The sequence below is a fragment of the Methanolobus mangrovi genome, assembly GCF_031312535.1.
Taxonomy (GTDB): Archaea; Halobacteriota; Methanosarcinia; order Methanosarcinales; family Methanosarcinaceae; genus Methanolobus; species Methanolobus mangrovi.
Map to the genome: position 1 here is coordinate 2,421,297 of NZ_CP133594.1, position 113,707 is coordinate 2,535,003.

Below are 113,707 nucleotides of genomic sequence, written 5' to 3' on the forward strand. Positions count from 1 at the left end.
ATGAAATTGTTAAGGTCCTGAATAAAATCTCTTTGTAAAGGTAATTCTGTTGAGTCCTGAAATGTATATTTCATCCAAATCCCCTTTTTACTTTTTTAATGTTATATTCTTGCGGACCTCATATATAAATTGCTATATAAAGATATAATATCTTTTAGATTACACTTCTGACAACTTCAAGTATCATGTTCATATACTTTGCAGCACCGTTCTTCAGGTCCATGGGGTGAAGTTGTCCTGATGCAAATGCCTGTTCAAGTTCTTCGTATCCTTTACAGACAAGGTTACCGCCGAACTTCTCAGGTCTCTCAAAAACGATCTCTTCATATCTGGGGCAGATATGGTATCTGAACAGTTCCATTATGGGGTTGTCATTTACTTCCTCTGCCGGGCAGAATGCTTTCTTCATCTTTTTCTTAATGTCTTCTTCGGAATCATCAACAGATATGAAATTGTTATTTGATGATGACATCTTTTCGCCGTCAAGTCCAAGAAGAATTGGTGTATGGATGCACAGGGGTGCCTTAAATCCAAGTGCTGGGAGTCCTTCCCTTGCAAGCATGTGTATCTTTCTCTGGTCAATACCGCCAACTGCGATATCAACGCCAAGCATTGCGATATCTATTGCCTGCATAATGGGGTAGACCATCTGGGATACCGACGGGTCATCCATTTTACGTCCTACTTCATCCATACTCCGTGTTGCCCTGTTCAGGGTCGTGATACGTGTCAGTTTGAGGACGTTGAGTATGTACTCCTGATCAAGCTGGTAATCTGAGCCATATACGAAATTCGTGTTCTCTTCGTCAAGTCCCAGGGCAATGAAACATCTTTTATTATAATCAGCAACCTCACGAACCTCTTCAAGTGTTCCTTTCTTGTTGAGGTAGGCGTGCACATCCGCAAGGAGTACCGTAATCTTAAAACCCGCATTCTGAAGATCAAGGAGCTTATTGACTGTAAGTACGTGTCCCATATGGATCTTACCACTTGGCTCATATCCTACATAGGCAGTGGGGTGTTCTTTTGTTTCCAGAAGGTTTTTCAGTTCGTCCTCTGTTACTATTTCCTGCACATTTCTTTTAATAAGCTCAAGTTTATCCATAGGTTCACCTTATAAATCGTGGTTTGTATAAACACATCCCTCTTTAAATGCTTTTTCTTGCGTTATTCACTCACGTGTGGGGTAAGGATCTTTTGAATAAATGCTTCCCCTTCTTCGGAGCTGAACAACGGAATATTCCGGTCAATGAACACTTTTGTCCGGGTACTTGTTGTTTTCACAGTTAGGTGAGGGTTAAAACCTTCTATTTCTATCTCTTTTCTAAGTACCATTATCCCACGCCTTTGCCATGCGGGGACTTTTGATATATTGATCCCTCTCTCAAAAAGGAGTTCATGCATGTCTGGGGACTTTTTCTTTTTCAGGTGCATGGCGGCTTCTTTTTCCTCCATTCCTTCGGATAGGAGGGTATAGTATGCGTATGAGTTGATGCAATTGCGCCATGCTTCATCCTGCCTCCAGACGAGGTATTCTTGAATATCCTCTTCGTGAAGGGGAATTACTCTCGCATCAAAAGATATTGGCTCCTCTGGCTTGAGGAACATTGTAAAAGCACTGCTGATGAAAGAAGGCACTATGGAATCAATTTTCTCTATCCTGCTTTCAAAAGCATTATCCCTGAACAGAAAACTGATCTCATCCGAGAATGTATAAGCAAAAACAGGGCTCAATCCGCTCTTTTTAAAAAAGCATTCTATCGAATCAACAATAGCAGATGTGAACCTTTTATCATAGGGTTTTTCAAATCCCATGCGTGATAGCGCATTCTTGAAATTCCTTCCATCAATGCGCACGATTACAGGCGGTACACAACGCAGATCTGAATAGATCTCTCGCCTTTTCATGGATCAGTCTTCTACTTTCTCTTTTTTAGGCTTCTTGAATTTGTTAACAACATTTCTGATAAGTACTATATCTCCTGAAGTAATGACCCATCTGTAAGGAATAATAATTCCTTTAGAAGTAACATCAAAAACATCTCTATTGATGTCGGAGATTGCCAGTCCTCGGACTTTCCTTTCGTCAACATCTAACACAAGGTCAGCTACTTTCCCTATGTACGTACCTGTGTCAGTATAAACGTTTAATCCGAAAAGTGAAGTTATGTCTGCACGCATGATATCCCTACCCTCTTTTATTTTACTTATATATGAATATTTGTATGTAAGTCGGCAATTTCGTATGTAAATGACATCTTTAAAGCTTCACTCAGGGACTAATCTTTTCAATCCCTTCTCTGACTGCATTGGCGGAAATTTGCAGGGCTTCCATTTCCTGGCTGCTAAGTTCCAGTTCGATTATCTCTTCGACACCGTCTCTTCCAAGCTTTACAGGCACACCGAGGCATATGTCATGCTGTCCGTACTCTCCATTCAAAAATGCGGAAGCAGGTACTATCCTCTTTGTATCCTTGAGTATGGCTTCGACCATAGCTGCAATTGCTGCGGAAGGTGCATAAAAAGCACTACCGTTCTTCATATATCCGACAATCTCTGCGCCTGCATTTATGGTCCTGTCTACTATTTTACTGATAGTATTCTCGTCCATAAGCTTGTTCAGGGGTATTCCCGCCACAGTGGTATATTTAGGAAGCGGGACCATTGAATCACCATGTCCGCCCAACACCATTGCATTTACATCCCTCACAGAACAGTTCATCTCCTTTGCGATGAATGATGCAAAGCGACTTGAATCGAGAAGTCCACTCATGCCGAATACCCTGTTTCTGTCAAACTGTGTGCATCTAAGTGCAGCATAGGTGATTATGTCAAGAGGATTTGTTACTGTCATGATAATAGCATCAGGTGCATATTTTTCTATATTTGCGCATACCTGTTGCGTTATCTTTATGTTCGTTGCAAGCAGGTCGTCCCTTTCCATTCCGGGTTTACGTGCAATTCCTGCGGTAACCACCACAACGTCCGAGTCAAAGATATCTGCATAGTCATTGGTTCCGATTACATCTACATCATAACCCACAAGTGGTGCAGCCTGAAGTATGTCCAGTGCTTTGCCTTGTGGCAGTCCTTCAACGATATCAACCATTACGATATCTGCAATATTAAGTTCCGCAAGTCTCTGAACTGTGGTAGCGCCTACATTGCCTGATCCGATCACTGCAACTTTGCTCATATCTATCTCCTGACATAATTCATTTAAAAATGACTATATTATGGGTGTAGGGATTGAATCCAACATATATATATGAACCCTTCTTTTATTTAGCACTTACAGGTAGAACATCATAGTTATCAATATCATCTGTCATAATTGAAAAAGGGAATATATCATGCTCACAAGTACATACATTCATATGCCACGGATCGGCGCAACTGTGGAAAAAAGGATATGGTCCGGCGGTGTCAGGACATGGGATGATTTTCTGGACAGAAAAGATGAGCTTCTCATATCTCCTTCTAAAAAAGAAATGATCTTAACAGGCATCAGGGATTCAGTTGAAAAACTGGAGGCTCGCGATTTTGAATTCTTTGCAAGGTCCCTTCCCAAAGCCGAGCACTGGCGTGCTTTCAGGAATTTTTCAGATAAGGTTGCTTATGTTGATATAGAGACAACAGGTCTTTCCCCTGCCAGTTCATCCATCACAGTTGTAGGTATCTATGACGGAAAAGAAGCAAGAACCTTTGTAAGAGGCATAGACCTTGATGATATAGTCGATGTTTTTCCCAAATATGAGTTCCTTGTGACCTTTAACGGGGCAAGGTTCGATATTCCTTTTATCAAACGTGAATTCCCACAAATAGAATTCAACCAGTTGCATGCAGACCTGATGTATCCTCTGCGTCGCATCTCTCTGTCGGGGGGCCTGAAAAAGATAGAATGTGAACTTGGTATTTCAAGGGCCGAGGAAACCGTTGGTATCAGCGGTTTTGACGCAGTGCGCCTATGGCACCAATACGAGCGTGGGGATGAAGATGCACTTGACCTGCTACTGAAATACAACCGTGAAGATATTGTGAACCTAAAAACGATAATCGATATGACACTTCTACGTTTCATAGATAATAAATTCTCAGAATGAATCTGATATGAATTTCGATCTAAAAACACTCCCTGCATTGCCTGGCGTCTATCTGATGAAAGATGACTCCGGTGATGTCATATATGTGGGCAAGGCGAAGTCTCTGGACAAAAGGGTACGCCAGTATTTCCAGTCAAAGAAGAACCTTTCTCCAAAAACAGTTACTCTGGTCAGGCATATCGATGATATTGAGTATATCGTCACGGATTCTGAGATAGATGCTCTTGTGCTTGAGGCAAATCTCATCAAAAAGTACAAACCCCGTTACAATGTTCGCTTGAAGGATGACAAACGCTATCCGTATGTCAAGGTAACCATTAATTCGGCATTTCCGCGTATATTCCTTACCCGTAGAAGGTTAATGGATGGAGCACTCTATTTCGGACCATATACAAATGCAAAAGCTATTCGCACCACTCTTGACATAATATCCCGCGTTTTCATGCTCCGCCAGTGCAAGAAGAAAATAGAACCGGGCAAATCCCGTCCATGTCTAAATTACCATATAAAGCGCTGCATGGCTCCATGTAAGGGTGGAATGGAAAAGGAAGAGTACCACAGAAGGGTTATGGAAGCAGTTCGCTTTTTGAAAGGTGATACCTCGGGTCTTTTGAGGAAGCTGGAAGAAAGGATGCAAAGCCTTGCCCAAGCTCAGGATTATGAATCTGCTGCGGATGTCCGGGACCAGATAGAATCTGTAAAATGCATCTCTGAGCAGCAGATAGCAACATCTGGCACAGATGACCGCGATGTGCTGGCTGCCGTATCAGATGAGAAGGCAATCTATATTCAGGTTTTCTATGTTCGCCATGGCAGTATGGTCGGGAAGGCGGATTTCACACTTCTTGGTGCTGATGTTTCGGAAAGTATTGAAGAATCCATGGCACAGTTTGTAAAACAGTATTACCAGGACTCTCCAATTCCTCCTGAGATACTTGTCCAGTATGAACTTCCTGAAAAGGAACTCATTGTTAAATGGCTGTGCCAGCGTTCCGGCAGGGATGTAAAGGTGCATGTGCCACAACGGGGAGAAAAGAAAAAACTTCTTGAGATGGCTGAAAGGAATGCCCGGATGTCCATGAGGATGGCACAGCTAAAGCCCGCACCGTCCGAATCAGCAATAGCAGCACTTGAAGAACTGCAAAAGGTTCTATCTCTGAAGTCATTACCTCTTCATATAGAAGGCTTTGATATTTCTAATATCTCTGGTACCAATGCAGTGGGTTCCATGGTATATTTTGAGAATGGCAGGCCTGCAAATAACAAGTACAGGCAGCATAATATTAAAACTGTAAAAGGTATCGATGACTTTGCCATGATGGCCGAGGTCGTGCACAGACGTTACTCGCATTTGATCAAAAGCAATGAGTCACTGCCTGATCTGATTCTCATAGACGGAGGTCCGGGGCAGGTGAGTGCGGCTATGTCGTCTATTGATGCTCTTGGTCTTGATATACCGTTAATTGGCCTTGCAAAGAGGTTTGAGCATATAATTACAACTAAAAAAGGTCCTGATGAGGTTATAATTCTCCCTCATACATCACCAGCTTTAAAAATGCTGATGCATATTCGTGATGAAGCTCATAGGTTTGCAGTTAGTTCTCATCGGCGAAGAAGGTCTGCAAGCCTTACTCATTCGGAACTGGATTCCATACCGGGTGTCGGCCCTTCCAGAAAACGTGTTTTGCTTGAGAATTTTGATTCCATCGGGAAGATCAGGTCTTCTTCGGTTGAAGAGTTGGCTGCTCTTGAAGGTATAAGTGAAAATCTTGCAAAAAAAATACTCGGATACCTGTGTAAATAAGGTAATCTATTTAATAGAGTTGCGGCAAAATTAAATACTGTGGGTGCAAATATATCCTTCTATACGTGGTTTCTTAAAAATGGTGATGGATTAAATGGGTAACGAATTAAATTTTGGTGGTAATCTCTATCGTCCTGATATCAGGATGCTTCATGATATGGACGAGGTGGTATATAACCAGGAATGGCTGCGCTCACAGGAGAATATTGAGCTTTATTACATGTACAGGGATCTTTCAAGGAATGAGTCCGATCACAAAAAAATAGTGGAACATGGTCTCAGGTATGATATCACTATAATTCCTCCGGCAATGCTGGGTGATGAATATGTCAAGACTGCAGGTCACTATCATCCGCCTGTTCCGGGACAGGATTTATCATATGCTGAACTCTATCAGGTACTGGAAGGTGAGGCCACGTACCTTCTTCAGAAGGCTGAAGGGGACAGGGTCGTTGATGTGATTGTTTGTGAGGCAAAGGCAGGTGATCTTGCTCTGGTTCCGCCGGGTTATGGTCACATAACTATCAATACTTCAGGTAAGAGGCTCAAAATGGCAAATTGGGTATGTCGTGATTTTGCATCTCTTTATGACCCTATCAAAAAACTCTTCGGTGGTGCATACTATCTTTTGACCGGTGGGTTTGAAAAGAATCCTGATTACGGTGAAGTGCCGGATATAAGGTTTATCAAACCAATGGATTATCCTGAAGCTGGTCTTTTCTGTGGGAATGACATGTATGAGATTGTAAATGATTTAAACAAACTCGATTTCCTTGTGCACCCGCAGGATCATATGGATATATTCGGGAAGATCACCTCTCCCTGAATAATATCTTTTTATTACGAGAAACTATAAATGGTTGGCAGTTACTAAACGGTTAGAGGTATGTCTTTGCAAAGGAATAACCGTATTCAGTTCACGTCATCGAAAATAGAGGATTTGATGTTCAGGACGACATTCAATCCTAAAACAATGGAGGGAGATGTAATCGTTAATCTTTCTCTTATAAATAAGCAGGATTTTGATGATGTTCTTAAGATATTCAGTATGGCTATCAACAGTGGGCTTTCAGTCAGTCCTCTGCTAAAGATCCTTCATGAAGGGGATTCAATTGGTGACCATAAGATCCGTGAAAATGAGGTTGGCTTTGCAACTGTATGCAGTATCACTATCGATGGCCTCCTTCTTAAGGCAGGCGTAATGGTAAAACCACGTTTTGGCGGTTTGGTCGAAATTCGCGATGGGGATCCAATGCGTTTCACTAATGTCCTGACCTACCAGAGTACTACGATAGACCCTCTTGAGGTTCTGATGTCTCAGGAACTCACATCCGTAATGAGCATGCTTAAAACAGGTTCCGGCAAGATACTTGCTAACCTGCGTGAAGCGCCAATGGTTGCCCGGGATACTATTGACAGTACACTTTCTGATATGGTCGATGCCGGAATAAACGGGATTCTTGAAGTGGGTGAGCCAAATACAAGAATACTGGATGTGCCTGTAGAGCGTGACCACCTTGGAATTGTTGTCATTGGCGGCACTAACCCTATGGCTATTGTGCAGGAACACGGCATTCCAATAAGGACCAATGCAATGTCAACACTTATTGATATCAATAAACTGTCGCACATCAACGATATCGTTTGATGTGTTCATATTTTCATTAACTGGGTAGCGATAGTTGAATTAAGTTTCTGGATGAATTCTTCTTTTTTACCGAATGGAACTGTTGCTCCTGCTGCAATATCGTGGCCACCGCCTGCTCCTCCGAGTTCCTGGCAAACGATGCTCAGGGCCTCTGCAAGGTTAAGTCCTCTGTTGACAAGTTCCTGTGTTCCTCTTGCAGATATTTTGTAACCATCGTCCTTGTCTGCAAATGCTATGATGGGTAGTTTACGGTTGCCTGCGGAGTAGTGACTCATTCCTGCAACAATGCCTACTATGGTTTCGGGGATTACACTTCCTGCATCGAAATACTGGAGGTTTGAAAGTTCGGTGATGCCATTGTCCCTGACAAAGTTCAGTCCATCAACAAGATTCTTGCGATGGTTTTGCAGAAGGTCCTGTGCTTCTCTATAAGCATCGTCACGATCTCCCATGCACACCTGCATTCCAACTTCAGCTTTCATGTATCTGCCCGTGGCATTGAGAAGTGTGGAATACTCTGATGCATCCCTCATCTCAGTACCTTCCTGTTCTGTACGGAGTATATAATTCTCTGATACCAGTCTTCCTATGTTGTATGATGACATGCCGTTTTGCATGGAATACTGCAGGAGGGATGATGTAACTTTCATTTTTTCTTCTTCAGAGAGGTCTATCCATCTTCTCCACTTCTCGTCATTTGAGAACTGAAGGCCGACCCTTGCAAGAAAATCAACGCATGCATCCTCATTGCCGGTGAGTCCTGGAATGAAAGGGTCAGATGAATACTGTATCATCTTGTATACTGGACGTGTCTGTTTTCCAAAAAGCGAGATGTCTTTTTTAGCATTTATTACGTCAGGATTTGCTTCGAGTATCATCCTGTTAAGGCTTACAAGCTTCCCATGCTTACGATTTTGCATGTCGCCAACACATCCTACGATTGCAAGGTCTGCAAGGTCACGGTTGTTCCCTAGCTGGGATGCAAGTATAAATGTTGTTCCTGAACCGCTTATTTCGTAAGAGCCGTTTGCTCCGAAAAGATGAGGGTTCAGGTGTAATTTGGACTCTCCCTGCGGTCGGTGATGGTCTGAAACAATGGAATGTACTCCGTAATTGTTGATATGTTCCAGTTGCCCGCTTCCAAGGTCGGTGAATATCGTGAGTTCCGGATTCATATCTGCAATCTTCTCCACGATAGCTTCGTCAAGTTGCTTTACAAACATCATCTCAGAGCCGATACCTGCTCTTTCCAGGGCTTTTGAAATAATGGCAGCTGATGTGATTCCATCTGCATCGATATGTGATACTAATTGTATCTCATCGTATTTTTTAATCTCTTCAGCGCATTCCCGGGCATGCTTTGCCATCATGGCCATGGTTTCAGACATGTTATGATCCTCTTATTCTATTAACCTGGATTTTTTCCATCCTTTCGGATCGATCAGGTATTTATTGCTCGCTCTTTCTATTTTGGGGAAGGTCTGTATTTCTTCCACGGTTATCTTTGGAGTCCCTTCTTCATTGTATTTGCTGCAAAGTTCTGTCCAGGGGATTATGTATGCTTCCCGTGCGCGCCCAACTCCCATTTTCAATTCAACTGCAAGAAATCCGGTTCTTCCTGCTCTCATCAGAAAGTCCGATATTCTTTCTATCTGGTGGGCACCATTCTTATCAGTTGTGAAATGTTGCGTAAAATAAAGTGCTTTTGCACCCTTGTCTACAGAAATGCTCTTGCATTCTATTCCCATGTAATAATCAGGGTCAAGCGAATCAACAAGTACATCAAGGAACTGTGATGTGAATCTGTGTTGTTTGAGGCGATAAGCGATTCCCTTCATTTTATTCTCTTCGAAGAAGGCGTTGAATGACTGGACAAGTACTCTTTCAAATTCTGTCATTGGATAATCCCGTTTTTTGAATAATATTATTTTCAAGGTTATATTAAATATTGCTTTGGATATGCTATGTAAATCGTTAGATTGATGTACCTGTTAACTCAATTAGCAGTAATGAATAAGAAGAATATGGAAATTGTAGCTTCAGTAGGTTCCGTAGTATTGTTGATCCTGCTTTTTGCCGTGGCACATCAGATGAGAAATTCATTTCCACAGGAATATGGATTTATTGGTTCGCTTGTGGTATTCATAATTGCCATATCCGTGGTCGGTCTGAAGTTGAATGAAATGCAGTGAGGTTTATTTTTCCGATGTCAGTGTTCGGTACTGAGTTCAGTCTGGAAACGTCTGGATATACAGATGTGTCGGATATAACTCTTCAGGTCTCAGGGCTGCGCATCATCTGGTCTTGGTGATGATATCGTGCTTGTATATGTATCTGGTTCAACTGCCGCAAAACAACCATTGAATTTGAACCTGGTCTTGTACGTGACCTGAAAGTAGCATTAGAACGGCTGACGCCGAAAGATACTATTTATTTTGATAATGAACGGTGATATGGGGTAATGGGCATTATCCTATTCGGGAATCTTTTTTAGGGCAAAGTGAATAGTTCCCACTTATCGCTGATGGTATTCTGCTTTGTACTCAGCAGCAGATGCAGGTGGATTATGGCAATTGTCCACATTCTAGAAAAGTTACTATTCAGGTTTAAGGTGAATAAAATTCTGGAAGAGAAAGGGTTTCCGGCTTAAAGCCGGACATTATTTGTTTTTACTGTTTGACAAGGAACTTGACAAAATCAGGACTAAGTCTTGTCTCTCTGATCATCTTGTCTTCAACTTCTTCTTCAGAAAGTCCTTCCTGCTTGTACTGTGCAATGCGGTCGTAAACACTCTGTGATACTTCTGAGTATTCGTTGATGTCTTTCCTGTGTCCCCATACGTCTCCTTCGAGGAGTTCAATTCCCTGCATTTCAAGGTACATTTTTGCAGAGTTAGAGATGGTTCTCTTGTAAGAGCTTGGTATATGGAGTGCTTTTACATTAGGGCACTTCATGATCAGGGAGAAAATATCTGTGTTTGAAGGTCTGAATGCAAGGTGTATGATTTCTTCATTTGGGCCAAGGGTATTGATCTCTTCTTTTGAACTTACTACTCTTATTTTCATGTTTAATCATCCTTTATATTTAGGTGGTTTTTGAATTTTATGAACGTGAATTGAGATTTTTTCTTTCTCTCTAAAAATTAGTGTATATACAAACTTTTATTTAAAGGTTGTCAATATAACATTATATCCATAATATAAATTAGTTCAATCGTATAATGTCTAATCTTTTTTATTATGTCTGTGTTTTAGAAAAACACCTCTCTGCAAGCTCAAAAGCATTTATTAAGACTGTTGGTTCTTTATTTATTAACCATAATACTCTATTTTGTTACTAATAAATAAAAAGTAGCTATTTTATATTTTAGGTTTAATTATATTAATGTTGAGTTGCCCGATAAAAATGTTTGGTTTAATATCGACACGTTATTCCATGTGTATCTGCGAATTATCATAGTTTCTCATAGAAGGTTGAAAGATGATGTATATACAGTAATTAATTTCATCAATCAACATTCTTTTAAAAAAGAATAAGTGGGTGCTTATTTAAAGATTATTCATTGATTTTAATGTAAAAGTTTATATAAACTCATCTCCAATTTAAGGAACGTGTTTCCGAAACTGTTGCCAAAAATGAGAGTAAAAAATGATGTAAAAGTAATTTATATTCTCTTTGGTATCGTTTTGACCTATTTTTCAATCTACATGCCTGATTTTATGAATGTAGCAGGTATGGAGGGTACAAAGATAAGTTCTATTGTCTCTTTTGGAGCACTGAATGGTATGCTCTTTGGTCCATTCTGGGGTTCCATTGTATCAGCAGCAGGCTTTCTTTTGTATGAGGTCACAAGTGGCAAATATCTTTCAATGAGTATGTTTTCAGTACTATCAATTTTATTCATAGCCCTGAGTTCAATAGTTTCAGGTCTTGTTGTTAACAGGGAACATAAGGCTGCAAAAAGCATATTTTTTGCACTCATAGTTGTATGGTACATGCTTGATGTGGGAAGAACAGCTTATTCCTACCCGTGGTATCATTTGCTGGTACTTGGCATTTTTATATATTTTGAGAAATCTATTTTGGTGAAGACCGTTACTTCTAAAGCATATATATTCATATCTCTGTTTTTGGCTTCTCTGATGGGTGTTCTGTCCGATCATATGGCAGGAAGTATTACATATTATCTATTATACGACCTCCATGCGGATATGTATCAGTCAGTTGTTCTTCTTTATCCTGTGGAGAGGACAATACTTGCGTTTTTCCCTGCGTTTCTGGTCTATGTATTGATCGTTGTATTCAAAGACATAATACTTTCATCAGGAAATATTGAAAAAGATATTGAGGACAAAAAGTCCAGGGACCTGGATGAATATCTTCAAAATGATGTATTGAATATCATAAAAGAGCAATAAAAAAGATCAATAGCATCAGTTATTACTGCATTGCTTCAATTTTGTCCCTAATTGCCATAATACTTTTAGAGAACAAGTGCTCAGGTTCTGAGTGAACAAGTATCTCATTATTGCTTCGGGTTGCAATTTCACACATACATGGTATGGTCGCAAGGACTGGTGCTCCATATCTGCTTTTTTCTATAATGTCAAGACAATTACCATGATACATGTTGTCTATGATGGCACACTTCTTGTCGAGAAGGGTGTAAACGCCTTTTATTAGCTGCTCAGTGCAATTAAAACATGCTGCGGTATCGTTATGCACAATGACGACCATGTCTGAGGCTGCAACAGCATTTATGGACTCATATTCCACGCCGGGACTTGTATCAAATATGATTACATCCAGACTATTTGCTGCAAGTTCCTTTTTCCCATTCATCAGCGCCTTAAGTGCTCCTGCCTGCCAGTTTCGGTCTTTGCTCACAAGATCCCTTATCACTCCGATGTCCGGATTTGCAAAGCTCACGTATAGGTGGCCACTGGTTTCCATTTCAGGCTTTATGTCATTCAATGTATCTTTCAGACTACATTTCCCTGACAGAAAATCATTAATCCAGAAATGAGTTCCCGGTTTGAACATAGAACTAAGGGACGGTCCTCTAAGGTCCAGGTCTATCAGGCATGTGTTCTTTCCTTCTGAAGCATAAGCCACTGCCAGGTTTACTGCAATGCTGGTTTTTCCCGTTCCACCTTTGGAAGAGTGTACTGCTAATGTAAGGGTCATGTTTCCTTCATTGATTATTAGTTATTTATGGTTTTGATTCAATTATTTCCAAATATCCAGAAGAAGCAATCATTTATTACTTTTTCTTTAAGCTGTCATTTATGCGGAAATAAACCTTTCTTCCGTCTCTATATTTTTTGACGTGATTCATCCTGACAAGCTGGTTTAGGTAATTACTTTCTACTGCTCTTTCCTTATTTGTAACATTTGCTATTTCATCTGCTGTGGCAGGTCCTATCTCAAATAACGTTGTTGCAGTTGTTCTCAAATGATCCGGCAGAGAAAGCAGTGTTATTACATCAAGAGAGTCTGCTATTATTCTATCTTTTTCACAGACCTGCTCATCCCTGCATTCGATCTGTACAATTATTCGATCAAGTTTGGAATTTATTTCTTTTAAATTATTGACGACTTGTTCAAGCAGTTCTGAGTCCAATGTTTTGTCCCCTACGTTTTGTCATTAGAATATTATTACTATTATACATTATGGTTTTACAGAAATCAGTCATCTTTACTAATAACACTTTCTGATTCAGTTATTTTGCAGGTTCTTCGTCATATAAACTTTTTCCAGTTCATAACCTGACTTTCGATAATATTGGCGCACACCAATCCCACTTATTATTGCAACCTTCCCATATCCTGAACCTGATGCAAGTTCCTCGGCATGTGTGATCAGTTCTCTGCCGTAACCTCTGTGCTGCCAGTCATTCTCTCCGGCATCCTTCCCCACGGCCACAGATGATCCGAATATATGGAGTTCTCTGATGAGTGCAGCATTTTGTAATTCTTCACGATGAGGTCTGTCAGGCAACCTCAATCTGAGGAATCCTATCAATATGTCCTTTTTAATATCTTCAAAGGCAATAAAATGTTCCTTTCCCCCGCAACAGTCATAGGATTCAACAGTTAGCTGTATGTTCTCTATATCGGGTTCATTTCCTTTTAACATGTTGTGTCCCACTTCACGACACCTTATGCAGCGACATTTTCCTCCATGTTGCTCCAGGTGTTCATGTGCAAGTTGGCGGATGTTACTTTTCCTTACTCCTGCAAGTATCTGGGGTGCGGGTATGTCTCTCTGGATGCGCTGTAATCTTACCCATTTAGGGATAAAGGACTTTATCCTGGACAGGAGTAATGTTGCTTCCTCATCTCCCATGGCCTTGTAATTCCCCTGTTTCCACATCTCACTTAACTCGGTACCTTCGGTTACAAGGGTGGGATAAATTTTCAGATAATCGGGTTTGAATCCCGGATTTTCAAAAAGTCTTTTGAAATTCCTGACATCCATTTCAACATCAGTTCCAGGAAGTCCGGGCATCATATGGAATCCCACTTTTAGGGCGCTATCCCTCAGTACTCTGTTCGCCTCAATACTGTCTGCAACACTATGGCCTCGTTTCATTCTTTCAAGAATAAAATCGTAAGTGCTTTGAACGCCTATCTCAACCTTCGTAGCTCCCAGCTCAAGCATCTTGTCAATGTGAGTAGGCTTTGCCCAATCAGGGCGTGTTTCAAAGGTAATACCTGTATTCCTGACTTCTGATGTCTCATTTGCCTTCTGGACATCTTCTATCGTAAAATAGGGTAGCGTCTTTCCAATGGGGTTTGCCTGCTGCCTCCAGGAATCGCCATAAAAATCATTCATGGCTTCAAGACAGCGTTTTGTGTACCATTCCTGATAGTCGATAGACCTTGCAGAAAAAGTACCTCCCATGATGATAAGTTCGGCTTTTTTAACCTCATGACCTATCTGTTTCAGCTGGGTCAGTCGGTTTGTCACTATCCTGTAAGGGTCGTACTCAAACTGTATTGCCCTCATGGTGGAAGGTTCCCTTCCCATATAGCTCTGAGGGGACTGGAATTCCGAATTAGGTCCTCCGGGACATGGGACACATATTCCATGGGGGCATGGTGCAGGTGATGTCATTGCAGCTATGACCGCTACTCCTGATATTGTACGTACTGGTTTACGCTGTAGAATGGCACGACTCTGTTCCTGTTCTTCATCATTACCTGAAACAATAATGTCTGCATTTTTCGGTATGGTTGAAAGATGGAATGATTTTGCAACTTTTTTCTTTGCTTCATTCAGTTGCTTTTCGTTAGTTATCCGTCCATCGAGTACCATATCCAGTATGTTGCGACAGGCCGTTTCAAAGTTATTGTCAGTCATCTTAACCATCAATATTTAGTAAAATAGTAGTATTCGCATTTATTGACAGAATCCGGCAACAAGTGCTTCCAGTTGTATCCTGTCATTTGCAGCTTCGGTCAGGTAGAAATCAGTATCTGCTATTTTAGTGACCCACCTGGAAATGATGTCATCCGTTTCGTTATAATTTACTGTAACCTTGTGTAACTGGAGCAATATTTCCTGTCCGGAAAGCCCCTCTTCAAGTATAAGGGCATCAATGTATTTCCTGGCTTCAAGAATGTTCTTTGCGATAATAGATTCAAAGAGATTTGTTATATTCTCTGATTGCTCACCCAATGTTGCATCGTATATTTGCTGCGGTCCGATATTATCGTTTCCGGGTTGAATGGATGCGACCTGAAGTGTATTCAATGCCTTGGCAATGTTACCTCTTGCATGATACACCAGCGCATCTATTCCGTCATTATTTACTGTAAGTCCTTCAGCATCAACTATTCTGGAAATGAACTTTGTAATTTTATCGTCGGATACATGTGTGAAGAATAATTGCAAACCCCTTGATCTAAGGGGGCTTATGAGTTTGGAAGGCTGGGTCGTTGAAAGTATAAAGCGTGAAGATGCTGTGTACTTTTCCATAATCCTTCTAAGTGCATGTTGTGAATCGGAATTAAGCGATTCGGCATTATCAATGAATATTATTTTAAAATCAGCATCTACGGGTGGCATGGCTGCATATTCATTGATGATGTCCTTGAAGATATTTATGACACTCTTATTGATCTTTTTAGGATCATCAGTTCCTATGATGCGCCTGAATCGTTTATCCCGTACAAGGTAGTTCTTTCCCTGTTCAAAAAAATCAGATGCATTGAAGTATGCCAGATTTCGTTCGTAGTCCTCACCGTACAATTCATTGGCAATTGCAAAGGCTGTGCTTGACTTGCCTGAGTTCTCAGGTCCGTGGAATACAAAATGTGGAAGGTTATTGGACATGGCCAGTTTCCTGACCATGTCTACAGATTGTTCATTGCCGACGATCTCATCAAGGCTTTTCGGCCGGTATTTTACAGTCCATAGATCCTTCAAATCCTCACCTTTTTCTTTTATTCTGCGCTTGTTGGGCTTGTCTGCAGTACTTCATGTATCACTTTGCCATATACTGGTCTTGCGATCAGTATTCCTATAAGGACACCAACAATCGTTGTTATTGCAAATCCTTTCAGGGAACCGAATCCCATGATTACAAGTGGTGACATTGCAATAATAGTTGTTGCAGCTGCTGCGAATATTATTCCGAATGCTTTTGTTATCCTTGAAAGGTAAACCTTCCTTGGGGGCAGCTTTCCTTCGTACAGTACTTCATCGGTGATGATGACAAGGTGGTCGATACCTGTTCCTATGGCTGCAATAATACCTGCGATACTTGCAAGGTCAAGTTGCCATCCGATTGCGGCTGCAAAACCGAGTATCATTATCACTTCACTTATGGAAGTGGCCACCATTGGTACAAGTATGGCTGGTTTGTTATATTTCCTGTAAACCACAAAGGCAACAGCTAACAGTGCCAGAAGACCTGCAACAGTGGCCTGTCCTTTGAACTGCTGGCCAAGGGTTGCATCTACATGTCCTGAACCCATAAGTTCCACGTTTACAGGCAATGCACCTGCACGCAGGTGTATCTGCAATTGCTCAGCCTGTGCCTTGCTTTCATCATCAGGTCCGGTAGATGCCTGCCATGCGTATATTGGTACTTCTTCTAGCCGGGCTGCGGCTGAATCACTCAAAGGTGCACTGTAAACTTCGTTATCATCAAGATACATCACCAGATTGTGTGACATCGGATCAGTAGTTGCACCAGTCTCAATGGCAATCTCCTGAAGTGCAAGGGCACCTGTCTCTGTCAATGTGAATGGTACGTACCACTGGCCGCCCTCTTCATGGAATCCCACAATACTGACAGTTGCTATTTCATCTCCATAGAGGACATGCTTTGACTCGTTGCCCTGGGTCACAATCCTGATTTCGAATTTGCCTGGCTTTTCAGCGATGTTCTTGGCAGTTGCAAGGTCAATTCCTGCAAAGTCAATGAGTATATAATCATCACCCACCGTTTTTACCGGTATGTCCTTAAGTCCAAGGGAATTGAGCTTATCACTCAGTATTTCCTTAGTCATGTCCCTTGTTTCTGTTGTGACCCCTTCTTTGTAATTTACATCTCCGTTGATGTCAGTTACAATTGAGCCGCCGACAACTGCCATGAGTTCTTCAAGTTCTTCCTGTGAAATGGCAGTCCTTATCTCATACTCAACACCATCTGAAACAAGTGTGGGCAGGACTTCTGCTTTGAGTGAATCTTCCAGGTATGTTTTTATCAGGGTCACTTTTGAAGAATGAAGTATGACCTCAGTCACATTGGCGTTTCGTGAGATGGTAGTCTGGCCTACGCCAAGCTGTTCCATCTGATTATTTGTAAGTACTGAATCTGAAGTGAAAGTTATTGTAGTTTCATCAGTGCCTTCATCAACCGATTGTATATCTATGCTTTCTCCAAGGTTGATGTTGACTATTTCCTTTACTAAAAGACCGCTGTCAGCATCAAGCTCTGCAACAGCGCCCTGAAGTTTTAACTGGAGCCAGGAGCCGCCTTCCAGGTCAAGTCCGTAGTTGAGGTTAGTTGTGAAACCTTCTCCGGAAGTATATCCTGGGTGTATGAAGTATACGGAGGCAAGTATTGCCAGAATGAAAACAATGACTCTAAGGTCTTTATATATGCTTTGTGGCTGTTCATCATCTCTCATGCTTTACGCCTCCTTGTGCCTGCACTTGTCACATGCCACCTGAGAATTGATGTGTTAAGCATCCAGGTGTTCATCATATCTGCGGCCAGTCCAAATATCAGGACAATGGATATGTCTGAAAGGAGGGTGATCTGTGAAAGTGATGAACTTAGTAAGTATGAGTAAGTTGATACGAGGTACATTACCACAAGTGCCGCAAGGGTTGTAGTGGTCATGGTCACACCGGTATGCATTGCATTGGTAATGTTTTCCTGTGGTGTCCCGCGTCTTTTGAGGACTCTTGTAGTGAGTAGTATGTCACTGTCAACAGAATAACCGATGAGCATAAGCAGTGCTGCCACAGTTCCCAGGGATAACTCGATCCCGACAATGTTCATGAATGCTGCTGCGATAATAATGTCAGATAACGCTGACAATACCACTGCGATTGATGGCACGAATGTCCTGAATATCAAAAAGACCACGATTGCCATTCCGATAAATGATATGATAACTGCTTTAACGGCCTGTTGCTGAAGTGCTTCTCCATATACCGGTCCGATCTGGTTTATTTCAACATTATCATAGGAATCTATTATATCACTGACAAGTTCCTGTTGTAGTTCGCTACTCATTGGTCCAAATTGCATTATCACACGGCTTCCGGCCTGTCTGACATCAGTAATCGGGTAATCTGAGTATTTTTGCCCAATGGATTGTATACTTTCCTCTGTCGCAACAGAGACCATTGTTCCGCCTTTGAATTCCATACCCAGCTTAACAGGTGAGCCGCTACTTGCAAATGTGAGTGCAAGTATCAATAATGATATTACAAATATTGTAAGCGGTATTGCTGCAAGCTGACGATCGTTGTGTTTTCTTACAAAAGAATCTAAACGTTCAGTCAAACCGACTTCCATGTTTCTATGCTCCAGAATAATAGGTTCTCAATTCCTATTTTAAATTTTTGAAATTGATGAATACACTCTTACACTATAACTTATATATACCACTTACTGCTTCTCTAAAGCAATGACTGAAAGGCCAAGTATAGATGAGTATTTGCTTGAGATCGCTACTGTTGTATCTAAACGTTCCACCTGTCTTAGGAATAAAGTAGGTGCCGTGATCGCAAGGGATAAGCGTATACTGTCCACAGGCTACAATGGTGCTCCAAGGAACATGCAGCATTGTCTTGATATAGGTTGTATCAGGCAGCAGAACAACATTGCTTCCGGTACGCGCCACGAAAAATGCCGGGCAGTTCATGCTGAGCAGAATGCTATCATTCAGGCTGCTCTGCATGGGGTGAGCACTGATGGTGCAACGCTTTACTGCACACACCAGCCATGCATATTGTGTGCCAAGATGATCATCAATTCCAATATCAAAAGGGTTGTCTACATTCAACCTTATCCTGATACCGATGCTCTTGATTTCTTTTCGGAATCAGGTGTTGAAGTAGTTAATCTTTCAATCTCCGACTTTGCCTAAACAGCGAAGTCCTTTTTTGATTATATCTTCACGGTCGCTTCGGTACATCTCTTTTATTGAACCGTCTTGCGATCTGAGTTCCAGTCCTCTCACGATCACTACAGGACATCCGCCGTCTCCTTCTCCCATCAGCAGATTCGCAGCACCTGCAATTTCATCGGCTATGGCTTCTTCCGTAACTGCCAGTATGTTGCCAAAGAGATCCCTTTGTCCTTTCCAGTTCTTTATTGGGTGAATCCTGTACACTCCAATGGCAATACCGGTTTGGCCTATCTTAAATGCCCTGCCATTGGTATCGGTCACTATAACACTGACTTTTTTTCCGGTCCAGTTTTCAATGCCTTCGCCAATGTTTTTTGCACTTTTGTCCGAATCCACCGGGAGATCGATCATGTAGCCCTTATCGACATTTGATTCATCTATTCCTGCTTTGATACAGACGTGTCCGTTATCTGTTTCTACAAGGAATATGGGGTGATCCACCAGTATCTCACGGCTGCGGTTAAGAACTGCCTGCACAAACCTTGCATCAAGCCCATGCTTATCTGCGATCTGCTTTGCCTCATCTCCTGCAATGATATCTTCTAATCTGAACATCCTTCCTTCAGCTTTTGCAACGATGGTAGACGCTATGACTATGACATCATTGTCTTCAATACTTGTTCTCTCACAGATGATCGACGCAATGTCATCCCCTTTTTTGATCATGGGGATGTTTTCCACAGTAAATACATGCATTTTCAATTGGGATTCTCCGGAAGAATGGGGTTTCAAAAATGTTGTTATGCTAATTTATGCTGCCATATTAAATTAATACAAGTTTATGTTAAATACGGTGAAATTCAACATTATATTTAAGGGAGTGGGTTTATTGGGGCAAACACAGGTTTCAGCTATTTAAACCAACCAACCAACACATAGTATTGAAGCTTGCATTGACTATTTTCAATGTGTTTGCCTCGCCTCCGATTTTCCTCCGTATGTGGTATAAGGTTCAGAGTGCTTCCAGTAAAGTGGATCTGTCTGCAAAGCGCTGGAAGAACTCTTTTCCCCAATCAATGGCACTTTGCTTGTATGCCATTATATATCTAGGGTCATAGACTCCGCTTGTGGTTAGCAGGCGGAGGAGCATGAAATCCGGTGTTATCATAAGAGCTGAAAAATGAAGTTCATCCGGGTATATGTAAAAGTTTACATTTGGGTATTCCATAAGTTTCTGTAACTGTTCTTTATTGTCCGATATGAATCTGGAAAGGACTTCTTTTGTAAAGATGCATCTGAAATCAGTTCTATTTTCTGCATATTTCATGAACAATGAAGGGTATTCAGAATGATACAATGAAGTTATTGCATCGATCTTTTTTGATTCCAGACACATGGAAATTGCTTTTCTACTAAGTTCAACCGCTTCACATAATTCGGGCTCTATAAGTTCGCAACTTTCCAGCTCCCTCAATCTGTTGAAAAGTTCCTGGGGGATACAATCTGTGTTGTGTTTTGTCCAGTAATCCAGTTTGCCTTCAAGGATGTTAAGGGTATCCAACAGTGGCTTTAGGTCATTGACTATCAATCTCCCAAACTTGGAGAGCATATAAGCATCTTTTTCTTTAATTACCAGCTGCCCTTCTTCAAGTATTTTCATCTGTGGGAGTAAAGCAGGTCTGCTTTCATTAAGGGTCTTCAGGATAACTGGCATATCCACAGGTCCGTCCTGTAAAAGCATTAAGACATCTTTACGTTTTTCCGATCTGCTGATAGTCTCAATTAATGCCCGTCTCATGCCTTCTTCTCCAATAATGTAAATTAAGATATTTTTTCTGCCATTGACCAAAGCCAAAGTAATCTGTGGCTCACTTTTCATCTGGCAAAATCAAGCATCTTCTGGCCTGTATTTCTTATTAAGTATAAATACTAAATAACCAACCACTTAAAAAGTAAAACACTCTCTTATAAAAAGAATGTGCTTTTCATCTGTTCGTTATTCAAAAGTTCAATAGTATGTCTTGACATCTTCTGTTATCAACTTTAATGGTTATTCAGGGACCTGTCAACAAGAATAATATACTATATTTGCGTAGTATTTTCTGCGGCGATGATGATAGTTACCCCGACTGAGCAAAGGATGATGATATTTCTAACTGATGCCGCAAAAAATCAGGGTAATTAAAAAAGAAAATCCCATATTCTTATGGGGTTTTATTCTAAGGCTCTTATTCGATCATTATCCTGTGCTTTTCCTCTATCTCGGATTTTGGTAGTGTTATGGTGAGCACTCCATCCTCAAGTTTTGCATTTGCTTCCCCTTCTTTGACTGCAGATGGAAGGCTGAATGCACGTGCAAATTTGCTGTAAGTACGCTCACGCATAAGGTATCCTTCCTTTTCCTCTTTGGATTCCTTGTGTGTATTGGCGCTAATCCAAACCTTGTTGTCCCTAATATCGATGTTGATGTCTTTCTTCTCAACACCTGGAAGATCTGTTGTGACGATGATATTGTTATCTTTCTCTTTTATGTCCACAAGGGGAGTAAGCGTATCAATATCCATCATTTCAGATCTTGTTCCTTCTTCCCCAAATAAACGGTTGAGGCGTTCCTGCATACGTCTCATTTCCTCAAATGGTTCCCAACTTGAAACTGAAGCAGGTCTCCATGGTGTTAACCCAAATTTCATTAAACCACTCCTCCTTTATATATAGATGGAACTATCCGTTTAATTGATAATCCCACAAATAATATTATCTGAGTGGTCCTATTTATAATTGGTGAGTCTGTAATTACTCAAAAAAAGGTAATAAGAGGCTGACTAACGCATGTCAATCAGCATCCTCACAAGGTCAGCTGCATATACTGTTCCAAGTGAGCCTTTCTTCACAGATTCTTCATCAAAAGCATCTGCATTGTCAGGATTTTTTTCTGAAGTGCGGTATATACCTACCGGGATTGGCACGGATGTGTGGGTCCTTAGTGCGATTGGCGTTGGATGGTCCGGCATTACCATGATGGTTACATCTTCATCCATGTCGATGGCAGCCTTAAGGATAGTTCCTACGACCTTCTCATCGAAATCCTCAATAGCCTGTATCTTAGCTTCCATATTTCCCATGTGGCCTGCTTCATCAGGTGCTTCCACATGCACGAAGACAAAATCATGGTTCTTGAGGGCTTCAATGGCATACTCAGCCTTGCCGATATAATTAGTATCAAGGTATCCTGTGGCTCCCGGAACTTCAATGACATCAAGCCCTGCGTAGATACCTATTCCCTTTACAAGGTCAACTGCTGAGATGATGGCACCGTTGAGTCCGTAAAGTTCATTGAATGGGGTGAAAGCCGGGGCAAATCCCTGTCCCCATAGCCATATTGAGTTTCCGGGATTCTTGCCTTCTGCAATTCTATTTTTATTGACCGGCTGGGTTTCCAGTATATTTATGGACCTTTCTATAAGGTCGGATATGATCTCGCTGTCCTCTCCCTTTGGCATGTGTTCATGCCTGCTCTCATCGATGACATCATGAGGTGGGACACATTCGGTATTAGCCCCAAGTCCTCTCTTTGCTACCATAAGATGCCTGTAACTGATGCCCGGATAGAAGCTGACCTTATCATCGCCAAGGGCAGAGTCTATGCTCTCTATGAGTTCCTTTGCTTCCTCATTGGTTATATGTCCTGAACTGTAATCGACGATGAGATCATCTTTAATGGTTATGAGGTTGCAGCGGAACGCTACATCATCCTTTTCGAGTTCCACTCCCATGCTTGCAGCTTCAAGGGGTGCCCTTCCTGAATAGTACTTCTTCGGATCATAACCTACAATGGACATGTTTGCCACGTCACTTCCCGGAGGCAATCCTTCAGGGACAGTCTGTGCAAGCCCTGCCCTGCCATTCATAACGATGTAATCCATGTTGGTTGTGTTGGCTTTCTGAAGAACTGTCATTCCTCCGAGTTCTTCAAGAGGCTCATCTGCCATGCCATCTCCGATAAGTACTACATATTTCATATTTTCACCTATATTAATAGAAATCAATAAAAACTATAACATAATATATGCTAGCTACTAGCATTACATTTCGTCATTTTTATCCGGTTTAATGATGTGAGGTTTCGATGAAATATATACATTTTGTAATTATCTTCATTTGTCTGCTTGTCCTGTGTATTTCTCCTGTATCGGGAATTAGGACAGAGGCAATGATACATTATTCGGAACCTGCTGTGAGCTTACAGGATGAGATTTTCCTGGAACAGGGCTATTCCTTTAAAGTTGTGGATATGAACAGCAAAAGCGGTGATATCCTTATTGAGTTATATCTCAATGGGGAAGAGATCGAGCTGGATGATAACTTTGCAAAGGAAGATAATCCGGTAGAGTATGTACGTTCGGTGGTTGAGGATGAAGATGATGAAGAAGTAGAAGTTGAGTACTTCATCCTGAGAATAACTCCGAAGGGTTCTGTAAAAGAATCAGATGATGTGCTTTATTCTACCATTTACATAGAACAATATATTGACCCTGTGGAAGACGTTGATGATTATCTGATACTGGATAAGAGCTACACTCTTAAAGAGGATTCAGAGCTTGAATTATCCGCTCTTTACACTCTTGAGGCAACCGGAGTAGATGATGGTGAGGTGTCTCTGGAACTAAGCCTTAATGGGAAAGTGCTGAAAGAGGATGAGGTTGAAGAAGGGGAATATTTCTATTACACGGTTTATTCTGATGAACAACCCCGGACGATTTTCCTTGCGAATGTGAAGGCTTTTTTCGAAACAGATGATTCAATTACTGTTTTCCTCAAGCATGTCTCATTGAAGCAGAACTCAATATCCGATGATGGTAAAGATCTTCCGGATGGAATTGACATAAATGTCGAATCTCCGGTCGATGGCGGATTAAAAGCCGGGCGTATTGCTATTATCAGTTACTATCTCGATGAATCTTTTCCAGAGGTCCGAATTATGGTTGACGGAGAACTTGTGGATTCCAGAAAAGATGTGAGTTCAGGAATGTATAAGGCGGTAACTGATGAACTGAGTGCAGGAATTCATAAGGCTACACTCATGGTAATTGATGATGCCGACGATATCGCATATTACTCCGAGGAATTCTCAGTGTCTGTTAATATAAAGGACAACATTACAGAATCAATTATTGATATCGCAAGTTCAGCAACTGAAAGTCTTGGAAAGAATAACAGTTCTTCCAGTTCTGGTAATTCTACTGATCTGTCACTGCCATCGTTGCCCTCCTCCTCCAATGTTTCAAGTGTATTGTCCCTCATCGTAACAACAGGAGTATTTGTCGTATTCTTTATGTTCTTTAAGAAGTTCAGGTAACATCCTATTTTTTATGCGTCAGAAGCATTTTTGCTTTACTCATAATCTTTATATTAGTCTGCACTGTTTATAGACAAAATTAGCTGACAAACTAAACGTGGTTGTATCATGAGAATCGTAATGAAGTTCGGCGGGACTTCCGTGGAAAACGGCGAAAAGATCCGTCATGTGGCAGAGCTTGTAAGGCAATACCATATTGATGGCAATGAACTTGTAGCAGTGACTTCTGCACTTGGCGGTGTTACAGACGGATTGCTGAGCACTGCAAAAGAAGTATCTAAAAATGGCAAAGTAACCCAGGTTAAGGAATTTATTACTGATTTATCCAAAAAACACTATGATGCAATTCATGTTGCTATTGATAATGATAATATAAGGTCAGAATGCATAGAAGTGATAGACAGCAGGGTCGATGAGCTGGAAAAGGCTTTGATCGGTATATGCTATCTTGGAGAACTGACCAACCGTTCAATAGATTATATTTCTTCATATGGTGAACGTCTTGCCGCACCTATTGTAAGTGGCTCGATACGTTCACTTGGCACTCTCTCAAAAGCATTCACAGGTGGAGAGGCAGGTATTGTAACAGACTCCAATTACGGTGATGCTAAGCCACTGGAGGACAGTTATTCTCAGGTACATGAGAGACTCTGTCCTTTGCTCAAGGATCACATTCCGGTAGTTACAGGATTCATTGCCCAGAACAAGCAGGATATCATCACCACTCTTGGACGTGGGGGTTCTGATTTCTCCGCATCTATCATAGGGGCTTCTATTGGAGCTGATGAAATATGGCTTTGGAAAGAGGTTCATGGTATACTGACCACTGACCCGAAAATAGTTCCGGAGGCAAGTCCGATTCCTCAGATATCATATATCGAAGCCATGGAGCTTTCCTATTTCGGTGCCAAGGTTCTTCACCCAAGGACAATTGAGCCTGCTATAAGGCACAAGATACCTGTACGTGTAAAGAATACATTTGAGCCGGATTTCCCTGGCACACTGATAGTTGCAGAACAGAGGCAGATACAGGATGTTGTCAAGGCTGTAACTCTCATTAACAAGGTTGCCCTCATAAATATATGCGGGGCCGGAATGGTGGGGACTATCGGTACAGCTGCAAGGGTATTTTCCGCACTCGCCAATGCAGGTGTTAATATTATTATGATCAGTCAGGGTTCGTCCGAAGCCAATATGTCCCTGGTGGTCAATGAAGACCATCTTGAGGCCGCAGTGGCAGCAGTAAGGTCAGAATTCACAACCAACGTTGTAGGTGACGTTGCCTATGATCGTGATGTCTGTGTAGTTGCTGTGGTTGGTGCAGGAATGGATGGTATTCCCGGAGTTGCAGGAAAAGTATTCAATTCCCTCGGGAAAGCCGGTATAAATATTATTATGATCAGTCAGGGTTCTTCACAGCACAATATCTCCTTTGTAGTAAGCTCAAAGGAAGCACTCGATGCTGTGCGGACCTTACATAAAGAATTCGAACTTGAGAAATAATGCAGGGATTTCAGATGAACGATAAACACCTTACGTATGCAGATTCCGGGGTTGACATCGAAAAGGAAGAAGAGACCATCAAGGCACTCACAAAAGGTATGACTTACAAGCGTGAGGGTCTGGGTGCACCTTTGACTGGTATCGGTCACTATGCAGGCCTCATAGACTTTGGAGAATATGCCCTCGCTCTTGCTACAGATGGTGTAGGATCCAAGGTCCTGATAGCAAATGAGATGAAACGCTGGAACACTGTGGGTATTGATTGCATTGCAATGAATGTCAATGACCTTCTTGCAATAGGCGCAGAACCCATATCATTTGTTGACTATCTAGCCCTTGAAAAGCATGATGAGGACTTTGCATCCCAGATTGGTGAAGGTCTTAGAAAGGGTGCTGAGATCTCACGCATGTCAATAGTTGGCGGTGAAACGGCAACACTTCCTGATATTGTGAAGGGCTTTGATCTTGCAGGTACATGCCTGGGAATGGTCAAGAAAGATCAGATCATCACAGGCGAAAAGGTTCAACTTGGGGATGCAATTGTAGGTATTCCAAGTGACGGTGTTCACAGTAACGGGTACACCCTTGCCAGAAAGATTGTCGATGAATCTTCCTATTCATATCATGATGAGTTTCCTTATGACTCCTCAACCACAATAGGCGATGAACTTCTGATTCCTACTCGTATCTATATGGAAGTTCTCGATGTCATTAAGGAGTGCGATGTACATGGTCTTGCACACATAACCGGCAGTGGCTTATTGAAATTGAAGAGGGTCACAAAACTTGGTTTTGATTTCAATGATCCGATAGAGCCGAATGACATCTTCAAGTTCCTCCAGGAAGAAGGTAATGTGGATGACCTTGAAATGTACAGGACATTCAATATGGGAATGGGATTTGTGATCATACTTCCTGCTGAGTATGCGGAAAAAGCTGCACAGATGACTGGCGGTAAGATTGTAGGTCGTATCGTGGAAAAAGGTATAAAAGCCGGTGACCTTGTTATTGTTGAATAAAGGATATTACAATGGCATGTATTAACGACATACCCTTTGAGATTCTCATAAAGGGTGCTACACCTGCTCAGTGTGAGAAACTAATTCAGGAAAGGTCTGATAAGGTGTATCATGTTACCGGTGGTTACAGGATACGTGGTGTAGCTCTTATGGGGGATAATGTCCCTGTAGGGGTGAAAGGGGATGAGGTATTCTTCCAGTTCATCAAACCATGTTTTGGACTTTTTGTACTCAGGGTGCCTGATGCCACAGATATTGCAGAGCAGCTTGAGAAGGATTTTAAAAAATAGTGTTACAATTTGCTCTTTTTTGCAGTTTCGTTAATCCATTTTAGGAACTTTCCTGATGGAAACTCATGAATGGTAGTCGCAATTATTCTGCCATTCCCTAATTCCTTTACTACCATTAGCGGATTTCCAGCATCATCGCTGAACACTACTTCTCCATCTGTTTTTGAGAAATATCCGTCGAATTCAACTTCAGCGCATGCGTCTTCAATCAGGCACTGTGCTTCATGATCATTTGTTTTGCAGATGGTGGTTACTTTTTGTTGCTGTATGTATTCTAATTCCATTGGCAACCATCCATAGTTATATTTGGGGACCATGGGGCTGAATACTACAAGATTACCACCATCACGTACGAATTTCTCGAAGCTTTTAGTGTTCCTCTCTATTCCTGGCAGGATTTTCGTATAATCTTTATTTGCAAAACCGGTTGGAATGACTACACATTTGCATGCCGGGATAAAAGGTGTGCCTATGGAGTCAGATACAATTCTCTGGCACTTAATACCATGCTCATTAAACAGTTTTTCGAACAACAAAGGATTATCCCAAACCAGCATTACCTCAGTCATGTTAGCTGATAGTATTTGTTGCTTTAATTATTTTACTCCTGCAGTGTACTTTGGTAATAGTGGCTATATTGTTAAAACTCTGTAGCATTGCGGAGGTTCTATATGCCTACAAAGTGTATATGTAATATACACATTATCCATTAGTGTCCGAGATTATGCAGGTTGGGGAGTGGGATTCTCAAATATGCCTGCGGCTCTTTTTTCAGAACGATTTTAAAAAGAAAAAAGAAAGCTGGTTGTTTAAACCAGCTTGTTGATTGGGTGGTTCTCGTCCATGATCTCAAGGCCGAGTTCCTTTGCAGTCTCTGCAAGCATAATGTCAACCATTGCTGTTGCAGGGAATATTTTATCTGTGTTCTCGATAGGTCCGAAGAGCTGGAAGTTTGATCCAAGTACCTGTGGCACAAGGTTTGTTCCGATGTCAGCTGGCATGTAAATTGCCTGCTTCTCTTCTCTTGTCTCGTACTGCTTTTTGTAGGTCTTCATCCAGTCCCATGCGGATGCCATGTTGTGGTATCCACCGCCAACAGGCAGTCCAAGGTGGCCCTTGATTGCAATTACTGCTCTCATGGATGCACCGGAACCTGCGCCCAGTGGTGTTGCTGCTACATCGATCAAAGGTTTTGTGATTCCACATTCCTTTGCGATCTCAAGCATACCTTTTTCCTGACCTGTACCGCCGCTCTCAAGGATTTCAAGTTTTCCTTTTACGCTTGGGTCGGTTGCATTGAATGCAAGCACAATGGAAGCGTTGATGTCGCTGTCCCTGATTGCCTCAATCTCATCAGCATGGACACTGGCATTGATTGAGTTGTAGATTGCTCTGTCAGCTACACCGATCTCTGTCACATACTCTGCTGCAGCTGCACGTACATCGCCGGCAGATGAGTCGATAAGGAATGGTGTCTTGTCATCAATATCAACAAACCAGTCGATATATTTCTTGATTGCTTCTGGTGTTTCTCCGACAATCTGGTTTACGATTGGGTTACCAGTTACCTGTCCCATGTCAACCATTCCCTGCCAGAGTTTGTTTGCAGCCTCTACATCAAAGACACCTTTGTCTTCATCAGTCACGATCTTGTGCCTGTTGTAGAACATGGTTCCTATAAGCACTGTTGGGTATTGTCCTGGCTGGCCACCGAACTTGACCCCACCGACATCAAATACTTCTTGTTTCTTGTCAAATTTGAACATATGAACAACCTCTTTATTTTAAATACCGAGCATAGGTGCAAGGAACAGAACGTAGAGCAGGAATATGATAATTCCAACAACAGCTCCGTATAATATTCCTATGTCTCTTCCTACTTTCTTTCCGATACGTTGTGCTACTTCACTGTTAACAAACTCGATCTTCTCATCTATCTTGTTGAGTTTCTCAAGTACTGCATTGAAGTCTTCCGGGTCTGTAACTACGCTTGGTACCCTGTCGTTACTGTCAGCCATTTTATATCACCTTCCAGACGAACATAGGTATTATTACTACCATTACCAGCGCAAACACGAATCCTGCTATAAAACCAGATACGCCTGTTGCAGATACACCTGAATCAAGCTTCTGGTTCCTTGCAATAAGCTGGGCTCTGTAGCGGATGTCTTCGATTACAGCTTCAATGGCTCCCATCTGTGGGCTTATGACCATTGGTACGCCTTTTCCATATTCTTCTTCTGCCATCTCAGTTACCTCCGAACAGTAGCATTCCAAGCAGTGACAATGTTATTGCAAGACCGATCATTACACCTTCTACCTTTCCTGCATGTACACCAGAGTGGAACTTGTTGAGGTTACCGATAGCCATCATTTCCTTGTTGATGCTCAGTATCCTGCTTCTGACGGTTGCAATTTCAGCTGCCATTGGCTTAAGTCCGCCAGCTTCCGCTGCATCCTCGCCTTCTCCACCACCGACTTCAAGTACCATTGGGTCTGCGTCGAAAGCTCCAGGGTCCTTTGATGCATATTCCTTTATCTTTGCAGTAATGGCATTCATGTCTTCAGTACCGATGAAATCGATACATTCGACCTGCTGCTGGAATCTCTCGATTGCTGCATCTGATAGGTTCTCCACATAAGGGATAGCACCGGATGCACCGACGATTCTGTTGTCTTTTACACCGTTCTGGTGAATCTTGACGATTGCTTCACCAGTAATGTGACCCTTTACTTCAGAACCTGTTACAAGAAGGAATCTGATATTTGGGTTTGATATAATGTGGGCAACCACTTTTTCAAGACCAAGGTTCTCGGTCTTACATGGACCTGTCAGGCATGCGCCTGCATCCAACTGTGGGCCTGCTGCAAGGTGTGAACCACATGTTACAACAGCAACACAGTTCTTTACATCGCCAACATCGTATTCTCCTTTAAGGATTGGCCACCCTACTGCTGGTTCTCTTTTATCTACCATTTCACATCACTCCTAATGCGCCCATAACCAGAAGCATAAGTCCTGCAACTCCCAGACCAACTACTACGCCGTAGAATGTGTTACCATAGAAACCTGCGTGGTATGAAGTGTTTTCACGTCCTGGGAATGAGTTCATCAATTCTTTGTTTGGTGACAGGGAGTTGATAAGGTCATCAGCTATTTTGTCTAGTTCATCAAGCTGTGCCATTATTGGGTCCATTGAATACTGGATTACGTCTTCTCTTTCTGCTGCAAGAAGAGAAGTAAGTGGGTCCAGTACAAGATGTGCCTCAGGGGCTACATGTACCATGCTCATTCCAATTCCTCCTTTGTAGGCAGCATGCCAGTTCCGACGACTACGTATGCGTCTCTCTTTACACGGGCGTAGTATCCGCTGAATCCTATGTACCAGAGTGCAAGTCCTATGAGGATTGTGAGTGCACCGGATGCACCAGCGTTAACGGTTGCAACAATTCCTGCAACAACCATTGCGATTGCACCCTTTTCCAATGCGCACATAAGTGTCCTGTCCTGTTTCTCGTCAGGTCCGAGGTTTGCGTTGAATGGGTGAAGAATTGCCAGACCACCTGCAATGAAGATCACTGCAATGTATCCGGTAGTTATGACTTGTGGGAGTACCACATCAAAGTCAAATGTACCTGTCATTGCGATAGCAAGACCAAGAATGGTGATCGTTCCGGCTGTTGCGATCTCTGTCATGGATATTTCCATAATAGGGATACCCATGTTAAGTATCTTGTTTGCAATGACACCGATCATAAGACCGATGATGGCTGCTGTGATCAGTGCAATTACAGGTCCTACGATGCCTCCGACTGCAAGTCCGAATGTTGCTGCAACTACACCCATACCAAGCGCAAGCATACCGATTGAAGGTACACCGGTACCAAGACCGTAACTTGCTACTCTTCTGACTGCTGCTGCACCCCATATCATACCGCATATTGCACCAAGGGCACCGATGAAGGACATATATTGTCCGACCATGTCCACAAGGAAATATGCTGCGTATATTCCGATAAGTCCGCCTGCTACGCCGAAAGCTATTATTTTATTCTGTGGGATTGCCTCTGCGGCTGCTCCACTTCCACCTGCTGACATTTACAGACCTCCTATTGCCAGTACACCAACAAGTGCACAGAAGAAAGTTGCTATAAAAGATGCGATAACTGCCTTTGGCCATCTCTTGAACTTAGGGTCGTGGAAACCTTCGATGGTTCCTCCTATGTTATAGGATGGGATTACCGCATTCACGAAGAAGATACCTACTGCGAAAACACTGGCTATACCTACAAGCTCTGGAAGGGCAAGTCCGTTGTCAATGCTCATGAGTGCGTAGTATACAAGGGAACCGCCGATACCACCAAGGGCACCACCGATTACACCACTTACAAAAGATACGGTTGGAAGTCCGTGTCCCTCAGTACCCTGTGAGACGTAGAGGTCCTGTCTGTCCTTTGTAATTGGGTCATACTTGACCTTTGCTGATGCTGGTGGACAACCGACACCATATGCATATACCCATGTTCCTACGATCATTGTCACAGACATCATGATCATTGCACCGGCTGCACCGGATGCAAGGACGAGAGCCATGCTATCTGATATCTGCATCATGGCACCTGCTGTTACAAGACCTGTAAGACCTGCACCAGCTGCGAGCTGTACGGTACCTGTACCGATACCTGTTGCCTGTGCCATAGCTGCTGGAGCACCACCTACTGGTACGAAGTGAACACTCCATGAAATAAGTACTCCACCTAATGTGATAAGGATCACGTAGAGTATGTTTTCCATTAAGATTCCTGCTATATCGATCATGCGGCCACCTCTGCTTCTGCTTCATCTTCCTTGTATGTTCCATATGCAGCACGGGCAGCAACTTCAATGTTCCTGTTCCACAATATAAGAATAAGTACAATAATTACACCAGCGATGACTGAAACCCAGCCGATCGCATCTCCTTTTGTAGCATCGAACACTGCTGTGATCCAGCCACTAAGGAAAACGGTCATTCCAAAAGCAAGACCTGTTACAGGTCCACCGAATTTTGCGCAGAACCAGGAATTGTCGATACCATTTCTAAGTCCTGACTCTGCTTTTCTCACGATGTTACCGGAGTTTGCAGCGTTAAGACCTGATCCATATTCGACGTTCTGGAATTCACGTTCTGCACCGTAGTGTACGTCACCGGTTGATGAACCGATTGCACCAACAGTGATTCCCCAAATGAATGCCAGAAGTGGCAGTGGGAATGGGTGTGCCAATGCAGCCACCATAAGATATGATACCACAAGTATACAGAATGTTGTGATAAAGGAATATCCCATAATGACGGGTGTGTGACTTGAAATTAAATCAAGATAAACTGGTTGTTTGAAACGTTTCTGACTTGCTGATCTGCCGAAATATGCTGTCACTGAATATGTGCCATGTATTGCTGCAGCGACAATTGCTCCAATGGCCAATGCCAATACTGCAGATGCACCAGCGGTGATCAGTACGGATGCGGTTGTTCCTCCAATTGCACACATAAGTGCGTTCGATGGTGGTTCACCAGAAACAGCTTTACTATATATCCTGTGAGGATACATCATCTGAGGCGCTAACTGCACTTGAGAGTTCGGGTTACTTTGTGACCCAACATCTGATTCAAGGTCTTCAGAGGCACCTGCAATAGTTGCAGCTGCACCCATAAGTGCGAGTACGCCCATACCTGTGAGCGGTTCCATTCACATTTCCTCCTTTTTATGTTGTATTAATCAATTAAGCGTAATCGTGCCAAAACCACAATAATATTTATCGAGTCTCTATTGTAATTGCTATGGCGTAGACTAACGTCAAGTGGTTTGCATTATATTAAATACTTCTTAAATCTTTCGAATGGATATAATCAAAAGGATTGTTATTCTCGTTGGCATTGTTAAAAAATATGCCATAGCGCCAAACGGTAAAAATATATATTTCAAAAAATGTTAAAAGGTTGGGTTTTATTCCCTGCGTATAAAGTTAAGTATATATATGTCGGGTCGCGGCTTCTTACCACTGCCCCGGGCAAAATCCATGTAACACCTGTTACAAAGCACTCTGCTATTCAATGAGGCAATTTCTGCCGTACCTGGCACAAGCCTTGCAAAAAGAAAAGACGGTTCAATTTCAAGATTCTCTGATGTATCTTTCAGGTACTTCACGATATGATCCTCAAATATCTCAAGGTCATCATATTGTAATCCTCTCGTGTTTATAGTAGCTCCTTTGCATCCGCAAGGCAGGGCAAAGGCATCCATTTCTATGAGAAAAACCGGTTTTGCCAAAAGGTTTCTCAGTTTGACCTCAAGCTCACCACGGTTCTTTGATAATGTTTCTGTAATTGTCATTATTTGCCTCCATTTTCCTTAAGGGGCTTGAGTACGTTTTCGCAACCTTCTGTGGAATAAACCTTTATAATCTTTTCTGCCAGTCTGTTGCAGTATCCGCATTTATTGCAGACTTTAGTACACTGCTTCCACTGGGATATGGCACCATCAAGTTCTTTGTTAGGTATATAGAACAGGTCCTTCAGGTCCTTTGGGCAATCCAGCAGGTCCATGAGGTTACCATCGTATGATTCATTCGCATAGGCCTGGACATTATTAAGTATCCAGTTAGGGAAGTGTGTTCTTCCTCCTATCTTGAAAATGTCCGTTATATGTTTGTATTCCTTAAGGTCTTCCGGTCTTATCCACGGCGACTTGATGAGCTGTTGCGGATCACTTATCCTGAGTGAGAGGCACTTGTAATAATAATAATCATCAAGTACACTCAGTTTAGGTCCCGGTCCGTTTGCATGAGAAAAGAAATTGAAGTGCGCATATCTGAAAGGACACTGATAAAGGCATCCTTCATTTACCAGAAGTTTCAGACCAGTGGAAACCGTATCTCTTATCGCTTCAAGTTTATCGAAATCCCGGTTAACAGCCGGGTCTATAACTATAGTATCTGCTCCAAGTTCTTCATAGAACTCTGCCTTTTGTGGAGAATCAACAAACGAAAGGACCGATACCACTACTTCCATATCATATTCCTTTGCAAGCATTTCCACAAAGTACGGTTCTGCAACGGTTATGGAATCTATTCCGATGTTATTGAGTTGCTTAAAATACCAGCTGATCCTGTTGTATCCTTCAGGGGTGAGGTGTATTCCTCCCATACATGAACTGTTAAGGACGATCTCCATTTTGACGCCCTTTTCATGTGCATACTCCGTTTGTTCAGCTATATCTTCAAGTCCGGGTGCACTGAGATTTGTCCTTCCGGTGCCCACATAGTCCGGAGTGCCAGCCATGTAGATCCCATATATGTCTTTGGAACCGTTAAGCAGTTCCTCAAGTCCTTCAAGGTGGCCAACATGTGGCGCATAAAGTTTCATTGTTTGGTGGTACTCTTTAATTTAGATAAGTATTTTGGTTCCATAAAATAAAGCAAAAATCTTATCAAGGGCTACTCTAACCAGTTAGTCATGATATTAGGTGCTTCATCCTTTGCAGGCAACTTTTCCGAAATAGCTTCTGAATTGCAATCCGTAGAGCTTTACATGCCAAAACTTGGTGTGTATGAGAATTCCATATTGCAACAGGATATTCTTGAGTCGATACTTGATGAACTATCAACATTAGATCTGCAAACCTCGCTTCACGCTCCTTATTTTGCAGATGTTCCCACCTATCCTAAAGATGTAGTTGTTGATACTGCTGATATGGGCGAAAGGGAATTCCGTCTCATCAGGGAATCAATTGAACTTGCATCTAAGCTTGGTTCACGGGCTATTGTCCTGCACCCCGGAAGATTTAACCACGATTATGAAGCCTGTTTCAACAGGATGGTGGCTAATCTGAAAGTCCTTGCTGATTATGCAGGGGACTGCGGGGTGATGCTGGGGCTTGAGAATAAGGAAGGCACTTCAACCGGCAATATGTGCTGTAATGCCGAAGAACTTGTGAAAGCTGTTACAGCGGTCAATTCTGATAATCTGGGTGCGACCTTTGATATTGGTCATGCGAACCTGACCTGCGGAGGTGATCGTGCAAAGCTGCATGAATTTGCAAAGAAGCTTGCGCCTTATGTTATTCATGTACATGTTCACGATAATGGCGGGTTCTGGACCAACGATTATGATGGGGATGAACACCTGGCTCCCGGCTCAGGTATAATAGATTACAGTGCCCTGAAAGAATTGAAAGGTTACAGGGGAATCTACAATATGGAAGTTTTCTCTATTGAAGATGTACGTTCAGGAAAAGAAACAATAAAAAAAGCTCTTGGTATTGTATGATGCAGTATTGCTGGAATGCCACTTTTTTACATTTTTGGCATTTTAAATTTAAACCCTGTAATTAGGAGGCACTACCAATACCAGTGCATCAGACATTTGCAATACTTTCTCTGTAACGGACCCTACCAGTTTTTTCAGGCCATTTTTACCCTGTGTGCCAATAACTATGCGATCAACACCCCTGTCTTTAGCAATCTCTACTATTTTTTCGGGGGCACTCCCATCTTCTATAAGGGTTTCGATTTTATCACTGTCGCATCCTGCCTCCGCAAGAATATCGGTTATCGAGGAGATTACGCTGTCCGCTCCTTCTTTTTGCCATGTCTTCCTTGAGAATCCCTTATCAGGGACAACATGGAGGACAATTAGCTCATAGTCATGTTTTAAAGCTATTCTGGCTGCAACCCTGGCCGCATTTGAGGAATATATGGAACCATCTGTAGGGATGAGTATTTTCATTCAATTTCTGAATTGTACAAGTTATAATTAAATATGTTGGAATACTACTGTGTAACACAATGGCTGCAATACAACATATGTGTCAGTCTTATGATGGGTGAATGGCAGTGAATAAATATCGTAAATTCAAGAAAATGGATAACAAAAGTTATTCCGATGTAACTCGATTTTTGAAAGAGACCACACATCTTACAGCAAGGGAATGGGTTGTGTCCCGGATGTGTGCGGATTTTAAGAATCTCTCCAACCAGTCTGAAATGACATGGATAGGTGAGAACCTGCCAGAGCTAGTTCCGTTCATGGATGAATCTTATTCAAGGCAGGAAGTTTCAAATGCCAGGTCCTCTTTCAAAAAAAAGGTCCAACGCAGCGGTACTACATTCTTTTATGCATATTATGCAGGTTTGATCACACAGGAAGAAATGCTGTCGATGATCCATCAGATGGTGACAGATATCAAAAAACTCATGGATACGGAGGGAAGTGATATTCCTGAAGAACATGCCACTGAGGTCCAGATGCTCGTTGCAGAGGTACTGAGGAATATAAATGAATCATTGGATGAAGAGTATTAGCACTCTTCCAGTCCATTTCTTTTACAATAGTTAAGGTAGCCAAGCAGCATTCTCATCTCGACCTGCCTGATATATCTTGCCTGTACCTTGGATACATGCAAAGTATTTTCTCCGATTATCAGCTTTATATCTGAATCCTTGGGCACACTCATATCTGTGGAAACAATGGCAGGTCCGCCACAGGTGGTACACAGGCGATAGTCCTTGTTTGAATTACGGATAAAATCCTCAACATCATTTTCAACTTTTATTTCTCTGGGGGTGTCTATCATGCGTACAAGGCAGCATTCTGTATACTTAAGCCTTATCCATTATTACTCATTTCTCTGGTACTTATCAGGGCAAATTTAAATTCAATGAGTTGTATTGTTAAATCCATGTTGATGAAAGACAGGGGTAAACTGGTCATATGGCCTGCGTACATAGATAAAACAAAATCAAGGCGTGATGGACGTATAATCTCCAGGAAGTCATCAGTGGAGGCTCCGACTCTCAATGAGATCAATCTCGCGGCACAAAAACTGGGGCTCAATCCGGAGGTTGAGGCAGACAAGGCTTATCCTCGCAGCTGGTGGGAAAAAAGTGGCAGGGTACTTATTGATGATACTGCAACAAAGACTCATCTTTCCAGAAGGATATGCTCCGCTATCAAGGAAATGCGTTCTTGATAGTTTACTATTTTATTTAAAAAAAAGAATTATTAGAATATGGCTTATGCTAATGGCCACATTCCGAAGTTTGCATCAAGTATAAGAATAGCAATTCCGATAACTATGCCGATGGTGATCACGGTTTTCGGGTCAACGTGTATTGCTTTTTTGTCAGCTTCATAATAGCGCATAAGGCCGGCAGATGACATCAGACCGTTACCGCTGGATTTCTTCTTTGACATTTTTATCTCCGTATTTAGTGTTTATATCCGTTATTAACTAGATATTATTGGTTATTATTAATTTATTTGTCCCTTCCATGTAATTAATGGTTTAAAAGACTGTGCCTCATGCAAGGAGTTCGTCCAGCAGGAATGGCGGATAGAATACTCCCTTCTCTGTGATGACAGCGGTCACATTCTCCATTGGTGTCGCATCGAATGCGGGATTATAGACCTTCACATCCACCGGTGCTATTTGCACATCCTTGAAGAAACGCAACTCATTGGCATCTCTCTCTTCGATGGTAACGGTGTCTTCCCAGTTATTCGGGTCAAAGGTGGATATGGGCGCTGCAACAAAGAAAGGTATCTCATGTTCTCTTGCAAGCACGGAGTGTGTGTAGGTCCCTATCTTATTGAAGACTGCATCTCCAGTTATCCTGTCTGCGCCCACTATCACCTTGTCCACCATGCCCTTGCTCATAACATGTCCTGACATTGAATCAGTGATAAGTGTCACATCTATGTTGTCCTGCATGAGTTCCCATGTAGTTATCCTGCCGCCCTGGTTTAGTGGTCTTGTCTCGCAGGAAATGACTTTTATCTCTTTACCTGCCTCGATAGCAGAACGAATAACTCCAAGTGCTGTTCCCCAATCAACGCATGCCATCTTCCCTGCATTGCAGTGAGTCATGACAGTATCCCCGTCTTCAAGCAACTTTGCTCCGTGTTTTCCAAGTTTCTTGTTGGTTGCCACGTCTTCGTCAGCGATATTCTTTGCTTCGGAGAGTACTACGTCCTTGATGCCATCGAGGTCAAAAGCATCCGATATTGCGTCCATTGTCCTGTCAACACCCCATGCAAGGTTCACTGCAGTGGGACGTGTTGCCTTAATGGTCTTTGCAGCTATTTGCAGGTCCTTTGTGAGTGCGTCCATATTGCTGGCACTGCTAAGTGTCGCTGCAAGTGCTATACCATAGGCACCGGCAGCCCCAAGTGCAGGAGCACCCCGCACGCGCAGGGACTTGATAGCCTCGCATAATGAGGCAAATGTTTTGCATTCGATGACTTTATACTCCATTGGCAGGAGTGTCTGGTCTATCATTACGATTGAAGCTGATTCATCATTCCAGTCTATGGTTCTCATGCTATCTGCTCTTTTAAAGGTATGAACTGGGATAAAAATGTGAAGGTTGGCGGTTTAGTCATAGGTCGTGGCGAGGCTGAACTCTGTACGTCTCTGGTAAGTGCATTATTATGTTGCATAAGCTGCAAAATCCAACCAGAGAAATAAACCGAATATCCTTAATATCGATCAGCGACTTGAAGTGGACATGGGTCTTTCGGATTATATTGGCAGGTACTGGGTCGGAGCTGAGGCAATCTATGCTGTAATACTCGCGATGACCTTCACAAGTGTTCTAAGGACCTATATTGCCACATCAGATGCATCACATTTCCCTCTCGTATATTCTGCGCTTTTCTGCTGTATTGCCTGGGGAATTGCAGATGGTTCATTCTATGTTTGGGAGCGAAAGTACAACCTCCGGATGGAGAATGATATAATAGATATGTGCAGATCAAAGAGGGAAAAGGATGCTGCAATATCTCTGATAGGCGAACAACTTGGCAATACTATCTTGAGCAACATAGCTGCGGATAAAAGACAGAAATTATATAGTGGCCTTGTATTACATCTCGCAGCAGCCGGGAGAAAAGAGGCAGTTTCTGCCGGGGATATACTCAATATAATTCTTGGTACAACTCTTGTTTCCACGGTCGCAGGACTGACAATCATCCTTCCGTTCTTCCTAATTGAAGATATGTACTTTGCCCTTACTATATCCAACTGGCTGGGTATATCACTACTTTTTGTGATAGGGTATTACAGGACCTATGAGAAAGACTTTTTTGAGAGGCTCAGGTCGGGCTTCATCACTGCTGTTATTGGCATGATGATTGCGGCAATCACAGTCATGCTGGGTGGCTAAAGGCCTGGCAGGAATGGTATTAGTATGTCCTATTTAGGTAATGTGGGTCCATTTGCCTTTCATTTATATACTCCCTCCTCATAATATCAGCCAATGCAAAAACCCCTGATAATTCATGATCCTGTTCACAAGACCGTCATTCTTGATGAGTTCGAGCAGATGCTCCTGAGCACCAGGCATGTACAGCGCCTGCGTAACATCCAGCAACTGGGGTTAGTTGATCATGTATATCCGGGTGCTAATCATACTCGTTTTGAGCATAGTATCGGAACCATGCACATGGCATCGGTTATCGGACAATCCCTTTCACTTGAGGGCGAGGACATACGCAAGATAAGGGTTGCAGGTCTCCTGCATGATGTTGGACATTCTGCTTTTTCTCATGCAGTTGAGGATGTGCTGAAGCGCAACCCTCAGTTACAGCCGGTAATCGAGGGGAAGAAGTTCATAAAACATGAGGCTTTCTCAAAAGATATTATTTCCCGGACACTGCCACAGGATAATTATATCGCAAGATATGTGAAGTCCGAGTTTGGCACAGACCCGTTCGACTTCTTTGATGAAATATCAAGGATGGCTACAGGCGATGCACAGTCTATTTCAAAACCGTATCTTGCCCAGATAATTGCAGGTGACGTGGATGCCGACAGGATAGATTTCCTTCTGCGTGATTCATATCATACGGGTGTTTCATTCGGACTCATAGACGTTGACCAGATAATAGGCAGTCTCATCATCAAGAATGGAACTGTTGTGCTGGGAAGCTCGGATGGTTCAGGTTACGGAAGTGACATGGCTCTCACGGCTGCCGAATCCCTGCTGATATCCCGCGCTCATCATTATACTGCTATTATCCATAATCCAAAAACCCAGGCTGCCCGGGTGATGTTGCTCTATGCACTTGAGGATGCACTTGAGCATTTCAGAACTGGGTCGGGAACAGAAGCTGCAAAGAATGAAATTGTTCGCTTCTTCACAGAATACAATGACATTGACCTGCTCAATTTCATAAGGTCAAATGCATCTGAAAAGTCTCTTAAGTTACTGAATGACCTGCGTGACGGCAGGTTGTATGTTCCGGTTGCCAGACTTAGCCAGAAGATAATCAGGCCTTCTACAAGAATGGCGCTCTCAACCATTGCGCGGCATGGTGTAGCCACAAAAAGGCTTGAGGCCAGACTTGCCCGGGAACTCGGTGATGTCCTTGTAGACCTTACGGTAGCCTCAGGTGTTCCCAAGAGCATGCGCGTTGCAATGGATCATGAGGATGGTTTCTTCTACGATGAATCGGCGCTTGCCAACGGTCTGGTAAGGGCAATATCCAGGCAGTTATCACTCACTGCTTTCTCACATCCTGATGTGGTTACGGATAAAGACTCGGTTGCTGTGCTTTCTGAATTGCGTAGGGTGGTTGATGATCTTTCTCCCCGTCTCCTTAATTTCACCCGTGAGGACCAGTATCTGCCCATAGAGGGCATAATTCTGTTATTCTATGCCGTGCACAATCTTTTCGTAGATGAAAAACCGGAATTCATATCAATTCCGCGTCTTCGGCATATTACCTGGCTGTACCGCACCATTCGTGAGCTAAGCACGTTCCCAAAGCTCAGGAATCTTTTCGATTATTCCTTCCATGAAAGGTACGGTTTCCCCTACTGTGAGAAGGTCTTTGAGGACATACAGGTGCTCGTTGCCATGGGTATTGTTGATGAGGATCTGCGTTACTATGAAAAAGATGAAAGGTTCCGGCAGAGTTATGAATATGTGCTGACATGGGAAGGGGTTGAATATGCAGGGACACTTGCAGATGCCTACCGGCCTGAATTCGATGAAATGATGTCTCATCTTTCCATGAATAAACATTCTATCACAAGGGATATTGTTACTATTCCCTCTAACCGGTATGTTTCAAAAAAACGTCCTACAGGTGTAAAATAATGTTAACTGGTGAATTGGTTTTGTTAAAGACCTCCCACAGGGATAAGGTCAGAGAGTTCATCGTAAAAGTATCCGATGATCAACTACACACGGATTTCGGTATAATCGAACTGTCCTCTCTTGCGGACAAGGTCCCTGGTGACACAGTGGTGTCACACAAAGGTCAGGAGTTCACCATTCAACGTCCAAAGATGCCAGATTTTTTCCGTCATGCAAAAAGAACAGGGGCTCCGATGATGCCCAAGGACATAGGCATGATAATTGCCTATACAGGTCTCAATAAAAACGACGTTGTTCTGGATGCGGGTACAGGGTCAGGTATACTCACAATGTATCTTGGTTCAATTGCAAAACGCGTTGTAACTTATGAGGTCAGGGATGACTTCGTAGGAGTTGCCCGTAAAAATGTTGAAAACGCCGGTCTGGATAATGTGGAACTTCGCTGCGGTGACATCGTTGAAGAAATAAAGAACCTCGATGAGAAATTCGATGTCATAACTCTTGACACTCAGAATTCAAAGGATGTCATTCCCCATGTAAGGAATGTACTGTATCCTGGGGGTTTCCTTGCTACATATTCTCCATTCTTTGAACAGACAAAAGAGATACGTGATGCAATTGAAGCTGCAAATTTCTATGAAGTGATGACCTTTGAGTGCTCAGAACGTGAGATATCCTTTTCATCAAGAGGTACGCGACCATCAACTTCAAAAGTAGGGCACACGGGCTTTATTACAATAGCAAGAGCCTGAATCTTTTTTATCTCACGCCTTCACCGGTGATGGTGAACTCGCAGGTTCTGCCTTCTGGAAGTGAGCGGTGTTTCCATAGTTTTGCACGTCTTTTACCATCCCCTGCTTTTTCAAGCTGGATGATGGTTTTTGATATGTGTTCTATGCCACTGCCGCCTATTGGTCTTACGTTGCCTGTTGAAATATCACTGTAGACCTGATTGGTCATAACAGCCACGATCCTGTGTTTGCGCGCAATCCCGTGTACAAAACCTATCTGATTTGCCAGTTCTCTTCTGGTTCTGATGCTTGATTCTTCCTGGTCAAGCTCCAATCTGTAAAAAGCAGTTGCAGAATCTACTATTATAAGGCCGATCCTGTCTGAGATGAGTTTCTCTATTTCTAAAACAGCAGCGTACTGTTCTTCAAAATTGTGAGGTTCAAAGATGATTATTTGCTGTGCAATGTCTTTTGCATTCTCTCCGGCTATTTGCTTGAATCTGTCAGGGGAAATAGCTTCAGTATCTATGTAGATGACCTTTTTTCCTTTTTTAACACATTCAACTGCAAGCTGAAGGCAAAGATTGGTCTTCCCGCTTCCGGCTTCTCCATATATCTGTGTCACGACGCCTGCCTCAAATCCTCCTCCCAGAAGTTCGTCAATAGGCTTGCAGCCGGAGCTTAGTTTTTCAGTTATCTTGTACACCTCTTGCTTGGATTATGTGCTATATAGGGTTTATAATATACATCTTTTGGCAGTGGCATTGTAGTTTTCTTTATGTGATTTTTGTTCGCTTGTATTGTGGGGTTACTTTCCAGTCAGTTCTTCTAATCGTATTCATTATCATCTCTGATAACAATATGTTATCATATATGTTTCATCTATGATCTAATATTCTCCATTGTATATTCAAACGATGTTTGAAAAACCATTATTAAGCTATATGCCATTTGTATAATTTACCTTCTGGAAAACAAGGTAATTATAATAACAATGCTGCTTGGTTATGTTTTTATCATCTGGCATTGTTGTTCCTCTCCAGAATGGCACTAATATAATAAAGTAATTATATACTATGAAGGGACGCGAGAAAATGGTTGAAGTGGTTATATATACAACAAAGACTTGCCCGAAATGCGAGCAACTGAAGAAGGTACTTACGTCAAAGGAAGTTGCTTTCACAACTGCAGATATGTCTACTCCTGAAGCTTTGACCGAACTTAAATTCAATGGTGTTTTCACCATGACTGCCCCGGTACTCCAGATCGGCGATGAATTTTTAACACATAAGGAACTGTTCAATGGTCCTGACGTGAATCTGGAAGTCCTGGGTAGCATAATCTAAGTGCAATAAAATTGAGGTGGAATGATGGACGTATGTGCTACTAAAAAGGGAAAGACAGGACTTGACAGGTCAGACTTGGGAACTGACATGCCGGTTCACGCAGAGGAAAATGAGAGGACAGATATCAGTATGACACCATTAACAAAACAGCATGCTATACAGAAGACACTCGATGGCCATGATATCTCTATAATGCCAAAGGTGCGTACCACAGCAGGTCACATGGTCGATTGGGACCGTAGTGTAATTGTCAATCAGTTGCTGAAGGAGACAAAGCTTGCTGAGAGGTTCCATGGCAAACCTGGCATCGAAAAGGATGAGGCTCATGACATTGCAAAAGAAGTAGAGCGTCTTATCAGAAGCCTTGATCTTAAGTTTCTTTCAGGTCCACTTATAAGAGAGATCGTGAACATGGAACTTCTTCAGAGGGGCCATGTTGAATGGAGAAATGTCTCCACAAGGATAGGTACTCCTGTATATGATGCCTGTGAGATTGACCTCGGAAGTGGGTTTGAGGCAAATGACAACGCAAATCTCCAGGAAAATGCTGAAACCTCCCATAAGAAGAAAGCTGATAAGATTTCCAAGGAACAATATTTGCTTCTCTTGCCTCCAAAACTTGCTGACATGCACCTTAACGGTGATATTCACATTCATGATCTTGAGTACCTCGGAACCCGTGCATTCTGCCAGGACTGGGATCTCAGGTATTTCTTCTATTATGGTCTCATGCCAGACGGTTCAGGTGCAAAGGCAAGTGTCGCCGGTCCTGCAATGAAGGCAGAGGTAGCTATACTCCATGCAGTGAAGGCTCTGGGAAGTGCACAGACCAATTTCGCAGGTGGCCAGGGATTCTATAATTTCCTGACATTCCTTGCTCCATACCTTGAGGGCAAGAGTTACAATGATATAAAACAGCTCATGCAGATGTTCGTGTACGAGATGACCCAGATGATGGTAGCCCGTGGCGGACAGGTCGTGTTCTCCTCCGTTCAGCTGTCTCCGGGTGTACCAAAACTCTGGAAGGATAAGCCAGCTGTTTACAAGGGACGCGTACATGACGGTACCAACGGTACCCAGAAGCGCACCTACAGTGAGTTCGAGCGTGAGGTACGTCTTTCATTCCAGGCACTTATGGACGTAATGATCGAAGGTGACAACTGGGGTAAACCTTTCAATTTCCCCAAGCCTGAGATATCCATCGAGCCAGACTTCATGCAGGAGGATGAATTCTTCAACAAGGCACATCCTGACCTTCCGGGCTATGAGGCACTCTATGACATGACCTTTGAACTTGCAGCAAAGTTCGGTACTCCGTATTTCGATAACCAGCTACCTGAATACAGAGGTTCAGGGGAAGGTATATCCTGTTATCAATGCTGTGCATATCAGTTCTCAGCAAACGCTGATGCAGATGACAGTTTTGATGACAAGCTCCTGTTCAAGGATGGAAAACATTTCTCAATGGGTTCCTGGCAGGTCGTGTCCCTTAACTGCCCAAGGGCAGCATACAGGGCTAACGGTGACGATTCTGTCCTGTTTGCAGACCTCAAGAATCTTATGGATCAGTGTATAGGTCTCTTCAAGACAAAGCGCAGCTGGATGGATAACATCATCGAGAATAACAGGATGCCTTTTGCAACACAGAGGCCAAAAGATCCTATAACAGGTGAAAAGGGTGCTGTTGCAGTTGATATTGATGCACTTGTCTGTACAATAGGTGTTATAGGCATCAATGAAATGGTGCAATATCACACAGGTTCCCAGCTACATGAGTCTAAGGATTCATTCAAATTCGCCATCAGAGTGATGACTGAGATGGAAATGTACGCTAATGAGCTCAGCCAGAAACATGGCCTGGAAATAGCTCTTGCACGTACTCCTGCTGAAACTACAGGTCAGAGATTCTCCGTGTCCGACATGCTTCATGAGGAATACCGGGATTGTGTACTCGAAGTTGTGAAGGGTGACAAGGAAGCCGCTCTTGCGAACCTCAGAAAGACCACTGATCTGCCTGTCTATTACACCAATGGTACTCATGTACCTCCGGGTGCCAACATATCACTGATTGACAGGATGAACATTGAGCATGTGTTCTTCCCTATCGTTGACGGAGGAAACATCTGTCATATCTGGATGGGTGAAGGTGCTCCTGATGCAAAGGGCCTTAAGGAGTTCGCAATGAACATTGCAAAGAACACCCAGATAGGTTACTTTGCCTTCACCAAGGACATGACCGTATGTCTTGATGACTTCCACATGATGTCCGGCCTGAAGGGAGCATGTGACAACTGTGGTTCCTCACATGTTGAGCAGATGTCCAGAGTAACCGGATATGTGCAGGCTGTCGGTGGATGGAACAATGGTAAGAGGCAGGAACTTGCAGACAGGATGCGCTACAGCTCCTCAGACATGATCTGATACGTATGAAAGTAAACTATGGGAGCACTGTTCCCATATCAACAGTAGATTGGCACGGGAAAGTGTCAATCGTCTTTTTTTTACGTGGTTGCCCTTACAGGTGTCCATACTGCCAGAACCATGCACTTCTTTTTGAATCCAATCTTGTAGATGCTTCAGTACTTGAAGCTGAAATAAAAAAATCCAGGCCCTTCGTCAGTAGTGTCGTTCTTTCCGGTGGGGAACCACTGATGCAGAAGGAAGCTGTGATTCAGCTCGCAAAATTTGCGAAAAAAAATGGATTGCTTATTGGTATTCATACCAATGGCTATTACCCTCATGTAATGGCTGAATTGATCAAAGAAGGTCTTGTGGATAAATTCTTTATAGATGTAAAAGCTCCGCTTGATGATGCTGAAAGCTATGCAAAGGCAATTGGCTGCAATGATTATACTGACATTCATATCAATCCGCAGGTAGTAATAGAAAAAGTAGCCGAATCAATCTATCTGGTTCTCGATAACAATGTTAACCTTGAGTTAAGGACAACCATCATCCGGGATTTCATGGGAAGTTCGGATGAAGTGTATAATATTGCAAGGTCAATTAATGAGCTTACAGGCAGACGTGATGTTACTTATGTCCTCCAGCAGGGTTTTGCTGAAAATGCCATGCTTGAATCTCTCAGGGATATCAAACCTTTAAGCAGGGATGAGCTTCTTGAACTTGCACCTGTTGCTCATGAGTTCCTGGATAATATCTATGTAAGGAGCAAAGAGAAAGGCAACGAAAAGATTAACTTCAACTCCGTTTGAAGTTTAAACAATTTTTTAATACTTCCCTGTCCATCATTTAATCATGCTTAAATCATGTTTGGGTGATTAAATGAAAATCAAATGTAGCTTTACAATAATTGTTCTTTTACTTATGGCGACTCTTGTCTCCGGATGCATGGCGGTCAGGGAAGAAACTTATTCGCAATCTGCAGATATTGTTACTACGGAATACTATGATGATTCTTCTGCAAAAAATATGGTTTCGACAGAAGCGGATTATGGTGGAGCTTCTTCAGTTTCGGTTGATCGCAAGACGATAACAACTGTTGATATGACAATAAAGGTCAGTGATGCTTCTGCAGGTGTGGATGAGATTTCAAAGATGGCAGTGGCTTCAGGTGGCTATGTTGCAAGTTCCTCGGTCTACGATTCATACTATGATTCAAATGTGGGCAAAGCAGGATACATTACGGTCAGGGTTCCTGAGTCTGAATATCCTTTATTCCTTGAGAATGTTGAATCCCTTGGTGAAGTTACTTCCAAGAGTGTAAGTGCCCAGGATGTCACAGAAGAGTATATCGATATAACTGCACGTCTGGATAATCTTGAAAGGCAGGAAACGCGTCTTCAGGAAATACTCAACATGACCGTAACGGTTGAAGATGTCCTGAGCGTGGAAAAAGAGCTTGAAAGGGTGCGTGGTGAGATAGAGAGTCTTACAGGAAGGCTGAATTATCTTGAAGACCGGATCGAGTTCTCAACAATCAACATACATGTCACAGAACCACGACCAATTACGCGTTCATGGGGTATCAGGGATGCGATATCAGAATCTGTAAATGGTTTTATCTCAATGGTAAATGCGTTGATAGTACTTGTGGGATACCTTCTTCCATTGGTTATCGTCGTTGCAGTTTTTGGCGGAACATTTGTTGCTGTAAGGAGAAGAATACGTAGATGATTCGTTTTTCTGGCTTAGTACTATTCGCTGATGTTTACACATCAACAAAATTTATTTACTAAGAAGCATTTCTATTAGTTTATAATTTGTAGTATATCCTTCACTTTGAGTAATTATATATAGTCACATCAAAATAGCAGGTAAAATATGAATGGTTCTACTCCTGTATCTGAGATTGGTGAACGTTCACTGATAAAGCGTTTATCCGGTATTTTCAATGTTGGTTGTAATCCTGATGTTCGCATCGGATCAGGGACTGATGATTGTGCGGTTATCGATATTTCTGAAGAAGAGTATATGGTGATAACAACGGACATGCTGCATCGAAAAACAGATTTTCCTCTTCAGATGACTCCCTGGCAGATTGGATGGATGTCGGCTGCTGTAAATTTCAGTGACGTGGCATCAATGGGTGCACGTCCTATAGGTTTTCTTTCGGCCATGGGTTTTTCCAAGGATACTGACATCGCTTTTGTTGAGGGTATCTCAAAGGGGATGGATGATTGTGCCAAATTCTGTGGTACTTCCGTTATTGGTGGGGATATTGATACCCACGACGAACTGACAATTACAGGTACAGCACTTGGAAAAGTCAAAAAATCAGAACTGCTGACCCGAAAAGGTGCCAGAGTCGGTGACAAGGTCTGTGTTACAGGTTTTGCAGGCTCTGCCGGAGCCGCACTTCATGCTATAGAACAAAACATAGATGTTCCTGATAGCCTTCTCAATAAATTGCTCACACCAATCCCACGTGTCATGGATGCAATGGAACTTGCACGTTCAGGTGCTGTAACATGTATGATGGACACAAGTGACGGCCTTGCCATGTCCCTGCACGACCTTGCTGATCTTAATGGCGTAGGTTTCGTGATAGAAGAAGATGCTCTTCCCATACAGGCTGAACTCTCAGAATTCATTACATATGATACTGATATTCTGACAGAATTTGCACTTTACACAGGCGGGGATTTCGAGCTGCTTTTCACAGTTTCGCCTGAAATGTTAGAATCTGCTCAAAGCGTATGTTATTTAAATGTTATAGGTGAAGTAGTTGGTCAGGAAGTTGGTACTGTCATTAGTTGCCGTAACGGGCAAAACCTGACGATAAATCGTAAAGGTTATCTACAATTGGGGGATTAGATTAGGACATATAGTTTACGATATTGATATTTAACTTTAGGAAGTTTTAGAATGCGAAATAAACTCAAATTCATTTTATTTGGATCAATCCTAATTATGCTCACAGGATTGGCATTAGGATTGCCAGGTCCTGTGACTAGTCTTGCTGAAAGTTCGACAGGTTCTGATTGGATTTTATGGACTTGGATCAATCCAACTGACTCCGATTTCAATCAATCTGTGATTTCTATAGATGGTAGTGAGGTAGCCACTGTATCAAATACAACTACCACCTACAATGCAACAGGATTGGCATCTGGTTCACACACTATTTTAATTGCTACTACAAATTTTACTGGTGTCCAAGGAGGCACTGCCACCGATGATGCAAGTACTGCATCAGTATCGGACACTACTGGTCCGGCTGCTGTGACCAGTCTTGCTGAAAGTTCAACAGGTTCTGATTGGATTTTATGGACTTGGACCAACCCAACTGACTCCGATTTCAATCAATCTGTGATTTCTATAGATGGTAGTGAGGTAGCCACTGTATCAAATACAACTACCACCTACAATGCAACAGGATTGGCATCTGGTTCACACACTATTTTAATTCTTACTAAGGATTTGACTGGCAACGATGGAGGCACTGCCACCGATGATGCAAGTACTGCATCAGTATCGGACACTACTGGTCCGGCTGCTGTGACCAGTCTTGCTGAAAGTTCAACAGGTTCTGATTGGATTTTATGGTCTTGGACCAATCCAACTGACTCCGATTTCAATCAATCTGTGATTTCTATAGATGGTAGTGAGGTAGCCACTGTATCAAATACAACTACCACCTACAATGCAACAGGATTGGCATCTGGTTCACACACTATTTTAATTCTTACTAAGGATTTGACTGGCAACGATGGAGGCACCGCCACTGATGATGCAAGTGTTGATACTCCTAGCGGACCTGATACAACTGCTCCAGGAAGCGTAACTTCCTTGGAAGTGGATGAGAAAGGAAGCAACTGGATAAAGTGGACATGGACTAACCCAACAGATTCTGATTTTGATTACAGTATGGTTTACATTAATAATGTCTTTATTGAAAATGTATCCACAGAATACTATACAACAGCAAGTAATCTGAGTGCAAGTACAAGTTACACTATAAAACTCCATACAGTTGATGATTCAGGTAACATCAATACTACTGATGTTACGAATACTACAAGCACATATCCACAAACATATTCAACGGGTGACCGAATATGGGAAGATGATGGCGAGCACTCATATACATATACTTGGGATGCAAAAAGTTTCTCCGGTTTCTTCTATGATCTGGAATCTGGATTGAGTTCTGAAAGTATGACAATATCCGATATTGACAGCTCATTGGGTGACGGTGACATCGTCTATGAGACAAGACCGGTTGAAACTGATTTCGAGCACAGTGAATGGGGTTCATATCAAATCATAGGTTTCATGGCAGAGAAATACTTTGCAGGATACACTGTTAACACTACAATTGATGGTGTTGAAGAAGTAAGCATGATGTCTGCAGGTCAGTTATCAAAGATTCTTATTGATGACGACGAGAAAGAGTCCGCATATGCTGGTTCATCACTCACTCTTGAAGATGGTTATGAGCTTAACATAGTTGAAGTTGATGTGAATGGTAACAGTGTATTTGTCACCCTTACAAAAGACGGTGATGAGCTGGACAGCGACGTAGTTGCCGGTGGTAGTGACTATGTCTATAAGGATGACCTCGGCGATGCTGATGATGTTGTAATACTTGCTGTTCACTTCGATGAGGTATTCAGTGGTACGGAAACAAGTGCTGTTTTCGTTGAAGGTATCTTCCAGATATCCGATGATTACCTTGAACTTGATGATGGGGAAAGTTATGGCGAGATGGAGATTACAAGGATTGATGAGGATTTAATAGAAATGGAAAATGATGGAACAGTTTCCCTTTCCAAAGGAAAGTCAATCACTCTCATGGGCAAGATTAAGCTCATAGTCGCTGATGACAATGATGTTCTCAGGTTTGCTCCCTATGTGGATATGTCAGACCCTGGTACATACGAACTTCGTGGTACTGTCGCAGAAGGCAGTGATAAGCTCACATGGACACCATTGAACTTTGAAGGTTTCTACTACGATATTGATGAAGGTATCCAGACAGAAAGACTTGAATTAACATCCATTGACGGCAGGAAAATACCTGCAGGTGCCCTTGAATATACAAGTACTGCCAAATCCGTTGAATTCGAACATTCCGACTGGGGTAAGTTCGATGTTATAGGTTTCATGGCTGAGAAGTATTTCGCAGGCTATAATGACAATACAGATGTTGATGGCGTGGATGATGTAAGTCTCATTTCCGATGGCCAGTTGTCCAAGGTCCTGATGGATGAGGATGAAAAGGTTTCAGTCTATTCAGGTTCATCACTGATTCTTGAAGAAGGCTACACTCTGGACATAGTAGAAGTTGATACAAATGGTGAGCGTGTACTCGTTGAACTGTATCAGGACGGGGACGAAGTAGATTCTGGCATTGTATCTTCAGACGCAGATTATGTCTATGAGACAGACCTTGGTGACTCAGATGATGTAGCTCTCATTATAATCCACTTTAATGAGGTCTTCAGGGGCAGTGAAAGTAATGCTGTTTTTGTTGAAGGTATCTTCCAGATTTCAGAGGATTACATTACCCTGGAAAGCGGTGACACCTATGGTGAGATGGAAGTAGACACCTTTAATGCTGATTCAATCGAGATGAGCAATGAGGATGCTATTTCACTTACAAGGGACAAGGAAATTGAATTGATGGGTGATGTGGGCATAAAGGTAGCAGACTCAAACACACTCAGATACTATCCTTTTGTTGAAGTAACAACTGCAGCTTCCCAGACACTGGAAATTGATCTGAGCGCTTCCACCATCACAGAAGGAGACGAAATAACTATCACTGTAACTGCACGTGGTGCATCAATTGGTGATGCTACTATCAAGGTAGAAGGCACAACGATTGGAACAACCGACAATGATGGTGAGCTGGATTATACTCCTACAGAAGCAGGCAAACTTGAGATTACAGCTGAGAAGGATGGGTATGCCTCTGGTTCAGAAGACCTTGAAGTTATAGATGCTGATGATGAGACCAAGAAGATGAGTATAGAAGTCTCACCTGATGAGGTTTACGAAGGCACATCTATGACTATCTTTGTTCTGAAAGCCATTGGCGGCGATTCCGTTTCAGGTGCATCAGTCACATTTGATGGCAAGTCTCTTGGTACCACTGATAGTGATGGTACTATAACCTACACTGCAACCGAAGCCGGTACTCACAAGCTCATTGCTACTAAATCAGGTCTTCTTGAAGCAGAGCTTGATCTGAAGGTCGCTGAGCTTGCAGCTAATTTTGAGTTCAGCAACCTGGATATCTCTCCTCTTGAAATAAAGCAGGGTAAAGAAGCTACTATCAGCGTCGACATTGCTAACACGGGTACCGCAGCAGGCGATTATACTGTGGACCTTAAGATTGATGATGTAGTCGTTGATTCACAGCTTGTAAGTCTCTCTGTTGGTAATTCTACTACAATTGAGTTCACTCATGTAGAGGAAGAGCCCGGAACATATGAGGTAAAAGTTGGTGACCTTACTACCACCTATGAAGTGTTTGAGAAATCCGGTACTGTATTCTACGTGCTCGGAGCGATCGCACTTGCAGCAGTGGGTGGGGCAGCCTATCTTTTCACAGCAGGTGGATGGACAGTAGAAATAGCACAGGCAAAAGCAGCTGAAGCAATTGAAGCAGTAAAAGAGTTGATCGGAAACCTCCGATAACTCTTTTTATCTTATTTTTAACTTATTTTTTTTGCCACAAGCTCTATAGCTTCTAAAAGACTGTTCTTTGGCATTATTGTGGCAACAGGTATTCTCAGTATTTTCTCAACTGTGGGACTTACTATTGGTGCACATACCAGCGCCTTTGCTCCATCTCTTTCAGCACGAACTGCAGCGATTATGGCCTCTTCCATAGAGGTTGCTGAGTATTCCCTGATTGTGCAAAGACTTCCGCATATCTTTCTTTTAGTCTCACTGATGTTATCAAGTACTGGCCTGGCAGCAATAACAGCAATGAACTCACCTTTTTCAGAACCTTCAAGTTTCTTAACCGTTTTTATTATGTGTCTCAGTGTTTTCACATTTGGTTCCCGTTTTCCGGACATAATTTTATAAAGAGTACTGGCAGGAATGCCTGCATTCTCGGCAAACTCTGCCATATTCATATTCAGTTCTTCCTTTATCGTATTGGAAAGAATTTTCCTGAAACTCTCGTCAGATTCAAAAACAGCATCTATTATTTTATCAGCAGCACTCATGTCCACACACGCCTGTACTTTTTAATGCCCTATTAAGGTAAAGGTATCTCATCAATTAATACTTTTAGACCATCGCATCCCTTAAATGTAGAAATATATATAATATATTGAATCGTGCCTTTAAATTATCTATCTATTACTCAAGGTGGTAATGTGAATTACAAACAGACAATCAAATTAACTTCCACTTTATTCTTTGTCTTTGCTCTGATAGCAGCAGTATTCATCTCCGGATGTACTGAACAACCAACAGAGCAGGAAGAGGGACAGGCAGCAACAATCACAGAACTCACGTTTGGTTACCAGCCAAGCACTCATCAGATAGCATACATCACTGCAAGAGATAAAGGCTGGTGGGCCGAAGATCTTGCACCTTACGGAATAGTGGAGATCAATGACAATCTCTTCCCTACCGGAGCACCTGAAATGCAGTCCATGCTTGCAGGAGATATCGATGTTGCATATGTCGGTGCAGCACCTGTCATTTCAGCTCTTGCAAGTGGTCTGGATGCAAAGATCGTAGCTGCAGTCCAGATACAGGGTTCAGATATTGTACTTCGCACCGAGCTTCCTTATGAAAGCCCTGAAGATCTCAGAGGACTTAAAATTGCAACATTCCCTCCGGGAACAATTCAGGATACTCTACTTAAGAACTGGTTGAAAGAGAACGGTATTGACCCTGAAGAAGATGTAGAGATCCTTGGTATGGGTCCGGGAGATGCAATGACAGCTATTTCTGCAGGACAGGTTGATGCAGTTTTCCTTCCACACCCAGCTCCGGCAATGATCGAAAGTGAAGGTACAGGCAGGTCAGTTGTATCATCCGGTGAAATGCTTCAGGATCATGCATGTTGTGTTGTTGCAGTAAGTGGTGAGCTTATAAGAGAACACCCTGACATAGTTCAGCAGATCGTAGAAACTCATGTACGTGCAACCGAATACAATTCTGAGAATCTGGATGAAGCAGCACAGATATTTGCAGATGACCAGGATTGGGATGTAGAACTGGTAAAGCAGTCACTTAATGAATGGGATGGTACATGGGTTGCAGATCCAAATCTCATAATCAACTCCACTGTGGACTATGCACAGGTGCAGTATGAACTGGGATATATCAGCACCCCTCTTACACAGGATGACATATTTGATCTGAGCTTCTATGAAGCTCTAGATCAATAATTTTTCTTTTTTTTGATACTAATTTAAATAATAAGTAGGCATTTCTATTCTCATTCCGGAGTTCTTTATCTCCACTAACCGGAGGAATTATGATAAAAAAACATCTTCAGGCCCTGAGTGAAAAAAGTGTGGAAATAGTATCTATAATCTCTGCGGTCATTCTCTGGCAACTCATAGCTGTTTACATTGTGCAGAACAAATTTTACCTGCCAAGTTTTACAGATGTTACTTTTGCATTCCTGGAAATTATAGCAAAAGATGCAAAATTAAGTTTCCTTGGTCTGGATTACCAACTTCCGGTCTTACTTGTAGACCTTCTTTATAGTCTTATGCATTTCTGGATAGGTCTGCTTTCTGCACTTATAATTGGCATTCCTGTAGGGATGATAATGGGATGGTTCCGCACGATCGATCGTATAGTCGATCCTTTGATAGAGATCATTCGCCCTATTCCGCCACTTGCCTGGATTCCCTTTGCCATCATATGGATTGGTCTCAATCCTCTTGCAGCAGGTTTTCTAATATTTATCGGTGCTGTCTTTCCAATTATAATAAACACTTTTACGGGTTTTAAGAGCGTCTCCCGCGTTTATGTGGAGGCGGCAAAGGTGTTGGGCTGTAACACTGACCGTGAATTGATCAGATATGTGGCTCTTCCTTATGCACTTCCTTCAATTGCTGCTGGTATCAGGATTGCCATGGGAGTTGGCTGGATGTGTCTCGTTGCCGCAGAAATGTTCGGTGTAAGCAGAAACGGTCTTGGTTACAAGATATGGCACCATTATTATCTGCACAACATGGACCTTGTACTTGTGTACATGCTGATACTTGGTTTCCTTGGATTGCTCATTGACAGGTTGCTGCGTTATTATGTAGATGGAAAGCTACTCAAATGGCGTAAAGGAGTCGTGATATAAATGGGAACGGTAAAAGTAAGAAATGTTTCCCGTAAGTTCATAAAAGATGGTGATAGCTCCACACTTGCACTGGACAATGTCAGTCTGGAGGTGGCCGATAAGGAGTTTGTATGCTTTATAGGTCCTTCTGGTTGTGGAAAAACGACTTTGCTCAGGATAATATCAGGTCTGGATAAACCTGATAGTGGTGAACTCTATCTGGATGACAAGAAAATAGACTCCCCTGGTCCGGATAGGGGAATGGTTTTCCAGGAATATTCACTCTTTCCCTGGAAATCGGTGATCGATAACATTATCTTTGGTCCGATCATGGGCGGTGCTAAAAAGAAAGATGCGCTTGAAGCCGCTGAAAAATACCTTGAACTGGTTGGACTCCAGCAATTCAGGAACAGCTATCCATATGAGTTGTCAGGCGGCATGAAGCAAAGGGTGGCTATCGCAAGAGCTCTTGCAAACGAACCTTCCGTTCTGCTGATGGATGAACCTTTTGGGGCACTGGATGCTCAGACACGCAATATTCTCCAGCAGGAATTACTGGAAATATGGCAAAAAAAACACATTACGATCCTGTTTGTCACGCACAGTGTGGATGAGGCAGTGTTCCTGGCTGATAAAATAGTGTTGATGAGTGCACGTCCTGGAAAAATAAAGGAAATAATCAAGGTAGATCTTCCAAGGCCTCGTGAGAGAACAAGCCTTGAAGCAAATTTACTTCGTGACAGGATATTGAAGTCTCTCCTGAAGGAACAAGGTAAATAATTATTTTTGCGTTCATTCCGAACGCACAATTACTTTAGTTCCTGATTCTATTTCCTTTATACTGACTTTTCCGACAAGTTCCATTGTGCTGCTTGCCTTTGCAGATTTTATTTTGCAGCCGGGGCGTACAAGCATTTCTTTTCCTGCAACAGCAGAACCATTTATCTCAACAGTATCTAATATCCTAAGTTCACCCGACACTTCGACATTACCTTTGATCTCTGAGTTTGAACCTATGATAGCCTCATCTGCTTTTATATTTCCTTTCACAAAAGTTCCTTTTCCAAGTTTCAGGATCCCTTTCACATTTAGATCCTTCCAGAAATTAGAACCTGCTCCAACTATGAAGTTCCCATCAATGTTGGTATCTTCTTCAAAGTAGCTCTTTTTGCCGGCAATAAAAGTATTGGAATCCTCATGATATTTTATTGAATTTTCACTCATCTTAGGTCACTCTGTCTACTTCAATAGTTCCTTGTGATTATAAATGCTACTCAAAAGGTCAGTATTCTATTTCAATTCTAAGTATGAATTCAGTTTTAACTATTATTTTTTTATTAGGGTTTATATACAATAAGAAATCAAATACTAAATATTATATATTATACTTCCAATATAATTACATGCATCTGGGTATTATCAATGTAGATTCTCTACAATGTTTTGTCCGGTTCATAGGTGTATAGATGGCCACAAAAAAAGAAACACTCGATTTTTCGGATAACGAGAGTGATAACTCTCACACTAAAGAGGATTCGGTCCGGATACTCGGTACTGAAATACCTTTTTCTGAAATTGAGCGTTCACAGTTTTTTTTTGACCTTCTGGATTCCTTTATACTTGTAATTGATGAGAATGACCGGATAATTCTGGCAAACAAAAAGGCACGAAGGTTTTTCGGTTTCGATGAAAAAGACATCTCAAATGAAATATTTTCAGACCTATGTATTCAGGAATGTGAAAAAGAAGATGTTCTCTCATTTTTCTCATCGGTTCTATCAGATGATGGTGCCGAGCCAAGAATCCTGGAAACATCAATTATGGGGTATGACAGGATACCAAAAACCTTTCTTCTAAATACTAGCTTGTTGAAGGATACAATATCTTCGGATAAGGCACTTCTTTTATCCTGTACTGATATTCAGGAAAAAAAAGACCTTGAAATGGAGTTACTCTTCGATACTGAAATGATTTTTTCTCATCTGGATTCTATTCCTTATGCGTTGGTGCTTTCTGATTACACCGGAATGATTACTTTCTGGAACAAGAACGCCAGTAAACTCTTCGGATATGGTAGGGACGAGATGCTCGGGAAGCCCATTGGTATGATAATGCCCAAAAGATATCGTAAGGCACACGAAGGATGGAATGAGGTTATATCCATTGGTAAGTCTCCCGTAGTGGGAAAAATAATAGAAGTAACTGGTTTGCGTAAAGATGGTACGGAATTCCCTTTAGAACTGGCTATCACAACAACAAGGCTGAAGGGTGAGGTTTTCCACGGTGCTATCATCAATGATATCTCCAAAAGAAAAATGAAAGAAAGATTAACGCTCATTGCCAAGAACAAATATCGCATGATGTTTGAAAAATCCCCATTGGGTATTTTCCATTTTGATGAGAAAGGTGTCATTACCCAATGCAACGAAAACCTTGTGAAGATCATGGGCGTGCCAGAAGAAAGTGTTATCTCCAACGTTATCGGTTTCAATATCGTAGAATCATTTGATGATGATAACTCTATCAAAAAAGCCATTATGCAGGTACTTGCAGGAATTCCTGCAAGTTATGAGGATGACTTCTGCTCTCCTTTCTCCGATAAAGTAATTCCTATCAAAGCAGAATTCAGCCCGGTCATATCAGATGAGGGAAAGTTCATGGGCGGTGTATGTGTCGTTGAAGATTTCACCGAACGCAAAGCCGCAGAAAAAGCCCTGAACCAGTATGCTCAAGATCTTGCAAAGGCTAATGAGGAACTAAAGTCCCTTGACAGGATGAAAGATGAATTCCTTTCAAACCTGAGGCATGAACTAAAGACTCCACTTATCCCAATTAAAGGATACAGTGAACTGATGTATGAGGAAGCACTGGGTGAACTGAACCAAAAGCAAAAAGATGCCATGGAAAAGGTAATGCTCAGTTCTGAAAGATTGAAGAGGCTTATCGATTCTCTGCTCTACGTCAGTATAACCGAAGGTGGAAATGTTGAATACACTTTCCTTCCTCTCAGGATATCCGAGGTAATAGATGCTGCAATACATGATCGGTCTCCAGAGATTACCAGTAAAGGGCATGAAATTGAAAAGTTAATTCCTTCTGATATACCACTTATAGAAGGTGACCTGGATTATCTTGAAGAGGTATTCGTAAACATAATTGACAATTCAGTGAAGTTCACCCCGGAAAGTGGGAAAATATCAATCTCTGTCACTTTGCAGGATAACAGTAAGATACACATACAGATAAGTGATAATGGGATTGGTATTTCCGAGAAGAATCTTCCTCATATATTCAACAGATTCTATCAGGCCGATGGTTCCTCAACGCGTAAGTATGGGGGCAATGGTCTTGGTCTTTACATATGCAAAAAGATCATTGTGGCGCACAAAGGGGACATGTGGGCCGATAGCAAAGAAGGAAAAGGAACTTCCATTCACATACTTTTGCCTGTAAAATAGTTTTATTCCCTATATTGCCAGAGGGTGATAAGCGACAGGGATGTTGTATTGATGTCGCCTCCTTTTTTTCCCCATGATCCGTTGCTGTTAATGTGTGATAATATCCATTTGAGCGGAATGGCAGTCTCATCTTTATGTCCTGTAAGGATCAGTGATTGAATTACAAGGTTACTGGTGGCCAGTGTTTTCCAGGCAGCTTCACTTTCTTGTTGTGAGATTATCCATCTGGCACGTTCCTCTATAAAATCGCTAAAGATAACTTCATTTTCAAGTTTTGCCTGTTTTGACAGGGCGGTGATTATCAGGGCAGTAGTTCCTGGATGTTCCCACTTTATTCCATAATTATCAATGAGCCAGTCACATCCTTCACGGTTATATGAGCCCATATCAGCAAGTGCTATCAATGCATATGTGGTGTCATAAACATCGTTATTCCAGGAGCTTTCGGCTTGTTTTGATAGGATCCACTTTTCAATACCTGAAGACACAATGCCTTTAAGTGTAAGAGCTGAAGCAGCTCGTGAGGTGTCTCGCAGATCGGAATTCCAGGAATTCTCGGTTTTCGAATTTATCAGTTTCTCTGTAAGTTCCTCAGTGTGGTTGTTTTCCTCATTCCAGAGATAACTTGCCTGAACTATACGTGCAAGATCTTTTACTTTTGTTATCTCCTGTGAATAAAGCCATTTGAACGATGCTTCACTCTTAAAATCCATACTGTTCTGATGGTTCTGACATTTATTTATCTTTCTGCCTGCAATCCATTCTGTACCTGTGCCGCTCTTCGTACTCCTTTATCTTCCCCGGATTCCAGTTGTTTACATGTCCGTAGTACCCTGTGACTCTGGAGATATGGTCAACGATCTCGCCCTGACATTGCGGGCAGCTTTCCTGGAGTCCTTTTGAACTGTGTCCGTTTATGCATATTGAGAAGTCCGGTGAAAAACAGAAATATGCAAGTTCTGTCTGTGAGATCATGTCGATGAATTCAGAAAGTCCGCCCGGGTCCGGGGTACTTTCTCCCATCCATATGTGGCAAATGGTTCCGCCTGTGAAATAAGGGTGGAACACTGATTCTGTTTTTATACGGTTGACAAGGGATATGTTGCTCTTGTAAGGTACATGGGTAGAGTTTGTGTAGTAAGGTGCATCATCGGTTCCCTGAACGTTTGCTCCTTCTTTGAACTTCATATGGTCTATCATGGCAAAACGGTAAGCTGTACTCTCTGCAGGTGTCTGTTCCAGTGTATAATCGATCTCATCTTCTCTGGAATATTGTTGTATCCTGTCTGCCATATGGCTTATTATCTGAAGTCCCGTTCCCTGCTGCTCAGGAAGTGTCTCGCCTGTTAGGTTCATGAGGCATTCGTTAAGTCCAACGACTCCGAATGTCAGGTGGCGTTTTTCAAACTCGTAATAGGGTATTCCGTCATCTGTAACCATCAACAGCCAGGGAAGTATTTTCCATTCATAGAGTGCTTTTTCAATTATCCGGTTGCCATCAAGCAGTGCCTGTTTGCTGATATCCATCACATTGTCAAGCTCTTCAAAGAACTCATCCATGTCCCTGGCTCGAAGTGAAACGCCGGGAAGGTTAATGGAAACTACCTTGTTCGATCCGTTGCCCATGCCGCCTGCATTCCAGATTCCTCCGGTATGTTTTGCAAAAAGACGACAGCACATTGCATGTACTGTCTCATCAGCAAGGTAATCGGCTTTGAGGTTCAGAAAATATGGTGCTCCGGTGGAGGCAGTTGCCTGCATGGTCAGCTTCCACAATGGGTCATTGAAGTCCAGGTCTTTTGTTATTGCTGTGGTTATCAGTGGAAAGGTGAATGGACTGCCCTGCCCGTCTCCGTTTCCTGCAACATCCATCATCACTTTATAGATAGTCCTTGCTTCCTCCTCAAAAAAGCTGTAACTATCCTCAAGCTCCTTTCCTGCAAAGATGGCTTTCTGGTCTGCAATAAGGGGGGGGCATGTTATCCGAAGGCCTATATTTGTAAATGCACTCTGTGCACCTATACGATTGGACTGGTTCATCTGAAACATGAATCCCTGAACTATCTGCCTGAGCTGTTCTTCACTAATATCATCAAAATGAAGATGAGGGGCAAGCATCCAGTTGAGCATATCAATTGCCTGTGCTCCTGCAAAGAACTGTTGTGAGTGTACCATGAAGGACATCGCATGGTAAAGGGCAGATTCAAAACGTTTTGCAGGGAGGCTGACCGTATCCGGGAATCTCAGTCCGTCTTTCAGGAATATCCTGGCGTCTATTCCATTGCAGTAAGGCGTGAATGGACTGTGCAGATCATGGATGTGGATAAGTCCTTCTTTATGAGCCCATGAACTTTCCTTTGAGTAAAGTTTCTCAAGAGCATACTGTTTCTTTATCTGTGCTGCAATATGCAGATCTATCACAGACGGACTCAGGCGTGTGTTCGAGTTCTCTTTAAGCAGCCAGCTATTGTTCAGGAGGGCATCGTCTACAAGCTCAGTCGGGTCCCTGAAGTCAAGCCTGTCAATTGTTTTATGGCTCCCCACTTCCATACAGAAATGTCTGTTTTTTTACTATAAATACTGATTGAGAATTAGAATCCCTTCCAACCTAATGTAAAAACCGGGAAAGTTAAAAAGGAAGAGAAAATCTCTTCCTTAAATTGATTTATTGAAATTACTTTTTAAATTGCTCTATGGAATCAACAATTGTAGCAAAACTCTTGCCCCAGAGCATCTCTTCGTTGATGTCCGTGTGAACTTTCCCGCTGTCCTCTATCTCTGCAATTTTAGGGTCCATTGGCAGTTCTCCAAGAACAGGCACGTTGAAGTCTGTGGATGCTTTCTCTACGCCACCCTTGCCGAAGAGGTCTATCATCTCATCACAGTGAGGGCAGATTATACCGCTCATGTTCTCAACAATGCCAATTACAGGTACTTTGAGTATCTCTGCAAATTTGATGGATTTCCTTACACTGACAAGTGCCACATCCTGCGGGGTTGTCACAACGACAGCTCCTTCCATCTTTTCGATCAGCTGTGCAATGCTGAGTGGTTCATCACCCGTGCCAGGTGGCAGGTCTACAATAAGGTAGTCCAGTTTACCCCATGAAACGTCTTCAAGGAACTGCTTGATAGCTGCCATCTTTGCAGGTCCTCTCCATATAACAGGTGCATCCCTGTCCTCAAGAAGAAGTGCTACTGACATCACGGAAAGGTTCTCTGTGATGCTTATGGGTACAATGCCATTCTCATCAACGGTAGGTCTCTGGTCCTCAATGCCGAACATCTTTGGAATGCTTGGGCCGTGGATATCCGCATCCAGGAGTCCTACTTTATGCCCGCGTTCTGCAAGTCTTGCAGCCAGGTTTGCTGCAACCGTGCTTTTGCCGACTCCGCCCTTGCCACTCATTACCATTATCTTCTTTTTGATGGCTCTCATGTTCCTGATGAGCTTTGGTTCCTCTGGCTTCTTTAAAAGGTCAGCTGCACTCTGGATATTTTGTGTCATATGGAATCTCCTTTAGAAATGTTCTGTTTTGAAATATAATGAAACAACAAATGTCGGTTAGGCAATTACCCTATGTCTTTCGGGTCTTTGCCGACTATCTCTATGGCCATTCCTTCAATAAGGGCCATAGCTACTTTCTTTCTTGCATTCTGAAGATCCTGCCAGAAAGCCCTTCTTGAAATACCCATGCTGATAGCAGCTTCTTCCTGCTGCAATCCTTCAAGGTCTGCCAGTCGCAGAGCCTCAAGTTCTTCTATTGCAAGGGATACTGTTTCAAGCTCCTTGAGTGGGACTCCACGTGGTTTAAAATATAGCACCTCAGGTGAGCACTCAACTCTTCTGGGTGATTTTGGTCTTCCTCTGCAAGTCATAATTATGCACTCATTAAGTAATGTAATATTTATATGTTTTCAGAAATCTTCATATATTTATTCTCTTTTGTGGCAAAATATGATTCTCATCACACAAAATATGCCAGAATACTGAGTATTCCAAGAGCAATGCAGAATTTGGAAAAATCGAATCTTTTTGCTGCTTTGATGAAGATATCGATGGTGAGTATTCCAAATGCAAATGCAAAGAATAATGCAAGTATTGAGTAAGAGTCGAAGCTTAGCAGTCCCATTGCACCGATTCCCACGTCTGCAGCAAGGACAGCAGGTATGCTCATAAGAAAACTCAGTCTGATGGCCTGTGATGCTTCCATATCCCTCAGAAGTAATGTTGATACGGTTATGCCGGACCTGCTGATTCCGGGGAGTGCTGCAAATCCCTGTGCAATTCCTGCAACAACAGAGTCCGTGATCACAGGTTGGTCTCTTTTCTTTGTTTTCTTTGCAGCAGATATCTGCAGCAGACCTGTGATTATAAGAAGTCCTCCTATCAGGGCAGTTGCAAGCTTGCCGGAGAATTCTGCCATACCTGTGGCAAAGAGTATGAGTGGTAATCCTATTATTCCGGTTATAGCGGTTGCTATTAATAAGAATGTTATTACGCTGTCCTTTTTCTCCCGGATGTCCCTGTTCCTGATGTATTGTGGTATTTCGCCAATTATCTCTTTTATATCGGTCCTGAAGTAAACAACAGCCGAAAGCAGGGTTCCCGTATGTAGCCATATGGCTATAGGCAATGCGTCAGCAAGTGTTTTATCAAATACGTTTAGCATCACGAGCGTAGTCATGCCTTCGCTGCTTATAGGCAACCATTCAGCCACTCCCTGAACTATGCCAAGCACTATTGCTTCAAAAATTGTTAACATTCAGTGTCACCTTGGCTTTTTTTGTATATATATGGGGTGGGTATTTACTCATTATTGCTCAAAAGAGTGTAATTATATAATGGTTGTGGGATATATATTTATATTTGGTCTCATATGTGAGTATATTGATTTATTACTCATATAGGAGAATTGTAATGAAAATATGTGTGACAGCAAGTGATACTGGTCTGGAAGCACCAGTTGATCCTCATTTTGGCAGATGCAAATACTTTGTGGTAGTTGATCCTGAATCAATGGAATTTGAATCAATTGCGAACGGACAGGGTTCTGCTTCTGGTGGTGCAGGTGTCCAGGCAGCACAACAGATTATCGGTGAAGGGATAGGTGTGCTGATAACTGGCAGTGTCGGTCCTAATGCATTCTCATTGCTGTCATCTGAGGGCATAGAAATGAAGATATCATTAGCAGGTCCGGTCATTGAAGCCATCAAAGCCTATGGGTCAGGTTCACTGGAAACAATTGAAGCTGCAAACTCTCCTGGCAAGTCAAAAATGTGAGTTGTGAATCCGGTTTAGTGTATATTCCTTTTAATAACCGCATTAAAAATGACATTGGAAATCATTAAAATATTAAAATCAGAGGTGTAAAGATGAAATTATGTATACCAGCAATAGGGCAGAATGGAATTGAAGATACAGTTGGCCAGCACTTTGGAAAGGTACCTTACTACACATTGTATGATACCGAAACAAAGGAATCCACAGTTATTCCAAACACAAGTGAACATAACGGTGGCATAGGTTTGCCTCCTGAAATCATGGCAAAGGAAGGCGTAGATGTCATGCTCTGTGGTGGTCTTGGAAGAAAAGCTGTGGTGATGTTCGAGCAGTCAGGCATCGAGGTATTTATTGGTGCCACAGGCAAAGTTCAGGATGCGATCAATGCCTGGGAATCCTCAGGACTTAAAAAAGCTACTCAGGACAATTCATGCAGCGGGCACGGACATGATGAAGGTCATGACCACGAGCACTGCCATTAATTTTCTTAGGTGCCAGGTACATGAAAATAGCTATCGCAAGTGGCAAGGGTGGGACCGGAAAGACGACGGTAGCCGTCAATCTTGCACTTGCCCTTGGGAATGCACAACTGCTGGATTGTGATGTGGAAGAGCCAAATTGCAATCTCTTTCTTGGATTTGATCTAAAAAAGCAGGAAGATGTCATTATAACAGTTCCTGAAGTGGATTCTCATAAGTGCTCTCTTTGCGGCAAATGTGCAGAGTTCTGCCAGTACAATGCGATAGCTAAATTGCCCCGTAGCATCATGCTGTTTCCAAAATTATGCCATGGCTGTGGTGGCTGTGTTCTTGTTTGCCCTGAAAATGCAATTACAGAGAAGAAACGGTCAATAGGTATTATTGAAAAAGGCACTAACGAGTATTTTAATACTGAACTTTTGCAAGGTACTCTTAACATTGGTGAGCCTATGGCTTCACCTGTTATCAGGCAGTTACAGGCACATATTGATGAAAGCACGGTTGCAATAATTGACTCTCCTCCGGGAACTGCATGTCCTGTCATAACATCTGTTGCAGAAATGGATTACTGTGTGCTTGTAACAGAGCCAACACCATTTGGTCTGAACGATCTCATCCTTGCAGTGGATGTTGTCCGGCAGCTTGGTGTGCAATTTGGGGTTGTGATAAACCGTCATGGTATTGGTGATGGTAAAGTCGAAGAATATTGTAGGGCAGAAAAGATACCTATTCTGATGAAAATCCCCGATGACCGGGAAATAGCTGTCCTTTACTCAAAAGGAATTCCTTTTGTGGAGCAGATGCCTCTTTGGAAAGAGAATTTCCGGGAGCTCTACCGGTATATATGCAAATTCATTTCCTATCAGGGTGGTTTCTGAATGGTAAAACAGCTCACAGTTATCAGTGGAAAAGGCGGGACCGGTAAGACGACCATCACTTCTTCATTTGCCGCACTTGCTGAAAACGTAGTTATTGCAGATTGCGATGTTGACGCTGCGGATATGCACCTCGTTTTACATCCTGATACATTTGAAACGAATGATTTCTACGGGTTAAAGGTTGCAAGTATCAATAAAAACATGTGTGTCGGTTGTGGAAACTGCGCTACATCATGCAGGTTTGAAGCAATTGGTAGGTACAATGTAATTGATGTTTACAAATGCGAGGGCTGTGCAGTCTGTGAATACGTCTGTCCGGTAAACGCCATTAGTATGGTTGAGAAAAAGTCCGGTGAATATTATTGTTCTCATACGAGATTCGGTCCACTTGTCCATGCAAAACTTGGTATTGGGGAGGAGGCAAGCGGGAAGTTAGTCTCGGATGTAAGGCGCAGAGCATCAGAGCTTGCATCGGAAGCCGGAAGCGATATGATACTTATCGATGGTCCGCCGGGAACCGGTTGTGCTGTGATTGCTGCAATCACGGGTACAGATCTTGTTCTTGCTGTAACGGAGCCGACGGTATCGGGAATACATGATCTTGAAAGAGTTATCGGGGTGGCACAACATTTCAGGATACCTGTTGTTGTATGTATCAACAAATACGATATCAATGTGGAACTTTCACATACAATTTCTGCTTATTGCAAGAATAATGGCATATGCGTTGTTGGCATGCTTCCATACAACAGAATTCCTGTTGATGCAATGGTAGAAGGGAAATCTGTTATGGAGTATAAAGAAAATGTTTTTTCCTCGATGATCCGGTCGATGTGGTTTGAGGTTAGTGGTCGTCTATTGAAGTGAAGGTTATATTATCTTTAATTTCTTCTATTATTTTGAAACTTGATGCAAATTCTGCTGCATTATTGATTATAATCAAAAAACATTAACAATCATCGATACACTTTTATTGTAGCTGGTAAGAGTTCTATTTAGGTGATAATATGGTTCATTCTGCAAATGGACATGTAGGCGCTTTTGCTCATCTGGTGCAGTCTCTTCCGGATTATTCAGAACTGCTCATAGCAATCCTGATACTGGTGCTGTTGCTGCTATCCATCGATGAAATTATGGATTTCATCTACGTGGTGAAAGAAATTTTCACATTCAAGGGTATGCCTTTTGATTGATCCTATCGAGGCTACTACACGTGAGGAATCACACGGTTTAATTCATTCACTTATTTTTGAAGGGTGCCCATGGGAGGACACACATAGGGCATTCAGGTCCATATCCGGCAGCAGCATATCCTGTCATGCCACCTGCTACATTTTGTACATTGGAGAATCCTTTTTGCAGGAGGATACTGCATCCCATACTGGATCTTTGTCCTGACCCACATATGAGTATGGTTTCAGTATTATGTTCGATCTCTGAATAGCGGTCTCTTAATTCGTGTACTGGTATGTTTATAGCTCCTTCTATGTGGAAGTCTTCATACTCAGACGCGGCTCTGACATCCAATATTGTCATCTCTTTCCCGGCAGTTATCCTGTCGTGCAGTTCAGTTGATGATATTTGCGGAACATGTCTTGTAGGTAGTCCATCTGTTACCCATCCATACATTCCATTTTCGAGATAGCCTGCTACTCTGTCGAGTCCTACGCGGTGTAACTGGGTACATGCATTGAATGCCTGTGAATAGTTGTCTGAAACTATGAGTATGTCTTTTTCAGGTGGTAACAACCATCCGGCGTATGTGGGGAAATTTGAATTTCTGTCTATGTTGTAGGCCTGGGGTATATGTTGTCCGCCGAACGATTCAAAGCTGCGAACGTCAAGGATGATTGCATTCTTCATCTTTTCCCGAAACCGGTCATTTTCCAATGCATCCGGAATAGTGAGATCTTTCACTTCTTTCGGTCCTACACGATTTATGTCTGTACATCGGCTGAAATGGTCAGGTGCATCGGGCATATTGTTTGTCAGTGAATCTATGAAATCTGCCCTGTCATTTATTTTCAATGCATAATTGTAATTCTTTTCGTAACCCAGTGTACTGCTTCTTTTGGATGCCATGGCTCTTCCACAGAGTGACCCTGCTCCGTGTGCAGGGTATATCTCACAGAAATCAGGTAACTTAAGCAGTTTTTCATGTAAAGTATCGTATAGCTTTGATGCAAGTTCCTCTGCTCTTCCGGGGAATAGGTCCGGTCTTCCCACATCGCCTACAAACATGGTATCTCCACAGAAAAGTGCGACTGGCTCCTGACCTCTTGAAGTGTCGGTGACCACATACGATATATGTTCTGGCGTGTGGCCGGGTGTTTCCAGAATATCCAGTTTGATATCCTCTATGGAGAATGAGTCTCCTTGAGCGAGTGGAACTGATCTAAAATCACAATCTGCGGCTTTAGGTGTGTATATTGTAGCTCCGGTTCTTTGTGCAAGGTCGATATGGCCTGAAATAAAATCTGCATGCAAATGGGTTTCCAATATGTGTGTGATCTTGACTCCCAGGTCTCTTGCAAGTTCCAGATATATCTCTATGTCTCGTCTCGGATCGATGATCGCACAGGTTTTATCTCCTGCAAGTATGTACGAGCTGTGTGCTATTTTTTCTGTGAATATCTGTTGTATTAACATTTTGACCCCATCATTAAATCTTGGTCGTATGTACAAATATATTTCCGGCCATTTGTTCCAATTCTTTCAACCTGATTTGCAGTCATTTGTTTGCCAGGCACTATTAATTATTGGGCGCATACCAAAAATTACATGGGGAATTGGCTTATTTTCAAAAGAGATATATACCTGTTCTTAGTTATTGGGTATCATGCAGGAAATCACGGGGCTGGAGCTATCTCCTAAAAAAGTGGAGTATCTGAAATTCCTCTTGAAAAAAGGTGGTCTTGTAAAGACTACCGATATATCTACTGAGTTGCATGTCGACCCATCGACATCTACCAAAACTATAACGGACCTTTCCGAATCTGGTTATGTGGACCATGTTCCTTACAGGGGAGTTCAGCTTACTGAAATGGGCAAACAGTATGCAGAGTTCTTTGTTAACCGGCACAATATACTAAGCCTGATGCTGACTCATTATGGTCTCTCTTCTGAAGAGTCCTGTGCTGAGGTGTCTCGTTTTGAGGCATTAGTCTCCAAAAATGCTATAGATCGGATATGTGGTTCAATGGGTCATCCGACTGTAGGTGTTTGTGGTAAAATAAAACATATTTCCTGCGGTTCTCTTTGATTGTATTTTGCTGTTATTTTTAAATGATTAATTATTGGTATAATGCCAAACAATTTGGTGTAATTACAAATATGTGGAGTAATATTATGAAGAAAAGTATGATGGTTCAAATGATGCTCTTTTCTATTTTCATCATTTTAACAGCCGGTTGTGTCGATGAACCAAGTTCCTCAGATGTGATATCTGATATGGGCGATGGTATGATTGTAGCTGTAAGTGTACTTCCGCAGGCTGAATTTGTGGAAAAGATTGCAGGCGATAATGTAAAAGTAGTTGTCATGGTGCCTCCTGGTGCAGATCCTCATTCATATGAACCCACTCCTGGCCAGCTCAAAGATCTCAGCAAGGCAAAAATGTATGCAATGGTTGGTTCAGGGATAACCATTGAAGATAATCTAATGGGCAAGATTGCAGATCTGAACCCTGATCTGATGATAATTGATTGCTCTGAAGGTATAACCTTGAGGGAAATGGAAGCTCATGGGGATGAGGATGGTGCTGAGGAAGAAACCGATGGTGACCACGAAGAGGAAGGAGGTCTTGACCCTCACATATGGACATCTCCTGGTAACGTCAAGATTATGCTGGATAATATTTACGAAGGCCTTGTGGAGATAGACCCTGGGAATGAATCAATTTATCTTGAGAACAAAAATGCATATCTTGCAGAGCTCGATGAACTGGATGAGCAAATAAGAACTACTCTTTCCGGTAAAGAGGGCAGTAGTTTCATAGTTTATCATCCTGCATGGGGTTATTTTGCAGACTACTACGGCCTTATTGAAGTGCCTGTTGAGATCGAAGGCAAAGAGCCCAGTGTAAAGGATATGCAAAAAGTTATCGATGAAGCAAACGAGAAAAATATAAAAGTGATTTTCGTACAGACCGGTTTTAGTACTGTCAGTGCGTCGGCTATTGCAAACGAGATTGGTGGTGAGGTGGTGGAAGTCGACCCGCTTGCAAAGGATTATATAGATAACCTTGCAAAAGTAGCAGAAGCATTTGAAAAAGGGCTGGCTTGAAATGGATGATGTGATCGAACTTAAGGATATATGGGTAAGCTATGATGGTGTTCGTGTTCTGGAATCTGTCACTTTAAATGTAAAGGACAAGGATTTCCTGGCTATCATAGGTCCGAACGGAGGGGGCAAAAGTACTCTCCTGAAAGTCATCCTTGGATTGATCACTCCTGACAAGGGCTCTGTCAGGCTTCTGGGGGGAAATCCTCGGGATATGAGGAAGTATGTGGGGTATGTTCCCCAGTATCACTCCTCAAACCTTGATTTTCCCATCACAGTGTGTGATGTTGTACTCATGGGTCGCCTGAGTCATAAAGGTCCTCTTCAGAGGTACAATGAAGAAGATCGCAAAGCTGCACGTGAAGCACTCAAAACAGTCGGGATGCTTGAATTTAAAGATCGGCAGATAGGTGAGCTTTCCGGTGGCCAGAAACAGAGAGTTTTCATTGCCCGGTCACTTGTTACAAAACCGAAACTGTTAATACTGGACGAACCGTCCACAGGCATAGATTCCAGGATGCAGAAAGAGTTCTACGAACTTCTCAACAGGCTCAAATCCGAGATTGCCATTATAATGGTCACTCACGACATCAGTGCCATTTCGGTATATGTTGATAAGATCGGTTGTCTGAACCGTCAGTTCCACTATCATGACTCTAAAGAAATAAGTCCGCATGACCTGGAAGTGTCGTATCAGTGTCCGGTGGAGTTAATTGCTCATGGTGTACCGCACAGGGTATTGAAAGAACACTGAGGGTGAAACAGTATGCTTGAAATACTCCAGTATGATTTTATGAGGAATGCTATTTTTGCCGCTATACTGGCAAGTGTGGCATGTGGTATAATCGGTGTATATGTAGTTGTGAAAAAGATAGTTTTCATAAGTGGTGGCATCAGTCATGCCTCTTTTGGGGGCATCGGTCTTGGGTACTACCTTGGGATAAATCCTCTATATGGGCTTATTCCTTTCAGTCTCTTATCCGCACTTGTCATGGGGCTTGTAAGCAAAAGGTCAAAAGTGGCTGAAGATACTGCTATAGGGATACTCTGGTCCCTGGGGATGGCCATAGGTATTATTCTGATATACTGGACCCCTGGCTATGCTCCCGACCTTATGACGTACCTTTTTGGTAATATCCTGACAGTACCAATGTCTGATATCTATCTGATGATGGGTCTTGATGCAGTTATCATCTTTATCGTGTATGCATATTATAAACAGTTCATGGCACTTTGTTTTGACGAAGAGTTCACAACAGTTGCCGGTCTGTCCGTAGAGAAACTTTACCTGCTTCTGCTTTGTCTGATAGCACTGACAATAGTATTGTTGATCAAGGTCGTAGGTATCATTCTTATCATTGCACTGCTTACCATGCCAGCATCCCTGAGCAGGCATTACACCAATGATCTTGGGAAGATGATGTACCTTGCAATATTGTTCGGTATATTTTTCAGCATAGTGGGATTGTCACTGTCTTATATGTTCGATGCTCCCTCCGGTGCCACAATAATCCTGGTAATGTCTTCCGCCTATATACTGCACTTCCTGTATGACGGTTTAAAACCAAAAATAGCAGCTTAACTATTCAGTTAAGATCTGTTTTATTTTTTCAAGAACAAGGAGTGCATCTTCTCTTTTTATGTTACGCTCGTTCTCTATGCAGAATTTAAGGAGCTCATTTGCTTTATCCTCAGGAATTATTCCTTCCCTTGAAGCTCCCTTTGTAATTCCAAAATAACTTCTTTCCGTGTAGTGTGTTCTTTTGGCAAGCTCAGTTATGCGTCTGAATTCATCATCCTTGATTATATCTAACTTGAGTGCTGCCTTGAAAGTTTCCCGTATGTTTACCATGGGATTTGACACTGGTTCGAATGTATCAGGATTTGTAGCAACTGCCACTTCATCATCATCCTCGATGACTCCGTCCCTGTACCACTCATATATCTGTCCCACTCCTGTCATTCCGTGGACGTCTAGTTCAGAAGCCCGAAGAGCTCCCATACTGCAACCGCCAACGACGGTTATTCCTTCTTTTATTGCCCTGATTATTTCCTTGTGAGCCACTGCTGCCCGGCTAAAAAAGATACCGTCAATAATGCCTATTGTCGCATAACCCTGAAGAATGGCTTTTTCAATATCTCCTCTGGATATGGGTGGCCAGTATGTAGCATCAAGGACCTTTGCAGCATCTTCGTGGCTTATGCTTGTGCCTGCAAATATGAGGGCTTTAGCAAGGGGCTTAGTATTTTCGCTCATTTTCGGCGTCCAGTTCTCCATGGCCTGTCCTCTGGTGCCATTTTCCTCTTTTTTCCTGACTTTGCTCTTCTTCCTACGCGCTCTCTGTCAAGTGTGTACATCTCAAAGGAGGGAATAATCACTCTGACAACCGGAACAGGTATGTTTTCTCTTGACATGTCTACAACTACGGCGCAGTCTGCAATATTCCTCAATTGTTCCAGCACTACATCGATACTTTCGGAAGGTGTGTTTTTTGACAGGTCTTTCAGATCGCGCATGGATGTCTGTTCATCGTCCTCATACCAGTACTTGTTCATGCGTTTTATTCTGTCATATCCGATTTCCCTGACAAACTTTTCACGTTCAGTGTCCTCTCGGGCACCGTGTATCTGCACAACTCTTGACTGTGCGGCTTCTGTCAGTGCTCTCTTTACTGCGATTTCCGGTTTGAGGTGTGCACCTGCACCCATTACCAGAAGTGCAGCATCTCTGAGTCTTATGTCATCAGTGACTGCAACTACGGTTGTTATTTCTGTATCATGGGGTACTGCCCACAATTTCACCTCAACTTCATTGTCGGTGAACTTGCGTAGAAGCTCGTAATTTTCACCGTCACTTTCTGTGAGGATTATCTCTTTTCCCGGGGTACGGTTGAATTCTGCTATGCTTAAAGCATCCCTTTCAATGACTTCCAGCAGGCCGTGGAATATGGCCTCTTCTACAGTGTTTCCTGCTGCAAGTCCGTTAGTGTTACTTCTGAATAACTTCAAAGCTCTGCCGGGTGCATCATATGGATGATATACTGCATTTGCAGGAACAAATATTTCCTCGTTCTTTAAAAGGTCCCATCCGCTTATCCATTCTACAAAAGCCTGAGGGCTGTAATCTTCAGCTATGAGTAGAAGTGTCGGGTCAACTGTGCGGTGATTTTCCCGCATGGCTATATAATTGTCTATGATGTGCTGAGCTTTGATATCTTCTGCCACATCGTTGTTCAGTCCGTTCCTTTCTGCCAGGCATCGTTCAAAACTCTCCATAATTGCGGATATCCTTGCCTGATTCTCAGTGTTGCCCTTTCCTGAATAGACTGATATTGCACCTTCTGCCGCGCTGGGTCTGATGGTTGAAATAACGGGTATTCCTACTCTGTCAAGGTCAGTGATGCTGGCGACTCTGGTAACCCCTATTTGTTTGGAATTATCGTTTACCTTCTCTAAAGTACTTTTTTCATCAAAGACTCTCTGTGTCCCCTCGATGTATGTGAGTGTTCTGTCGATGTTTAGCTCTGGCATGATTATCGAAAGTCTCCTGCATATATTATATCTCTTACGACAAAGGTTCTATGTAAATTTGAGTAACTGTTATATAGCTCAGTGTAAGTGTCTAAATGGGGTTATTATATGAAAATTAGAACAATTATCCTTTTGATGGTGATTTGTATCGTTGGTATTTCGGGTTGTACTGATTCAGCTACTGAGGGTGATGTTGTGTCACAGGATGCTGAAGAAACGGCAAATGGTGGTGTAGATATGCAAGTATCTCAACCGGATGCGTCATCCCTATTCTCCGCTTTTACTGAAAATGATGCTTACAAAGGATGGTCCATATGGCCTGGCAAGGAAGCAATGATGGAGGGCAATGGTGTACATGGTGATTATGTTTCCATATATGTCTCTGACAATGCTTTGTCTTCAGCAGAAATAGGCGGGGCAACAATGCCATATGAAACAATGGTTGTCAAAGAAGGTTTCAACGCTGATAAAGAGCTTACCGGGATCTATCTCATGTATAAATCGGAAGGCTTCAACCCTGAGAACAATGATTGGTTCTGGGCAGCTTATTCTTCCGAGGGTGATGTTAAAACAGAAGGTAGGGCAAGCGGTTGTATCGGTTGTCATGAAGGAAAGGAAGATGTTGACTATATTTTTATGAATGCTTGAATTCCTTTTTCTTTTTTTTAGCAAATCGATATATCTTTATACCATGTGCGACAACATTAATGTTCAGCCTGCAAAAAGCAATAAATATTGTTAAAATGTGTATAAAAATTACAATATGCATAAAATCATAATATGTATAAAATTACAATGATTTGTCAGGCGATGAAATAGATTACAGAGAGACAGGAGGCAAAATATGAGAAACCTAAATAGAAAAAGAAACGTAGTCGATATCTTCAAAAGCTGCCATACGGTGGTTGGCGGAGTATCAGCAGATAAACTCAACGCCGAGGAAATGGAGCTTTATCGCTTCATGGTAGGCGGAGTGCAGGCAAAGTAGCCTGCAAAACTATTTTTATATTCTCTACATAATGGTTCTTATGTATGATGTTCTCACAGTCAGGGAAGACTTTCCCGTATTAAAAGATGTGATATATCTGGATAATGCAGCTACGACGCAAACGCCTGTTCAGGCTGTATCTGCAATGCTGGATTATTTCTATAAGTATGCCGCAAACCATGGACGTGGGGCTCACAGGCTTGCAAGAGAAACAACAAACCACTATGAGGATGCTCGGGAAATGGTTGCATCTTTTTTCAATATGGATGTTGCAAATACTATTTTTACAAAGAATGCAACAGAAAGCATCAACGTCGTGTCCAGGGGTTTTCCGTGGAAAAAAGGTGACCATGTCATAGTCACACTTGTCGAACATCATTCCAATTTGCTTCCATGGATGCGCTTAAAGGAGTTGGGTGTTGAACTCACAGTTGTAAAACCCGATCAGGGGGGTGTTGTGGACCCTGAAGATATCAGGTCAGCTATCAATGATAGGACTCGGCTTATAGCAGTAAATCATGTTTCCAACGTATTCGGGTCCATACAGGACATAAGCAAGATCATTGGCATCGCACGACAGGAAGGCGTGAAAATACTGGTGGATGGTTCCCAGTCTGCAGGAAACATGCCAATAGATATCAGATCAATTGATCCTGATTTTTTTGTATGCCCTGGGCATAAAGGTTTACTTGGTCCTCAGGGAACAGGCGTATTATACATAAAAGAACCTGATATGATCGAACCTATATTCCTTGGTGGTGGAATGGTCAGTTCTGTAACTCCTGATAGTTATAAAATGGAACCAAGTCCTGCAAGATTTGAAGCCGGTACTCCTAATATTCCTGGTGTTATAGGTCTTGGTCGTGCTGTGCAATACGTGAAAGAGCTTGGTGTCGGGTCTATCGGAAAGCATGAAATATCCCTGGCAAAGGAAACGGCTCTACGTCTTGGCGAACTGGATGCTGTTGAAGTATATGGTCCCAAGAACAGGGCTGGTGTTGTATCTTTTAATGTGGTGGGTATGAACTCTCATGACGTGGCTATGATACTTGACCAGACGCATAATATATGTGTAAGGAGCGGTTATCATTGTGCAATGCCAGGTATTGATCATCTGGGTGTCAAAGGTACTGTAAGGGCTTCATTTGCTCTATACAATACTGTTGAAGAGGTTGAAACTCTGGTTAAAACAGTTTCCGATATCACTTCACTTCTTTCCTGATGCAATTATTCTTTTACCATTGCATTTTAGGAATAAAAGCAAAAGGTTATTATGCGCAGATAATTATATTAGTCTTGCAAGCTGACAGTTTGCAGCAACTATCAATTATCAACCATCAATGATTATTCGTATTTATTACAGCCGTTATCAGTAGTATCAATTAAGAGGGGAATTTAAAGTGAGCAAGGATATGCTTCTGTGGGATGAGACTCTTTTTAGCAATGGAGAGATACTTGAGTTTGATTACCTGCCGGACTATTTTGTACACAGGGATTCCCAGATGCAATCTCTGCGCTTCAGCCTGAAGCCGGCCTTAAGAGGTATGCGCCCTGTGAACTGTCTTGTGAAAGGTCCTCCCGGAACTGGAAAAACTACTGCTGTTATGAAGGTATTCAATGAGATGAAAGAATACACTGATAATGTTGTCTTTGTAAAGGTCAATTGTCAGATGGATTCTACAAGGTTTGCTGTCGTTTCAAGGATATATGAACAGCTTGTGCATATCACTCCGCCTTCATCGGGTGTTGCTTTCAGAAGGCTTTTTGAAAAGGTGATAAAGTACTTGCTGGATGCGAACAAGACTCTTGTAGTTGCTCTTGATGACATCAATTACCTTTTTCCCGAAGGTCATGCTGATGAGGTGATGTATTCTCTGTTAAGGGCACATGAGCAATATCCTGGTGCGCGGATATCCATTATAGCTATAATAAGTGATGTGGGAATTCCATATCGTTTTGATCCCAGGGTTGGATCGGTGTTTCTGCCGGAGGAAATCGCTTTTCCCCGATATGAGTCCGATGAGATCGGTGATATTATTGATAATCGTATAAGGCACGCTTTCTTTCAGGATGTGGTGTCTTCCGAAGCAAGGGATAAAGTCGTCTCCTATGTGGATATGACCGGTGACCTGAGGATAGGTATTGATCTTCTGAAACGCTCCGGTCTTAATGCGGAACGCAGGGCCCGCAGGACTGTCTCTGTTGAAGATGTTGAGAAGGCGTACGAAGCTTCCCGGCTTTTGCACCTGTGCCGCAATATAAAGTCACTTTCGGATCATGAAAAGACATTGCTTAGACTTATTGCAAAAGATAGCAGTCTTCAGACAGGGGAATTGTATAAGGCATTCCATGAAATCACCGGCCTTGGATACACTCGGTTTTATGAAATAATTGAGAAAATGCATGTATCACGACTTATAAATGCTGATTTCTCTGGTAAAGGTATGCGTGGCAGAACCCGCTATGTTGAACCAGTCCCTGACTCAAAAGACATACTCAAATGTCTTGAGTAATTTTTTTTTAAAATATTTTTTTAACTAAAAAAAGCAGTTTTGCGCAGAATTCATAAGAACCTGCGCAAATGAGTTTGTGTTGTATATTTTTTGTTAACGGGACATTTACATGTCCATTCCGCCCATCATTCCTGGAGGCATGCCGCCTGGAACCATGTCTTCTGCGGAAGGTCCTGCTCCTCCCTGTCTGGATGCGATGATATCATCGATCCTGAGGATCATGACTGCGGATTCAGCAGCTGCATTGATTGCCTGGGTCTTTACCCTGAGTGGCTCAACTACGCCTGCTTCCCACATGTCGATTACCTTTCCTTCGTATACGTTAAGACCTGCTGTCTTTGTGCCCTTCTCGTGGTGTGAACGGAGCTCCATAAGCATGTCTATTGGGTCAAGACCTGCGTTCTCAGCAAGTGTTCTTGGAATTACTTCCAGAGCTTCTGCGAATGCTTTGACTGCAAGCTGTTCCCTGCCGCTGAGTGTTGCTGCGTATTCCTGGAGTCTGAGTGCAACTTCAACTTCAGGTGATCCGCCACCAGCTACAAGTTTCTCGTCCTCGATTGCTACGCCGACTACTCTGAGGGAGTCGTTGAGTGCTCTCTCGATGTTGTCAATGACGTGTTCTGTGCCACCGCGAAGGAGGATTGAAACTGCCTTTGGATTTACACATCCTGTTACGAATGTCATTGGGTCGCCGCCGATCTTCTTCTCTTCTACAAGATCTGCCTTGCCCATGTCAGCTTCTATGATCTCATCAACGTTTGTGATGAGCTTTGCACCAGTTGCTCTTGAAAGCTTCTGCATGTCACTCTTCTTGACACGTCTGATGGCAAATACGCCTGCCTTTGCAAGGTAGTGCTGTGCCATATCATCGATTCCCTTCTGGCAGAATACGACATTTGCACCGCTGTTAACTACTTTGGCGACGAGGTCTTTGATCATCTTCTCTTCCTGGTCAAGGAATGACTGGAGCTGCTCAGGTGATGTGATAGAGATCTCTGCATCGACTTCTGTGTCTTTGAGTTCGATTGCTGTGTTGATGAGTGCGATCTTTGCGTTCTCAACTTTCTTTGGCATGTTTGTGTGGACACGCTCTTTGTCAATGATCATACCTTCAATAAGTTCGGATTCTTCGATACGTGCTCCGACCTTCTTCTCTACCTTGATGTTTTCCATATCGACCTTGTTGTCTTCATCAACAATGCTCAGGATTGAATCAACTGTAATTTTTGAAAGTACGTCCTTTGTTGCTTCTGCGCCCTTTCCGGTCATTGCTGTTCCGGAAATGTTCAACAGTACATCCCTGCTGTCTCTGGTGACGGATACTGCAAGACCTTTAAGGATCTCAGCTGCTTTCTGTGAAGCCATCCTGTAACCGGATGCGATGATTGTTGGGTGTATGTCCTGCTCAATGAGCTCTTCTGCCTTCTTGAGGAGTTCGCCGGCAATTACGGCAGCTGAGGTTGTTCCGTCTCCTACCTCATCATCCTGGGTCTTAGCTACTTCCACAATCATCTTTGCAGCAGGGTGCTCAATGTCCATTTCTTTAAGAATGGTTGCACCATCGTTTGTGATGACTACATCTCCGAGGCTGTCTACAAGCATCTTGTCCATTCCTTTTGGTCCAAGTGTTGTTCTTACAGCTTCAGCGACTGCTTTTGCAGCCATGATGTTGTTGCTCTGTGCTTCTCTGCCTCTAGTTCTCTGGCTTCCTTCTCTTAATATGAAAATTGGCTGTCCTGCCATCTGTCCTGCCATGTATTGACTATCCTCCTTAGATATATGAAATTAATATGACATTTGTTTTAGGTCGTTTTTTAATGTTTGTAGTTCTATATAAGCGTATCGGGCACTCCGTTTTTTGCGGAAGGACAGAATAAACTAAAAAACAAACAATTTAAAAGAAAACAGAATAAAAAAAAGATATGATAAAGTGATAAAAATCACTTTACGAGTGCTTTTGGTGACCTGCGAAGGAACCTTCTCTTAGCACCTGATGCTGAATATCTCTGTGCTGGTCCTGGATGAGCCTTTCCTTCCTTGCTCTTACGAACTTTGATTGTTCTGCCGTTACGTCCTTTTACTCTTACCCATTCAATGCTGCCTGTCTTGCCCATGATAAATCCTCTTGATAATGTTAATTATAAATTTTAAGTTAACCTAGATATATAATTCTAGTCGTGAGTTTACTTCTAGACGTAATGCTCATTATTAAAGCTTGCGGGAAAATCAGAGCAAAATTACTTGTAGACAGCAGGGATTATGGCAATCACTATAACAGGAGTTGATCAAGGTTACTTCACCAATTGAGAAACAGCTTAAAGCAGTGAAAGATGAGCTTAAAGGTGTACAGGATTATCCGATGGACAAACTAATATCCATAATACAGGAAGTTGGCTTTGAATGTGATTTCTGTGCACGCTGCTGCACCCGGGAATTCAATGATCATGTTTTCCTTCTTAACGATGATGCTGTCAGGATAAAGGCCATATCCTCGGATTCTCTAGAACCTGCTCCTTATTATGAGCTATGCGATCAGCATGGGCGGTTCTACGTTTCCGGTTATTCACTTAAAGTAAAAAAGGACGGTTCATGCATTTTCCTCCATGAAAAGAAATGTGCTATCTATGGACAGCGTCCGCTGATATGCAGGCTTTATCCTTACATGTTGCACCGTGAAGCGGATGAGGATGGGAATATCGACTGGAGGCAAATAGCTGGACCGGGTCAGCATGGCTGCTACCATACTGGAATAAGTGATGATGAGTCTGAAGAGATCGCTCTCCTGATAAAATCCTATGAAACCGGTTATCTTATGCAGGTAGCAGAGTTCTTCAAAAAAGCAGAAGAACATTTCAAAAAGAACGGTCTCAAACATGTTCAAAGTGTATACGACGGGGAGATGAGGAAGTTCAACAAAGGTGAGGAAATTACAGTATTTGTCTTATTCAATGATGACTTTATTGAACATAAGGTCAAAAAAGAATCAAGCCAGTAAACTGAAAATATTGATCATCGGTAAAATGAAAGGAACACAGAATCTTCTGCTGATCTGTCTTGTTGCATTCTTTTCAATGTCAGCCGGGGCTCTGCTCGGTCCTGTACTTCCCTTTATGGTTGAACCATTGAATACTTCACGTGAAGCTGTGGGATTGATCCTTGGAATGTATACCTTCTCTACAGCTCTCTCCATGATTGTTGTTAGTTTCATCACAGATCGCGTGGGTCGCAAAAAGATACTGGTGCCATGTCTTCTGATCAACGGGATTGCCGGTTTAGCGTGCTATTTTTCCACTGATATGGCCATGCTTCTGGCTTTGAGATTTGTCCAGGGTATAGGCATTGCAGGAATGCTCCCCATTGTCATGACAATGATAGGGGAAATATACACCGGTCTTGACAGGGTCAATGCCATGGGTAAAATGAGCATGACAACGGGTATAGGTGCTGTGTCCGCACCTTTGATCGGTGGTATCCTTGCTTCATACGGATGGAATGTACCATTCCTGTTCTATGGTCTTACCATTCCCCTTGCAATTATTGTGACAGTCTTTCTTCCTGAAACCAATCCTCATGAGAACAGGGCGAAAAACAGGAACTCTATAATAAGGACTCTTGCCGAATTCCGTATTCTTTATACTATTATACTGAGCTTTTCTATCTTCTTCCTGCTCTATACGGTAGTTATCTATGTCCCGTTCATCCTCAAGGACAATTATAATTTCACCGCAAGTCAGGCAGGACTGGCACTCGGTATTCAGGGAATAGCAATGGCTGGGATATCATCACGCGCCAGATTTTTATCATCCAAATTTGGTAAGCAAAAGCTCCTCATAGCAGGTTTTTCAATAACCGGCATCGCACTTGGTGGTCTCATATTTGCAGGTTCACTTTACCATGTTCTAATTCTGATCTTCATATTCGGGGTCGGTTTTGGAATGGTGCAACCTCAACTGAATACCCTTGCAACTCAGGTAGCTCCCCCTGGAATGATGGGGGGCATTGTGTCAGTTTTCAACATAATGAAGTACGCAGGACAAACAGCAGCCCCACTTGTTCTTGCAGTTGTGTTATTCCACAGCGACCTGCACATGGTCTTTGCAACTTCATGCACTTTCGCATTTGTGATTGCGTTCTCTGCTTATTTCTTTAAAGGTGTTTATGAGCGTCTGGATGAATGAGTTTCATTCCATGAACCTGTAACCTTCCCTTCCAACGCCATTTTCCCCAACACTTTCCTGTAACGGTCGCTCACCGGCGAGGTTTTGATATCTGCATACGGTGTCCCTGGAAGCGGTGTCAGGTAATGTGAATGCACATGGCCGCCTTTTTTGCATATCCACTGAATAAGCTCAAGACTCATATCCTGTTCCTCCTCTGTTTCATCAGGGAATCCCACCATGAAGTCCACTATCGGCGTGATACCGTGGTCAAAACAGAGTTCAATGCTATGGACAACATCATCCACCGTGTGCCCTCTCAGGATGCTTCTGAGGATACGGTCACTGCCTGACTGTGCCCCGAGACTTACTTTGGTATTGGTGCAGTATTTTGTGATAAGTTCCAGTGATTCGTTTGTGACGAACTCCGGTCTTACCTCTGACGGGAATGTGCCGAAAAAGATGTTCCTGTCTCCATATTCGTGGAGTGTAGAGAGAAGCTTCTCAACCTTGTCGAGCCGGGGATGTATCCCGTCACTGCCATAGGCGAGGGCATTTGAAGATGTGAATCTCAGGTCCTTGTAGTATTCCACAAATTTCATTATGGAATCTACACTCCGGTGCCTCATTTTATTACCAAAAAGGCGTGGTGTCTGGCAGTACTTACACCTGAAAGGGCATCCTCTACTTATTTCCAGAGGTGACATGAGGGTATTCGGGTCGAAACAGGGATATTTATCAAGGTCAACAGGGTCTCTTTTATCAGTGAAAACAGTTTTTCCCGCATTGTCCTTATATGCTATTCCCTTTACCCTGGATACATCCTTGCCTGAAGCTATAGTCTCTATAAGCTCAGGCAGTGTCTCTTCTCCTTCTCCTACGACCACGTAATCAAAATGTTCAAGTGTTTCCTCGGCAGCTCCGGATGGATGGGGTCCGCCTGCTATGAATATAGATTCGGTGTTTGCTTTCTTTACTTCCTGAAATACTGAATCTGCCTGCCTTGTGGCAAAGCTGTATATCATTATTCCATCATGAGGTGCCTTGACCTTCAAAGCACCCGGAAGAAGGGGAGCCAGCGCAGCAAGGCTATATGCATTTTTCTTATTCCAGCGAAAGCAGACATCCATGAATTAGTCTCAGTCTTTGTTTATCTCTACAAAGGAAGCAGTGCTGTTAACGATAACTCTGTCACCGTTCTTCAACAATTCAAAAGGATCAGTTTCCAGCTTGTCTACGAGTGGAATCTCTGATATTATTGCTCCTACTGCTACAATGGGTTCTGATTCAATATTTATCATTGCAGCAGGCGCTACGTTGTTCTTGAAAAGCTGATAAATGACATATGAACCAACGGTAGACCCTTTTCCGTATGGGAAGACAAGAACCTTTCCGCTGATGGACTGGCCGTAAAGCTCATGCTGAGGCTCTACGATCTCTCCGGTCTCAGGGTCAACATTCCCAAGGAATGATATGGGGTCACGGGTTAGGAGCACTTCTCCTTCTGCAACACCCCTGGCTATGGTCCTGCAATTAACTCTCATCGATGACACCTGCCTCTTTGATACAGTCCTCAATGCTCGCATACTTTGCAGCCACTTTACACATGCTTGGTACGTAGGCAAGCGCCTTTCCGGAATTAACTGTTATAGAGCTATACTTGTTAGTGGCAGGTGATACTACCATACAGGTATCACACACAACCTTTGCACCACTCTTCTCAATTCTCTCTACAAGGTCCGGGTATTTCTCAGCAATCTCCCTTGCAGTGCAGACCCACATCTCCTTCTGTAATTTCTTTCCGTTAACGAGTTCTGCGATCTCTTCCAGTTCTTCAGGAGAGCAATGTGGACATCCCACAGTTATTATTTCGCTGGACAGTATATCCTTATTAGTTTCATAGACCTCGTCTATCTGTACTCTCTCAACAGGGATCCTCTCATCGGGTTTTGCAAACCTGTTCCTGACAGCTTCAGGTGTCACGCCTTCTATATGGTATAATGCCACAGCCCCGGATGCTGCAAGAGCTGCACCGAGTGATTTCATCTCATTTTTGGAAGGTTCGTTCTTCGTGTAGAATATGGGCACCCTGCTTCCGACGGTCTTCCCCACTACGTAACCGAGGGCACCGTAATCAGAGCCTGAAAGTTCGCAATCAACTTCCACAGCTATTACAGGTTCCCTCATCTCATCAAGGTGGTATCCGTAATTTGCAGTTTTCCCGATAAGGGCTGCTGAAAGGGCTGAAGGTCCCCCTTCACGGTTTGTCCTTGCACCTATTACAGAGTTGGCATAGGAAACTGCCGAGGACTCGCTCCAAGCGATGTGGTCATCCAGTTTAACATCAAACCCTTCAAGATAATAAGGGGTGCATGTGCATTTTGTCTGAATTCCAAGTTTTGCATAAGCTTCTATGATCTGCTGCTGCTTCTTTGCAAAAGCAGGGTCAATACCCATCTCTTCCCATTTGTTGATGTCCATTCCGGCAGGGTTGAGTATTGAAGGTATCTTCACTTTTCCTTCAAGGTCAGAAATCCATTCCAGTCCTGCATCTCCAATTGTCTTATATGATACTCCGGCTATCTGGGCACTTTTTACAGGTATGAGCCTGTCCGCACCGTAGATATCGCCCAGTGCCACAAGGATCTCTATTGCTTTTTGGAGGCTAGGTCCATACTCTCCTTCAAGAGTCTTTTCTTCTTCAGGTGTAAGATACATTATTGTTCCGCCGTTTTCCTTTCCTCATTCGGGCATCTTTGCACGTTCAAAGTTCTGGGCTTCCCTGAGCACCTTTGTCGCATCAATGCCGACTTTGGTAGTTGTTCCGTCAGGTGCACCTCTTGGATCAAGTGAACTACCTCTCACATTTGGTATTATCATGATATCCATGTCACCTTTTACTCTGGTGGCAATGGCAAATTCCACATCATGCAGGTCGAAGATGTCAATATCATCATCAACCACAACAACATGCTTCAGGCTTGTGTGGGCGGCAAAGGCTGCCATGATGGCATTCTTCCCGTCGCCTTCTGTCTGTTTCTCTATCTGAACCACTGCATGAAGGTAGCAGCATCCGCCTTCAGTGAGCACTACATTCTTTACGGTTGTAACTTCACTCACAGCATTGAATATCCTTGGTTCATAGGGAACACCCATCATCAACAGGTGTTCCGGACCAGCAGGAAGGATTCCATGGTAAATTGGGTCCTTGCGGTGTAATATTCTGGTTATGTGTATGACTGGTTCCTGTCTAACAAGGTCATAGGTTCCTGTGATGTCTACGAATGGTCCTTCATCAACTCTCTCTTTAGGGTCTATGTAGCCTTCAAGGACTATCTCTGCATGTGGCACTTTAATGCCGTTGGAACACTCGAACAGTTCCACAGGTCTGCCACGAAGGGCAGCAGCATAATGGAATTCCTTACCAGCAGGCACACGTGTTGTGGATGCGAATATAACTGTTGGGTCTGCACCAAGAACAATTGCAATTGGAAGTTTTTCTCCTTTGTCGGATGCCTTCTTGTGCATCACATAGCTGTGTCTTGGAGCTACAAGACGTGCTGCAAGTCTTGTCTTATCTACTACAAGGAGTCTATGGATAGCTGCGTTCATGACACCATCGTATTCTGTCACAACAACTCCGGCTGTGAGATATGGTCCTGCATCTTTCTCGAAGTGTGTCATTATAGGGAGTTTTGTGAGGTCAACATCGTCCTCGATAACTTCCATTGTTGGTGAGTCTTTTACAATAACAACCTCGCCATCAGGTGATACTTCTGAGAGTCTCTTGATGATCTTGTCCTTGTCCACGCCGAACATTGTTGCAAGCTCATCCCTTGAACCGAGCACGTTCATGATGGCTTTGTTGCCGTCAATGTCATGGAAAAGTACTGGTCCGGGTGTCTTCTTTGCAATACGCGGTGCTTCGAACACCTTTGAAACAGGCTCTGTGATCTCAACAAGTTTCCCGTTCTTCCTGAGCTGGTCGATAAATTCCCTCATAATATCATCCGTGTAAAAGTTATAGTTTAGTAAATATATTGCTGCCTTAAATGGTTATCTGAATCCGGACATATGAATAAAATAGTTGTCAGCACCATGCATGGTAGTAGCCTTTGTCCTTGCTGACATCAACAGGAATCCCGAAGAGATCGGTCAGTTTCTCTGCATTGAGTATGCTTTCAATGTCTCCATCCGCAAATATGTTCCCATCTTTTAGCAAAACAACACGGTGTATTTCAGGTACTATATCTTCAAGGTCGTGTGTTACAAGAATTATACTCTTTCCTGCGGCTGCTATCTTGCTCACAGTTTCCCTGAACTTATGTTTGCTTTTCAGGTCCAGACTGTTGGTAGGCTCATCCAGCACAAGTATCATTGGGTCATGCACAAGTGCCCTTCCGATGAGCACTCTTCTTGCTTCCCCGGTTGAGAGTTCTGAGATATTCTTATCCGCAAGGTGTCCGATCTCCAGGAAATCAATTATCTCATCGGTCCTTTCCAGCATGTAGGGTTTGATCCGAAGATTCGGATAGATGCCTATGCTGCTGAAAAAACCGGAAAGCACTACATCGGTTACTGTTATGTCCCTGGTGTATTCAAATTGCAGGTCCCCTGAAACTGTCCCTAGCAGTTTTTTGAGGTCTAAAAGGTTCCACCGGTTCTTTCCAAGTACTCTGAATACCATTCCTTTTGTTCCTGCAATAGGTCGGTAGTCACCAATTATAGTCTTGATGATGGAGGACTTGCCAGAACCATTGGGTCCGATGATGGCTATATTCTCTCCCTCTTTTATGTTGAAAGAAATGGAGTTCAGAATTATCTTGTCCTTTTTTCGGACTATTATTTTCTCCATCTCGATAAGTAAATTTATAACGTTCCCATTTTCATCTGTATTGGTGTAGTGCATCTATTAATCACACAATTTATTTTTGTTATTTCTTGATAAATCGCTTCCTGTTAACCATTCAAAACAAATAACTCTTTTTAATCTGTCTGGATAAGTATCCTTATGCACAGTTATCCGAATTATATAATGATATATATTTATATATCTCCAATTATTATAGAATAGCTTTGCTACATAAAATAATTCGCTTATTTCTGATTCTATAAATTAAACGGATATGATGTTTTGACAGGAAAGATGGCTCGGAACCTTTTATTTATTCTACTTCTTGTCACTAATCTCTTGTCTCCGGCCGCTTTAGCATCGTCTACTGAGTACGCGGATGCGGCAGATTCGCAGCCCCCTCAAATTCTCATATTCCATTCGTATTATCCTACTTATGAATGGTCGAGTATGATAACTCAGGGTATTCTTGATGTCTTTAAAGACAGCGAATATTCTAATGCAGAAATATATTTCGAATACATGGATGCAAAAAGACATCCTGATAAGGAATACATTGACTCTCTTGCAGATGTTTACAGGCAAAAGTACAAAAACCATGATGAATTTGGCCTGATAATTTGTGCAGATAATTATGCGATTGATTTCCTGACCTCTGAAGCAGGACTTGAAATATTCTCTCCTGACATCCCTGTGGTTTTTTGCGGGGCTAATGATTACGATCCGATGTGGAGAGAAAACCGTTCATTGATGACTGGTATAGTTGAGCATATTGAACCTGCAGAGACACTTGATCTCATATTAGAGCTTCATCCTGATACCAAAAGACTGCTTGTTGTGAGGGACAATAATAGCCACACATCCCTGATAACAACCGAGCAGGCAAAAAAAGAGTTCCAACCCTACGAAGATAAGCTTCAGATCGAGTATCTGGAAGACATGACGGTTTTACAAATGCAGGAAACCGTTGCAAATGTCTCAGATGATACGGTCATCTTTTTACTTCTCTTCAGCAGGGATAAAGCCGGAAATGAGGTAACCATGACAGAATCCATCAACGCCATAGCGGATGTTTCCAGTGTTCCTGTTTATTCGGTCTGGGAATTCTATCTGGGTAATGGTATAGTTGGTGGCAAGTTAACAAGTGCTGAAAATGAGGGCAGGCTCGCAGGTGAATATGCTTTAAGAGTACTTGATGGCGAGGGCGCAGACGAACTTCCAGTTCTGGAGAGTCAATATCATGATTTCATGTTCGACTGGAATCAGATGGAACGATTTTCAATATCCGAAAGTTCTCTTCCGGCTGGCAGTATACTTATAAATAAAGACCTTTCTTTTTTTGAAGAGTATCAAAAAGAACTGCTTGTTATTTTTATTGCACTTGTGTTACAGTTCATTCTCATTGCTTTTCTTCTGGTCAACCGGCAGGTTTTGAAAACCACTGAAGCCGAGTTATTGGTCGCAAAGGACAAAGCGGAAGAAGCTGACCTGCTGAAATCCCGATTCCTTGCAAACATCAGTCACGAACTTCGAACTCCATTGAACGGAATACTTGGTTTTTCAGAAATGATCCAGTTTGGCAACATATCTGAAGAAAAATGCACTCATTATGCTGGCCTCATCAAAAAGAGCGGTGAACAGTTGTTGCTGATCATAGATGATATTCTTGATATCTCCAAAATCGAAGCCAATCAGCTTGATCTCCATAATGAAGCATTCAATGTGAATCATATGCTTGATGACCTGTATTCTCTTTTTAAGGTCCAGTTTGAACTAAAAGAGCCTCCAATAGAACTTATTCTGGTGAAAGAACTTGATGATATGGGCAGTTTCCTTTATTCAGATGAACACAGGATAAGGCAGATATTTAACAATATTATTGGTAATGCATTAAAATTCACTCATGAAGGTTCAGTTGAATTTGGTTATTCAGTTAACGATGAGTATATGGAATTTTATGTAAAGGATACTGGCATCGGTGTTCCTGAAGATAAATATGATTGCATATTCGGACGTTTCAGGCAGGTAAATGATGCTTCCACAAGGAAGTACAAAGGAACTGGCCTTGGAATGTCTATATCTAAATCCCTTGCGGAACTTCTTGGTGGCAACATCCGATTTGAATCTGAAGTTGGTGTTGGTACGACATTCTATTTTTCAATTCCTTTTGTTCATGTTCCGGTTTAAACCTTTTTTTGCTACCAAAAATAGCACAAAAAATAAATAACAATCTTTATATAATATATAATATATTTTTGTCAATGGTTCCATTTAGTTGTTAATTTAGAAGCTACATTGTGGTATCACATCTATTGGATGTCGAGGAGGGTTCTTATGGATGACGAAATAATCGGAATTGTTCCGAACATGAAGAAAAGTAAGATGTTAGGTTTATCCTATGATTCATTTACGCTTGTTGCAACACCTGATACAACCATATTTGCCAAGATTACAAGTGATATGCTAAAACAGGTTGTTAAGGAGTCCCGTGATCAGGCAAAAGCAGAAGGCAAGGGTTTTTTTGGTCAATGGGGTGCCCAGATAAAAGGCTCTGCTAGGTATGCTGAAAGATATGCCCGGATGAGTGCACAGGCAGCTTTGGCTGAATGCCCGGCAAATTTTGCAATACCAAATTCAAGTATTAGCTCTATAAAAGTCAAGAAAAAGAGTAGTTCGGATGATGATGAGATTCAAATTACGTGGCATGTCACCCTTCAGCATAATTCAGGTAAACTGAATCTCAGGACTGACTTTGATCCAAAAGGTCATTTGCAGGCTATATATGGTAGCAGGGTAAAGTGATCTGTTATTCTTCTACCTTTCTCCTCTTCTTTTTTCTGTTATTTTTGGGTCATTAAATCAGGAGTGGATTTTATCCTATTTTAAAACATCTCATGGAGATCGAAGCATGCTGGAATCCTTCATGAATGAACTCTAGAGGTTCACCTTTTTCCTGTAAGGAGATTGCATATACCATTGGAAGATAATGGTCAAGTGTAGGCACTGCCATTGTTGCTGTTTTACCCATGTTGAGGTATTCAATTAGATCCCTGTGGTTGCCGGATAGAAGGTTAGCTTTTACCTTTTCATCGAATTCAACAGCCCAACCATAGGGTTTTGCATCGACATTACGAAAATCTATGAGGCTCAGGTTGTGTACTATATTACCGCTTCCAATGATGAGTACTCCCTGTTTTCGAAGCTCTCCAAGTTCAGCTGCCATGTCATAATGATGTTGCATCATTTTTGGTTGCCAGTCGTTAAAGGAGTAGTCAATGCTCATCTCGAAGACAGGAATATCCGCGTCAGGATACATGTGCTTTAACACAGCCCATGATGCATGGTCCAGTCCCCATTGGTTGCTGCATTTCACCTCTGCTTTGTGTACGGATCTGCATGCTAGATCTGCTTTATCCGGTGAACCTTGACTGGGGTACTGAATTTCATATAATTCCTGGGGGAAGCCGTAAAAATCATAAATTGTCTTCGGTCTTTCATTGCACGTGACATATGTTCCATCGGTCATCCAATGGGCAGAGATCACCATTATTGCCTTAGGCCTTGGAAGCTCTTTCCCGAGTTTGACAAGGCTTTCGGTATAACTGTTGTTGCTAATGATGTTCATGGGTGAACCATGCCCTATGAATAACACAGGCATTTTATCGATTTCTGACACTTTTACACTCATAATAACCCGTTATTAACAATGGCAATGGATGTATTAATCCTTTCTTCGATATTGTATGGATATGATGTTTGATAACGACACAGCTAGTAATTTTCATGGATATTATCTGAAATAGCTTTGCTTATATGCTTTCTTTAATGGAACATGTGAAGACGGTGACTAAAAAGAAGGAAAAATGCTCATTTGAGAACAGGATATTCTTTATCGCAACGACATGTAATTGCCATGGGATACTGAATTTGCTCGAAGTGCTCTGATATATTTACTTTTATCTAGTCAATACTTCCTTTGTTCTGATTTTTTCTACCGTTCTCATGATAGCATCGAGTTTATATCACATGGTGGTGTAGGTATGTCTAGTTCGATTGGTCAACGATTTATAAAGGGTTACTATATTTTGTGTGCTTCTTTTAACAATTGCTAGGACAATTAGAGTTAGTCGTATAGGGCAGAAGTATCTGGCTACGGCCGGATAAAACTAATCATGTGCAACGTCTCAATCTCGGCTTTGCTGAGCGAACTAATAGAAAACTAAGGAGATATAAAATATGGGATACAATGACAGAGGCGGAAACAGTAGAGGCGGCGGCGGCGGCTTTAGATCAACAGGTCCAAGAGAGATGCACAAAACAACTTGTTCAGACTGCAAACAGGAAACAGAAGTTCCTTTCAAGCCATCTGGTGACAGGCCTGTATACTGCAGGGAATGCTTCCAGAAGCACAGACCAGCAAGATACTAATTATACTTTTGTATAATTCTTATATTTTAATAAAGGGTAGATGCTTTACGATCAATCTTTTTTGATCCGTATCTGCCTACAACACTTTTTTGCATTTGCGTTTTTTTAACATTGCATAATTTCCGCAACGAAATTAAAGAGGGATATATATGAATCTTGAAAGTGTGGTCTGTCCGGGCTGTGGCACACAGGTCCTTGCGACAATACCCCTTGGTCAGTCTATTGTTTGTGTTTCAATAAGCTCAGGTAAACCGGTTGATTTTGGAGCATTATATAAATCTGCGTCAAGGTGTACAAGTTGCAAAAAGAGTTTTGCATGTTATACCACAAACGTGGTCAGATGACAATTGCGTCACTGTATATTTGATCTTTGATTTTTTAACAACTGTTTTATGTTGCCTGTAAGGCACAGTCTTTGCTGAAGATATGACTGGGTGGTCTCTATTTTTCACCAATGATCGTACCTTTCAATTAATTTCCTTTACTCTTCCAACACGGCCATCTTCCAATTGGACTTTGATCCCATGCGGATGCGATGAGGAATTGGTCAGGATCTTCTTGACAACACCGCGGGTTATATTTCCGCTCTTCTGGTCTTGCTTGAGAACTATTCCTACGCTTAATCCTATTTTGATATTCCCTCTGTTGCTACCTGGGTTCATGGCATGTAGTTCCATTGAATGTAAAAATAGATGCCGGTAACCTTTACAAAAAACTACTTATATTTCCCGTAAGCATTCGTCCAGTTATCAGCAATATTCAAAAACTCTATGTATCCATTCTCTTTGATAAACTGAGTGGCCTGCTTATACTTGCCGTATTTGTATCCGTTTTTGCTATAAAACTCATTTATTGTCGGACATGAGTTTATCTCAGGACAATCAGCACAAGTATTGTATTCTCGTTTGATGCAGCATATTTTGATTTTGCACTTTGCTTTGCTGATGTCTCTCTCACCGGTGTCATATCCTGGTTTGCACCCAATGCAGGCTCCATCTTTGAATGGGTGACAGGTTTTGCAGTATGCACCGCAGCAGCCAATTTGTTTGATTGGCATGGATACTCCTGTTTGAGTTCTTAATTGATAATTTGGATATTGACTTAAAAGACCTTGTTGTATGTTGCCCAAAAAGCTTTAACTCAAATTCACAACGGGTTGCCTATTTTGGTTACAAAGCACTAAATACTGGGATTAATATTTGGCAAATTTACCACTCATGTATAGCGATAAACGCTGCACTATGGATTATTCATTATACGTCTCAAAAAAAAGTAGTAAAGAGCCTCGAGCGTGATTTGAACACGCGACCTAGTGATTACAAATCACTCGCTCTGCCGGGCTGAGCCATCGAGGCATTATGGTGCTTATTCCACATCTTTTTATGGAAAGCATTCCCTTACATACCATAATAGCAGATAAATTTTATGGTAGCACATTGTTAGGAGATGTCCTATGTGGCGTGAAATATCAAGGATCGGAAAAAAACTTGTGGAAAACAGGCTGGTGGAATCTCACTTTGGTAACATTAGTGTAAGAATTGGCAACCGTATGCTGATCACACGAAGTGGCTGTGCTCTGGATGAGATTACAGAAGATGGTGTTGTAGAAGTAAGTATTGGCGGTTCATGCGCTCTTGATATGATCGCATCGTCCGAGACTATCGTTCACAGGGCCATATACCGGAGCACGCCGGCACTTGCTATAGTTCATGCGCACTGTCCCTTTGCGGTAACACTCTCCCTGCTTGCAGAGGGGGACAGCATCACTCCTGCGGACAGTGAAGGGCAGTATTTCCTGGGGGAAATGCCTATTGTCAAAGGTGGGATAGGTTCCGAGGAACTTGCACAGAATCTTGCCGCATCTCTTGCGTCATATAAGGCATCGATCATTTACAGCCATGGTACCTTTGCCATCGGTAAGGTTCTTGATGAAGCCTACGTGCTAACCACTCAGGTAGAGCATTCCTGCAAGATTAAGTACTGGTATGATCTTGCAAAGAAAAACTAATTTCATCAAGTTCCCGGAAAACGTTAAATCATAAAAATGCTCATTGGATACAATACTCATGACATTCAATGCTCTAAGACCCGTAGCTTCAAAAATACTTGAGCCGCTGGCAAGGATAATAGCCGATGCAGGCATCTCGCCAAATGCAATATCGATGCTCTCACTTTTCTTTGCAGCACTTGCAGGTTTTCTCTACTATTATTCGGCCTTTGATCCTCTTCTTGTATTGGTGGCCGGATTGCTGGTTGCGGTCAACTCCCTGCTTGATGCAGTGGATGGTCTTATGGCACGCTATCTTGACATAGCAAGTGCAAGGGGCGACTTCCTCGACCATGTCATTGACCGCTATTCTGACGTATTCATCATTTGCGGTATTTTCTTTGGCGGTTACGTGGATTGGCAGATAGGTGTCGCAGCCATTGTAGGCGTGCTGCTCACAAGTTATCTTGGCACACAGGCACAGGCACTTCACCTTGGACGGTACTACGGTGGCATTATCGGAAGGGCTGACCGGCTGGTACTTATCATGCTATCATCAGTTGTCTATTTTGTCTACCAGTCCACAATCTACGGTTTCTCCTCTCTTGGCTGGATGGTCATCGTCATCGGCGCAGGTAGCCACATAACAGCTTTCCAGCGTATCGCGCACATATGGAAACAGCTTGAATAATGAAGTCAGGTCCATACTAAGGGGGCTAATTTAATTATATCCAGATCAATTAAGGTTCATGTCATCTGATATGAACAAGGACTTCGAGTATCTGGAACACACAGCAGATGCCAAATTCCGGGCTTACGGTAAAACTCTTGAGGAAGCTTTCCAGAATGCTGCCCTTGCCATGCTCAACGTTATGGTCGATACCAGTTCAGTGAAGAACAGCTCATCAGTGGACATTGAACTGACTTCCCCTGATCTCGATAGTCTTCTTTTTGACTGGCTTTCCGAGATACTTTTTGTTTTCGAGGTTGATGAAATGGTCTTTGGTAGTGTCAGGGTCAATGAATTGAATATCTGCGATGAAGAATGCTCCATGTCCGCAACACTGTCAGGGGAAGCAATGGACCTCTCTGTTCATGTGTTTGATACTGAAGTAAAAGCAGCCACATACAACGATATGAGAATAGAAAAGACCGATGATGGCTGGATGATACAGGCAACAGTGGATACCTGATAATCTCATTGCAGCAATTTCTTATAATCAATATATTCATACGTTTAGAGCATATAGTCTTGATTATAGATGTTTGAAAAGAGGAATTAATGATGTCACAGGAAAATGAAAGTTCAGTTCATGATATTCTTACTAAGGTCGATGATAATACCTGGGAGGTGCCCGCAAACTTCAAACCGGGGATGAACGTTCCCGGGAGGATATTCGTATCAAAGACCCTTCTGGATATACTCGAAAAGGAGACTATTGACCAGGTTGCCAATGTAGCTTCTCTCCCGGGAATTCAGAAATATTCAATGGCAATGCCGGATGCGCATCTGGGTTATGGTTTTTCCATTGGCGGAGTTGCTGCTTTTGATAAACATGAAGGTGTAATAAGTCCTGGTGGTGTTGGTTTTGATATTAATTGCGGAGTGCGTCTTATACGCTCCAATCTATCAGAGGAAGATGTCCGGCCGAAACTTCCGGAACTACTGGATGCTCTGTTTGAGGCTATACCATCAGGTGTTGGTTCAAAGAGCCGTAGAAAGGTCAATGACAAAGAACTCGATGATATTTTTGTACATGGGGTCCGTTGGGCTGTGGAGAACGGGTATGGTGTAAAAGGGGATATCAGTCATTGTGAGAGCAATGGTACCATGCCGGGCGCAGATCCTTCAAAGGTGAGTATAAAAGCCCGCAAAAGAGGCAGGCCACAGATCGGAACCCTTGGAAGCGGCAACCATTTCCTTGAGGTCCAGTATGTAGATAAGATATATGATGAGGAGGCAGCAAAGGCATTCGGCCTTAAAGAAGGACAGATAACCTTTATGATACACTGTGGTTCCCGTGGCGCAGGGCATCAGATATGCACGGACCATCTGCAAGTGCTTTCACAGGCTTCCAAAAAGTACAAAATAACACTCCCTGATAAGCAGCTAGCATGTGCTCCTGCTGAATCCGAGGAAGCACAGGATTATTTCAAGGCAATGACATGTGCGGCAAATTATGCGTGGGTCAATCGTCAGGTGATAATGCATTGGTCACGTGAAGTGTTTGACAGTTTCTTTAAAGAAGAATTTGGTGATCTTGGTCTTGATCTCGTTTATGATGTTGCCCATAACGTTGCAAAACTCGAGAAACACACCATTGATGGTGAGGTAAAAGAGGTCTACGTCCACAGGAAAGGTGCTACACGTGCATTTCCTGCAGGTCACCCTGAAGTGCCTGAGGACTATCGCAACATAGGACAACCTGTCATAATTCCGGGAAGTATGGGGACTGCATCCTATATTCTCAAAGGATGCCCTGCTGCAATGGAACTTACATTCGGTAGTGCCTGTCATGGTGCCGGAAGGGTCATGAGTCGTAAGAGTGCAAAGCATGACCTGCGTGGTGAAGAGATTCAGAATGAGCTGAAAGCGCAGGGAATCATCGTAAGGGCAACCCAGCCTTCACTTATAGCTGAAGAAGCGCCTGAAGTATACAAATCCAGCAGTGATGTTGTTGATGTTGTACATAACCTTGGAATTGCCACAAAAGTTGCACGTGTTCTCCCTATGGGAGTTGTCAAAGGTTAATTTCCGTTAACCTTTTTTTCATTTTTTTTTATCCGTCCAACGCAAAAAAGATTAAACTAACGAACTATGATTCTTTAAAAAAAGTTTGGCCCTGTAATTGAGCAACGAGGAAACGGGAACATGTTTGAGGGGATGAATGGTTTTGCTTGATTAAAGTTACTATACCTTTGAATACAGTTACAAGCAGTTGTACCCGTTTCCTCAAGTTATAATTAGCTATTATTATATATAAATCTGTTCGATATTCTTTATATATCTTTTACAGTAAGTTCTCTTAAATAAGTGTGAACTACTCTTGATTAACCGCTATCATTTTAAAACTTATACTTTATCTAGCATCTATGAGCAATGATGATAAGAATCTCAAAAAAGTGCGAATAATGGCTGATATTCAATTTGGAAAAGGCTGTGGGGAAATCCTTTTCCCGGATGGGGTCACATTCCAGCTTTCAAAAACCAAGCGTGTCCGGCAGATCCAGTATAATGGGAAACATATGGCAACTGTCCGTGCGAAAGATGGTATGCTTACGCTCAGCATCGATGGTGCGGTTGCCTTGCATGGTATGCTTGCGAAACCTGCATCAAGAGTGGTCATCTGTGAGGATGCAGCACCTTTTGTATCAAAAGGTAAGACTGCTTTTGCTAAACATGTGATGAATGTTGATCCTGAACTAAGGGCAGGCGATGAAGTGATAGTTGTTGATGAGTCTGATACAATTATGGCTACCGGTCAATTATTATTGTCACCGCATGAAGCTATTCGTATGGACAGGGGTCCTGCGGTTGATGTAAGGCGAGGGATAGCACAATCCTAGAATAACTATTTATAAATCCATATCTATTAAATACGTGGAAATAAAGTCCTATTAATACATTTGATACAGTTTACCCCCTGCCGGAGAGTGAAATCATAGAAGAGGAGATTTTTAAGACCTTTGTAATTCCAGACAATACCAGGATGGAAGAGCATACAATAGTCGTAGATGGGGATGTCATTGCTGGCAATCATTCTGATATCAAATACGGTATCATTGCAAATTCAATAATATTGGGTGAGAGGGTCTCTCTTTCCGGCGATCTGATATCTACAGGTGATACTAGGATCGATATCTGGTCACAGATTGGCGGTAATGTCAAAACCGATAAGAATGCCTATATTGGTGAATTTGTCACTATTGAAGGAAAACTGGTGGTAAAAAGCGATCTTGATATTGGCAATGATGTCAAGATAAATGGCGGATTTGAAGCCAAAGGATGGATAGTCGTAAGAAATCCTATTCCTGTAATAGTTTATCTTTTCCTTTACATTAGTGAACTCTTAAGGCTGGGGAAGGATGAGGAAGTTGAGAAGGCATTAGAGGATCTATTTGAAGATGATGTTGAATCTATTGGACTCAATTCCATGATAATTCCAAATGGTTCCAAAATATCAATGGATTCCATGAAAGTGCCATCAAATGCTATTATAGGGAACAAATGCAGGCTTGTTGGTAATATACGTGCCACTTCACTTGAAATGGCAAACGACACCACACTTTATGGAAGTATACGTACCATCCAGGATGTAAAACTCGGGACCGACAATGTCATCCATGGTAATATTATCTCAAGGGGAAACGTGTACATTGCAAGCGGCACTCATGTTCTTGGGGAGATAAATTCCCAGTCAATAACGATTCATGAAAGCGCACGTGTGGACGGTGTGATGCGGGCACCAGGCGGTATCATCTTTGAACGTGATGAGGATGCTGGCTTAAGTGACAATGAATTGATGCAATTGGATATCTAAATTTATATATATGTAGTCATATATTAGGGTATGCAATAATCAGTTGATGGAACTGGATATTTTATATTTATACAACAGGATGATACACACGTTAATGAGGGGATGGTTATGAATTCAATTTCAATCTTCAATTTTATAGATCTTGCAATCCGTTTATGCATAGTTATTCTGTCTTTGTTGACATCTCATCTGCTTCTCAAGCTTGATGCAGATGTTATTCGATCACGCATTTATGTATCTTTTAAGAATCTTAAAAAGTATTTTATCTTCCTTACAATTGGTTTCCTGCTTTATCTTTCTGAAGCATTGCTATCAGTGAATTCAATTCCGGGAAGTATGCAGCATGATGCGGCAAAAGGTATAATGCTTACTATTTTCCAGTTTTCAATTCTTGTTTTCCTTTATCACCTATATGTAGCGATAAGGGTTCCTGACAGACGTATCCTTTAAAGTGGTCGACCTTTTCAAAGGTCACCATCAATTCTATTTTTACTTGCTTTCATTTGTATCGAGAGTCAGATTTAAAACAGGTTCTAATATTATAGTGAAAAGGTGTTAATTTGGAACAAGATTATATTTCATCATCATCGGATTCACAATCCATCTTCGATAAGGATTCAAAATATGTAATGCAAACATACGGTCGCCAGCCAATAGTCATTGCCAGTGGAAAAGGTTCAATTGTCTATGATATTGAAGGCAGGGAATACATCGACTGTGTTGCCGGTATCGCAGTTAACAACGTGGGCCACTGTCATCCTCGTCTTGTAGAGGCAATAAAGGATCAGGCAGAAAAACTGATGCACGTCTCCAACCTCTACTACACTGAACCGCAGGCGCAGCTTGCCGAGGAACTGGTGAATGTAACTGGGATGGACCGTGTATTCTTCTGTAACTCAGGTACCGAGGCAGTTGAAGCTGCAATGAAACTTGCAAGGGTCCATACCAAAAAGACTGATTTTATAGCTGTAGAGCATTCCTTCCACGGCCGTACCATGGGTGCCCTGAGCCTGACCTACAAGGATATGTATCGTGCTCCTTTCAAGCCTCTGGTTCAGGAAGAGATGTTCGTTCCTTTCGATGACGCACAGGCAATAGCAGATTCCATCACTCCTAATACGGCCGCGGTAATAGTTGAACCGATACAGGGTGAGGGCGGTATAAACGTGCCATCAGAAGGCTACCTGAAAGAAGTCCGCAAGATATGTGATGAAAATGAGACTCTCCTTATCTTTGATGAGGTACAGACAGGTTTCGGAAGGACTGGAACCTGGTTCTGCAAAGAACACTTCGGTGTTGAGCCTGATATCATGACAATGGCCAAGGCAATTGGTGGTGGATTCCCAATGGGCGCTATTGCTGCACGTGAAGGAGTTTCCTTCGGTCGTGGTGAACATGCCGCAACATTCGGAGGCAGTCCCCTGGCTTGCGCAGCGGCACTTGCATCTATTGAAATTATCCGTGAAGAGAATCTTATCAAGCACTCAAAGGAGATTGGTGAATATTTCCGTAATGAGCTATCAAACCTGTCTACTGAAGGACTTATTGAAGTCCGTGGAAAAGGTCTTATGCTGGGTGTTCAGTTCGACCGCAAATGTGCTGATCTGGTTGAGTATGGCCGCAAGAACGGTATACTTCTTAACTGTACATCAGAGACAGTTCTGCGTATCGCACCTCCTCTGGTTATTACGAAAGAGGAAATTGATAGGGTGGTGAATGTGCTTGAGCAGGCCTGAACTTATCAAAGATGTTGTTGCCTCAATTGCAGAATATGTTCCGGGAAGATCCATTGAGGAAATAGCAAAAAAATACAGCATCAATCCATCTGAGATTATCAAACTTGGTTCAAATGAGAATGTATTGGGTCCCTCTCCTCTGGCAGTTGAAGCTCTCGTATCCACTGCCACAAAGGTCAACATATATCCGTCAGCTGATGCATCAGAATTGGTGGATGCAATATCAGTCTACACAGGTCTTCCTGTAGAGAATATATGCGCTTCAGGACCCGGTATGGATGGCTTTCTCGATAATCTGATGAGGTTACTTATAACGCCTGGTGACGAGGTTGTATTACCAACTCCTACGTTCTCTTATTATGAGATTGCAGCCAGGGCGAATGGTGCTGTTGCCATCCATGTGGCTCCGGGCGACGAGCTTGAATTTGATGTGGCAGCAATAAAGGATGCTATCTCAGAAAATACAAAGGTTATCTTCCTCTGTTCCCCGAACAATCCTACTGGGAAACTAATGGAGGAAGCTGAAGTGCGTGACATTCTTGGGTCTACAAAGGGACTTGTATTCGTGGATGAGGCATATGTTGAATTTGCAGACCACAACCTCTCTCACCTGGTTGCAGAATATGATAATATCATCATCGGCAGAACTTTCTCCAAGGCATTCGGGCTTGCAGGACTGAGGATTGGATACGGACTTATGCCTGCCTGGTTGAAAACAGAGTACATGAAAATAGCAACTCCTTTCAATGTAAGTTATCCTGCAGTTATGGCTGGAGTAGCAGCTCTATCTGATAAAGATTATCTTGAAAAGAGTATTTCGTTCACAACTGAAGGACGTGCTTTTCTTGTAAAGAACATCCCTTTCAAGGTGTATGATTCACAGGCTAATTTCGTACTTGTTGATGTTTCGCCCCTGATTGCCAGGGATGTAGCAGAATCCCTTCTTAAAAAAGGTATCATTGTAAGAGATTGCAGGTCATTCAGGAATGCAGGTGATTCTCTGATCCGTGTGACTGTGGGAACGCAGGAACAAAATGAAAAAGTAGTTGCAGCCTTTAAGAAAGCAAAGGCTTGCAGTGATCAATAGATATTTTCTATTTTCATAAGTGGATAGTCAAGTTCTGTATCAAATGCCAGACTTACGTCCACTTTTGCACTTTTAAAGCTTGCAGTGATACTGACATCCAGCATACGGCCTTCAAGCTCACAATATCCATATTCACTGTTCAGCTTGGAACGGATCATATCCCTGTTGATGGAAACTGTGATATCTTCAACACATGGCTGAACAGAAATACTTTCCTGTATTGCTTTTTCAAGGCTGTCTACGGTTTTCAGATTCACAGGCGAGCCTGTGAATTGGTGGTAAAGGGCACCAAGTTTGATTCCTGCCTCGAAAAGTACATTATCCCTGTCTGTTATTACTTCGTTTTGCTGCATGATCTCCCTCATGTAGTTCTCTTGATTATGGGTGAAGCTACGTAAATTGCCATAAGCCCTGATAGCAATGTTGCCATTGTATGCGTGTAGCCGATGCCAAAATTATATGAAATTATTGTTGCTGCAAAGATCATTGTGAGTGGTATGAGTATCTTCTGATCTTTTGCTTTAAGGTATGTTATATTGCTTGCCATAAGGATTCCGAGTATCACTGCTATGGTGGCCATGATGTATATATCAAAGAATCGTTCTCCCATAAGCAGGTATGCGGACATGCCAATCCCTCCGGCGGTAATGGGCAGTCCTCTAAATGAATTCTGTCCCATGTGCATTGTGTTGAATCTGGCAAGCCTGAGAATCCCGCAAATAAAATAAAATATCAATGCAGGTAGAATCAGATATTTCATTCCGTTTTCTACAAAGGCGTACGTGATGACAACAGGTGCAACACCGAATGATATTACGTCAGCAAGAGAGTCCAGATTAGCTCCGATCTCACTGGATGAGAATTTCCTCGCAATATGTCCGTCAAGGCCATCTGCAACAGCAGCAATGAGTATGAGCAGTGGTGCAAGATATGTAAAACCATTCATCAGGAGGAGAATGGCCACTATTCCACACACTGCATTCACAAGAGTTACAAAATCGGATAATTTTAAAGTATGAAGTATGTGGTTCACGTCCTTTATCTTATTCTGGCGATCACGGTCTCGCCGGCAAATACTCTGTCACCTTCTTTAGTTAGAATTTCAAAGTTCTCCGGAATGGTCACATCAACTCTTGATCCAAAACGAATCATTCCGAAGCGCTGTCCCTGCTGCATATAGTCTCCTTCAGTGACATAGGATACAATTCTTCTGGTAACCGTTCCGGCAATCTGTATAACCTCCACAATCCCATGTTCGGTTTCTATAAGGATGTGGTTTCTCTCATTACGGTGGGAGTCTTTACAGAATGCGGGGATGTATCCTCCTTTTTTGTGTTCTATTGTTTGAACCTTTCCATTGATGGGTGCCCTGTTAACATGCACATTCTGAAAGTTCATAAATATGCATATCTTTCTGCCCCTTATGTCAACGATCTTTCCGTCTGCAGGTGAGAGCATATAACTATCATGTTCCTTTATCTCCCTTTCAGGGTCTCTGAAGAAAAGGAGGAAAAAGACTGTTACAGATATAGCCAGTATCGCCAGTTTTCCTGTATATGGAATTTCATATAGGAGGTATGCAAGGGAACTGACCAAACCTACAGTAATGGATGTGATAATCCAGGGAAAAGAACCTTTTGCAAGCATTTATTGGTTTCCTACTACTTTATAGAATAGCTTCTGAACGAACCTGGTAACCAAAAGCCAGATTCCTTCAATAAGGTCTATGAGTTCAGGCAAAATACGCATGACTGCATATGCAACTACAAACAATGCAATACCTGACCCGATTTTTGCGATAGTATTATGGGCGATATCAAAGCTACTTGGGCCAAACCACTGATATCCATAGGCTGCGATTACAAAAGCATCCCTTATTAGATTCAATATGTAGATTACGGGTACGGATACCATGAATGCAGCGGCAAGCTTCTTGAATGGTGCATTTACGGATACAATAAGGCCGATAAAAAGTGCTATACTTTCAATGGCTGTGCAGGCAAGTATGATCTCTACCTGATATCCCTCCAGTGCTATCTTGTTCCATGCAACCATTTTAGCAGGTACGCCAAAGGAATGTAACATCCATAGTACATTATCTGTTACCTGGCCTATTATCCAGACATTCAGGACATCCATCTGTGCAAAAGGGAAATAGAACAGGGAGCCAAGTGCGGTTGCACTGGTTGCCATTGATGTTATGTCAGGTCTTGGAATATTTTCATTATTGTGGTATTCTTTGACCATAGTATGTGCTATAATCAAGCACACGGCTCCTACGGTAATGACAAGGGCTACGTTGAAGTAATCCCCAATCTCAATATAGTGTATCGGCTGGTAGAACCAGTGTATGGAGAAAAATCCCCATCCCGTTGCAGATAATAATCTGCGCGTCTTCATATTTTTAGGTATTATTGACCCCAAAAGCATAAAAACAACAGCAATCCATAGAATATTCTCGATCATTTAAGCACACCTTTAATAGGTATGGCTTCTATATATTTGATGTAGTCTATTAAGTTTTTGTTCCTCATGCCCTTCAATACCCCTAAACTTACAGTTGATGCAGTAATCATATTGAATAGGAAAATTGTTCTGATCGAACGAAAAAACCCTCCGTTTCAAGGAAAATTTGCTCTTCCTGGTGGTTTTGTCGATGTCGGTGAAACAACTGAAAAGGCTGTTGAACGTGAGGTTCTTGAAGAAACAGGGCTTACAATAGAAATAGTTAAGTTACTTGGAGTATATTCTGAGCCTTCGCGTGATCCTCGCGGACACACGGTAAGCATAGTCTATCTGGTACTGGGGGAAGGTATCCCAAAAGCTGATTCGGATGCCAATGGAGTGTATTTATTCGATCTTCAGAACATGCCAGAAATGGCTTTTGACCATAACTTAATAATAGAAAATGCGAGAAGTGATATTTATGGAATTTTGTCCAGAATGTAAAAGTATGATGGTCCCGGCAGGTGAATCCTTTAAGTGCAGAAAGTGTGGTCATGTTAAAGGTAAGCAAGCTGGTTCAGAGGCTTTGTTGTCCAAAGCATCAAGGGAAAAGAGAGAGGTTACTGTTCTTGAAGGTAACACAGATCAGGGGCTCCCCACAACTACTGCCAGATGTGACGAATGTGGTCATAACATTGCTTATTGGTGGTTGCGCCAATTAAGGTCTGCAGATGAATCAGAGACGCGCTTTTTCAAGTGTACTAAATGTGGATGTACCTGGCGTGAATATGACTGAACTCTGATACTTATGGTATCATTGTTTGGTTGCACATATATTTAAAAGAAAACTTATATTACTTATTAGATATAATCTCCTAAAAATTAAATTTATTGGTGGCGAATTAGATGTTCAAGGCAACTATTGATGCAGATATATTAAAAACTGCGATTGAAACTCTTTCGGTTCTTGTTGATGAAGCAAGGTTCAGGATATCTCCTGAGGGAATGTCTGTCCGGGCTGTGGACCCTGCAAACGTAGCCATGGTCAGTTTTGAACTTGGTTCAAGTGCTTTTGATGAGTTCAGTGCTGATGATTGTGAGATTGGCATGGACCTGTCAAAGATCAATGATATTTTCAGTGTTGCAGGCAAGGACGAGAAAGTTATCATGGAACTTGATGAGATGTCCCAGAAAATGTCACTGCATCTTGGCGGACTTTCTTACACTCTTGCATTGCTCGATCCTTCAACTATCAGGGCAGAACCAAGAATTCCTCAACTTGAGCTTCCAGCTGAGGTTGTACTTAATGGTAAGGAACTTCAGAGAGCTGTCAAAGCTGCTGAGAAGATCAGCGACCACATGTTGCTTGGAATTGATGGCGATGTATTCTATATGGAAGCAGAAGGGGATACTGACCGCGTTCGCCTTGACATGGCCCGTGATAAGCTTATTGACATGAAGGTTGGCGAAGCACGTTCCCTGTTCTCATTGGACTATCTCTCTGATATTGTGAAACCAGCATCTCGTTCCAACGAGATTACAATTGAGATTGGAAAGGATTTTCCTGTAAAGATCTCTTTCTCCATTGCAAACGGCGCAGGAAAAGTAGGTTATCTTCTGGCTCCAAGGATCGAATCTGACTGATCTATGGATGAAAAGGACTTTGCATTATATCCATACATTTCCGAGGCATCCTCACATGTAAGGGGCCTCGGAATAGCTCTTGATCGCCTGGTTACGTCCAGGGCCATGGAATCAGCACGTGTTCGTGGCAAAGAGCGTGTTTTACAGGCGATATCAGGTGAACTTATAAAACCAAACCTTTCCATTTCGGATGAACAGAAGATCCTTTTGGAATTACTTTCCTATCCATTTTCAAGGATACTTGTTTCCTCTATCGATGATTCTTTCCTGACACGGAGATATTGTCTTGCCGAAGCAGTTGCTTCCTATAGGCTTTTAAAGACACAAAACCTTGCTTTTCTCAGAGAATTTGCTTCAGATTTCGGCATTTTTCCGGATGAAACTGAAAATGGTTTCAAAATCCACTTTACATCGTATATCCGTATGGCAAGCTCTCTAAAAGCAATAGAATGGAAACTCGTCAATCGAAAACTTGATCATGGGAATGTGAATGTTTCAAAGGAAGAGTTTGCCCGTCTTTTGCAGGAACTTATAAAAAACCGTGTTGAGCAAAATTTGCCTATGCCAGTTGATGATGAACTGGTCAAGGCGTGTGAGTCATATCTTGGTGAGATTCGGGAAGCTCTGGAAGAGCAGAAGAGTACTTTTGGTGAATCTGAATTTGAATCAGTTGAAACAGATATTTTCCCTCCATGCATAACTCATGCTATCGCTAATACACAGGCTGGTGTGAATCTCGCACATTCTATGCGATTTGCGATGACTGCTTTTCTCCTTACAATAGGCATGACGGTTGATGACATCATGAACCTCTTTACCGCATCTCCTGATTTTGATATTGAGAAAGCCAGGTATCAGGTAGAGCATATTGCCGGTTCATCTGGTACACATTACAAGCCTCCGTCATGCTCAACGATGCAGACCTATGGCAACTGTTATGCTCCGGATGAAATGTGCAAGAAGATAAGCCATCCGCTTAATTATTACAGTCGCAAGCTATGGTTCCGTAGAAGGGATATGCAAAACGGTAAAGAAGAATCCGTATCTGAAAAACCAACAACAGAATGATTCATCTGAAAATTATGGTGATAACTCTCTGTTTTATGGGAAAAGCAAATTCATTGTCCATCGGTCGGCTTAAACTCATTTAGCATCATGGAAGTAATCTGGTGTCTGACCTGCTCACGACGTTCATAAGTTGATTTGTAGTAGACAGTTATCTTAACGCCGTCACTGTCAGAGCCCAGGAAGAAACTCACATTAACGTCAAGAGTGTTCCATACCTTCTCCTTCAGTGCCTCTACTTTCGAAGGAAGATTGGCTGGAAGTTCCTCCATGTCAAAATACATGTTAAACTCATTTCTGAACTTACCCTTGCCGTAGTTTTTGATGGGTTTTTCAAGGAATATTTTGTTTGGTATTTTGAAATAATCCTCATAAGTATCAGGTGTCGGGTCAACGACCACATAGAACAGGCCTATATGCTTTACCAGTCCTTCCATATCGTTATCTTCACCCACCTTGATGTAATCGCCTATCTTGAATGGTTTCTTGGTAAGCAGTATGAACCATATGAAATAGGAAAGGATGATATCTCTGATAGCAAAGGCAAAACCGGTTGTGATCAATCCTAAAAAGATAGCAATATTCTGTATAGTGATGCCAAGCTGCCAGAAGGCTACCAGTGTGGCAAGCAGGTATACAAAAGCGAGGTACATCTTACCCATGAGTATGCGTTCCTCGATTTGTCCCATTCCCTCAAAATAATTGAGGATGCTATTTACTGTGAGCTTCGTAAAAAGAGTCGCAAGGGCATATGATACAAAAATGATCAACAAGGAACTCAGCGCATTTGTGACAATAACCGGAACTTCTATTAGATTCCTGTCAACAGCCACAATGAATACAAGTGCAACAATGGTCATGAATACAAAGAACAGGAAAACCTTGTTCAGCAACTTGTGCACCAGCTTTGATTTTACATTCATCAAGCTGCTACGCGAAGAATTTTTACTCATATGTTTTCTGCCCTGCATTTGTATTATTGAGAAGTTCTAATTACTCCATATTCTATGTATATCATCTTATCGATATAGCCTATTAAGACACAGAATGGAAATATAAAAAAGGAAAGTTTAAAGGCAGTTTCATTCTGCCTTCTGGTACTTGTCAATTATTTCCTGGAATGAATCTGCAACGTATGATAAATTATCTCTTCCAACCTGGAAAGTACTCAGTTTGAAGTATTTTGTGAGTCCTGATTTAATACCGTGGATATTACGCTCTTTCAGTTCCCTGTAGAGGAAATATCTCCCCTTCTTGGCAGTCTGTGAAATATCGTAGAATACCGGAGCTTCGAAGAACATCAGGTCATGGTTATGTGGTTTTTCACCCATCTGCATGATTCTCATATCTTCCAGTTTTGAAGAGAACCAGCGGGCGTCTGCGACCTCATTATCCCAGTTACGGGTACGGCGTACGACATCCGGGAATGATGCTATCATGGTCATCACGGTAGCTCCTCTTGCAGTACATCCCAGAAGCTCAACTTCCTTTACCTTGTGAGTAGGGGATTTCCTGAAAACGATGTCTGCATACTCTTCCTTAACGCCAAGCACTCCAATAGGTCCTGATGATGCCATGGACTTGTGACCGCTTCCAACAACGAAATCCACGCCCATCTTATTAGCATGGATTGGCATTCTGCCTACGGAATAAGCACCATTGAGCATAAGGGGCACATCATAACTATGGCATATATCGGCTATCCTCTTAACATCTGCAAGGTTTCCGTAACTCCCATCAGGATATGTGACCTGTGCAAGTGCCGGGGCCTTGCCAGTCTCACTGATAACTTCCTCGATAGCTGTAGCATACCCTTCAACATCTGTTTTGTATTCGGGACTGCCGCTATGGGGTACGGTCTTTATATTCAGCCTTGCACGTTGTGCAGCCACAAAAGATGAATAATGTGCGAGTCCGTCAAGCACAACATAATCTCCTTCCTGTGCCATTGAGTGCATAACCATAAACTTAGATTCCCTTGCTCCATGCGTAATTCTCACTGCATCCGCATCAAGGAATGCAGGCAAAGCATCATGGATGAACTCCTGTATGGGGGGTTTCTTGATAAGGTCAAGCACACCGCCACAGAAATCACAAACTGAATATCCGTCTCCCCATTCAAGTAATGCCTTTCGGGCATCTTCTGTAAGTCTGCCGCCTGTCTGGAGCGGGTCGATGTTTATCGCATCCTTAGGACCGCGCTCTATAAATCCAAATTTGCTGAGAGTAGAATCATCCAGTTCCATAATGTTTCCTCTGTAAGAATTATAGTGAATACTAAACTTTCCAATACTAGTTAAAAATGTTCATTCTAAATTAGTTACATCCTTTATCCCGGTATATAGCCTACGCTATAAAAAAGCTATTAAAAAAGAAAAGATAAGCACCTATTGGTGCTACTTCAGACATCTACGGCAGTTTTAAAAACTGACATAAACTCGTCACAATGCGTCACAATGCTTTTTGCCGCATCCTTTACAGCTTCAATAGGGTCTACACCTTCAGTTTTCACAAAAAGTATAGGGTCACTTATTGACACGTGTTTCATGTCGTATGTTGCTATCTGAACTCTTGTGTCATCAAGCAGGGCTGACTTAAGCATGTTGAGAAGAGTGTGGTTCTCTCCTATGATCTCAAGATGCATCTCATCATCAGTTTTATCAATGATCTTTAATTCCATCTTTATCTCACCTGAATTATATGATAATCTTTAGAATATTCCGGTTCCGTATTCAGAAGAGATCTTCCTTCTTTCTACGCGCCCGCATTCCGGACATTTCAATCTGTTGTTGTCTTTCACAAGATCCGATCTGCATCTTGAACAATATGCCTTCATTACGCCAAGGGTCTCGCCATCCGTGCTCAGACGCATGTTCTGGGTATTAATTACTTTTGCCTTTACTATATCTGAAAGGGCAAACTCCTGGCCAAGATTCTTGACATAGGAATCCTTTACGTTAGAAACGTGGATGGCTGCTGCACCATTTGTCTGGAATTCACGCTCTCCCTTGCCTTTGATAGCTCCTATTTCAACAAGAGCGACTGAATCACGCATATTGACGACATTTCCCACAATGATGTCTCCTTCAGCAATCTCAGGGGGAGTGCTTGTCTGGGGAACAATGGAAATAGTCCTTGATTTCTTGTCTATCTTTACGTATCCGGTACTGAGTGAATGGATATCTGCCACGTTGACATAGGTTCCATTACCTGCCACGAATTCTTCTGTAGTTCCTACAAAATCGCCGGGCATTACAAAAACACTTTCTTCTGTGCTAACGTCGTCTTCTGTGTCCATTTCATCATCTTCCGTAGACCCTTTTGCGGGTTTCATATTCTTCTTTCCTGCTTCACTGCTTCGAATCTGTTCCTTTTCATCTTTTGCGGAACCCTTTGTGAGCTCTTTCGGTGCACCAGTAGCCTCCGGTCCTTTCACAGGAACCTTTTCTTCACTAACCTGCTGGTCTCCGGAATTAGATGATTTGATCTTCCTACGTGAAGTCTTTCGTCTATTTCTTATCCTAATTAGAATCCCTCTTGTAATCTGAAATTAATATAAAAATGTATAAAATTCATGAACCATTTTTCAGTAAGAACTACATTTGTTAAAGTACTATCGCACTATACGATAAATTTCTACCTTCACCATTTCTACTTCTTTCTTATGAAATTTAAATGTTCGTTTTATTGGAAATGCCGTTGTGTACCAATCTGTTATCCTGGCATCACCTATGAACTTACTGATAAAATTATGGCTGCCGCAGTTATGAATGGAATATATCACATCACTGGTTTTCAACGCACTTAAAAGAAACGGTCGGTCATTCCCTTTGGCCTGCGCACCGAATGGCGGGTTCATAACAACCGTATCAGCATGCCCTTCAACCTCAAATACATCGTTGTGGACAAACTCAACATCCACTCCAAGTTTTTCAGCATTCTTCCGGGCAATTTCCAGGGCTTTCCTGTCCAGATCAAAACCAACGACCTTTTCCGCCCCAAGCAACTTTGCTCCGATTGCAAGTATTCCTGTTCCACATCCCAGATCGAAAACAGTTCCCTCAAGGTCACCCTGCATGTAAGCAAAATGTAACATCTCTGCAGCAAGCAGCGCCGGGGTGACATACTGCTCAAGTGAAACACTGGGATTATCAAAACCCTCTACCTGTTCAAGCAAGATCTCGAGTTTTCGCTGTTTCAATTTCATTCACCTGTGATCTCATCAAAAACAAGGTCTTCCCATTGCTTCTCACCAAGGACTATTTCAAATTCCATTGGAGTCAGCATTGGGGAGTGGAATCTCCCAACTTCATCAATGGCAAGCCGGGGGCATGCAGTATTTACAAACGCATCTACCTTGAACTGCAATAACTGGTCAGGGGTCACAAGGTCCATTGTAAAAATATATGCATCTTTGCCGTGTTCCTTTGCCATACTTTTCAGTTCCTCAGCCAGAGCCATACGTTCCTGTCCAGGCTTTGTTGACACCACAATTCCAAATACTTCAGCATCAAGTGACTTTGCTATAGCTGCACTCCTTTGCCTTAGAATCCTGGAATTATCTGCATCTCTAAGTTCATTGACAAATGGATCTGCGATCAGTACTCGTTTTTTAGTTGCCAGGGAAACGCCAAGGGGGTGGAACTGTCCGCTTCCAATGTAGAGATATTCATCACACTCTTCTTTCCTGGCAGCAGAGAAATTACATCCCAGTACCTGTCCAGGATATGCTATCTTGCTGTCACCTGCACATATGATGCACTCTTTTCCGTGTTCTTTCAGAATAGAAGCTGCATCTTCAAGCTTATGCACATGCTGAACCGTAGTTATCAGGCCTATTTTCTGTCCCGTAAGCTCATTGACAGCCAGTTTCACAACATCCTTAACATCTACGTCCGATCTTGTCTCAATAAAATATACTTTTTGCGAAAGTTTGTTATCATCAAGGTGTGCATGACCAAAATGAAACATAATCTCTACTTTGTCCAGTAAAGCAACATCAAGGTCGCATGCTCCAAAGCAAGGGTTTCCTGATATGAATATTACAGAGCCAGTCTCTTTCTCTATCCTTGAGGCAATTCCCGGGGAACGCCTCTTGAAACCTTCAGGAAACTGCAATCCTATGACTTTTGCACCTGTGTCCTTTATGACAGAGATTATACGGTCCAGCTGGAAATCGAATGCTTCTCCTTCACTCATGGGTATCCTCTATGGTCACACCGTTTTCAGTTACATCGATACGTATCAGAGTCTTTATATCAATCCCAATATCCTTTAATCTTGAAAGGCCATCACCACGTTCGATAACGACAATGGTATCCGTGATTATAGCACCAATATCCTCAAGGGCTTTTATTAGTGAGACAAGGGTGCCACCTGTGCTTATCACATCATCGACGATGAGCACCTTGTCACCTTTCCTTACATCATTCACATAAAGCTCGCCCTTTGAGTAACCTGTTTCCTGTGAAAGTTTTATTTCACCATCAAGTCCATAAGGCCTCTTTCTGATAATTGAGAACGGAATTCCCGTTTTCATGGATATTGATGTGGCAAGGGGAATTCCCATAGCCTCTATGGCAAGTATCTTGTCAAAGTCCTTGCTGACTATTCCTACTATGTGCTCTGTTATCTCTTCAAGCAGTTCCGGTTCAAGCTGCGGAACACCGTCTGATATTGGATGAATAAAATAATAATAATCGCCCCTGCGCACAATAGGAGCATTCAACAGGGATTCACGAAGTATCTTTAGCATAGTTACCGCTTACTACCTGCCAATATATAAAAACAGACCGTTGGGGGGAAACCCTCACGGTCATACTGCAACAAAAGCTGTCTTCTGATCTCTTTCCTGCTTTATAGCTGAATAAAGGGCTTCCTTGCTCAGTGATTTAGGATGATAATAACTTCCATTGCTTTGCATGGCAACTTCCTTGACAAGTCTGGAGCCAGTATCACTTATATCAACTACAAGAATGTTGATGTGGTTCTCAGCTATCTGTTTACAAACCTGTATGATCTCCCTTCTGATATTACCTCCAAGGTGAAGGGGCGAGTTTGCAGTTCCGTCCGTGACAAGTATCATTATAGGTACGGCTGAAGGTTCTTTTTTCAGTTCCCTGAGTAGTGTGTCCAGTCCCCTGAGCAATCCGGAGGCCATTGGCGTCGTACCTCCGAAAGGTACCTTCTCAAGATAACGCTTTGCAGCTTCAACTGATGAAGTGAATGGAAGGACCAGTTCACCGGAACGCCCGCTGTATGTTACAAGTGAGACCCTGTCCCTGCGTTGATATGCGTCTTTCAGGAGTGCAAGAACCACGCTGGTCGTTATCTGAACTTTTTCCTGTTCATCCATGGAACCGGAAGTATCAAAAACGATATTTATCAGACTGGAAATACGTCTCCTTCTTACCTTTTCCCGGATATCGCTCTTTTTGATCTCGATCTTCCCGTCCTTCGCATGATGTGCTGCCGCGCGAACCGTAGGTGCAATGGCTATATCTGTGATCTTCTCGCCGGGCATTCTGTATCTCACATAACGCCCACGTTTGCTTTTAGTTAGCACTTCTGCTCGTCTTCCTGACTTCAACCTGCCTAAGGCGAGCCTTTTCTTCTGCGAGTTGTGAGCAAATTCATTAAGGATCTTGCCAACGGTCTTGTCTTCCTTAAGGTCTTCAAACAACTTCTCCGAGCCTGACTTTTTACTGGTGGCTTTGGATTCAAACTTAAACTCCTCTTCCAGATCGTTATGGGAAAGGATGTGAACGTATTCCTTTGGAGTAAGTTCCACAAGAACTTCAGGTTCATGCAGGCAAACAGGGGAGGATGACTCAAAGATACTTTCTTCGAATACTGGTGGACGAATGCTCTCAAAAGCAAACTCATCAGTTGATTCCTTTGTCTTGTTTGTATCGGGTTTCAGTATATCGGCAAAAGCTGATCTTTCAGGATCATATTTAGAAGCGTCTTTTTCTGCCAAGTCTACAAAAGCAGCTTCGGGTATCGGACCAGTAACCAATGAGCTGTCCGTTTCCTCTCTTTCAGACGTTAACACCGGAGCGTCATCCAATGGCACATTATTCTGAGGATTTTTGAATACTGCTGCAACAGCTGTATCTGAAGTACCTATCAGTGGTGTGAAGAAAGCACCAGGCTCCATTGTCATGTGATCTGAATCTGCAACAATGTAGACATCCTCTATCTCATCAGGTCTTATCTGCTCCATATTCTTATAGAGGTTATCATACAGGATCTCGGTATCATCCTTTGAAAAATCAGAAACCGAGTTTTTGGGGATACGCAACCCAAGCAGAGGAACACCTATGTACATTACTTTTATGCCATAATTGCGCGGAAGATTCCTGCGCAGACGTTGGACAAGTTCACTCTCGGTCATCCCCAAACCTCTCTTATATATTTCCGTCTACAACAGCCCTTAGCTGGTCCACACTGAACTCTTCTTCTTCAAATGGCTTCTTACGCATTCTGTGGGGGAGGACCATCTCAGATGCCTCGATGATGTCATCGTTGGTAATGCGTTCTCTGCCTTCGTAGGCTGCATTTGTACGGGCTGCCCGCTCTATCATAATATCTGCACGGTGTCCGTCCACATTGAAAGCGATACAAATTTCTGCAATTGTGCGCAGATTTTCTCTTGTACTGGACACTCTCGGAAGCAGTTGCATAGCCTTTACTATTTTTGAGCGCAGTTTTTCCTGCTCAGCTTCGTAATCACGTATGAATTGTTTTGGATCATCATTGAATCCGTTTCGTCGTTCTACAATCTCGATACGCTGTTCAACATCATAGATTCCGGTGACCTCTACCTGCAAAGCTATTCTGTCAAGCAGTTGTGGGCGAAGTTCTCCTTCCTCCGGGTTCATACTTCCTACAATAATGAAATTTGCAGGATGGCTGACACTAACACCTTCACGCTCAACAGTGTTCACGTTCATAGCTGCAGCATCAAGAAGTGCGTCAACTACAAAGTCATCCAGCAGGTTTATCTCATCAACATAAAGAATTCCACGGTTTGCCTGTGCAAGGATGCCAGGGTCAAATGCCTGCACACCCTGGCGCACAGCTTTTTCAATATCCAGACTACCGACAACCCTGTCTTCAGTAGCGCCCACAGGAAGATCTACTACCTTTGTCTGGCGTTTATTAACGTTAAGTGTTCCCTTTCTCTTCTTTTCTGTACATTCCCAACAGAACTTGTCAGGGTCTTTAGGGTCACAATTGAATTTGCATCCTTCTACAACTTCAATCTCTGGCAGTACCTCTGCTAAACCTCTTACCGCCGTGGATTTAGCAGTACCTTTCTGTCCACGTATCAGTACTCCTCCAATCGAAGGATTGATTGTATTCAGTATGAGCGCTCTTAGCATTTTTTCCTGCCCTACTATGGCAGATATGGGGTAGAGCACTCTTTCTGTCCTTGTGGCCTTGCGGGCAATGTCTTCCAGATATTGTGAAGGAGCTTCCGCGGTTTTTGGAACTTCTTTTATTGTCCCGGTTATACTTGAACTCATATTATCGCCTTTCCAGCATGAAATCTTGCATATTGTTACTTGTCAGTTGAATTTACAGATACCTTAGTATGATCGCAGAAATAAGAGCCAGGAATAAGAGTACCAGCCCACCGGCGAAAAAGGCAAACACTATTTTGATATGCACATTCTTTTCTGCGTTCTTTGCAAGTGCGTTAAGCTCATACAAGGAAAATGAAGAACTCAACAGGAAAAGAATAGACGATAACAGCAACAATGATCCTGCTACCAGGATATACTCTGCTGTCCATGTAAGGGCCTTTGCATTCAATAGGTCAAGAAAAAAGTCTTTCCCATGTCTTACATATGATGCCGTTATCCATAGCATAGTGTAAGCAATCTCTGCGGCGCCCATTATTACCGAGCAGATCGCAGTTGTCATAAGCGTGACCATCATCCCTATATCAGGGATGTCAATATCGATTTTCCATTCATCACCCACAATTTCACCTTGAGAGCCTGTTTTGTACGGTATACCCTCTAATTGAAGGTACAGAATATATGTGCTAAAATAATAAAAATATACCCATTAAAATAT

Annotated in this window: 127 protein-coding genes and 1 tRNA gene (1 of these 128 running past the window's edge); 59 read left to right on the top strand and 69 right to left on the bottom strand. The window is 42.4% G+C overall.

Annotation, left to right across the window (positions count from 1 at the left end):
• The 5 genes from RE476_RS11775 to mdh all read right to left on the bottom strand — a co-directional run.
• Positions 1-74: the 5' end (the start) of a hypothetical protein gene (locus RE476_RS11775; protein WP_309307829.1), read on the bottom strand. It extends 1,060 nt beyond the left edge of the window; only the first 74 of its 1,134 coding nucleotides appear in the window; the start codon lies at positions 72-74; the stop codon falls past the left edge of the window.
• An 80-nt stretch (positions 75-154) separates the two neighbouring features.
• Entirely contained in the window at positions 155-1,105 is a 951-nt protein-coding gene (locus RE476_RS11780) for a tyrosine--tRNA ligase (RefSeq protein WP_309307830.1), read from the bottom strand.
• A 62-nt stretch (positions 1,106-1,167) separates the two neighbouring features.
• Entirely contained in the window at positions 1,168-1,908 is a 741-nt protein-coding gene (locus tag RE476_RS11785) for a tRNA(His) guanylyltransferase Thg1 family protein (RefSeq protein WP_309307831.1), read from the bottom strand.
• A 3-nt stretch (positions 1,909-1,911) separates the two neighbouring features.
• On the bottom strand, positions 1,912-2,181 hold the full coding sequence (locus RE476_RS11790) for a PRC-barrel domain-containing protein (RefSeq protein ID WP_309307832.1): 270 nt from the start codon (positions 2,179-2,181) through the stop codon (positions 1,912-1,914).
• A gap of 91 nt (positions 2,182-2,272) precedes the next feature.
• Positions 2,273-3,196: a malate dehydrogenase gene (mdh, locus tag RE476_RS11795; protein ID WP_309307833.1), complete on the bottom strand. Its 924-nt coding sequence runs from the start codon at positions 3,194-3,196 to the stop codon at positions 2,273-2,275.
• 157 nt (positions 3,197-3,353) lie between these two features.
• Here mdh and RE476_RS11800 point away from each other — a divergent pair, with 157 nt between their 5' ends.
• The 4 genes from RE476_RS11800 (at position 3,354) to RE476_RS11815 (ending at position 7,555) form a co-directional block, all read left to right on the top strand.
• The gene (locus RE476_RS11800) at positions 3,354-4,103 is read left to right on the top strand and encodes a ribonuclease H-like domain-containing protein (protein WP_309307834.1); all 750 of its coding nucleotides are present in this window, start codon (positions 3,354-3,356) and stop codon (positions 4,101-4,103) included.
• A 7-nt stretch (positions 4,104-4,110) separates the two neighbouring features.
• Positions 4,111-5,907, top strand: coding sequence for an excinuclease ABC subunit UvrC (uvrC, locus tag RE476_RS11805; RefSeq protein ID WP_309307835.1), 1,797 nt, complete (start codon positions 4,111-4,113; stop codon positions 5,905-5,907).
• 94 nt (positions 5,908-6,001) lie between these two features.
• Positions 6,002-6,733, top strand: a complete 732-nt coding sequence (locus tag RE476_RS11810) for a glucose-6-phosphate isomerase family protein (protein ID WP_309307836.1) — start codon at positions 6,002-6,004, stop codon at positions 6,731-6,733.
• A gap of 66 nt (positions 6,734-6,799) precedes the next feature.
• Complete coding sequence (locus RE476_RS11815) at positions 6,800-7,555, top strand: DUF128 domain-containing protein (RefSeq protein WP_309307837.1); 756 nt, start codon at positions 6,800-6,802, stop codon at positions 7,553-7,555.
• Positions 7,556-7,560: 5 nt separating this feature from the next.
• Here RE476_RS11815 and RE476_RS11820 read toward each other — a convergent pair whose 3' ends face one another.
• Both RE476_RS11820 and RE476_RS11825 read right to left on the bottom strand, forming a co-directional pair.
• Positions 7,561-8,943, bottom strand: coding sequence for a DHH family phosphoesterase (locus tag RE476_RS11820; protein WP_309307838.1), 1,383 nt, complete (start codon positions 8,941-8,943; stop codon positions 7,561-7,563).
• A 12-nt stretch (positions 8,944-8,955) separates the two neighbouring features.
• Positions 8,956-9,453: a hypothetical protein gene (locus RE476_RS11825; RefSeq protein WP_309307839.1), complete on the bottom strand. Its 498-nt coding sequence runs from the start codon at positions 9,451-9,453 to the stop codon at positions 8,956-8,958.
• A 111-nt stretch (positions 9,454-9,564) separates the two neighbouring features.
• Between RE476_RS11825 and RE476_RS11830 the strand changes: the two genes are divergently transcribed.
• On the top strand, positions 9,565-9,747 hold the full coding sequence (locus RE476_RS11830; RefSeq protein ID WP_309307840.1) for a hypothetical protein: 183 nt from the start codon (positions 9,565-9,567) through the stop codon (positions 9,745-9,747).
• A gap of 477 nt (positions 9,748-10,224) precedes the next feature.
• Here RE476_RS11830 and RE476_RS11835 read toward each other — a convergent pair whose 3' ends face one another.
• Entirely contained in the window at positions 10,225-10,620 is a 396-nt protein-coding gene (locus tag RE476_RS11835) for a DUF1699 family protein (RefSeq protein WP_309307841.1), read from the bottom strand.
• Positions 10,621-11,190: 570 nt separating this feature from the next.
• Here RE476_RS11835 and RE476_RS11840 point away from each other — a divergent pair.
• Positions 11,191-11,973: a hypothetical protein gene (locus RE476_RS11840; protein ID WP_309307842.1), complete on the top strand. Its 783-nt coding sequence runs from the start codon at positions 11,191-11,193 to the stop codon at positions 11,971-11,973.
• Between the two features lie 22 nt (positions 11,974-11,995).
• Here the strand turns inward: RE476_RS11840 and RE476_RS11845 are convergent, their stop codons facing one another.
• The 6 genes from RE476_RS11845 to RE476_RS11870 form a co-directional block, all read right to left on the bottom strand.
• Entirely contained in the window at positions 11,996-12,742 is a 747-nt protein-coding gene (locus tag RE476_RS11845; RefSeq protein WP_309307843.1) for a MinD/ParA family ATP-binding protein, read from the bottom strand.
• A gap of 76 nt (positions 12,743-12,818) precedes the next feature.
• A complete protein-coding gene (locus RE476_RS11850; protein WP_309307844.1) occupies positions 12,819-13,178 on the bottom strand; it encodes a helix-turn-helix domain-containing protein in 360 nt (119 codons plus the stop codon).
• A gap of 96 nt (positions 13,179-13,274) precedes the next feature.
• Positions 13,275-14,921, bottom strand: coding sequence for a tRNA uridine(34) 5-carboxymethylaminomethyl modification radical SAM/GNAT enzyme Elp3 (locus tag RE476_RS11855; RefSeq protein WP_309307845.1), 1,647 nt, complete (start codon positions 14,919-14,921; stop codon positions 13,275-13,277).
• 39 nt (positions 14,922-14,960) lie between these two features.
• A complete protein-coding gene (locus tag RE476_RS11860; RefSeq protein ID WP_309307846.1) occupies positions 14,961-15,989 on the bottom strand; it encodes an AAA family ATPase in 1,029 nt (342 codons plus the stop codon).
• A gap of 17 nt (positions 15,990-16,006) precedes the next feature.
• Entirely contained in the window at positions 16,007-17,701 is a 1,695-nt protein-coding gene (locus tag RE476_RS11865; RefSeq protein ID WP_309307847.1) for a preprotein translocase subunit SecD, read from the bottom strand.
• Positions 17,698-18,600, bottom strand: a complete 903-nt coding sequence (locus tag RE476_RS11870; RefSeq protein WP_309307848.1) for a protein translocase subunit SecF — start codon at positions 18,598-18,600, stop codon at positions 17,698-17,700. Before RE476_RS11870 ends, RE476_RS11865 begins: the two co-directional genes overlap by 4 nt.
• A 112-nt stretch (positions 18,601-18,712) precedes the next feature.
• Here RE476_RS11870 and RE476_RS11875 point away from each other — a divergent pair, with 112 nt between their 5' ends.
• Positions 18,713-19,174 (top strand): deoxycytidylate deaminase, encoded by a 462-nt coding sequence (locus RE476_RS11875; protein ID WP_309307849.1) that lies wholly within the window; start codon positions 18,713-18,715, stop codon positions 19,172-19,174.
• Here RE476_RS11875 and RE476_RS11880 read toward each other — a convergent pair.
• The 4 genes from RE476_RS11880 to RE476_RS11895 form a co-directional block, all read right to left on the bottom strand.
• Positions 19,154-19,918, bottom strand: coding sequence for a coenzyme F420-0:L-glutamate ligase (locus RE476_RS11880; RefSeq protein ID WP_406600967.1), 765 nt, complete (start codon positions 19,916-19,918; stop codon positions 19,154-19,156). The genes RE476_RS11875 and RE476_RS11880 overlap by 21 nt on opposite strands.
• Positions 19,919-20,168: 250 nt before the next feature.
• A complete protein-coding gene (locus tag RE476_RS11885; protein ID WP_309307850.1) occupies positions 20,169-20,954 on the bottom strand; it encodes a helix-turn-helix transcriptional regulator in 786 nt (261 codons plus the stop codon).
• Positions 20,955-21,384: 430 nt separating this feature from the next.
• The gene (locus RE476_RS11890) at positions 21,385-21,846 is read right to left on the bottom strand and encodes an Hsp20/alpha crystallin family protein (protein WP_309307851.1); all 462 of its coding nucleotides are present in this window, start codon (positions 21,844-21,846) and stop codon (positions 21,385-21,387) included.
• A gap of 132 nt (positions 21,847-21,978) precedes the next feature.
• Positions 21,979-23,175 (bottom strand): cofactor-independent phosphoglycerate mutase, encoded by a 1,197-nt coding sequence (locus RE476_RS11895; protein ID WP_309307852.1) that lies wholly within the window; start codon positions 23,173-23,175, stop codon positions 21,979-21,981.
• Between the two features lie 107 nt (positions 23,176-23,282).
• Between RE476_RS11895 and RE476_RS11900 the strand changes: the two genes are divergently transcribed.
• The 4 genes from RE476_RS11900 (at position 23,283) to RE476_RS11915 (ending at position 27,324) form a co-directional block, all read left to right on the top strand.
• A complete protein-coding gene (locus RE476_RS11900) occupies positions 23,283-24,512 on the top strand; it encodes a hypothetical protein (protein WP_309307853.1) in 1,230 nt (409 codons plus the stop codon).
• Positions 24,513-24,620: 108 nt separating this feature from the next.
• Complete coding sequence (locus RE476_RS11905; RefSeq protein ID WP_309307854.1) at positions 24,621-26,015, top strand: aspartate kinase; 1,395 nt, start codon at positions 24,621-24,623, stop codon at positions 26,013-26,015.
• A 14-nt stretch (positions 26,016-26,029) separates the two neighbouring features.
• Positions 26,030-27,034, top strand: a complete 1,005-nt coding sequence (gene purM, locus RE476_RS11910; protein WP_309307855.1) for a phosphoribosylformylglycinamidine cyclo-ligase — start codon at positions 26,030-26,032, stop codon at positions 27,032-27,034.
• An 11-nt stretch (positions 27,035-27,045) separates the two neighbouring features.
• Entirely contained in the window at positions 27,046-27,324 is a 279-nt protein-coding gene (locus RE476_RS11915) for a DUF1894 domain-containing protein (RefSeq protein WP_309307856.1), read from the top strand.
• A gap of 2 nt (positions 27,325-27,326) precedes the next feature.
• Here the strand turns inward: RE476_RS11915 and RE476_RS11920 are convergent, their stop codons facing one another.
• The 11 genes from RE476_RS11920 to RE476_RS11970 all read right to left on the bottom strand — a co-directional run bounded on the left by RE476_RS11920 (position 27,327) and on the right by RE476_RS11970 (position 34,730).
• Entirely contained in the window at positions 27,327-27,893 is a 567-nt protein-coding gene (locus tag RE476_RS11920; RefSeq protein WP_309307857.1) for a hypothetical protein, read from the bottom strand.
• 240 nt (positions 27,894-28,133) lie between these two features.
• Positions 28,134-29,090 carry a tetrahydromethanopterin S-methyltransferase subunit H gene (gene mtrH, locus RE476_RS11925; protein ID WP_309307858.1) on the bottom strand — a complete coding sequence of 319 codons (957 nt, stop codon included), beginning with the start codon at positions 29,088-29,090 and terminating at the stop codon, positions 28,134-28,136.
• An 18-nt stretch (positions 29,091-29,108) separates the two neighbouring features.
• Entirely contained in the window at positions 29,109-29,342 is a 234-nt protein-coding gene (gene mtrG / locus RE476_RS11930; protein ID WP_309307859.1) for a tetrahydromethanopterin S-methyltransferase subunit MtrG, read from the bottom strand.
• A gap of 1 nt (position 29,343) precedes the next feature.
• Positions 29,344-29,571 (bottom strand): tetrahydromethanopterin S-methyltransferase subunit F, encoded by a 228-nt coding sequence (locus tag RE476_RS11935; protein ID WP_309307860.1) that lies wholly within the window; start codon positions 29,569-29,571, stop codon positions 29,344-29,346.
• Position 29,572: 1 nt separating this feature from the next.
• Positions 29,573-30,301, bottom strand: coding sequence for a tetrahydromethanopterin S-methyltransferase subunit A (gene mtrA / locus RE476_RS11940; protein ID WP_309307861.1), 729 nt, complete (start codon positions 30,299-30,301; stop codon positions 29,573-29,575).
• Between the two features lies 1 nt (position 30,302).
• Entirely contained in the window at positions 30,303-30,617 is a 315-nt protein-coding gene (locus RE476_RS11945) for a tetrahydromethanopterin S-methyltransferase subunit B (RefSeq protein ID WP_309307862.1), read from the bottom strand.
• Complete coding sequence (gene mtrC, locus RE476_RS11950; RefSeq protein WP_309307863.1) at positions 30,614-31,423, bottom strand: tetrahydromethanopterin S-methyltransferase subunit MtrC; 810 nt, start codon at positions 31,421-31,423, stop codon at positions 30,614-30,616. Before mtrC ends, RE476_RS11945 begins: the two co-directional genes overlap by 4 nt.
• The gene (gene mtrD, locus RE476_RS11955; protein WP_309307864.1) at positions 31,424-32,143 is read right to left on the bottom strand and encodes a tetrahydromethanopterin S-methyltransferase subunit D; all 720 of its coding nucleotides are present in this window, start codon (positions 32,141-32,143) and stop codon (positions 31,424-31,426) included.
• Complete coding sequence (gene mtrE / locus RE476_RS11960; protein WP_309307865.1) at positions 32,140-33,054, bottom strand: tetrahydromethanopterin S-methyltransferase subunit E; 915 nt, start codon at positions 33,052-33,054, stop codon at positions 32,140-32,142. The genes mtrD and mtrE overlap by 4 nt, the downstream gene beginning before the upstream one ends.
• A 258-nt stretch (positions 33,055-33,312) precedes the next feature.
• Positions 33,313-33,699, bottom strand: a complete 387-nt coding sequence (locus RE476_RS11965; RefSeq protein WP_309307866.1) for a DUF5402 family protein — start codon at positions 33,697-33,699, stop codon at positions 33,313-33,315.
• The gene (locus RE476_RS11970; protein WP_309307867.1) at positions 33,699-34,730 is read right to left on the bottom strand and encodes a peptidase U32 family protein; all 1,032 of its coding nucleotides are present in this window, start codon (positions 34,728-34,730) and stop codon (positions 33,699-33,701) included. Before RE476_RS11970 ends, RE476_RS11965 begins: the two co-directional genes overlap by 1 nt.
• Before the next feature lie 90 nt (positions 34,731-34,820).
• On the opposite strand from RE476_RS11970, the gene RE476_RS11975 reads away from it, so the two are divergent.
• Positions 34,821-35,633, top strand: a complete 813-nt coding sequence (locus RE476_RS11975; RefSeq protein WP_309307868.1) for a sugar phosphate isomerase/epimerase family protein — start codon at positions 34,821-34,823, stop codon at positions 35,631-35,633.
• A gap of 48 nt (positions 35,634-35,681) precedes the next feature.
• Here the strand turns inward: RE476_RS11975 and RE476_RS11980 are convergent, their stop codons facing one another.
• Entirely contained in the window at positions 35,682-36,092 is a 411-nt protein-coding gene (locus RE476_RS11980; RefSeq protein ID WP_309307869.1) for a universal stress protein, read from the bottom strand.
• A 101-nt stretch (positions 36,093-36,193) separates the two neighbouring features.
• Here RE476_RS11980 and RE476_RS11985 point away from each other — a divergent pair, with 101 nt between their 5' ends.
• Positions 36,194-36,667, top strand: coding sequence for a DUF5806 family protein (locus RE476_RS11985; protein WP_309307870.1), 474 nt, complete (start codon positions 36,194-36,196; stop codon positions 36,665-36,667).
• On the opposite strand, the gene RE476_RS11990 is transcribed toward RE476_RS11985, so the two are convergent.
• Positions 36,664-36,939 carry a hypothetical protein gene (locus tag RE476_RS11990; protein ID WP_309307871.1) on the bottom strand — a complete coding sequence of 92 codons (276 nt, stop codon included), beginning with the start codon at positions 36,937-36,939 and terminating at the stop codon, positions 36,664-36,666. The genes RE476_RS11985 and RE476_RS11990 overlap by 4 nt on opposite strands.
• Before the next feature lie 111 nt (positions 36,940-37,050).
• Here RE476_RS11990 and RE476_RS11995 point away from each other — a divergent pair, with 111 nt between their 5' ends.
• A complete protein-coding gene (locus RE476_RS11995; RefSeq protein WP_309309614.1) occupies positions 37,051-37,335 on the top strand; it encodes a signal recognition particle protein Srp19 in 285 nt (94 codons plus the stop codon).
• Between the two features lie 44 nt (positions 37,336-37,379).
• Here RE476_RS11995 and RE476_RS12000 read toward each other — a convergent pair whose 3' ends face one another.
• Entirely contained in the window at positions 37,380-37,559 is a 180-nt protein-coding gene (locus RE476_RS12000; protein ID WP_309307872.1) for a preprotein translocase subunit Sec61beta, read from the bottom strand.
• Positions 37,560-37,665: 106 nt separating this feature from the next.
• Positions 37,666-38,685, bottom strand: coding sequence for an S-methyl-5-thioribose-1-phosphate isomerase (locus RE476_RS12005; protein WP_309307873.1), 1,020 nt, complete (start codon positions 38,683-38,685; stop codon positions 37,666-37,668).
• Positions 38,686-38,872: 187 nt separating this feature from the next.
• Here RE476_RS12005 and RE476_RS12010 point away from each other — a divergent pair, with 187 nt between their 5' ends.
• From RE476_RS12010 to RE476_RS12020, 3 genes are all read left to right on the top strand, one after another.
• Positions 38,873-39,529, top strand: coding sequence for a hypothetical protein (locus RE476_RS12010; RefSeq protein ID WP_309307874.1), 657 nt, complete (start codon positions 38,873-38,875; stop codon positions 39,527-39,529).
• Positions 39,530-39,622: 93 nt separating this feature from the next.
• Complete coding sequence (locus RE476_RS12015) at positions 39,623-41,467, top strand: HD domain-containing protein (RefSeq protein ID WP_309307875.1); 1,845 nt, start codon at positions 39,623-39,625, stop codon at positions 41,465-41,467.
• Positions 41,467-42,219 (top strand): tRNA (adenine-N1)-methyltransferase, encoded by a 753-nt coding sequence (locus tag RE476_RS12020; protein WP_309307876.1) that lies wholly within the window; start codon positions 41,467-41,469, stop codon positions 42,217-42,219. Before RE476_RS12015 ends, RE476_RS12020 begins: the two co-directional genes overlap by 1 nt.
• Positions 42,220-42,226: 7 nt before the next feature.
• On the opposite strand, the gene radB is transcribed toward RE476_RS12020, so the two are convergent.
• Entirely contained in the window at positions 42,227-42,904 is a 678-nt protein-coding gene (radB, locus tag RE476_RS12025) for a DNA repair and recombination protein RadB (protein ID WP_309307877.1), read from the bottom strand.
• A gap of 388 nt (positions 42,905-43,292) precedes the next feature.
• Here radB and RE476_RS12030 point away from each other — a divergent pair, with 388 nt between their 5' ends.
• From RE476_RS12030 to RE476_RS12055, 6 genes are all read left to right on the top strand, one after another.
• Entirely contained in the window at positions 43,293-43,544 is a 252-nt protein-coding gene (locus RE476_RS12030) for a glutaredoxin family protein (RefSeq protein ID WP_309307878.1), read from the top strand.
• Positions 43,545-43,631: 87 nt separating this feature from the next.
• On the top strand, positions 43,632-45,965 hold the full coding sequence (gene nrdD / locus RE476_RS12035) for an anaerobic ribonucleoside-triphosphate reductase (RefSeq protein WP_406600996.1): 2,334 nt from the start codon (positions 43,632-43,634) through the stop codon (positions 45,963-45,965).
• A gap of 5 nt (positions 45,966-45,970) precedes the next feature.
• On the top strand, positions 45,971-46,759 hold the full coding sequence (locus tag RE476_RS12040) for an anaerobic ribonucleoside-triphosphate reductase activating protein (RefSeq protein WP_309307879.1): 789 nt from the start codon (positions 45,971-45,973) through the stop codon (positions 46,757-46,759).
• Between the two features lie 70 nt (positions 46,760-46,829).
• On the top strand, positions 46,830-47,681 hold the full coding sequence (locus tag RE476_RS12045) for a DUF4349 domain-containing protein (protein ID WP_309307880.1): 852 nt from the start codon (positions 46,830-46,832) through the stop codon (positions 47,679-47,681).
• Between the two features lie 147 nt (positions 47,682-47,828).
• On the top strand, positions 47,829-48,821 hold the full coding sequence (gene thiL, locus RE476_RS12050) for a thiamine-phosphate kinase (RefSeq protein WP_309307881.1): 993 nt from the start codon (positions 47,829-47,831) through the stop codon (positions 48,819-48,821).
• A gap of 96 nt (positions 48,822-48,917) precedes the next feature.
• Entirely contained in the window at positions 48,918-52,652 is a 3,735-nt protein-coding gene (locus RE476_RS12055; protein ID WP_309307882.1) for an S-layer protein domain-containing protein, read from the top strand.
• A 17-nt stretch (positions 52,653-52,669) separates the two neighbouring features.
• On the opposite strand, the gene RE476_RS12060 is transcribed toward RE476_RS12055, so the two are convergent.
• A complete protein-coding gene (locus RE476_RS12060; RefSeq protein ID WP_309307883.1) occupies positions 52,670-53,191 on the bottom strand; it encodes a helix-turn-helix domain-containing protein in 522 nt (173 codons plus the stop codon).
• Between the two features lie 153 nt (positions 53,192-53,344).
• Between RE476_RS12060 and RE476_RS12065 the strand changes: the two genes are divergently transcribed.
• The 3 genes from RE476_RS12065 to RE476_RS12075 all read left to right on the top strand — a co-directional run bounded on the left by RE476_RS12065 (position 53,345) and on the right by RE476_RS12075 (position 56,046).
• Positions 53,345-54,370: an ABC transporter substrate-binding protein gene (locus RE476_RS12065; protein ID WP_309307884.1), complete on the top strand. Its 1,026-nt coding sequence runs from the start codon at positions 53,345-53,347 to the stop codon at positions 54,368-54,370.
• A gap of 89 nt (positions 54,371-54,459) precedes the next feature.
• The gene (locus tag RE476_RS12070; protein WP_309307885.1) at positions 54,460-55,287 is read left to right on the top strand and encodes an ABC transporter permease; all 828 of its coding nucleotides are present in this window, start codon (positions 54,460-54,462) and stop codon (positions 55,285-55,287) included.
• The gene (locus tag RE476_RS12075; protein ID WP_309307886.1) at positions 55,288-56,046 is read left to right on the top strand and encodes an ABC transporter ATP-binding protein; all 759 of its coding nucleotides are present in this window, start codon (positions 55,288-55,290) and stop codon (positions 56,044-56,046) included.
• Positions 56,047-56,058: 12 nt separating this feature from the next.
• Here the strand turns inward: RE476_RS12075 and RE476_RS12080 are convergent, their stop codons facing one another.
• Positions 56,059-56,490: a polymer-forming cytoskeletal protein gene (locus tag RE476_RS12080; RefSeq protein WP_309307887.1), complete on the bottom strand. Its 432-nt coding sequence runs from the start codon at positions 56,488-56,490 to the stop codon at positions 56,059-56,061.
• Positions 56,491-56,732: 242 nt separating this feature from the next.
• On the opposite strand from RE476_RS12080, the gene RE476_RS12085 reads away from it, so the two are divergent.
• Positions 56,733-58,724: a sensor histidine kinase gene (locus RE476_RS12085; protein ID WP_309307888.1), complete on the top strand. Its 1,992-nt coding sequence runs from the start codon at positions 56,733-56,735 to the stop codon at positions 58,722-58,724.
• A 2-nt stretch (positions 58,725-58,726) separates the two neighbouring features.
• Here the strand turns inward: RE476_RS12085 and RE476_RS12090 are convergent, their stop codons facing one another.
• The 5 genes from RE476_RS12090 to RE476_RS12110 form a co-directional block, all read right to left on the bottom strand.
• Positions 58,727-59,437 (bottom strand): prenyltransferase/squalene oxidase repeat-containing protein, encoded by a 711-nt coding sequence (locus RE476_RS12090; protein ID WP_309307889.1) that lies wholly within the window; start codon positions 59,435-59,437, stop codon positions 58,727-58,729.
• Between the two features lie 22 nt (positions 59,438-59,459).
• Positions 59,460-61,274 (bottom strand): anaerobic ribonucleoside-triphosphate reductase, encoded by a 1,815-nt coding sequence (nrdD, locus tag RE476_RS12095; protein ID WP_309307890.1) that lies wholly within the window; start codon positions 61,272-61,274, stop codon positions 59,460-59,462.
• Between the two features lie 124 nt (positions 61,275-61,398).
• The gene (locus tag RE476_RS12100) at positions 61,399-62,232 is read right to left on the bottom strand and encodes an Mrp/NBP35 family ATP-binding protein (protein ID WP_309307891.1); all 834 of its coding nucleotides are present in this window, start codon (positions 62,230-62,232) and stop codon (positions 61,399-61,401) included.
• Between the two features lie 65 nt (positions 62,233-62,297).
• Positions 62,298-62,606, bottom strand: a complete 309-nt coding sequence (locus RE476_RS12105; protein ID WP_309309616.1) for a DUF134 domain-containing protein — start codon at positions 62,604-62,606, stop codon at positions 62,298-62,300.
• An 86-nt stretch (positions 62,607-62,692) separates the two neighbouring features.
• Positions 62,693-63,490 (bottom strand): undecaprenyl-diphosphate phosphatase, encoded by a 798-nt coding sequence (locus RE476_RS12110; protein ID WP_309307892.1) that lies wholly within the window; start codon positions 63,488-63,490, stop codon positions 62,693-62,695.
• Positions 63,491-63,645: 155 nt separating this feature from the next.
• Here RE476_RS12110 and RE476_RS12115 point away from each other — a divergent pair, with 155 nt between their 5' ends.
• The 5 genes from RE476_RS12115 to RE476_RS12135 all read left to right on the top strand — a co-directional run bounded on the left by RE476_RS12115 (position 63,646) and on the right by RE476_RS12135 (position 66,558).
• Complete coding sequence (locus RE476_RS12115) at positions 63,646-64,008, top strand: NifB/NifX family molybdenum-iron cluster-binding protein (RefSeq protein WP_309307893.1); 363 nt, start codon at positions 63,646-63,648, stop codon at positions 64,006-64,008.
• 92 nt (positions 64,009-64,100) lie between these two features.
• The gene (locus RE476_RS12120) at positions 64,101-64,490 is read left to right on the top strand and encodes a NifB/NifX family molybdenum-iron cluster-binding protein (RefSeq protein WP_309307894.1); all 390 of its coding nucleotides are present in this window, start codon (positions 64,101-64,103) and stop codon (positions 64,488-64,490) included.
• 20 nt (positions 64,491-64,510) lie between these two features.
• Entirely contained in the window at positions 64,511-65,365 is an 855-nt protein-coding gene (locus RE476_RS12125) for an ATP-binding protein (RefSeq protein ID WP_309307895.1), read from the top strand.
• Positions 65,366-66,232: an ATP-binding protein gene (locus RE476_RS12130; protein ID WP_309307896.1), complete on the top strand. Its 867-nt coding sequence runs from the start codon at positions 65,366-65,368 to the stop codon at positions 66,230-66,232.
• A 140-nt stretch (positions 66,233-66,372) separates the two neighbouring features.
• Positions 66,373-66,558, top strand: coding sequence for a hypothetical protein (locus RE476_RS12135; RefSeq protein ID WP_309307897.1), 186 nt, complete (start codon positions 66,373-66,375; stop codon positions 66,556-66,558).
• Positions 66,559-66,604: 46 nt separating this feature from the next.
• Here RE476_RS12135 and RE476_RS12140 read toward each other — a convergent pair whose 3' ends face one another.
• Complete coding sequence (locus tag RE476_RS12140) at positions 66,605-68,014, bottom strand: MBL fold metallo-hydrolase (RefSeq protein ID WP_309307898.1); 1,410 nt, start codon at positions 68,012-68,014, stop codon at positions 66,605-66,607.
• 190 nt (positions 68,015-68,204) lie between these two features.
• Here RE476_RS12140 and RE476_RS12145 point away from each other — a divergent pair, with 190 nt between their 5' ends.
• The 4 genes from RE476_RS12145 to RE476_RS12160 all read left to right on the top strand — a co-directional run bounded on the left by RE476_RS12145 (position 68,205) and on the right by RE476_RS12160 (position 71,228).
• A complete protein-coding gene (locus RE476_RS12145) occupies positions 68,205-68,627 on the top strand; it encodes a metal-dependent transcriptional regulator (protein WP_309307899.1) in 423 nt (140 codons plus the stop codon).
• A gap of 86 nt (positions 68,628-68,713) precedes the next feature.
• The gene (locus RE476_RS12150) at positions 68,714-69,649 is read left to right on the top strand and encodes a metal ABC transporter solute-binding protein, Zn/Mn family (RefSeq protein ID WP_309307900.1); all 936 of its coding nucleotides are present in this window, start codon (positions 68,714-68,716) and stop codon (positions 69,647-69,649) included.
• Between the two features lies 1 nt (position 69,650).
• On the top strand, positions 69,651-70,400 hold the full coding sequence (locus RE476_RS12155) for a metal ABC transporter ATP-binding protein (RefSeq protein WP_309309617.1): 750 nt from the start codon (positions 69,651-69,653) through the stop codon (positions 70,398-70,400).
• A gap of 12 nt (positions 70,401-70,412) precedes the next feature.
• A complete protein-coding gene (locus RE476_RS12160; protein WP_309307901.1) occupies positions 70,413-71,228 on the top strand; it encodes a metal ABC transporter permease in 816 nt (271 codons plus the stop codon).
• On the opposite strand, the gene RE476_RS12165 is transcribed toward RE476_RS12160, so the two are convergent.
• Together RE476_RS12165 and RE476_RS12170 are read right to left on the bottom strand one after the other, a co-directional pair.
• Positions 71,229-71,903, bottom strand: a complete 675-nt coding sequence (locus RE476_RS12165) for a TfuA-related McrA-glycine thioamidation protein (RefSeq protein ID WP_309307902.1) — start codon at positions 71,901-71,903, stop codon at positions 71,229-71,231. It lies immediately after the preceding gene.
• The gene (locus tag RE476_RS12170) at positions 71,900-73,177 is read right to left on the bottom strand and encodes a YcaO-related McrA-glycine thioamidation protein (RefSeq protein WP_309307903.1); all 1,278 of its coding nucleotides are present in this window, start codon (positions 73,175-73,177) and stop codon (positions 71,900-71,902) included. The genes RE476_RS12165 and RE476_RS12170 overlap by 4 nt, the downstream gene beginning before the upstream one ends.
• 108 nt (positions 73,178-73,285) lie before the next feature.
• Here RE476_RS12170 and RE476_RS12175 point away from each other — a divergent pair, with 108 nt between their 5' ends.
• From RE476_RS12175 to RE476_RS12190, 4 genes are all read left to right on the top strand, one after another.
• Complete coding sequence (locus tag RE476_RS12175; RefSeq protein WP_309307904.1) at positions 73,286-73,825, top strand: cytochrome P460 family protein; 540 nt, start codon at positions 73,286-73,288, stop codon at positions 73,823-73,825.
• A 196-nt stretch (positions 73,826-74,021) separates the two neighbouring features.
• Positions 74,022-74,165 carry a hypothetical protein gene (locus RE476_RS12180; RefSeq protein WP_309307905.1) on the top strand — a complete coding sequence of 48 codons (144 nt, stop codon included), beginning with the start codon at positions 74,022-74,024 and terminating at the stop codon, positions 74,163-74,165.
• Between the two features lie 40 nt (positions 74,166-74,205).
• Positions 74,206-75,387: a cysteine desulfurase gene (locus RE476_RS12185; RefSeq protein ID WP_309307906.1), complete on the top strand. Its 1,182-nt coding sequence runs from the start codon at positions 74,206-74,208 to the stop codon at positions 75,385-75,387.
• 178 nt (positions 75,388-75,565) lie between these two features.
• Positions 75,566-76,678 carry an ORC1-type DNA replication protein gene (locus RE476_RS12190; protein WP_309307907.1) on the top strand — a complete coding sequence of 371 codons (1,113 nt, stop codon included), beginning with the start codon at positions 75,566-75,568 and terminating at the stop codon, positions 76,676-76,678.
• Positions 76,679-76,783: 105 nt separating this feature from the next.
• On the opposite strand, the gene thsA is transcribed toward RE476_RS12190, so the two are convergent.
• Both thsA and RE476_RS12200 read right to left on the bottom strand, forming a co-directional pair.
• Positions 76,784-78,433 carry a thermosome subunit alpha gene (thsA, locus tag RE476_RS12195; RefSeq protein ID WP_309307908.1) on the bottom strand — a complete coding sequence of 550 codons (1,650 nt, stop codon included), beginning with the start codon at positions 78,431-78,433 and terminating at the stop codon, positions 76,784-76,786.
• Positions 78,434-78,618: 185 nt separating this feature from the next.
• The gene (locus tag RE476_RS12200) at positions 78,619-78,792 is read right to left on the bottom strand and encodes a DUF5350 domain-containing protein (RefSeq protein WP_309307909.1); all 174 of its coding nucleotides are present in this window, start codon (positions 78,790-78,792) and stop codon (positions 78,619-78,621) included.
• A 167-nt stretch (positions 78,793-78,959) separates the two neighbouring features.
• Here RE476_RS12200 and RE476_RS12205 point away from each other — a divergent pair, with 167 nt between their 5' ends.
• Together RE476_RS12205 and RE476_RS12210 are read left to right on the top strand one after the other, a co-directional pair.
• Positions 78,960-79,673 carry a YkgJ family cysteine cluster protein gene (locus RE476_RS12205; RefSeq protein WP_309307910.1) on the top strand — a complete coding sequence of 238 codons (714 nt, stop codon included), beginning with the start codon at positions 78,960-78,962 and terminating at the stop codon, positions 79,671-79,673.
• 25 nt (positions 79,674-79,698) lie between these two features.
• Positions 79,699-80,856 carry an MFS transporter gene (locus tag RE476_RS12210; protein ID WP_309307911.1) on the top strand — a complete coding sequence of 386 codons (1,158 nt, stop codon included), beginning with the start codon at positions 79,699-79,701 and terminating at the stop codon, positions 80,854-80,856.
• Here RE476_RS12210 and RE476_RS12215 read toward each other — a convergent pair.
• From RE476_RS12215 to RE476_RS12235, 5 genes are all read right to left on the bottom strand, one after another.
• On the bottom strand, positions 80,835-81,965 hold the full coding sequence (locus tag RE476_RS12215) for a TIGR04013 family B12-binding domain/radical SAM domain-containing protein (RefSeq protein ID WP_309307912.1): 1,131 nt from the start codon (positions 81,963-81,965) through the stop codon (positions 80,835-80,837). The two genes, RE476_RS12210 and RE476_RS12215, sit on opposite strands and share 22 nt — an antisense overlap.
• Before the next feature lie 9 nt (positions 81,966-81,974).
• Positions 81,975-82,388: a DUF126 domain-containing protein gene (locus RE476_RS12220; protein ID WP_406600997.1), complete on the bottom strand. Its 414-nt coding sequence runs from the start codon at positions 82,386-82,388 to the stop codon at positions 81,975-81,977.
• Complete coding sequence (locus RE476_RS12225; RefSeq protein WP_309307914.1) at positions 82,369-83,553, bottom strand: aconitase X catalytic domain-containing protein; 1,185 nt, start codon at positions 83,551-83,553, stop codon at positions 82,369-82,371. Before RE476_RS12225 ends, RE476_RS12220 begins: the two co-directional genes overlap by 20 nt.
• A gap of 24 nt (positions 83,554-83,577) precedes the next feature.
• A complete protein-coding gene (locus RE476_RS12230) occupies positions 83,578-84,837 on the bottom strand; it encodes a UbiD family decarboxylase (RefSeq protein ID WP_309307915.1) in 1,260 nt (419 codons plus the stop codon).
• 88 nt (positions 84,838-84,925) lie between these two features.
• Positions 84,926-85,744, bottom strand: coding sequence for an ABC transporter ATP-binding protein (locus tag RE476_RS12235; protein ID WP_309307916.1), 819 nt, complete (start codon positions 85,742-85,744; stop codon positions 84,926-84,928).
• 393 nt (positions 85,745-86,137) lie between these two features.
• On the opposite strand from RE476_RS12235, the gene RE476_RS12240 reads away from it, so the two are divergent.
• Both RE476_RS12240 and RE476_RS12245 read left to right on the top strand, forming a co-directional pair.
• Positions 86,138-87,874 (top strand): sensor histidine kinase, encoded by a 1,737-nt coding sequence (locus tag RE476_RS12240; RefSeq protein WP_309307917.1) that lies wholly within the window; start codon positions 86,138-86,140, stop codon positions 87,872-87,874.
• Between the two features lie 147 nt (positions 87,875-88,021).
• Positions 88,022-88,489, top strand: coding sequence for a hypothetical protein (locus RE476_RS12245; protein WP_309307918.1), 468 nt, complete (start codon positions 88,022-88,024; stop codon positions 88,487-88,489).
• Positions 88,490-88,559: 70 nt separating this feature from the next.
• Here the strand turns inward: RE476_RS12245 and ygiD are convergent, their stop codons facing one another.
• Positions 88,560-89,363 carry a 4,5-DOPA-extradiol-dioxygenase gene (gene ygiD / locus RE476_RS12250; RefSeq protein ID WP_309307919.1) on the bottom strand — a complete coding sequence of 268 codons (804 nt, stop codon included), beginning with the start codon at positions 89,361-89,363 and terminating at the stop codon, positions 88,560-88,562.
• Positions 89,364-89,923: 560 nt separating this feature from the next.
• On the opposite strand from ygiD, the gene RE476_RS12255 reads away from it, so the two are divergent.
• Together RE476_RS12255 and RE476_RS12260 are read left to right on the top strand one after the other, a co-directional pair.
• The gene (locus tag RE476_RS12255) at positions 89,924-90,115 is read left to right on the top strand and encodes a CxxC-x17-CxxC domain-containing protein (protein WP_309307920.1); all 192 of its coding nucleotides are present in this window, start codon (positions 89,924-89,926) and stop codon (positions 90,113-90,115) included.
• A gap of 149 nt (positions 90,116-90,264) precedes the next feature.
• Complete coding sequence (locus RE476_RS12260; protein ID WP_309307921.1) at positions 90,265-90,459, top strand: hypothetical protein; 195 nt, start codon at positions 90,265-90,267, stop codon at positions 90,457-90,459.
• Positions 90,460-90,582: 123 nt separating this feature from the next.
• Here RE476_RS12260 and RE476_RS12265 read toward each other — a convergent pair whose 3' ends face one another.
• The 3 genes from RE476_RS12265 to RE476_RS12275 all read right to left on the bottom strand — a co-directional run bounded on the left by RE476_RS12265 (position 90,583) and on the right by RE476_RS12275 (position 91,470).
• Entirely contained in the window at positions 90,583-90,777 is a 195-nt protein-coding gene (locus RE476_RS12265) for a YwbE family protein (RefSeq protein ID WP_309309618.1), read from the bottom strand.
• Positions 90,778-90,830: 53 nt separating this feature from the next.
• Positions 90,831-91,172, bottom strand: a complete 342-nt coding sequence (locus RE476_RS12270; RefSeq protein ID WP_309307923.1) for a DUF3795 domain-containing protein — start codon at positions 91,170-91,172, stop codon at positions 90,831-90,833.
• Between the two features lie 224 nt (positions 91,173-91,396).
• Positions 91,397-91,470, bottom strand: a tRNA-Thr gene (locus RE476_RS12275).
• Between the two features lie 98 nt (positions 91,471-91,568).
• Here RE476_RS12275 and RE476_RS12280 point away from each other — a divergent pair.
• From RE476_RS12280 to hisC, 9 genes are all read left to right on the top strand, one after another.
• On the top strand, positions 91,569-92,123 hold the full coding sequence (locus tag RE476_RS12280) for an aldolase (RefSeq protein WP_309307924.1): 555 nt from the start codon (positions 91,569-91,571) through the stop codon (positions 92,121-92,123).
• A 58-nt stretch (positions 92,124-92,181) separates the two neighbouring features.
• Positions 92,182-92,793 carry a CDP-alcohol phosphatidyltransferase family protein gene (locus tag RE476_RS12285; RefSeq protein ID WP_309307925.1) on the top strand — a complete coding sequence of 204 codons (612 nt, stop codon included), beginning with the start codon at positions 92,182-92,184 and terminating at the stop codon, positions 92,791-92,793.
• A gap of 58 nt (positions 92,794-92,851) precedes the next feature.
• Positions 92,852-93,295 carry an archease gene (locus tag RE476_RS12290; RefSeq protein WP_309307926.1) on the top strand — a complete coding sequence of 148 codons (444 nt, stop codon included), beginning with the start codon at positions 92,852-92,854 and terminating at the stop codon, positions 93,293-93,295.
• Between the two features lie 92 nt (positions 93,296-93,387).
• Positions 93,388-94,854, top strand: a complete 1,467-nt coding sequence (locus RE476_RS12295) for an RtcB family protein (protein ID WP_309309619.1) — start codon at positions 93,388-93,390, stop codon at positions 94,852-94,854.
• A gap of 341 nt (positions 94,855-95,195) precedes the next feature.
• Complete coding sequence (locus RE476_RS12300; RefSeq protein ID WP_309307927.1) at positions 95,196-95,669, top strand: PUA domain-containing protein; 474 nt, start codon at positions 95,196-95,198, stop codon at positions 95,667-95,669.
• A 143-nt stretch (positions 95,670-95,812) separates the two neighbouring features.
• Positions 95,813-96,643 (top strand): polymer-forming cytoskeletal protein, encoded by an 831-nt coding sequence (locus tag RE476_RS12305; protein ID WP_309307928.1) that lies wholly within the window; start codon positions 95,813-95,815, stop codon positions 96,641-96,643.
• Between the two features lie 108 nt (positions 96,644-96,751).
• The gene (locus RE476_RS12310; RefSeq protein WP_309307929.1) at positions 96,752-97,093 is read left to right on the top strand and encodes a hypothetical protein; all 342 of its coding nucleotides are present in this window, start codon (positions 96,752-96,754) and stop codon (positions 97,091-97,093) included.
• 110 nt (positions 97,094-97,203) lie between these two features.
• On the top strand, positions 97,204-98,379 hold the full coding sequence (locus tag RE476_RS12315; protein WP_309307930.1) for an acetylornithine transaminase: 1,176 nt from the start codon (positions 97,204-97,206) through the stop codon (positions 98,377-98,379).
• Positions 98,360-99,466, top strand: a complete 1,107-nt coding sequence (gene hisC, locus RE476_RS12320) for a histidinol-phosphate transaminase (RefSeq protein WP_406600968.1) — start codon at positions 98,360-98,362, stop codon at positions 99,464-99,466. The genes RE476_RS12315 and hisC overlap by 20 nt, the downstream gene beginning before the upstream one ends.
• Here the strand turns inward: hisC and RE476_RS12325 are convergent.
• The 4 genes from RE476_RS12325 to artA are packed head-to-tail and all read right to left on the bottom strand — an operon-like array spanning position 99,460 to position 101,932.
• Positions 99,460-99,831 carry a dihydroneopterin aldolase family protein gene (locus RE476_RS12325; protein ID WP_309307932.1) on the bottom strand — a complete coding sequence of 124 codons (372 nt, stop codon included), beginning with the start codon at positions 99,829-99,831 and terminating at the stop codon, positions 99,460-99,462. The two genes, hisC and RE476_RS12325, sit on opposite strands and share 7 nt — an antisense overlap.
• Complete coding sequence (locus RE476_RS12330; protein WP_309307933.1) at positions 99,828-100,499, bottom strand: archaetidylserine synthase; 672 nt, start codon at positions 100,497-100,499, stop codon at positions 99,828-99,830. Before RE476_RS12330 ends, RE476_RS12325 begins: the two co-directional genes overlap by 4 nt.
• Positions 100,500-100,504: 5 nt before the next feature.
• A complete protein-coding gene (locus RE476_RS12335) occupies positions 100,505-101,113 on the bottom strand; it encodes a phosphatidylserine decarboxylase (protein ID WP_309307934.1) in 609 nt (202 codons plus the stop codon).
• The gene (artA, locus tag RE476_RS12340; RefSeq protein ID WP_309307935.1) at positions 101,114-101,932 is read right to left on the bottom strand and encodes an archaeosortase A; all 819 of its coding nucleotides are present in this window, start codon (positions 101,930-101,932) and stop codon (positions 101,114-101,116) included. It lies immediately after the preceding gene.
• A 66-nt stretch (positions 101,933-101,998) separates the two neighbouring features.
• Between artA and RE476_RS12345 the strand changes: the two genes are divergently transcribed.
• The 4 genes from RE476_RS12345 (at position 101,999) to priL (ending at position 104,623) form a co-directional block, all read left to right on the top strand.
• Positions 101,999-102,415, top strand: coding sequence for an NUDIX hydrolase (locus tag RE476_RS12345; RefSeq protein ID WP_309307936.1), 417 nt, complete (start codon positions 101,999-102,001; stop codon positions 102,413-102,415).
• A complete protein-coding gene (locus RE476_RS12350) occupies positions 102,393-102,707 on the top strand; it encodes a transcription factor S (protein WP_309307937.1) in 315 nt (104 codons plus the stop codon). Before RE476_RS12345 ends, RE476_RS12350 begins: the two co-directional genes overlap by 23 nt.
• Positions 102,708-102,817: 110 nt before the next feature.
• Complete coding sequence (pcn, locus tag RE476_RS12355; RefSeq protein ID WP_309307938.1) at positions 102,818-103,555, top strand: proliferating cell nuclear antigen (pcna); 738 nt, start codon at positions 102,818-102,820, stop codon at positions 103,553-103,555.
• A gap of 3 nt (positions 103,556-103,558) precedes the next feature.
• Positions 103,559-104,623: a DNA primase regulatory subunit PriL gene (gene priL / locus RE476_RS12360; protein WP_309307939.1), complete on the top strand. Its 1,065-nt coding sequence runs from the start codon at positions 103,559-103,561 to the stop codon at positions 104,621-104,623.
• A gap of 50 nt (positions 104,624-104,673) precedes the next feature.
• Here priL and RE476_RS12365 read toward each other — a convergent pair whose 3' ends face one another.
• The 10 genes from RE476_RS12365 to RE476_RS12410 form a co-directional block, all read right to left on the bottom strand.
• On the bottom strand, positions 104,674-105,543 hold the full coding sequence (locus RE476_RS12365; protein WP_309307940.1) for a mechanosensitive ion channel family protein: 870 nt from the start codon (positions 105,541-105,543) through the stop codon (positions 104,674-104,676).
• A gap of 159 nt (positions 105,544-105,702) precedes the next feature.
• Positions 105,703-106,866: an O-phospho-L-seryl-tRNA:Cys-tRNA synthase gene (gene pscS / locus RE476_RS12370; protein ID WP_309307941.1), complete on the bottom strand. Its 1,164-nt coding sequence runs from the start codon at positions 106,864-106,866 to the stop codon at positions 105,703-105,705.
• A 155-nt stretch (positions 106,867-107,021) separates the two neighbouring features.
• Positions 107,022-107,300 (bottom strand): DNA-directed RNA polymerase subunit L, encoded by a 279-nt coding sequence (locus tag RE476_RS12375; protein WP_309307942.1) that lies wholly within the window; start codon positions 107,298-107,300, stop codon positions 107,022-107,024.
• A 30-nt stretch (positions 107,301-107,330) separates the two neighbouring features.
• Complete coding sequence (locus RE476_RS12380; RefSeq protein ID WP_309307943.1) at positions 107,331-108,056, bottom strand: exosome complex RNA-binding protein Csl4; 726 nt, start codon at positions 108,054-108,056, stop codon at positions 107,331-107,333.
• A 177-nt stretch (positions 108,057-108,233) separates the two neighbouring features.
• On the bottom strand, positions 108,234-108,821 hold the full coding sequence (locus tag RE476_RS12385) for an METTL5 family protein (RefSeq protein WP_309307944.1): 588 nt from the start codon (positions 108,819-108,821) through the stop codon (positions 108,234-108,236).
• 2 nt (positions 108,822-108,823) lie between these two features.
• The gene (gene dph2, locus RE476_RS12390; protein ID WP_309307945.1) at positions 108,824-109,819 is read right to left on the bottom strand and encodes a diphthamide biosynthesis enzyme Dph2; all 996 of its coding nucleotides are present in this window, start codon (positions 109,817-109,819) and stop codon (positions 108,824-108,826) included.
• Positions 109,812-110,375 carry a hypoxanthine/guanine phosphoribosyltransferase gene (gene hpt, locus RE476_RS12395; RefSeq protein ID WP_309307946.1) on the bottom strand — a complete coding sequence of 188 codons (564 nt, stop codon included), beginning with the start codon at positions 110,373-110,375 and terminating at the stop codon, positions 109,812-109,814. The genes dph2 and hpt overlap by 8 nt, the downstream gene beginning before the upstream one ends.
• A 60-nt stretch (positions 110,376-110,435) precedes the next feature.
• Positions 110,436-112,016 carry a VWA domain-containing protein gene (locus RE476_RS12400; RefSeq protein WP_309307947.1) on the bottom strand — a complete coding sequence of 527 codons (1,581 nt, stop codon included), beginning with the start codon at positions 112,014-112,016 and terminating at the stop codon, positions 110,436-110,438.
• 13 nt (positions 112,017-112,029) lie between these two features.
• A complete protein-coding gene (locus tag RE476_RS12405) occupies positions 112,030-113,151 on the bottom strand; it encodes an ATP-binding protein (protein WP_309307948.1) in 1,122 nt (373 codons plus the stop codon).
• 52 nt (positions 113,152-113,203) lie between these two features.
• Positions 113,204-113,611 carry a hypothetical protein gene (locus RE476_RS12410; protein WP_309307949.1) on the bottom strand — a complete coding sequence of 136 codons (408 nt, stop codon included), beginning with the start codon at positions 113,609-113,611 and terminating at the stop codon, positions 113,204-113,206.
• Between the last annotated feature and the right edge of the window lie 96 nt (positions 113,612-113,707).

Bases quoted from the DNA above. Each gene is read 5' to 3' on its own strand.
- RE476_RS11935 (WP_309307860.1), bottom strand. From the start codon at position 29,571: ATGGCAGAAGAAGAATATGGAAAAGGCGTACCAATGGTCATAAGCCCA.
- RE476_RS11965 (WP_309307866.1), bottom strand. From the start codon at position 33,699: ATGACAATTACAGAAACATTATCAAAGAACCGTGGTGAGCTTGAGGTC.
- RE476_RS12040 (WP_309307879.1), top strand. From the start codon at position 45,971: ATGAAAGTAAACTATGGGAGCACTGTTCCCATATCAACAGTAGATTGG.
- RE476_RS12325 (WP_309307932.1), bottom strand. From the start codon at position 99,831: ATGAGGGAGATCATGCAGCAAAACGAAGTAATAACAGACAGGGATAAT.
- RE476_RS11915 (WP_309307856.1), top strand. From the start codon at position 27,046: ATGGCATGTATTAACGACATACCCTTTGAGATTCTCATAAAGGGTGCT.
- RE476_RS12375 (WP_309307942.1), bottom strand. From the start codon at position 107,300: ATGGAATTAAAGATCATTGATAAAACTGATGATGAGATGCATCTTGAG.
- RE476_RS11790 (WP_309307832.1), bottom strand. From the start codon at position 2,181: ATGCGTGCAGACATAACTTCACTTTTCGGATTAAACGTTTATACTGAC.
- RE476_RS12200 (WP_309307909.1), bottom strand. From the start codon at position 78,792: ATGGGCAAGACAGGCAGCATTGAATGGGTAAGAGTAAAAGGACGTAAC.
- RE476_RS12045 (WP_309307880.1), top strand. From the start codon at position 46,830: ATGAAAATCAAATGTAGCTTTACAATAATTGTTCTTTTACTTATGGCG.
- thiL (WP_309307881.1), top strand. From the start codon at position 47,829: ATGAATGGTTCTACTCCTGTATCTGAGATTGGTGAACGTTCACTGATA.
- RE476_RS11825 (WP_309307839.1), bottom strand. From the start codon at position 9,453: ATGACAGAATTTGAAAGAGTACTTGTCCAGTCATTCAACGCCTTCTTC.
- RE476_RS12140 (WP_309307898.1), bottom strand. From the start codon at position 68,014: ATGTTAATACAACAGATATTCACAGAAAAAATAGCACACAGCTCGTAC.
- RE476_RS12115 (WP_309307893.1), top strand. From the start codon at position 63,646: ATGAAAATATGTGTGACAGCAAGTGATACTGGTCTGGAAGCACCAGTT.
- mtrG (WP_309307859.1), bottom strand. From the start codon at position 29,342: ATGGCTGACAGTAACGACAGGGTACCAAGCGTAGTTACAGACCCGGAA.
- RE476_RS11980 (WP_309307869.1), bottom strand. From the start codon at position 36,092: ATGAAAATACTCATCCCTACAGATGGTTCCATATATTCCTCAAATGCG.
- RE476_RS12100 (WP_309307891.1), bottom strand. From the start codon at position 62,232: ATGACACAAAATATCCAGAGTGCAGCTGACCTTTTAAAGAAGCCAGAG.
- RE476_RS12300 (WP_309307927.1), top strand. From the start codon at position 95,196: ATGAGCAATGATGATAAGAATCTCAAAAAAGTGCGAATAATGGCTGAT.
- RE476_RS12215 (WP_309307912.1), bottom strand. From the start codon at position 81,965: ATGGATGTCTGCTTTCGCTGGAATAAGAAAAATGCATATAGCCTTGCT.
- RE476_RS12120 (WP_309307894.1), top strand. From the start codon at position 64,101: ATGAAATTATGTATACCAGCAATAGGGCAGAATGGAATTGAAGATACA.
- RE476_RS12350 (WP_309307937.1), top strand. From the start codon at position 102,393: ATGGAATTTTGTCCAGAATGTAAAAGTATGATGGTCCCGGCAGGTGAA.
- RE476_RS12405 (WP_309307948.1), bottom strand. From the start codon at position 113,151: ATGAGTTCAAGTATAACCGGGACAATAAAAGAAGTTCCAAAAACCGCG.
- RE476_RS11995 (WP_309309614.1), top strand. From the start codon at position 37,051: ATGAAAGACAGGGGTAAACTGGTCATATGGCCTGCGTACATAGATAAA.
- RE476_RS12310 (WP_309307929.1), top strand. From the start codon at position 96,752: ATGAATTCAATTTCAATCTTCAATTTTATAGATCTTGCAATCCGTTTA.
- hpt (WP_309307946.1), bottom strand. From the start codon at position 110,375: ATGCTAAAGATACTTCGTGAATCCCTGTTGAATGCTCCTATTGTGCGC.
- RE476_RS12170 (WP_309307903.1), bottom strand. From the start codon at position 73,177: ATGCCAGAGCTAAACATCGACAGAACACTCACATACATCGAGGGGACA.
- RE476_RS12230 (WP_309307915.1), bottom strand. From the start codon at position 84,837: ATGAGGGAATTTATCGACCAGCTCAGGAAGAACGGGAAACTTGTTGAG.
- nrdD (WP_309307890.1), bottom strand. From the start codon at position 61,274: ATGGAAGTGGGGAGCCATAAAACAATTGACAGGCTTGACTTCAGGGAC.
- RE476_RS11800 (WP_309307834.1), top strand. From the start codon at position 3,354: ATGCTCACAAGTACATACATTCATATGCCACGGATCGGCGCAACTGTG.
- RE476_RS12240 (WP_309307917.1), top strand. From the start codon at position 86,138: ATGATAACTCAGGGTATTCTTGATGTCTTTAAAGACAGCGAATATTCT.
- RE476_RS12175 (WP_309307904.1), top strand. From the start codon at position 73,286: ATGAAAATTAGAACAATTATCCTTTTGATGGTGATTTGTATCGTTGGT.
- RE476_RS12090 (WP_309307889.1), bottom strand. From the start codon at position 59,437: ATGGATTTTAAGAGTGAAGCATCGTTCAAATGGCTTTATTCACAGGAG.
- RE476_RS12290 (WP_309307926.1), top strand. From the start codon at position 92,852: ATGTCATCTGATATGAACAAGGACTTCGAGTATCTGGAACACACAGCA.
- RE476_RS11870 (WP_309307848.1), bottom strand. From the start codon at position 18,600: ATGGAAGTCGGTTTGACTGAACGTTTAGATTCTTTTGTAAGAAAACAC.
- RE476_RS12005 (WP_309307873.1), bottom strand. From the start codon at position 38,685: ATGAGAACCATAGACTGGAATGATGAATCAGCTTCAATCGTAATGATA.
- RE476_RS12070 (WP_309307885.1), top strand. From the start codon at position 54,460: ATGATAAAAAAACATCTTCAGGCCCTGAGTGAAAAAAGTGTGGAAATA.
- RE476_RS11900 (WP_309307853.1), top strand. From the start codon at position 23,283: ATGAAATATATACATTTTGTAATTATCTTCATTTGTCTGCTTGTCCTG.
- RE476_RS12260 (WP_309307921.1), top strand. From the start codon at position 90,265: ATGAATCTTGAAAGTGTGGTCTGTCCGGGCTGTGGCACACAGGTCCTT.
- RE476_RS11975 (WP_309307868.1), top strand. From the start codon at position 34,821: ATGATATTAGGTGCTTCATCCTTTGCAGGCAACTTTTCCGAAATAGCT.
- RE476_RS11830 (WP_309307840.1), top strand. From the start codon at position 9,565: ATGAATAAGAAGAATATGGAAATTGTAGCTTCAGTAGGTTCCGTAGTA.
- RE476_RS12245 (WP_309307918.1), top strand. From the start codon at position 88,022: ATGGATGACGAAATAATCGGAATTGTTCCGAACATGAAGAAAAGTAAG.
- RE476_RS11920 (WP_309307857.1), bottom strand. From the start codon at position 27,893: ATGACTGAGGTAATGCTGGTTTGGGATAATCCTTTGTTGTTCGAAAAA.
- RE476_RS12335 (WP_309307934.1), bottom strand. From the start codon at position 101,113: ATGCTTGCAAAAGGTTCTTTTCCCTGGATTATCACATCCATTACTGTA.
- RE476_RS12255 (WP_309307920.1), top strand. From the start codon at position 89,924: ATGGGATACAATGACAGAGGCGGAAACAGTAGAGGCGGCGGCGGCGGC.
- RE476_RS12235 (WP_309307916.1), bottom strand. From the start codon at position 85,744: ATGCACTACACCAATACAGATGAAAATGGGAACGTTATAAATTTACTT.
- RE476_RS12295 (WP_309309619.1), top strand. From the start codon at position 93,388: ATGTCACAGGAAAATGAAAGTTCAGTTCATGATATTCTTACTAAGGTC.
- pcn (WP_309307938.1), top strand. From the start codon at position 102,818: ATGTTCAAGGCAACTATTGATGCAGATATATTAAAAACTGCGATTGAA.
- RE476_RS12020 (WP_309307876.1), top strand. From the start codon at position 41,467: ATGTTAACTGGTGAATTGGTTTTGTTAAAGACCTCCCACAGGGATAAG.
- RE476_RS11885 (WP_309307850.1), bottom strand. From the start codon at position 20,954: ATGAGACGGGCATTAATTGAGACTATCAGCAGATCGGAAAAACGTAAA.
- RE476_RS12015 (WP_309307875.1), top strand. From the start codon at position 39,623: ATGCAAAAACCCCTGATAATTCATGATCCTGTTCACAAGACCGTCATT.
- RE476_RS11895 (WP_309307852.1), bottom strand. From the start codon at position 23,175: ATGAAATATGTAGTACTTATCGGAGATGGCATGGCAGATGAGCCTCTT.
- artA (WP_309307935.1), bottom strand. From the start codon at position 101,932: ATGATCGAGAATATTCTATGGATTGCTGTTGTTTTTATGCTTTTGGGG.
- RE476_RS12165 (WP_309307902.1), bottom strand. From the start codon at position 71,903: ATGAGCGAAAATACTAAGCCCCTTGCTAAAGCCCTCATATTTGCAGGC.
- uvrC (WP_309307835.1), top strand. From the start codon at position 4,111: ATGAATTTCGATCTAAAAACACTCCCTGCATTGCCTGGCGTCTATCTG.
- RE476_RS11780 (WP_309307830.1), bottom strand. From the start codon at position 1,105: ATGGATAAACTTGAGCTTATTAAAAGAAATGTGCAGGAAATAGTAACA.
- RE476_RS11875 (WP_309307849.1), top strand. From the start codon at position 18,713: ATGACTGAAAGGCCAAGTATAGATGAGTATTTGCTTGAGATCGCTACT.
- RE476_RS12075 (WP_309307886.1), top strand. From the start codon at position 55,288: ATGGGAACGGTAAAAGTAAGAAATGTTTCCCGTAAGTTCATAAAAGAT.
- RE476_RS12110 (WP_309307892.1), bottom strand. From the start codon at position 63,490: ATGTTAACAATTTTTGAAGCAATAGTGCTTGGCATAGTTCAGGGAGTG.
- RE476_RS12150 (WP_309307900.1), top strand. From the start codon at position 68,714: ATGAAGAAAAGTATGATGGTTCAAATGATGCTCTTTTCTATTTTCATC.
- RE476_RS11970 (WP_309307867.1), bottom strand. From the start codon at position 34,730: ATGAAACTTTATGCGCCACATGTTGGCCACCTTGAAGGACTTGAGGAA.
- RE476_RS12030 (WP_309307878.1), top strand. From the start codon at position 43,293: ATGGTTGAAGTGGTTATATATACAACAAAGACTTGCCCGAAATGCGAG.
- mtrE (WP_309307865.1), bottom strand. From the start codon at position 33,054: ATGGAACCGCTCACAGGTATGGGCGTACTCGCACTTATGGGTGCAGCT.
- RE476_RS12000 (WP_309307872.1), bottom strand. From the start codon at position 37,559: ATGTCAAAGAAGAAATCCAGCGGTAACGGTCTGATGTCATCTGCCGGC.
- RE476_RS11890 (WP_309307851.1), bottom strand. From the start codon at position 21,846: ATGAAATTTGGGTTAACACCATGGAGACCTGCTTCAGTTTCAAGTTGG.
- pscS (WP_309307941.1), bottom strand. From the start codon at position 106,866: ATGGAACTGGATGATTCTACTCTCAGCAAATTTGGATTTATAGAGCGC.
- RE476_RS11785 (WP_309307831.1), bottom strand. From the start codon at position 1,908: ATGAAAAGGCGAGAGATCTATTCAGATCTGCGTTGTGTACCGCCTGTA.
- dph2 (WP_309307945.1), bottom strand. From the start codon at position 109,819: ATGAGTGAAGGAGAAGCATTCGATTTCCAGCTGGACCGTATAATCTCT.
- RE476_RS12160 (WP_309307901.1), top strand. From the start codon at position 70,413: ATGCTTGAAATACTCCAGTATGATTTTATGAGGAATGCTATTTTTGCC.
- RE476_RS12210 (WP_309307911.1), top strand. From the start codon at position 79,699: ATGAAAGGAACACAGAATCTTCTGCTGATCTGTCTTGTTGCATTCTTT.
- mtrC (WP_309307863.1), bottom strand. From the start codon at position 31,423: ATGTCAGCAGGTGGAAGTGGAGCAGCCGCAGAGGCAATCCCACAGAAT.
- mtrA (WP_309307861.1), bottom strand. From the start codon at position 30,301: ATGGTAGATAAAAGAGAACCAGCAGTAGGGTGGCCAATCCTTAAAGGA.
- mdh (WP_309307833.1), bottom strand. From the start codon at position 3,196: ATGAGCAAAGTTGCAGTGATCGGATCAGGCAATGTAGGCGCTACCACA.
- RE476_RS12060 (WP_309307883.1), bottom strand. From the start codon at position 53,191: ATGAGTGCTGCTGATAAAATAATAGATGCTGTTTTTGAATCTGACGAG.
- hisC (WP_406600968.1), top strand. From the start codon at position 98,360: ATGTGCTTGAGCAGGCCTGAACTTATCAAAGATGTTGTTGCCTCAATT.
- purM (WP_309307855.1), top strand. From the start codon at position 26,030: ATGAACGATAAACACCTTACGTATGCAGATTCCGGGGTTGACATCGAA.
- RE476_RS11905 (WP_309307854.1), top strand. From the start codon at position 24,621: ATGAGAATCGTAATGAAGTTCGGCGGGACTTCCGTGGAAAACGGCGAA.
- RE476_RS12145 (WP_309307899.1), top strand. From the start codon at position 68,205: ATGCAGGAAATCACGGGGCTGGAGCTATCTCCTAAAAAAGTGGAGTAT.
- RE476_RS12225 (WP_309307914.1), bottom strand. From the start codon at position 83,553: ATGTATCTTACACCTGAAGAAGAAAAGACTCTTGAAGGAGAGTATGGA.
- RE476_RS12400 (WP_309307947.1), bottom strand. From the start codon at position 112,016: ATGACCGAGAGTGAACTTGTCCAACGTCTGCGCAGGAATCTTCCGCGC.
- mtrH (WP_309307858.1), bottom strand. From the start codon at position 29,090: ATGTTCAAATTTGACAAGAAACAAGAAGTATTTGATGTCGGTGGGGTC.
- RE476_RS11985 (WP_309307870.1), top strand. From the start codon at position 36,194: ATGGCAGTGAATAAATATCGTAAATTCAAGAAAATGGATAACAAAAGT.
- nrdD (WP_406600996.1), top strand. From the start codon at position 43,632: ATGCCGGTTCACGCAGAGGAAAATGAGAGGACAGATATCAGTATGACA.
- RE476_RS12185 (WP_309307906.1), top strand. From the start codon at position 74,206: ATGTATGATGTTCTCACAGTCAGGGAAGACTTTCCCGTATTAAAAGAT.
- RE476_RS12345 (WP_309307936.1), top strand. From the start codon at position 101,999: ATGCCCTTCAATACCCCTAAACTTACAGTTGATGCAGTAATCATATTG.
- priL (WP_309307939.1), top strand. From the start codon at position 103,559: ATGGATGAAAAGGACTTTGCATTATATCCATACATTTCCGAGGCATCC.
- RE476_RS12085 (WP_309307888.1), top strand. From the start codon at position 56,733: ATGGCCACAAAAAAAGAAACACTCGATTTTTCGGATAACGAGAGTGAT.
- RE476_RS12285 (WP_309307925.1), top strand. From the start codon at position 92,182: ATGACATTCAATGCTCTAAGACCCGTAGCTTCAAAAATACTTGAGCCG.
- RE476_RS12135 (WP_309307897.1), top strand. From the start codon at position 66,373: ATGGTTCATTCTGCAAATGGACATGTAGGCGCTTTTGCTCATCTGGTG.
- RE476_RS12270 (WP_309307923.1), bottom strand. From the start codon at position 91,172: ATGCCAATCAAACAAATTGGCTGCTGCGGTGCATACTGCAAAACCTGT.
- RE476_RS12180 (WP_309307905.1), top strand. From the start codon at position 74,022: ATGAGAAACCTAAATAGAAAAAGAAACGTAGTCGATATCTTCAAAAGC.
- RE476_RS11855 (WP_309307845.1), bottom strand. From the start codon at position 14,921: ATGACTGACAATAACTTTGAAACGGCCTGTCGCAACATACTGGATATG.
- RE476_RS12280 (WP_309307924.1), top strand. From the start codon at position 91,569: ATGTGGCGTGAAATATCAAGGATCGGAAAAAAACTTGTGGAAAACAGG.
- RE476_RS12305 (WP_309307928.1), top strand. From the start codon at position 95,813: ATGGAAGAGCATACAATAGTCGTAGATGGGGATGTCATTGCTGGCAAT.
- RE476_RS11820 (WP_309307838.1), bottom strand. From the start codon at position 8,943: ATGTCTGAAACCATGGCCATGATGGCAAAGCATGCCCGGGAATGCGCT.
- RE476_RS12125 (WP_309307895.1), top strand. From the start codon at position 64,511: ATGAAAATAGCTATCGCAAGTGGCAAGGGTGGGACCGGAAAGACGACG.
- RE476_RS11865 (WP_309307847.1), bottom strand. From the start codon at position 17,701: ATGAGAGATGATGAACAGCCACAAAGCATATATAAAGACCTTAGAGTC.
- RE476_RS12080 (WP_309307887.1), bottom strand. From the start codon at position 56,490: ATGAGTGAAAATTCAATAAAATATCATGAGGATTCCAATACTTTTATT.
- RE476_RS11990 (WP_309307871.1), bottom strand. From the start codon at position 36,939: ATGATAGACACCCCCAGAGAAATAAAAGTTGAAAATGATGTTGAGGAT.
- RE476_RS12265 (WP_309309618.1), bottom strand. From the start codon at position 90,777: ATGAACCCAGGTAGCAACAGAGGGAATATCAAAATAGGATTAAGCGTA.
- RE476_RS12130 (WP_309307896.1), top strand. From the start codon at position 65,366: ATGGTAAAACAGCTCACAGTTATCAGTGGAAAAGGCGGGACCGGTAAG.
- thsA (WP_309307908.1), bottom strand. From the start codon at position 78,433: ATGGCAGGACAGATGGCAGGACAGCCAATTTTCATATTAAGAGAAGGA.
- RE476_RS11840 (WP_309307842.1), top strand. From the start codon at position 11,191: ATGAGAGTAAAAAATGATGTAAAAGTAATTTATATTCTCTTTGGTATC.
- RE476_RS12365 (WP_309307940.1), bottom strand. From the start codon at position 105,543: ATGAATGTAAAATCAAAGCTGGTGCACAAGTTGCTGAACAAGGTTTTC.
- RE476_RS12055 (WP_309307882.1), top strand. From the start codon at position 48,918: ATGCTCACAGGATTGGCATTAGGATTGCCAGGTCCTGTGACTAGTCTT.
- RE476_RS11945 (WP_309307862.1), bottom strand. From the start codon at position 30,617: ATGAGCATGGTACATGTAGCCCCTGAGGCACATCTTGTACTGGACCCA.
- RE476_RS11845 (WP_309307843.1), bottom strand. From the start codon at position 12,742: ATGACCCTTACATTAGCAGTACACTCTTCCAAAGGTGGAACGGGAAAA.
- mtrD (WP_309307864.1), bottom strand. From the start codon at position 32,143: ATGATCGATATAGCAGGAATCTTAATGGAAAACATACTCTACGTGATC.
- RE476_RS11835 (WP_309307841.1), bottom strand. From the start codon at position 10,620: ATGAAAATAAGAGTAGTAAGTTCAAAAGAAGAGATCAATACCCTTGGC.
- RE476_RS11810 (WP_309307836.1), top strand. From the start codon at position 6,002: ATGGGTAACGAATTAAATTTTGGTGGTAATCTCTATCGTCCTGATATC.
- RE476_RS12010 (WP_309307874.1), top strand. From the start codon at position 38,873: ATGGGTCTTTCGGATTATATTGGCAGGTACTGGGTCGGAGCTGAGGCA.
- RE476_RS12155 (WP_309309617.1), top strand. From the start codon at position 69,651: ATGGATGATGTGATCGAACTTAAGGATATATGGGTAAGCTATGATGGT.